We start from the raw sequence: 110614 nt of genomic DNA, 5'->3' as shown, positions 1-110614 counted from the left end.
AACAACATCCGCTTCCTCGAACTCGCCGAGACCCGCTTCGCCGCCACCCGCGCCGAGGCCAGCGGCGAGCTGGAGCAGCGCAAACAGGCCGTCGAGCACCTGGTGGACCCGCTGAAGGACCTGCTGGCCCGGGTCGAGACGCAACTGCGCGACAGCGAGTCGGGCGCGCGCGCCGCCCGCGCCGAACTGTCCCAGCAGATGGAGTTCGTACGGCAGAGCAACGAACAACTCCGTTCCCAGACGACGACGCTCGTGCGCGCCCTGCAACGGCCGGAGGCGCGCGGACGCTGGGGCGAGCTGCAGCTGCGCCGCGTGGCCGAGATCGCCGGCATGCAGCGCCACTGCGACTTCGACGAGCAGGTCACCGAGGGCGCCCAGCGCCCCGACATGGTCGTACGGCTGGCCGGCGGCAAGAACATCGTGGTCGACTCCAAGGTCTCCCTCGCGGCCTACCTGGAGGCCGCGGAGGCCGGGGACGAGTCCCTGGCCTCGGTACGCCTCGACGCCCACGCCAAGCACGTACGCCAGCACGTCGACCAGCTGGCCACGAAGGCGTACTGGCAGGGGTTCAACCCGTCGCCCGAGTTCGTGGTGCTGTTCATCCCGGGCGAGGCGTTCCTGGCTCCGGCGTTGGAGCGTGACCCGGGGCTGCTGGAGTACGCGATGGTCAGGCGGGTGCACATCGCCACCCCGACCACGCTGATCACGATGCTGCGCACCGCGCACTACGCCTGGCAGCAGGCGGCGCTGAGCGAGAACGCGCGGGCGGTGTTCGAGCTGGGCAAGGAACTGTACGAGCGGCTGTCGTCGCTGGGGCGTAACGTGGACGCGCTGGGCAAGGCTCTGACGCGGTCCGTGGAGGCGTACAACAAGACGGTCGGTTCGCTCGAAAGCCGTGTTCTGGTCACGGCGCGCAAGCTTCACGATCTCGGCGTCGTCGACGGCGACCTCGACGCGCCCGAGATGCTCGAGGGGCTGCCCAGGCCCCTCGCCTCCCCCGAACTACTGGAAACCTCGTCTCTGATTTCGCAGGCGAACGGTAAGTTGGCCAACGGGTCGCAGTAAGGGGGGCGGGACCGGTGAGTGGGAAAGGCAGGCGTTCGGCTGTGAAGCTGACCGCCCGGGGCGCGGTCGCGCTCGCCTTCGTGGCCACCGTGGCGGGATATGTCCTGGCATCGGTGTTCGGGCTGGGGTTCCTGATGGGGCTGGTCTTCGTCGCGGGGAACCTGTTCGGGGCGATGCTGGTCAACCGGCGCGAACTGTTGTCGCTGGTGGTGACGCCACCGCTGGTGTTCTTCTGCGCCACGTTCATCGTCGAGCTGCTGCGGGCCTTCAGCTCCGCGTCGGTGCTCGGCTCGCTCGCGCTCGGCCTCTACACGTCGATGTCGGCGGGCGCGCCGTGGCTGTTCGCGGGGTCGGCGATCGTGCTGGCCGTCGCCTGGCGGCGCGGCCTGCGCGACAACGTGCGCGACCTGCGCGAGGAGCTGCGGTCCGTGACGGACGTGCCGCGCCCGCGCAGGGAGCAGGCCTTCGCGCCCGAGCCCGAGGGCTACTTCGAGCCTCGCGTGTACGGCTCCGCCCGCCGCGAAGAGCCCTGACCACCCGCTCCTTGCCGCTCGGCGGTCTTGGTCTCCACGGCGGGCCCGCTCGGGCTCGTTCTCGTTCCGGGCCCGAGCGGGCCCGGACGGGCTCGCTCGGGCTCAGGAGGCGCGCAGGTCCTTGCGCAGTTCGTGGGGCAGGGCGAAGCGCACGCGCTCGTCCACCGGCTGGACCTCGCGCACGTCGTCGAAGCCGTGCTTGGCCAGACGGACCAGCACCTCCTCGACCAGTTCCTCGGGAACCGAGGCGCCGCTGGTCACGCCGACCGTGTCGACGCCCTCCAGCCACTCGTCACGGATGTCGGCGGCGTAGTCGACCAGGTACGAGGCGTCGGCGCCGTAGTCCTTGGCCACCTCGACCAGGCGCTTGGAGTTGGAGGAGTTCTCCGAGCCGACCACGATGACGAGCTGCGACTCCGCGGCGATCTCCTTCACCGCGACCTGGCGATTCTGGGTGGCGTAGCAGATGTCGTCGCTGGGCGGGTCGAGCAGCGTCGGGAAGCGCTCCTTCAGGCGGTTGACCGTCTCGACGGTCTCGTCCACCGACAGGGTCGTCTGCGAGAGCCAGACCAGCCGGCTCGGGTCCTTGACCTGGATGCGCTCGACCGAGTCGAGGCCGTCGACGAGCTGGATGTGCTCCGGGGCCTCGCCCGCGGTGCCTTCCACCTCTTCGTGGCCTTCGTGGCCGATGAGCAGGATGTCGTAGTCCTGGCCGGCGAAGCGCTTGGCCTCGTTGTGGACCTTCGTCACGAGCGGGCAGGTGGCGTCGATCGTGCGCAACCGCCGGTCGCGGGCCTCCTCGTGGACCGCCGGGCTCACGCCGTGGGCGGAGAAGACCACGATCTCGCCCTCGGGGACCTCCTCGGTCTCCTCGACGAAGATGGCGCCTCTGGCCTCCAGCGTCTTGACCACGTGGGTGTTGTGGACGATCTGCTTGCGCACGTAGATGGGGGCGCCGTACTGCTCCAAAGCCTTCTCGACCGCGACCACGGCTCGATCGACTCCGGCGCAGTAGCCGCGGGGCTTGGCCACGAGGACGCGTCGGCTGGTGGGGGTCTTCGGCTCCATGCTCCCTATGCTACGTGGAGCGGCGAACCGGCCGGCGCGTGCGTGCCCGTTACGCGTTTGCCAGACTAGCCGTCCAATACGGGCCCCCGCCCCGCGTAAACCAGGGAGTCGTCATGTCTCTCAGCGACGTGATACGGAACATCGCCAAGACCATCACCAACAAGGAAAAGGCCAAGGAGCTGCCACTCGTCGTCATCCAGTCCACCTTGAGCGCCGCCGGGCAGGCGTTGCTGCTCGTGGACCGGGTCAAGAACTCGATCAAGGGGCTGGCCTCACGGGAAGAGGTGGAGGAGACCAAGCGTCCCGCCGCCGAACAACTGGCCGAGAGCGCGGAGGACAAGCCCGCGCGCAGGGAGCCGGTCATCTTCGCGCCCCGTCCGAGCGCCACGGGCACCGCCGAGCCGAACGGCACCGCCCCGAAGGCCAAGGCCGACCCGGTCATCTTCACCCCGGCCACCAAGCCGGACCCCACCCCCTCGGCCACCGAGCCGGCTCCGCCCGCGTCCCCGCCGGCCGAGGCTGTTTCCGCCCCTGAGGCTGTCGAGGCCAAGCCGGTTGTCGTGGAGGAACCGGCTGCCGAGAAGCCCGCCGCCAAGGAGGCCGTCACCACCGAGGCCGTCACCGCCGGGGCAGTCACCAAGGAGCCTGTCGGCGAGGAGCCCTCCAGCAAGGAGCCCACCGCCAAGGAGGCTGTCACCGAGGCGGTTGTCGTCGAGTCGGCCGAGCCTGTGGCCAAACGCGCGACCACCAGGCGCGCGAGCGCCAAGCCGAAGACCGTGACCCCGGAGGCTGCCGCTTCCGACGAAGCCGAGGCGCCGGTCAAGAAGCCCGCGCGGAAGGCGCCTGCCAGGACCGCCGCCGCGAAGCCCGCCGCTTCCAAGGCCGCTGCTTCCAAGCCCGCCGCCTCTGAGGCCGCTGCTTCCAAGCCCGCCGCTTCGAGGGCCGCTGCCGCTAAGCCTGCGGCCAAGAAGGCCGTTGCCGAGCCGGTTGCCGGGGAGGCTGTCGAGGCGGCGGGAGCCGTACCTGGGGAGCCTTTGGTGGGGTATGGGGAGCTGACCGTTGCTTCGCTCCGCGCGCGGATGCGTGGGAAGAGCGCGGCGCAGATCGGTGAGCTGCTCGCCTATGAGCGGGCCACGCAGGGGCGGCCGGAGGTCGTGAAGATGTACGAAAACCGCCTGGCCAAGCTCGAAGCCGGAGAATAGTCGGCCGGGCACCGTAGTCTGCCGCCATGAGCTCGAAGACCTCTCCCGAGTCGCCCTTGCCGATCCGTACGGTCCTGCAGATGGTCGGCGGCTGGATCGGCAAGCTCGGCACGGTCTGGGTCGAGGGCCAGATCACCGACCTGAGCGCCCGCGGCGGCACGGTCTTCCTGACCCTGCGCGACCCGGTGGCCAATGTCAGCGCGCGGGTCACCGCGCCGCGCGGCGTCTACGAGGCGACCGTGCCGAGGCCGACCGACGGCGCCAGGGTCGTCGTGCACGTCAAGCCGGACTTCTGGGTCAACAGGGGATCGTTCGCGTTCACCGCCCTGGAGATCCGGCCGGTCGGTGTGGGCGAGCTGCTGGCCAGGCTGGAGCGGTTGCGGCAGTTGCTGGCCGCCGAAGGGTTGTTCAACGCCGACCGCAAGCGCAGGCTGCCGTTCCTGCCGGGCACGATCGGGCTGATCTGCGGCCGTGACTCGGCGGCCGAGCGCGACGTGCTGGAGAACTCGCGGCGCCGCTGGCCGGCGGTGCGGTTCAAGGTCGAGGAGGTGGCCGTCCAGGGGCCTTACGCCGTGGGCGAGGTCACCGAGGCGCTCGGCAAGCTCGACGCCGACCGCGAGGTCGACGTGATCGTGGTCGCGCGGGGCGGAGGTTCGCTGGAGGACCTGCTGCCGTTCTCGGACGAGAGCCTGGTCAGGGCGGTGGCGGCCTGCCGTACCCCGGTGGTGAGCGCGATCGGCCACGAGCAGGACAGTCCGCTGCTCGACCTTGTGGCCGACGTGCGCGCCTCCACGCCGACGGACGCGGCCAAGAAGGTCGTACCGGACGTCGGCGAGCAGCTGACGCTGGTGCGGCAACTGCGTGACCGGGGGCGCCGGGTGGTGGGCGGCTGGCTCGACCGCGAGATGTCGTGGCTGACGTCGGTGCGTTCGCGCCCGTCGCTGGCGGATCCGGTACGCGAGCTCGAACGCAGGGCCGAGCAGGTCGACGCCTTGCGGGATCGCACGCGGCGCAGCCTGACGGGTTCGCTGGACCGGGCCGCCGACTCGCTGTCGCACCTGCGGGCCCAGCTCGTGGCCCTGTCTCCGGCGGCGACGTTGGAACGGGGGTACGCGATCGTGCAGCGTCCCGACGGGGACGTGGTACGGCTGGCCAAGGATGTGGCGCCGGGCGACGTGCTGACGATCCGTCTGAGCGACGACCGGCTGGCCGTACGGGCCGAGGGCGGCGCGAGCAGCGGAGGCGGCGCGAGCGACGGCGGTACCGGTTCTGGGGGTGGCGCGGCGGCGAAGCCTGCCAGGAAGCCGCGCAAGAAGGCCGCGCCCGAGCAGCCCGCCCTCGACGAGCCCTAGGCGAACCAGGTCAGGGCCGGGCCCGGTCATCGGCGGGCCAGGGCGCGATTGTCGGTCTCTGACTCTAGGGTGGGTCGCGTGGCAGACGAGAACGCACCCGGGGCCTCCTCCGACAGGACACCGTCGTACGAGCAGGCTCGGGAGGAGCTGACCGAGGTGGTGCGCCGCCTGGAGACGGGCGGGCTGACCTTGGAGCAGTCGATCGAGCTGTGGGAGCGGGGGGAGAAGCTGGCCGCGGTGTGCGAGGAGTGGCTTCAGGGGGCCCGCGTCAAACTCGCCGCCGCGATGGCCCGCCGCACCGAACCCGCCGAAGACGCCCCGTTCTAGCCCCGACGCCGCTCCCTGCGGAGCTCGCGGGATGCGCCTGGTTTCCGGCCGGTGAGCCCGCCGTGTGGTTCGGGCCTGCGGCTTGCCGTGTGGTTCGGGGTTGTCGGCTTGCGCTTGGTTCGGGTCTGGCTCTGCGCGTGGGCGGGCTTGGCGGCCCTGCCGCGTGGTCGGGCCCGTGGACCACGCGGGTGGCCGGCGGGGCGGTCGTTACGGTGACCCGCCACGCACGCTGGACGACCGTTCCCCTGGACGGGGCCCGGCCACGGGCGGCGGCGGGGCTCACTTGGCTGGGCCGTGAAGGATGGGCGGGGTTAGAACGCCCACGCGCGGCTCGATGGCGAGGTCAGGTGCGGTGCAGGGACAGGACGGGGATGCGGCGGGTGGTCTTGGCCTCGTACTCGGCGAAGCCCGGGGCGATGGCGACCATGCGGGCGTACAGCTCGTCACGCTCGGTGCCGTCGATCTGCTTGGCCTTCGCGGAGAACGTCTCGGTGCCGATCTCGGCGGTCAGTTCCGGGTGGGCGAGCAGGTTGTGGTACCAGGCCGGATGGTTGTCGGCGCCGCCGTTCGAGGCGATGATCACGTAGCGGTCGCCATCCGGCAGGTACATCACCGGCGAGGTCGTCTCGTTGCCGGACTTGGCGCCCTTGGTGGTGAGAAGGACGAGGTCGTGGCCTTCGAAGTATCCGCCGACCTTGCCGGCGTTGGCCCGGAACTCCTCGATCACCTGCTGGTTGAAGTCGTTCGGCATTGCCACTCCCAAAAACATGTAAACGGAGAACTCTCCGCATCAGAGTAACCGGAGAGGTCTCCGTTTCCAAGTGGCTATGCTCAAGCTGTGCGCGAACGCCAGCAACTTCCCGTTCTCGGGCAACCTCCTCCCGAACGCGCCGATGCCGCACGCAACAGGCAGAAGATCGTCGACTGCGCCGCCCGCATGATCGCCGAACGCGGCGCCGAGCAGCTCTCGCTCGACGAGGTGGCGCGCGAGGCCTGCGTGGGAGTCGGGACCGTCTACCGCCGCTTCGGCGACCGCGCCGGCCTGCTCTACGCGCTCATCGACGAAAGGGAGCGGCACTTCCAGGCGGCGTTCCTGAGCGGTCCTTCACCGCTGGGGCCGGGCGGCACGCCCGCTGAGCGGATCTCCGCGTTCCTGCGCGCGCTCGTCGACCACCTCTTCGGGCAGGAAGAGCTCTTCCTCCTCCTGGAGAAGAGTTCGCCGAAGGCCCGCTTCACCGGCCCGTACCACGTCTACCACGCCCACCTGACCGCCCTGCTCGCCCGGATCCGGCCGGGCGCCGACCAGCGTTTCCTGGCCGACGTCCTGCTCGCGCCCGTCAACGCGGGCCTGCTCAACTTCCAGCGGACCGAGCGCGGGTTCACGATCGAGCAGATCAAGGACGGGCTCGACGCGCTGGTCGAGGTGATCGCGCGGTAGCTCAGGCGGGCTTGGGGACTTCCTTGAGCGCGGCGGCCAGCTGGGCGAGCTCGGGCCAGTCGGCGGTGCCGGTGACCACGAGGGTGACTCCGGGCAGCGTTCTGATCAGGGTCCGCTGGTTCTTGTCCTCGCGGAAGCGCTTGTCCCAGGGCTGGCCGTTGACCTGCTCGGTGCCGACGGACTTGTCGCTGTTGGCCATCCGGTTGCCGAACCCGGCGCCCGGCTGCTCACCCGACTGGGCGAACATGGCATGCTCGCGCTTCGCGGTCGCGTACCCCAGATAGAGGACCTTCGCGCCGTTCGCGCCGTCGGCGATGCGGTTGCTGTTGGGGACCCAGCCGCCGGGGTCCTGGGCGGGGCCCCACACCTTGTACGGCACGGCCCGGTTGAAGTTGGCCAGCGTGATCGAGTAGTCCCGCTTGGGGATGCGCTCGGTCCTGCTCTGGGGCGTCATCAGCAGGAACAGGCCCACCGCCGCCAGGCAGACGAACAGGGCCACCGCGTAGGAGTAGAAAGTTCGGGTCAACCGCACAACTGATGAGGCTACCCTGCCGGGGCGACGGGTCGGAGTTGGCCGATGATGGCGAGAACGTCGTCGGCCAGCTTGCGGTCGCCGGAGAGCGTGACCTCGTTCACGGCCGCGGCCAGCGCGCCGGTGATGGCGATCACCAGGGCGGGCTGGCCCTCGAACAGGGCGGCGTTGCGCGAGGCCCACGTGCGCAGCCGGTCGCGCATGACGACCTCGAAACCGGGCGGCCCGTCCCCGCGCAGGAACAGCGCGGCCAGCTCGCGTTCTTCCAGGCAGCCGTCGAGGTAGGCGCGGGCGGCACGCAGGAAGACGCGCATCGGGTCCTGGTCGCCCGTCTCGCGGGCCTCGCGGGCGGCCCGCTTGGTCCGCTGCGTCTGTCTGCCCTGGAAGTCCTCGAACAGCGTGAGGTAGAGGTCGGCCTTGCCGGAGAAGTGGTGGTAGAGGCTGCCGACGCTGGCGTTGGCGCGCGCCACCACATCGGTCACGCCCGCCTCCGCGAAGCCCTTCGAGACGAAGACCTCCTTGGCCGCCGTGAGAAGGCCGACACGGGTGGCCGCGCCCCGGCCCGTCACCGCCCGTTCCACATCGCTGCTCATGAGAGGCACATTATCCTCCGCTGACCGGGGATAGAGGGGCAACTACGATCGAGGCAGTTGTCCACGAGGAGGCCCCACCATCATGTCCGATCAGACGTCTGTACCCGCAGCGCTGGCCACGGGCGAGCACGCCCCTGATCGAAACCTCGCCATGGAGCTCGTCCGCGTCACCGAGGCGGCCGCGATGGCCGCCGCGCGCTGGGTGGGCAGAGGCGACAAGAACGGCGCGGACGGCGCCGCCGTCAACGCGATGCGCCAGCTCATCAACACCGTGTCCATGAACGGTGTCGTCGTGATCGGCGAGGGTGAGAAGGACCACGCGCCCATGTTGTTCAACGGCGAGCAGGTAGGTGACGGCAGCGGTCCCGAGTGCGACGTGGCCGTCGACCCGATCGACGGCACCCGGCTCACGGCGCTCGGCATGCCGGACGCGGTCTCGGTGATCGCGGTGAGCGAGCGGGGCTCGATGTTCGACCCGTCGGCCGTGTTCTACATGGAGAAGCTCGTCACCGGCCCCGAAGCGGCCGACGTGGTGGACATCGAAGCCCCCGTGGCGGCGAACATCCAGGCCGTCGCCCGCGCCAAGGGCTCCTCCCCCGCCGACGTCACCGTGGTCATCCTCGACCGCCCGCGGCACGACCAGATCGTCAAGGAGATCAGGGAGACGGGCGCGCGGATCAAGTTCATCCCCGACGGCGACGTGGCCGGCGCCATCATGGCCGCGCGCGCCGGCACGGGCATCGACCTGATGCTCGGCATCGGCGGCACCCCGGAAGGCATCGTGGCGGCCTGCGCGCTGAAGTGCCTGGGCGGCGTCATCCAGGGCAAGCTGTGGCCGCGTGACGAGGCCGAGCGGCGCAAGGCACTCGACGCCGGCCTGAACCTCGGCCAGGTCCTCACCACCAGCGACCTCGTCCGCTCCGACGACGTCTTCTTCGCCGCGACCGGGATCACGCAGGGCGAGCTCATGCAGGGTGTGCGCTTCCGCGGCGGCGTGGCGGTGACGCACTCGCTGGTGATGCGCGGCCGTTCGGGAACGATCAGGAAGATCGAGAGCGAGCACCAGCTCTGGAAGCTGCGCGCCTACTCCGCGATCAACTTCGACACCGCGGGCTGAGCCCGCCTTTCCGGCTTCCGGTACGGCGGGCCGTACCGGAAGTCAGCGGCGGCGCTTACGGCGAGGCGGCTCCTTGACCTTCACCTCGCCCATGAAGTTGGTGGTGCGGACCTCCACCACCGGCCCGTCAGGCTCGGTGGGCTGCTTGGTGAGCCGCACGGTCTTGTCCTTGGCCACGCGGATCACCTCGAGACCCTCGGGCACGTGGATCTCCAGCCCGCCCAGGACCAGCGTCGCGTTGATGATGACGCGCCGGTTCTGCAGGATCGCGTCGCGCAGGTCGAGCTTGGTCATCCCGAACATCGCGGTCACGGCGAGCTCCGCAGGAACCACCCATCGGCCGCCGCGCTCTTCCTTCTTGAAGATCGCCGCGACCGGGCGCCCGTCCAGGAGCAGCGGCTGCTCGTCGGCGGGCAGCAGGTCGACGGTGAGGCCGGCCAGGTCGCCGAGGGTGCGGGCGGAGTAGAGGACGCCGAGGCGTTCCTCCAGCTCGTCGAGGGTGATGCGGCCGTCGGCGTGGGCGTCCTGGAGCACTTGGGCGACGCGCTCGCGGTCGGCGTCCGAGGCGCGCAGTTCGTGCGGCTGGGGCAGGTCGCTCGCGCGCTGCTGACCGCGCGCCGACTGCCATTCCTCGGCCAGCCGCTCGCCCACCTCGGCGAGTTTCGGCAGCCAGGATCCGGGACGTTCATTCACACTTCGACGATATCCGGCGCGCGGCGGAAACTGTCGGTGCCGACGCCTAACGTTTCGGCTCAATGAAGGGTGGGGCCGCTCACGTCCAGTGTGGTGAGCACCTCGCCGTCCTCGCCGAGCGCCTCCACCTCGGGTGCCCGGCGGGCCGACCAGACCACGATCAGGAAGCCGTGGAAAGGGACGTCGATGAGGCGTCCGCGCACCCGCACCCGCCGCACCTCGGCCGAGGCGGTCAGCTCGGCGTGCCGTAGATACCAGCCGGTCCAGGGCAGCCGGTGTTCCGGGTTCATCAGCACCCCGCCGTTACCCGGGCACCGCAGATAGTCCTCCGGCCCCTTCGCCGGCACGCGGCCGACCAGCGGATACTCGATCGTCCCGCCTCCGCCGCCGCCCCGGTGCTCCCAGTCGCCACCCCGCTTCTTGAACAGATGGACCATGATCATGGGCCCGCCGTTGCGATCGGACAGCACCGCCACCGCCCCGCCCTCACCCGATCTGTCCATAGCCAGCGGCACATAGCCCCGATCGGCGTCGAACACCGTGCGGACTTCTTGCGGCATGCCGTGATCGAGCAGGTGACGGCATTCGGCAAGCATCCCCTTGTCCATCTTCCGAACGTAACCCAGCCCTACCACGTTTCCACCCGGAATCGGGCCGGGATCGCGGCCGTTGTCTTCTGCATGGAGAGAGCGGCACGGGCGGGGCTCGGGGCGGTCGTGGCCGGGGTGGCGGTGATCATCGGGCTGGACCTCGCCTACCTGGGCGAGGTCAACCCCCTGCGCCGCACGATCAGCGAGCACGGCCTGGGCGACCAGGGATGGATCTTCGGGCTCGGCGTGGGCACGCTCGCCCTCGGCTCGGCGGCGATCGGGCTGTCGCTGGCCAGGCGGCGCATCGCCGGCTGGTTCGGGACCGTCGCGCTGCTGGCCTGGAGTGCGGGGCTGCTGATCACGGCGTCGTTCCCCAAGCACGACTGGGCGGTCGGGCCGAGCCTGAGCGGCAGCATCCACCGGGTGGGCAGCTTCATCGCCTTCCTGAGCCTGCCGATCGCGGCGCTGGTCATCGCCCGGCCGTGGCGGCATCGGCACGGGATGTCCTGGGCGGCGTTCCTGCTCGGGCTCGGGTCGGTGATGTGGGTGGCGGGCATCGGCGCGGCCATCATGCTGGCCACCCGCAACGGTCTCGCCTGGTGGCAGGTCATGCCGCTCGGCCTGGTCGAACGCGGCATGGCCGCCACGGAGGTGGCCGCGGTCATCGCCCTGGGCGCCTGGGCCGGCTTCAGGGGTCCCGCACGGGCTCCCGCCGTCGCCCCGGTCCGGGAGGCGACCTCCGGTTGAGCGCGCTCAGGCCACACGGAGCGTTGAGCGCGGTCAGGCCGTACGGAGCGTTGAGCGCGGTCAGGTGGTACGGCGTGCGGTCAGGACCCGCGGAGGGCGGTGGCCAGGTCGGTGACGTAGCCGCGGAAGATCGCCGGCATGTCCACGCGGTCCGGGTCGAGGAGCCACTGGGTCTGCAGGCCGTCCATCATGGCGATGAGGCGGTCGGCGTGGGCCTCGGCGTCGAGGTCGGCGCGGAACTGGCCATTCTCGGCACTGCGGCGCAGGGCGGCGGCGACGCCTTCGCGCAGGCGGTGGTAGCGGTTCCTGGCCCACTCGTGGCCGGGGTGGTCGGCGGTCACGGCCTCGCCGCTGATGACGGAGAACAGTTGCACGAGGCCGGGCACGCGGGAGTTGTACTCGACCACGTCCACCAGCACCTTCAGCATCTCCGGGCCGTCGCTGACGTCGAAGCCGTAGCGGCGCATGTCCATCTCGTCCCGGTAGTCGAGGACGGCCAGGAGCAGGCGTTCCTTGCTCTTGAAGTGGTGGAGAAGGCCGGCCTGGGTGAGTTCCGCGCGTTCGGCGATGCGGGCCAGTGAGGCGCCGCGGTAGCCGTTCTCGGCGAACTCGAGCAGGGCGATGGCGAGGATGCGCTCGCGCCGTGCCTCCCCAGTGGCGTATCCCCGGCGTTTCACCCCGGCACCTTACCAGGTCACATAATTGCAACAAACCTACCTAGCAGTCAGGGGTTCGCCTATCTTCCCGGGCATGGAAATCCGCCCCCGCTGGACGCTCGCCTGCGGGCTCGTCCTCCTCGCCCTGGGCGCCGTCTTCACCGGGATCATGCTGGCCGACCCGGCGGCGCCGTTCACGCAGAGCTTCGACATCGCGTGGCACGAGGCCGTGCTCGGCACCCGCAACGACGCGCTCACCGTGCTGTCCCACCTGCTCAACCTCAGCGGCGGGCGGGGCAGTGTGGTGATCATGGTCGCCCTGATGGCCTGGTGGCTGGTGACGGGACGGCGCTGGGGCGCGGCTCTGCTGCTCACCGCCGCCTCGGCCACCACCGTCGTGGCGCAGGGCGTCAAGCGGCTGGTGCTGCGCGAGCGGCCGGCCGATCCGATGGTGAGCGTGGACGTCGGCTCGTTTCCTTCTGGACATGTGGTGACGGCGGTGACGTTCTGCCTGGTCATCGTGGCCGTGATGGCCGCCGGGAACCTGCGGGCCGGGCTGACGGCGACCGCCGTCTTCACGGTCCTGATGGTCTGGGACCGCACCTACCTCAGCGCCCACTGGTTCTCCGACACGATCGGCGGCGCGCTGCTGGGCGGGGGCACGACGCTGTTGCTGTGGTGGGGGTTCGCGCCGCTGCTGCGGAAGGACCTGGTCAGGAGAGAGGCCAAGGCACTAACCTGACGCCACCTCACGTTTACTGCAGGAGGCACGCGGTGAAGACCCCCCGAAACCGCCTGGCCCGCTCCGGCACGTTCGCCGTGTTCGCGGTGCAAGGACTCTCCTTCGCCACCCTGCTCACGCAGGTCGCCGCCATTCAGGGCCGGCATCGGCTCGACGAAGGCGAACTGACCCTCCTGCTGCTGATCGTCCCGGTACTGGCCGGACTCGGCAGCGTCGGCGCGGGCACCCTGGCCGCGCGCCTGGGCAGCAAATGGCTGCTCCGCCTGGCCCAGCCGCTGGTCGCCGCCGCCGTCGTCCTCACTGGCCTGGCGCCCAACGTGCCCGTCCTGCTCGTGGCCCTGCTCCTGTTCGGGCTGGGCGTCGGCGCGGTCGACGCCGGCATGAACATGCAGGGCGTCGCCGTCGAGCGCCGGTACGGCCGGCCGCTGCTCAACGGCTTCCACTGCGTATGGAGCGTCGCCAGCCTGCTCGGCGCGCTGTGGGCGTCGGCCATGGCCTCCGTCCTCCCCCTGTCGCTGACGATGGCCCTGCCCATGGTGCCGGCCGTCGCGGGCTCCCTGATCGCCGGGCCGCTGCTCTGCACGATCGAGGAGGAGAAGACCGAGCGGACCACGACCGCCGCCGCCCGCTTCCCGTGGAAGCCGATCATCCCACTCTGCCTGGCGATGGCCTTCCTGTACGTCGGGGACGCCGCCATCTCCAACTTCTCCACCGTCTATATGAAGGACGTCCTGGCCGCCGGCGCCTCGGTCATCCCGCTGGCCTACGCCGCGTACCAGGCGACCACGCTGCTCGTGCGCCTCGGCGGCGACTTCGCCGTCAGAAGGTACGGCCCCGCGGCCATCGTCCGGATCGGCGGCGCGATCGCCGCCCTGGGCTTCCTGGGCATCGTCCTGGCCCCGAACCAGCCGCTCGCCATCGTCGCCTTCGGCCTGACCGGGGTGGGACTGTCGGTGGTGGCGCCCCAGTCGTTCTCGGCCGCCGGGCGCCTGGACCCGGCGGGCACCGGGGTGGCGATCGCCCGCGTGAACCTCTTCAACTACGTGGGCTTCATCGTGGGCGCCGCGCTGGTCGGCGGCATCGCGGACGCGGCCGGGATGCAGGTGGCGTTCGCGGCGCCCTTGGTCCTGGCGGCCGCCATCATCGCCCTGGCCCCCGGCTTCCACCCCAAACTCCCCGCCCAGACCTCCTGACCCCCGACCGTGGGCCGCCCGAAAGCCACACACCACCCACCTGCCCAGCAACCACCCCGCACAGAACACACCCAGCGGCCTGCCGACACGGGTGCGCCCCAGGCTGCCCGGCGGGACGCCTGGGCCGGAGACCATGCGTGAGGCCGAGTCAGGAAGCCAGGGCCGTGGGGAGCGAGACGCACGGGACATGCGGGGGCGCGGCGCGCGTGGCACGCGGGGCGGGTGGGGTTGCATGGGTGGGGTGCCACAACGTGCAGGGTGTTTGGGTTGGTGTTTCGGGGTGGGGTGCGTCAGGGTGGCGTTCGCCTGCCGTATCGCACCACGGAGAACAGCTTGAAAGCTCTCAGCACGCTCACCCTGATCCTGTCCACGCTCAGCGCCGGTCTCATGGCCGGGTTGTTCGCGGCGTTCGCCTACTCGGTGATGCCGGGTCTCAAGCAGAGCGGTGATCGCACGCTGGTCGAGGCGATGCAGCGGATCAACGTCGCCATTCTCAACCCGCTGTTCATGAGCGCTTTCATGGGCGGTCTGCTGTTCATGCTGGCGGCGGTGATCCTGCACTGGCGGGGTGATCTGCGGCCGGTGCTGCCATGGGTGATCGCGGGGTTCGTGCTCTATCTGGTGATGTTCTTCGTCACCGCGGGTGTGAACGTGCCGCTGAACGATCAGCTCGCCGCGGCCGGGGACCCGGACAAGATCGCGGATCTGGGGGCGGTGCGGGCCGCCTTCGAGGCGAAGTGGGTGACGTGGAACATCGTGCGGGCCCTGGCGGCTACGGGCTCGTTCGGGTGCTTCATGTGGGCCCTGGTAGTTCATGGCGCAAAATCTCAGTAAAACGCGAAATATCGGGACACCAGGTGCCTCCCTCCCAGCGTTTCACCGGGTAAGAGGAGGGAGGCCGCCATGGAAGTCGGATACATCGTCATCATGGCCATCGGCCTGCTCGTCGTGGGCGGCATCGGGGTCGCCACCGTGTTCATCGTGCTGAGCGGCATCAAGAGCGGACAGTGGCCGACGCTGAAACGCTAGCCGCGGAGGACCCGCGCCGAGCGGTGAGCCCGGCCACGATGCCGGCGATCACCAGCCCGGCACCCAGCAGGTCGTAGGCGGAGGGCGTGGCGACGCCGAGCACGATCCCGGTCACGATCGCGCCGACCGGGATCATCCCGGCGAACAACCCCGCCAGCCCCGCCCCGAGCCTAGGCAACGCCGAATACCAGAGGAAGAACGCCACCACCGTCACCACAACGGCCAGGTAGAGCAGCCCGAGCGCCTCCGGCAGCGTAGGCACCCGGAACATCGACGTGCCCTCGACCGCCACCCCGGCCACCGCGAGCATGGGCACCGCCAGCGCCGTCGAGTAGGCCGACACCCGGATCGCCCCCAGCTTCGGCAGCAGCGGAATGGCCAGGAGCGAGAAGCTCACCTCCCCCACCAGCGCCCCGAGCGCCCACAGCAGCCCGCCGGTGCTCCCCGTCCCGAGGCCGGTGGCCAGCGTCGCCCCCGCCACGACGACGACGGCCCCTGCCAGCAGCCGCGGCGCCGGTCGCCCGCTGACCAGCGCGAGCACCAACGGTACGGTCCCCAGCACGGTGCCGACCAGCGCCGGGCCGGAGTCGCGCGTGGACTCGATCACGCAGATGTTGAACACGACCAGCCCCAGTACGGCCAGCCCCACCAGGCAACCGACCTCCCGGAGCGTCAGCCGGACGAACCGCAGCCCGAGCGCCCTGGTCACCACCAGCAGGACCGCCGCGGCAAGGAGGTAGCGCACGGCCTGCCCGCCGTACACCGGATAGTCCTTGATCAGGCCGGACACGGCGGCGAGCGTCCCCACCATGAACATGGCCGTGGCCGCGCCGAGAGCTCCGTTTCTCATGGTCAGCATGCTAGAAAGGCAATGGCTTGCCGAAACAGTCCAATATCCCGCGATAAACGGGGACCAATGTGACCGATCTTCATGTTCTGCTCGATCGGGAGCGGGGCGGGCTGGCCGCGCAGATCGCCGCCGAGCTGCGCGGGTCGATCCGCGACGGCCGCCTCGCGCCCGGCACCCGCCTGCCCGCCAGCCGCGACCTCGCCACCGATCTGGCCGTCTCGCGAGGCGTGGTGGTCGAGGCGTACGAGCAGTTGGTCGCCGAGGGCTTCCTGGTCTCGCGGGTGGGCAAGGGCACCCACGTGGCCGCCGCCGTCGCCGCGCCGCGCCAGGCGCCGCCGCCGCGCCAGGACACCGTCTGCGCCCCCTTCTACGGCCATCGCCCCACCTCGCCCGACCTCAGCGGGTTCCCGCGCGAGCGCTGGCTGGCCTCGGTCAGGCACGTGCTGACCACGCTGCCCTCCGACGCGTTCGACTACGGCGACCCGGGCGGCGTGCCGGAGCTCAGGCAGGAGCTGGCCGGCTACCTCAAGCGGGTCAGGGCCGCCGACGTGCGTCCGGAGAACCTCATCATCGTCGGCGGCGTCGCGCAGGGCCTCAGCCTGAGCCTGCTCGTGCTCGGCGTCGAACGGCTGGCCATCGAGGACCCCAGCAGCCCACGTCAGGTCCCGCTGGTCAGGAGGGCGGGCGCGACGCCGGTTCCGGTGCCCAGCGACGACGAGGGCCTGGACGTGAAGGCGCTGGCCGCCAGCGGGGCTGACGCGGTGCTGATCACGCCGGCGCACCACTACCCAACGGGCGTCGTGCTCTCCCCCGGCCGCCGCGCCGAGCTCATCGAGTGGGGCGGGATCGTCCTGGAGGACGACTACGACGCCGAGTTCCGCTTCGACCGCGACCCCGTCGGCTGCCTGCAGGGGCTCGCGCCCGACCGGGTGATCCTCTCCGGCAGCGTGAGCAAGTCGCTGGCGCCGGGCCTGCGGCTGGGCTGGGTGGCCGCGCCGGAAGACCTCGCCGCCGCCGTACGGCAGGCGCGCGGCGAGCTCGATCTAGGCTCCCCGGTGATCGAGCAGTACGCGCTGGCCCACTTCCTGCGCACCGGCGGCTACGACCGGCACCTGCGGCGCACCCGCAGGGAGTACAGGAGGCGCAGGGACGCGCTGGTCACCGCGCTGAACGAGCAACTGCCCGAGATCCGGGTGCGGGGCATCGAGGCCGGTCTGCACGTCTACCTGGAGCTGCCGGAGCATTGGGACGAGCCGGCCGCGGCCGCCGCCGCGCAGGCTCTCGGGCTGGCCGCCGAGCCGGTGGGGCCGATGCGGTTCCGCCCCGGGCCGCCGGCGATGGTGGTCGGCTTCGCGCGGGTGCCGGTTCATCGGGCGGCGGGAGCCGTCCGGGAGCTAAAGGTCAGAATGTCAGGACAAAGGATTGACTGAGCCAGAGGCGTCGCCTAGAAAAGAGAAGCCAAACACCCTTGGAGGCGCGATGCGCGTCGGACTGCTCGGCCTGGGCAGGATCGGAGCCTTCCACGCGGCCACGCTGGCCGCCCACCCGCTCGTCGAGGAACTGATCGTCGCCGATCCCGTGCGCACGTCGCCGCACGGGCGGCCGGGCGACCCGTTCACCTGCGACGCGCTGGTCATCGCCACGCCGACCGGCACGCACGCCGAACTGCTGAGGACGGCCATCGAGCGGGGCATCCCGGCCTTCTGCGAGAAGCCCGTCGCCGCGACCGTCGAGGAGACCCGCGCGCTGGCCGAACTGGCCGCCAAGAAGGGCGCGCACGTGCAGATCGGCTTCCAGCGCCGCTTCGACCCCGGTTTCGCCGAGGCCGCGCGGGCGCTGCGCGCGGGTGAGCTGGGCGAACCGCACCGGCTCCACCTCATCACCGCGGACCCGGCTCCGCCGTCCGCCGAGTACGTCGCCACCTCGGGCGGGATCTTCCGCGACTGCCACATCCACGACTTCGACCTCGTGCGCTGGATCACCGGCCGCGAGGTGGCCACCGTCTACGCCACCGGCTCGAACCTGGGCCCGGCGGACTTCTTCGCCGCCGCCGGGGACGTGGACACCAGCGCCGCGCTGCTCACGCTCGACGACGGCACGCTGGCCACCGTGCAGGGTTCGCGCTACAACGGCGCCGGCTACGACGTGCGGATGGAACTGGCCGGCAGCAAGGCCACCCACGCGGTCGGGCTGGGCCCGCGCGCGCCGATCAGCGGGTTCGACGGGCCGCCCTGGCCGGACTTCGTCAGCCGGTTCGCCGACGCGTACGCGCAGGAGATCGATGCCTTTCTGCGCGGTTCGACCAGTCAGTGCACGATCGAGGACGCGCTGGCCGCCCTCTACGTGGCTGAGGCGGCGGAGCTGTCGCGGCGCGAGCGGCGTGCTGTCGACATCACAGAGATGGTGGGCCTTGGCTGACTACCGCGAGATCAGGCAGATCAGGGCCCTGTATCCGGAGCGCATCGCGGACGCGGCGGCCTCGCGGCGGCGCCGTCCCGCCACCGGCGCGCGCGGCCAGCTCATGATCATCGCGGCCGACCATCCCGCGCGCGGCGCGCTGGGGGCGGGCCGCCGCCCGCTGGCCATGGGCAGCCGGGTGGAGCTGCTCGACCGCCTGGTGACCGCGCTGGCCAGGCCGGGCGTGGACGGGCTGCTGGCCACGCCGGACGTGGTCGAGGACCTGCTGCTGCTCGGCGCCCTGCACGGCAAGATCGTGATCGGTTCCATGAACCGGGGCGGCATCCAGGGAGCGGCCTTCGAGTTCGACGACCGCTTCACCGCCTACGACGTGCCGACGATCGCCCGGATGCGGCTCGACGGCGGCAAGATGCTCTGCCGCATCGCCCTCGACGAGCCGGGCACCGCCGCCACGCTGGAGTCCTGCGGCAGGGCGGTGACCGAGCTCGCGGCCGGTGGCCTGATCGCCATGGTCGAGCCGTTCTGGTCGGCGCGCTCCGGCCACGACCTGTCGCCCGAGGGCGTCATCAAGGCCGTCAACGTCGCCCAGGGCCTCGGCGCGACCTCGGCCAGGACCTGGCTGAAGATCCCGGTCGTGGCGGACATGGAGCGCGTCATGGCCGCCACCACCCTGCCCACGCTTCTGCTGGGCGGCGATCCCGGCGAGGCGCCCGACCTGGCGTACGCGGCGTGGCGCAAGGCCCTGCAGTTGCCCGGTGTGCGCGGGCTGGTCGTGGGCCGGGCGCTGCTGTACCCGCAGGACGACGACGTGGCCGGGGCCGTGGACACCGCCGTCTCCATGCTCACGCCGTGAGCCCGGGAGCGGGCACCGCCTTCTCGGCCGCCCGGCTGACCTCCTCCCAGGCGGCCCACGTCTCCATGCGCTGCTGGGAGACGCTGAACGCCAGGTCGTAGACCAGGCTGCCGAGCAGGAGGCGCAGCGGCGGGTTCGGGCTGTCGACCAGCTTCAGCATGGCCTCGGCCGCCAGGCGCGGCTCGCTGTCCACCGAACCCTCCGCCCACTGCTTGGCCAGCTCGGCCCGCAGCTCGGCGTACTCCGGCCGCGCCTCCGACGTGGCCATGCTCGTGTACAGGTCGGTCCAGTAGCCGCCCGGCTGGACCATCGTGAGCTTGACCCCGAACTGGGCGGCCTCCATGGCCAGCGCCTCGCTCATGCCCTCCAGCGCGAACTTGCTCGCGCTGTACAGGCCGGTCGTGGGGAACGCGCCGAGCGCCCCGATGCTGGAGATCTGCACGATGTGTCCGGACCTCTGCTCCCTCAGGTACGGCATCGCCGCCTGAGCCACCCACAACGCCCCGAAGAAGTTGACCTCGAACTGCGCTCTGGCCTCCTGCTCGGTGAACTCCTCGATCATGCCGGATGACATGGTCCCGGCATTGTTGACCACGATGTCCAGGCGGCCGAAGTGCTCGTGCGCGGCCTTCACGGTGGCGAACACCGCGTCCCGGTCGGTCACGTCGAGCACCCGGACCAGCAGCGCGTCCGGATACTTCTCCCCCAGCTCACGCAGCGGCTCGACGTTCCTGGCCACGGCCGCCACCCTGTCACCGCGCTCCAGCGCGCCCTCCGTGAACGCGCGGCCGAGGCCGCGGCTGGCACCGGTGATGAACCACGTTTGGGCAGTGCGCATACGGTGTCTCCTCAGAAGATGAACCGAGACGGTTCGTCTCGCTTCGAGAAGTATGCTGGCGCGGCCCGCCCATGTCAAGACGGACCGTCTCGTCTCACTCAGAAGGCGGCGATACTCCCCGGCGAACGCTCGGCCCGCGACAGCGCCCGCAACACCTCAGTCCCCCCATGACGCCGTACGGCCAGCCGCGCCAGCAGGTCGATCACCGTCTCCATCACCCCGTCGGGCAGCACCGGAGTCGCCACCCCCACGCTCACCGCCAGATCGTCGCTGTGCACGGCCAGCTCCATCATCCGCGTGCGGAGAAAGTCGGACAGCGACAGCGACCACGGCCCCCACAACGGGATGCGCACCGCCCGCTCCGGCGCCACGGCCAGCGTCCGCGTCAGCTCGGCCACCGCCGCGTCGAGCGCGCCGGCCAGGGCGTCCGCGCCCGCCGCCGCGACCTGCTCGCCGCCGTCCCTGATCCGGACGTTCACCGGGTCGTCCGGAGCCGATCCGATCCACTCCACGCGGGCGTAGTGGCCGATCAGGGTGACCGTCTCCTCCTCGGGAACCGGGTCGGCCAGCGCCTGCCGTACACCCAGGACCTGATAGGCGAGATGCCCGGCGAGGCCGGACACGCTGAAGTCGGCGAGCGCGCTCGGACCGGCCCAGGCCGCGGCCACCTCCGGCGCGCGCAGCAGCGTCGCCGCCGAGCGGGCGGCGGCGAGGAAGTCATCCCTGACCATGCTGGAACACCCCTTTCCCGTGCAGGAGACTCTGAGCATGACCGATCACAAGGCACAGCTCCACCGCTACCTGCGTGACGCCCGCGACGCCATGGTGTGGAAGCTGGAGGGGCTGGCGGAGTACGAGGCACGCCGGCCGATGACGCCGACGGGGACCAACCTGCTCGGCCTGGTCAAGCACCTGGCCGGGGTCGAGACCGGCTACTTCGGCGGCGTGTTCGGGCGGCCCTTCCCCGAGCCGCTGCCGTGGATGTCCGAGGACGCAGAGCTCAACTCCGACCTCTGGGCCGCTCCGGAGGAGTCACGCGCCGACATCCTCGGCCTGTACGAGCGGGCGTGCGCCCACGCCGACGCCACCATCGAGGAACTGGACCTCGACGCCACCGGCACCGTGCACTGGTGGCCGGAGGAGCGCCGGCACCCCACCCTCCATCTGCTGCTCGTCCACATGACGGCCGAGACGAACCGGCACGCCGGGCACGCCGACATCGTCAGGGAGCTGATCGACGGCACCGCCGGGCTGCGCCGGAGCAACGACAACCTCCCCTCGACCGAGGCCGCGTGGTGGGAGGAACACCACGCCAAGGTGGAGGCCGCCGCGCGGAAGGCGGGCGGAGGCTGACCGCGGTGGGCGTACCCTCTATGGGGACCGAAAGGATCGAGAGAATGCCCGAGTTCGACTACACCGACCTGCTTCCGCTTGGCGCCGACGAGACCGAGTACCGGCTCATCACCACGGAGGGGGTGCGGAAGGTCGAGGCGGCCGGGCGGACGTTCCTCGAAGTCGACCCCGAGGTGCTGCGGTCGCTGACCGAGACCGCGATCCACGACATCTCCCACTACCTGCGGCCCAGCCACCTGGCCCAGCTGCGGAAGATCGTCGATGACCCCGAGTCGAGCGGCAACGACCGCTTCGTCGCGCTCGACCTGCTCAAGAACGCCTCGATCTCGGCCGGCGGCGTACTGCCCATGTGCCAGGACACCGGCACCGCGATCGTCATGGGCAAGCGCGGGCGCCACGTGCTCACCGACGGGCGCGACGCCGAGCACATCTCCCGCGGCGTCTACGACGCCTACACCAAGCTCAACCTCCGCTACTCGCAGATGGCGCCGCTGACGATGTGGGAGGAGAAGAACACCGGCAGCAACCTGCCCGCCCAGATCGAGCTGTACGCCGAGGGCGACGACAGCTACAAGCTGCTCTTCATGGCCAAGGGCGGCGGTTCGGCCAACAAGTCGTTCCTGTACCAGGAGACCAAGGCGGTGCTCAACGAGAAGCGCATGCTGGCGTTCCTGGAGGAGAAGATCCGCTCACTCGGTACGGCGGCCTGCCCGCCGTACCATCTGGCGGTGGTCGTGGGCGGCACCAGCGCCGAGTACGCGCTGAAGACGGCCAAGTACGCCAGCGCCCGCTACCTCGACGCGCTGCCCACAGAGGGGTCGGCGGCCGGGCACGGCTTCCGTGACGTGGAGCTGGAGAAGAAGGTGTTCGAGCTGACCCAGAAGCTCGGCATCGGGGCGCAGTTCGGCGGCAAGTACTTCTGCCACGACGTGCGGGTGATCAGGCTGCCGCGGCACGGGGCGTCCTGCCCGGTGGCGATCGCGGTGTCGTGCTCGGCGGACCGGCAGGCGCTGGCGAAGATCACGCCGGAGGGCGTCTTCCTGGAGAAGCTGGAGACCGACCCGGCCCGCTTCCTGCCGGAGACCACGGACGAGCACCTGTCTGACGACGTGGTAGAGATCAACCTCAACCGCCCGATGCCCGAGATTCTCGCCCAGCTCACGAAATATCCGGTCAAGACGCGGCTGTCGCTCACCGGCCCCCTCGTCGTCGCCCGCGACATCGCCCACGCGAAGATCGGCGAACTCCTCGACAACGGCGGCGAGATGCCGCAGTACCTGAAGGACCACGCGGTCTACTACGCCGGCCCCGCCAAGACGCCCGAGGGATACGCCTCCGGCTCCTTCGGCCCGACGACCGCCGGGCGGATGGACTCCTACGTCGAACGGTTCCAGGCCGCGGGCGGATCCATGGTGATGCTGGCCAAGGGCAACCGGTCCAAGCAGGTGACCGACGCCTGCGCGGCGTACGGCGGGTTCTACCTCGGCTCCATCGGCGGCCCGGCGGCGCGCCTGGCACAGGACTGCATCAAGAAGGTCGAGGTGCTGGAGTACCCCGAGCTGGGGATGGAGGCCGTGTGGAAGATCGAGGTGGCGGACTTCCCGGCGTTCATCGTGGTCGACGACAAGGGCGAGGACTTCTTCACCGACAGAACCGGCCCCGTCCTGTCGATCACCCGCCCACCGCGCTAGATCCGGGATCAAGGTCGTTCCGGCAGGCCTCGGACTTAGCGTGTGCGAAGTCCGGGGCTTCTCGTCGTTCCGGGGCGACATCCGCATCCAGACCGGCTCGCGGGCGACACCCAACTCTTCCCTTGACGCTCCAACCCCACAGGGCGCAGGCTCACCATGCCAGGGCAACATTGGGCAACTCCACCAGTGGGGAGAGGCGCATGTGGCTAGAGTTCGTGGGTGTAGACCCGGACAACGCCACCGACGACTGTCCGGCAGTGTTCGTAGATCCGGAGACGGGCAACTTCTACTTCCAGGGCGATCTGGTGATGGACCCTGATGTCCTGGCGTGGATCAACTCCGACAGCAGGATCAAGGACACTGAGGCGGTTGTGATGCTTCCGGCCGCGATGGCGGAAATCATCATGGAGGCGGTCAGTGGGAGCTACGAACGCGGAAAGCGCCGATTCGCCGAAGGGCAGCACCCCAGGCCCGATGAAGATATTCGGACCCAGCGCGAAAAAGCCGACGTTCGCTGAACTGCTCGCAGACTGCACCGTGTCAGCCGTACACCTGGAGATCCACGACGCACACATGACGGCAGATCCAGGGTTCATCGCGTTCAAGGCCGGGCGAGACTTCATCAACCACGACCAGGCTCGTGCATGGGTCGATGTCGTAGCGCCCGCTGTCGCGCGAGGCGTAACCGTCCGGCGGGCTCGCATCATCTCGGAGCCGGTGAGCGACTACACCAGGTACATGCACGCGGTTGCGCCCGCGTTCCAACTGGCGGCTGGAGAACAACTGCGCTGGCTGCCCCGGCATCTCTCGTCAGCGCTTGCCCTGCCGGGCAACCCCTACTGGGTGTTCGATAACCGCCTGGCCAGGTTCTCGGTGTTCGACGGTGCCGGGGAAGTGGTGGGGCATCAGTTCAGCGACGATCCCCGCGTGGTCGAGCTGTGTGCGGCAGCATTCGAGGCCGTATGGAATCTCGCCATCCCGCACGACGAATACCGGCCATGAGCTCCCCCGTGCCGAGTAGCCGCGCGAACTCTGCACACTGGTAGCCGTGCCGTCGTCGTCCTCTTCCAGCGCCCAGCAGGCCAGACAGGCGCTTGCCGGTCAGCTCCGCGAGATCCGTGAGGATGCGGGACTGACTGGTGATGAGCTGGCCGAGGCTGCCGGATGGCACGGGCGATCCAAGGTGTCCAAGATCGAGAGTGGAGCACGCCCGATCTCGGCTGAAGATCTGCGGGCCTGGTGCCGTGCCTGCGGGGTGCCGCCAGAGCGCACGAACGAACTGCTTGCCGCGCGTGGCGAGGCAGCCGGGATGTGGACCGATTCCCGCCGGATCAATCGCGCCGGGCTGCGCGCCGCCCAAAAGGGCGTGCGCCCGATCTTCGATCGAGCTACATCCGTGCGCACGTATCAGCCGAGAATGATTCCCGGGTTACTCCAGACAGCGGACTATGCGACGGCAGTTCTCACCGCCGTGCAGCAGCGTCACAACGTCCAGGCCGACGACCTGTCGGCGGCCGTCCAAGAGCGCCTGGCGAGGCAGGCAATTCTCCGGCAGCCGGGACGCACCTTCGCGTTCCTGCTTGAGGAGTCAGCTCTCAGGTATCGGCTGTATGGCCGTGAAATTCTCCAGGCGCAGCTGGCCCAGCTAGAAGGCATCACACGCCTGCCGTCTGTATCGCTCGGGATCGTTCCCTTGGGTGCGCCAAGAGCCCATTCGCCTCATGCTGCGCCCGTTGAAGGGTTCACCATGTTCGATGATGAGATGGTCAGCGTTGAACTGGTGTCCGGTCATCTTCAGCTAACGCAAAAGTGGGAGATCGCCCTCTACGCGGAACGCTTCGCGGCCTTTGCGAACATCGCAGCCTACGGTGCCCAGGCGCGGCGTCTGATCGCCGCCGCGAAGGGGGCCGACTGATTGGGGGCAACTAGGGGCAACATCATTGCCCCTGGAAAACGCCCACTTCTAGCGTCGAACCATGGCGCCCACGCACACCACAGGATCGGGTGGCATCCCGCTCTGCCAGCCAATCACCGGAGGGGAAGCCGCCACTCACCACGCGGCACTTGACCAGGTTCTTGGGCATCTGAAGACGGCAGGCATCAACGCCCAACTGATCCAGCGGCGTACCGACCGGTGCGCGATCACGATCGCCGCAACCCGTGAGCCCCTTTGGCATCCTCCGGAACTCATCATCTACGCGAACGCCGGTTGGCGGGTCGCCACCGTAACCATAGGCCCCCGTTCCGGTGGCTACAGGGTTGAGCTGGCGCAGTGGGGCGAGGACAACGAGCCGCGACTGGACAAGGTCGAGGTGATCTCAGGAAGCCATCCCGAATGCGTAGCGGCGCTGATCCCCGGCTACTGGGAGAGCGCCTCATGAGCGCTGTTGCCAAGGCCAGAGAGACGGCCTTTCGCTACCCGTACGTGATCGGATGGACAGGAGAGGCTCAGAACCCTCCATTGAAGTGGGTGCCGCGCCATGGTGGGCTGCGACTGGGCTACGCCGTGCCCCATCGGAACGACTTCCGCAACGGCGTCCTCCTTCTGCGGCAGAGTCAGAACCGCGTGGGGCGGCCAGACTTTAGGACGGTCAACACGCTGCGACAGTGGCGCTGCATGGAAAAACGGTTGTGCCAGGTGTGCGCGCGGTCGGCTGTGGATCGGAACACGGGCCGGATCTGGTGGCTGTTGTCGTCCGGTTATGGAGATGATGGCGACGGCTACACCAACGCGCCGCCGACGTGCCCGGCCTGCATTCCGGAAGCGGTTTCGCAGTGTTCGCATCTGCGGCGCAACGCGGCCGTCTTCACCGTGGGCGACTGCTCGCCCTTCGGGGTGCGGGCAGATGTGTTCGCTCCCTGCTTGCCCCCTGTGGTTCCGTTCGAACGCAATGCCGTTCTCAGGTTCGATGAGTACGACATGCATCACGTGGTGGCTCGTGAGTTGCTTATGCTGCTACATGACGTGCAGTCGGCCGTGACAGAAGGTGATGCGTCATGGGCCTGTGAAGCGCCCACTCACACCCTTCACCAAGGATGGCCGAGCCTACTGGGAGAACCCGGCGCTGCGACGGGTTCACGCCAAGCGCAGGGGCGCTGACGTGGAGGTCTGGTCAGGCAACCTGAACACGTTGGTACGGCGGGCCAGAGCCGCCGAGCGCGAACGCGGCTGACCCGCCGGAGGAGGCTGACCAGGTGGACGAGCAGCCCGGCACGCATGACTGCAACCGACCTGTCGCCGTAGCGGGAAACCCCTCGCCATGGCGGTGCCCAGCGTGCGGGCAGGTGTGGGAACTGCTCCCGGCCGACGGCGTGCACGTCGGCCAACGGCGGTCCATCGGCGTCACGGACCGGGTCGTGCTCACGCTGGTGTTCGCGGGAGCGATCACGGTCGGCGGGATGAGCGCCTGGGCCCCAGAACTGCTGCTGTCCGCAGGTGGCGTCGCGGCAGTGGCCGGCCTGCTGCTCGCTGCCGTCGTGGCGGCTTTCTGGCAGAACAGGCTGCGGCGGGGACAGTGGTCGGACCTGTATGAGGAGCCGGCATGGCGGCGGCGTGCCGGCGAGCCGGACGGAAGCTAGGCCCGCTCGTTCAAAGCGATCTTGTCTGGGCTCCTGCCGGAGGCGTCCAAGCCCAATCGCGGAAGGCGTCCAGCCGGGATTGAGCGTCTCGTCCTGACCCCGGGGCGCCGGAGGCGCGCATTGGGGAGGGGACCCGAGCGGAGCGAGGACCGACAGGGGCCGAGCTTCAGCTCGACTGGAAGAACGCCCGGAACCTCCCACGCGCGAAGCGCGCCAAGGTGGAGGACCTTGCCTTTCAGGCGGCGACCGGCTCCCGATGGGGCGCGACGATCGTGCCGTCCGGCAGCAGCAGCCCGGTGTCGTCGAACAGCACCACGCCATTGCACAGCAGGCTCCAGCCCTGGTCAGGGTGGGCCGAGATCACGTGCGACGCCTCACGGTCGGCGGAGTAGGCAGTGGGGCAGATCGGCTGGTGACCGCACATCGTGCACCTCTCAGGTGACTCCTGGAAAAGCTTGGGGTTTTCAGAAGGGCAGCTTGCGCCCTGACGGAGTGCGGAGGTCCAGCGCGGTCCCGGCGGGCTTCTTCGGACGGGGCCTGATCTGGGTCTGGCGCATCTTCATCACGTCCCTAGGGTCTGGGCGCTTGCCCTCATTCTGACGATCGGGACCGACAGTTTCGGGGGCTGCCTGCCTGCTTCATGGCTTCACTCTGCGCCGTACCTCTTACCGCACACCTACAACCCACTGACAAGACGCGACAAGGGTTTCGTAAGCGGGTTCAGGGGTCCCCCTACAACGGGAGTTGGGGACGAACCGGCCGCAGGCACAAACGGCGATGCGGGCGAACGGAGACCGCTCGCCCGCACGACCAGGACCTAACTGACTCTTGCCATGATGTCTTACTTGCGAATAACTCGCAAGAAGGGCTAGACCTAGGTCGCAGGTCTGATGCAGTTGCGAGATAGTTGCAATAGTGTCGGATGCCAGTGATCGACTAGGAGGACACATGGGGGAGTACACCCTTCCTGACATGCCTTACGACTACGCGGCGCTGGAGCCCGCCATCACCGGCGAGATCCTGGAACTGCACCACGCCAAGCACCACGCGGCGTACGTCAAGGGCGCCAACGACACCCTGGAGCGCCTCGCGGAGGCCCGCGACAAGGGCGAGTTCGGCGGGCTGGTCGGCCTGGAGAAGACGTTCGCGTTCAACCTCTCCGGCCACGTGCTGCACTCGATCTTCTGGGAGAACCTCTCCCCCGACGGCGGCGACCGTCCCGACGGCGCGCTGCGGGCGGCCATCGACGAGCACTTCGGCACGTTCGAGGCCTTCCAGAAGCAGTTGACGACGGCCACCGCCGGGGTGCAGGGTTCCGGTTGGGGAATCCTGGCGTGGGAACCGCTCGGCAAACGCCTGGTCGTCGAGCAGGTCTACGACCACCATGGCAACGTCGGCATGAACAGCACGCCGCTCCTGGTCTTCGACGCCTGGGAGCACGCGTACTACCTGCAGTACCGCAACGTCCGCCCGGACTATGTGGAGAAGCTGTGGAGCCTGATCAACTGGGACGACGTGACGCGTAGGTTCGCTGACGTCACAAGTCAAGCGAGTTGACCAAAGTTCGCAACTTTTTATCGGCCCGGCCTCTACTGGTCGGTTTACACAAATAGGTAAGCTGCCTGCCATGCGTGCGCCCGCCGGTTACCTCCTCGCCGCGCGCTACCGGTTGTTGGAGCCGGTCGGCCGCGGTGGCATGGGCACCGTTTGGCGAGCGCATGACGAGTTGCTTGACCGGCACGTGGCGGTCAAGGAGGTGCGGCTGCCGGCCGTACTCGACGAAGAGCTGCGCGCGGAGTTGTGCGCCCGCACCGAGCGCGAGGGCCGGGCCACCGCGATGGTCGCCCACCCCTCGGTCATCACCGTCTTCGACGTGGTCACCGAGGACGACCGGCCGTGGATCGTGATGGAGCTGCTCCAGGCCAAGTCCCTGGAGCAGCTCATCCTTGAGGACGGACCGCTCCACCCGCGCAAGGCCGCCGAGATCGGCCGCCAGATCCTGGGCGCGCTGCGCGCCGTCCACGCCAAGGGCATCCTGCACCGCGACGTGAAGCCCAGCAACGTGCTGGTGACCGAGGACCGCGCGGTGCTCACCGACTTCGGCCTGGCCGCGCTGGAAGGCGACGTCTCGATCACCCAGGCGGGCATCGTGCTGGGGTCCGCGGGTTACATCGCGCCCGAGCGGGTGCTGGGCGCCAAGGCCAGCCCCGCCGCCGACCTGTGGTCGCTCGGCGCGACCCTCTACACCGCCGCCGAGGGCAGAGGTCTCCATGGCCGGCGTACGGCCGCCGCCGCCCTGGCCGCCCTGACCAGCGGCGAACCGATCCCGATGGCCAAGGCGGGCCCGCTGGCGCCCGTGCTCGACGCCCTGCTGCGCATCGACCCGGAGACCCGGCTCGACTCGGTGCGCGCGTCGCTGATGCTGGCCCGTGTGGCGGCGGGCGGTTCGGCCGAGGAGCCGCTGCCGGTGAAGAGGGGCGCGCGGCCGACGCCGGTGATCACCACCCCGTCTTTCGCGCGCAGGCCCGCGCATCGCGGGCTGCATCGGGCGGAGGCCACGGCGGCCGCGCTGGCCGTACCCGGGCCCAGGATGGAGCGCAGGCAGGGCGAGGGCGTGCACCGCAAGCGCGTGGAACCACGTCCCACTCTGTCGGCTTATGCCCGATTTAAAGCTGCGGTGATAAAGTTGTGCCTTCCTCGTCGCTTCTGGCCACGAGAACTTCGCAAGCGAGGGTAAAGCACTTCCTAAGCGAGAATCGATATCTTCTACCCATGCCGGAACAGCACACACGCCTGCTCGCGGAGCGCTACGAGCTGACGGCCCCGCTTGGCCGGGGCACCATGGGCACCGTGTGGCGCGCCCGTGATCGCGCCCTCGGCCGGGACGTGGCGGTCAAGGAGATTCGCCAGGATCCCGGGCTCAGCGAGGAGCAGCGTGCCGAGCTGCGCGAGCGCATGGTCAGGGAAGGCCGTACCGCCTCCAGGATCAACCACCCGTCGGTCGCCTCGATCCACGACGTCATCATCGAGGACAACAGCCCGTGGATCATCATGGAGCTGGTCGAGGCCCGCTCGCTGGAGCAGGTCATCGACGAGGAGGGCCCGCTGCCGCCGCGGCTCGTGGCCGAGATCGGCGTCGACCTGCTGGGCGCGCTGCGCGCCGCGCACGCCCAGGGCATCACCCACCGCGACGTCAAGCCCGGCAACGTTCTCGTCACCGCGAGCGGGCGGGTGGTGCTGACCGACTTCGGCATCGCCAAGCAGGAGGGCGACAGCAAGCTCACCAAGACCGGCATGGTCATCGGCTCGCCCGGCTACACCGCTCCGGAACGCGCCCGAGGCGAATACACCGGGCCGGAATCAGACATCTGGTCGCTCGGCGCGACCCTGTACTTCGCGGTCGAGGGCCGGCCGGCGTACGAGCGCTCGTCGATCGCCGAGACGCTGGCGGCGCTGCTCAGCGAGAGCGCCGACCTGCCCACGCAAGCGGGGCCGCTGCGCCCGGCGCTGACCGGGCTGCTGAACAAGGACTACAAGCAGCGGCTGAGCGCGGCGCAGGCCGAGACCATGCTCAGGATGGTCGCCGACACGCCCACCAGTGAGATCCCGATCATCAAGGACGAACCGCCGAAGGCGCCGCCGCGTCCCCCGAGGCCCGCCGAGGGCTACGACCCGGACCGCACGATCGCCGTACGGGTCCCCAAACCACCCCAGATGCCCACGGCCACCCGTCCTCCGGCCCAGCCTCCCGCCGCCCCGCCCGTACGCAACCCACAGGCCCCCGCCTACCCGGCCTCGGCCAACACCGCGCCCCACCCCACGTCCCGCCCCCAGCCTCCGGCTCCACCCGTGCGCCGGCCGCCGGTCGACGAGGGGGACGTCAACACCATGCGCGTCTACCCGCCCGGCCAGCAGGTCTACCCGCCGCCCCCGCACATGCGCCCGCGGCAGCAGCAACCACCGCAGCCGCCGCCGATCTTCGAGGAGAAGGGGCTGGGCACCGACCTGTTCGCCATCGCCGGCACCCAGCAGGAGCCGCCGCAGACCGGCAACAAGCGCGGCATGCTCATCCTCATGGCCGTGGCGGCGGCGACCGCGGTCATCATCGCGATCCTCATCGTGGCGCTCGTCAGCTGAGCTCACCCATGAGACAGACTGGGGCCATGAGCGAGTTTCGGATTGAGCATGACTCCATGGGCGAGGTCCGGGTGCCGGCGGGGGCGCGCTGGCGGGCGCAGACCCAGCGCGCCGTGGAGAACTTCCCGGTCTCCGGCCGCCCGCTTGAGCCGGCCCACATCGCCGCGCTCGGCCTGATCAAGGCCGTGGCCGCGGAGGTCAACGGCGAGCTCGGCGTGATCGACAAGGACCTGGCCGAGGCGATCGCGCAGGCGGCCGCCGACGTGGCCGACAACGAGTACGACGCGCACTTCCCCATCGACGTCTTCCAGACCGGCTCCGGCACCTCGTCCAACATGAACGCCAACGAGGTGATCGCCAGCCTGGCCGAGGAGCGGCTGGGCCGGCCCGTGCACCCGAACGACCACGTCAACGCCTCGCAGTCGTCCAACGACGTCTTCCCGACCTCGATCCACGTGGCCGCCGCGACCGAGGTCACCTTCCACTTGCTGCCTTCCCTTGAGCACCTGGCGGCGGCGTTGCGCGCGAAGGCCGCGGAGTTCGCCGACCATGTGAAGTCCGGCCGTACGCACCTCATGGACGCGACTCCGGTCACCCTGGGCCAGGAGTTCGGCGGCTACGCGGCGCAGATCGAGCACGGCCTGGCCCGGGTGCGCTCGGCGCTGCCCCACGTGCTCGAACTCCCCCTGGGCGGCACCGCGGTCGGCACCGGCATCAACACGCCACCGGGCTTCGCCGAGCAGGCGATCGCGAAGCTGCGCGAGGCCACCGGCATCGCCTTCCGCGAGGCGGACGACCACTTCGAGGCGCAGAGCGCGCAGGACTCGATCGTCGAGCTGTCCGGGCAGCTCAAGGTCGTGGCCGTCTCCCTGAACAAGATCGCCAACGACCTCCGCTGGATGGGCTCGGGCCCCCGCGCGGGGCTCGGCGAGATCAACCTGCCCGACCTGCAGCCCGGCTCGTCGATCATGCCGGGCAAGGTGAACCCCGTCATCCCCGAGGCCACGGCCATGGTCGCCGCCCAGGTCATCGGCAACGACGCGGCCATCACGTTCGCCGGCGCCTCGGGCACGTTCGAGCTGAACGTCCAACTCCCGGTGATGGCACGCAACATCCTGGAGTCGATCCGCCTGCTGGCCGCCATCTCACGCCTGCTCGCCGACCGCACGGTGTCCGGCATCACGGCGAACGTGGAGCGCCTGCGCGAGTACGCGGAGTCGTCGCCGTCGATCGTGACGCCGCTCAACCGCTACATCGGCTACGAGGAGGCGGCCAAGGTCGCCAAGCAGGCACTGGCCGAACGCAAGACCATCCGCCAGGTCGTCATCGAACGCGGCCACGTCGCCAGCGGCGCCCTCACCGAGCCTCAGCTCGACGCCCTCCTCGACGTGCTCTCCATGACCAAGCCCGCTTCCTGACCGCCCATACGTTACGGCGAAGCCGCCCCCACCCCACCCGCCGACGCGGGCGGGCGCCGATCGTGGGGGTCGCTTCCCACGTCGGACACACGCCCCACCGCAACGGCCCCCCTTGACCACCCGACAGGGAAACCCCTCGGCCAGCCCGAGGGGACCCACTCCGGCCCGCCCGAGGGGACCCCACTCCGGCCCGAACCACCCCCGTCACCCACGTTAGCCCGGCCGGCGGAACACCTCGCGGTCCCGGGCGGGCAGCCAGTGCCGGTCCGGGGCGATGGTGCGGAAGCCCTCTCGCACGTGCCCCACGAACGCCCGCAGGATCGCGCGCCGGTTCCGCCGGTGCACGATCAGCGAGCACGGATAGGCCGGTGACGGGTTGACCAGCGGGATCTGTGTCGTGCCCGGATGCCGGGGGATGCGGGTCCGCTCGCCCGCGAAGCTGACCCGTTCTCCCAGCGCCACCGTCTCCACGAAGTGCTCCCAGCCGAAGTCCGGCCCCGAGGTGTCCACCCGGAACCCGAAGGCGGCGGCCATCTCGGCGTAGAAGCCGGCCCACTCGCTGCCCTCCTCGTTGCCCGGCATCCACACGGTCATCCCGGCCAGGTCCGCGGTCTCGAACCGCCTGCGCCCGGCCAGCGGATGCGTCCTGCCGACCAGGAGAGAGAGCGGCTCCAGGTAGGCCGGTACGACTTCCAGCGTGTCGGGCAGCGCTCCCTCTGCGCGGGCGAAGACGGCGTCCACGTGGCCCTTGCCGAGGCTCTCGCGGGCGCTCCTGAGGCCGTTGGAGGTGACGACGTCGATGTCGGCCGCGCCGCGGGCGCGGTGGAAGGAGCGGACCAGTTCGATGGAGGCGACCCGGGTGTCCAGCACGTCCACGCGCAGCGCGCGGTGCCGCCGCCTGGCCAGCTCGACGGCTTGGTCGGCCAGGGCCACGAGGGCGCGGGCGTGCGTCAGGAAGGCGGCGCCGTCCTGGGTGAGGTCGGCGCCGCCGCGCGTGCGGTAGAACAACGTCAGCCCGAGGTCCGACTCCAGCTTCGCGATCCGTTTGGAGACGGCCTGCTGGCTGATGCCGAGGCGGACGGCGGCGTCGCTGAAGAAGCGATCCTCGGCGATCGCCACGAACGCGCGCACCGCGCCGAGGTCGAGCTCGGGACCTTCCACCGCTACCTCCTAACACAACCACACGTTGTGCATTTCCGCGTGTCGATTGTTGGACAACCCCGGTCAGCCTTGGGTCGAATGCTCGGGTTCCGCGCTGAGCGTACAACCAAGAGGAGTGGCATGAGGTCCTTCGCTCACCTGCACGTGCACACGGAGTACAGCATGCTGGACGGCGCCGCCAAGGTGGCGCCGCTCATGGCGGAGGCGGTCAGGCTGGGGATGCCGGCCGTGGCCATGAGCGATCACGGCAACGTGCACGGGGCCTACGAGTTCCACCAGGCGGCGCGCGGGGCCGGCGTCAAGCCGATCATCGGGATCGAGGCGTACGTGGCACCGGCCTCGCGGCGGGACCGGCGGCCGGTGTTCTGGAGCGAGGACCTGTCGCTGCGGCGTTCCGACGATGAGACCGGGGCGGGCGGCGACGTGTCGGGGCGCGGGCTGTACACGCACATGACGATGTGGGCGGCGGACGCGGCGGGGCTGCGGAACCTGTTCCGGCTGCAGTCGCGGGCCTGGCTGGAGGGACACGTCCAGAAATATCCGCGCATGGATGATGAACTGCTGGCCGAGCATCACGAAGGCGTCATCGCCACGACCGGCTGCCCCTCGGGAGAGGTGCAGACCCGGCTGCGCCTCGGCCAGTACGACCAGGCGCTCGCCGCCGCCGCCCGCTACCGCGACGTCTTCGGACCCGGTGACTACTTCCTGGAGCTGATGGACCACGGCCTGGCCATCGAGCGCCGCGTCCGCGAGGACCTGCTGCGCATCGGCACGGCGCTCGGCCTGCCGCCCCTGGCCACCAACGACTCCCACTACGTCACCGAGTCGCAGTCCCAGGCGCACGACGCGTTGCTGTGCATCGGCACGGGCAAGCGGCTGGCCGACGCCGACCGGTTCCGGTTCGGCGGCAGCGGCTACTACCTCAAGCCCGCCGAGGAGATGCGCGCCCAGTGGGACTCCGAGGTTCCGGGCGCCTGCGACAACACCCTGCTCGTGGCCGAGCGGGTCGGCGACTACGCCGAGGTCTTCGCCCACCGCGACCTGACGCCGAGGTTCCCGGTGCCACAGGGCGAGAGCGAGTCGAGCTGGCTGCGCGAGGAGTCGCTGCGCGGCGCCCGCCGCCGCTACGCCGGCGACCCGCCGCAAGAGGTCCTGGACCGCATCGACTACGAGCTGTCGGTCATCGAAACCATGGGCTTCCCCGGCTACTTCCTGGTCGTCGCCGACATCTGCCGGCACGCTCGCGAGAACGGCATCGGCCTGGGGCCCGGCAGAGGTTCGGCCACCGGCTCCATGGTCGCCTACTGCACCGGCATCACCGAGCTCGACCCGATCGAGCACAAGCTGATCTTCGAGCGGTTCCTCAACCCCGAGCGGATCACCATGCCGGACGTGGACCTCGACTTCGACGACCGCCGCCGGGACGAGATGATCGACTACGTCACCCGCAAGTACGGCGACGACCGCGTCTGCCAGATCGTCACCTTCAACACGATCAAGGCCAAGGCCGCCGTCAAGGACGCCTGCCGCGTGCTCGGCCACCCGTACGCGCTCGGCGACCGGATCAGCAAGGCCTTCCCCGCGTCTGTGGGCGGCAAGGAGATCCCGCTGCAGGCCATCCACAACGAGGACCACCCCCGCCACGGCGAAGCGGCGGAACTCCGGCAGATGTACGCCGCCGACGCCGAGGTCCGCCAGGTGATCGACACCGCGACCGGCGTCGAGGGCCTGGTACGCGGCACCGGCATCCACGCCGCCGGCGTCATCCTGTCCAGCGAGCCCCTGCTGGACGTGCTCCCGCTGGCCAAGCCCAAGGCCGACGGCCCGGTCGTGACCGCCTTCCCCTTCACCCAGGCCGAGGACATGGGCCTGCTGAAGATGGACTTCCTCGGGCTGCGCAACCTCACCGTCATCCAGGACGCGACAGCCGGCGTACGGGCGAACAAGGGTGTGGACATCGACATCCTCGACGTCCCGCTCGACGACGCCAGGACCTACGAACTGCTGGCCCGCGGCGACACGCTCGGCGTCTTCCAGCTGGACAGCGGCGGCATGCGGGTCCTGCTGCGGCTCATGCAGCCGACCACGTTCACCGACATCGCCGCGGTGAACGCGCTCTACCGGCCCGGCCCGATGGAGATGAACGCCCACACCAGCTACGCCCTGCGCAAGACCGGCAAGCAGCCGGTCGAGCCGATCCACCCCGAGCTGGAATCGGCCCTGGAGCCGATCCTGGGCGACACCTACCACCTGGTCGTCTTCCAGGAGCAGGTCATGGCCATCGCCCAGCAGCTCGCCGGGTACTCGCTGGGCGCCGCCGACATGCTGCGCAGGGCCATGGGCAAGAAGAAGAAGGAGGTGCTGGACGCCGAATGGGACCGGTTCTCGACCGGCATGCGCGCCAACGGCTTCTCCGATCCGGCGATCAAGTCCGTCTGGGACGTCCTGGTCCCGTTCAGCGGCTACGGCTTCAACAAGTCGCACACCGCCGGATACGGCCTGGTCTCCTACTGGACCGCCTACCTCAAGGCCAACCATCCCAGCGAGTACCTGGCCGCGCTGCTCACCTCGGTCGGCGACGACAAGGACAAGATGGCCGTCTACCTGGCCGACGCCCGCCGCGTCGGACTCAAGGTCCTGCCACCCGACGTCAACGCCAGCCGGCTGGACTTCGCCGCGGTCGGCGCCGACATCCGCTTCGGCCTCGGCGCGGTGCGCAACATCGGCGCCAACGTCGTGGAGGCCATCGTCGCCGCGCGCACCGAGAAGGGCCCTTTCACCGGCTTCAACGACTTCCTCGGCAAGGTGCCCGCCGCAGTCTGCAACAAGCGGGTCATCGAGTCACTGGCCAAGGCGGGGGCGTTCGACAGCCTGGGACACCGCCGCAGGGCGCTGGTCGCCGTGCACGAGCAGGCCGTGGACGCGGTCGTCGGCCTCAAACGCAACCAGGGCCACGGCCAGGACTCGCTGTTCGCCGAGGACGCCCTGTCGGCCCCGATCCCCGACGAGGAGTGGGACCAGCCCACGCTGCTGGCCCACGAGCGGGAGATGCTCGGCCTGTACGTCTCCGGCCACCCGCTGGACGGCGCCGAGCAGCTCCTTCGCGCCCACCGCGACACCACGATCGCCGCCCTGCTGGCCTCGGGCCGTCAGGACGCCAGGACCCGGGTCAGCGGCATCGTCTCCGGCCTGCAGCGCAAGGTGACCAAGCAGGGGCACCCCTGGGCGGTCGTCACGCTGGAGGATCACGAGGCCGCCGTCGAATGCCTGATCTTCCCCAAGGTCTACACGCTGTGCGGGGAGTCGCTGGCCCAGGACGACGTGGTGTCCGTCAGCGGCCGGGTCAACGTCCGCGACGAGATGCTGAGCGTCTACGGCGAGGAGGTCACGTTCCTGACGGTGCCCGGCCCGCCGCTCGTGATCCGGCTGGAGGAGGAGAAGCTGACGGTCCGGCTGGTGCGGGAGTTCAAGCGGATCCTGACCACGCATCCCGGTCAGACCCCCGTCCACCTGCGGGTACGCCGTGCGGCGGGCAAGGACGTCCTGATGAGCCTGCCCGCCTACACGATCACCCCCGGCCCCGCCTTCCACGCCGACGTCAAGGCGCTCCTGGGTCCGCTTTCCCTCTCTTGAGGTACGCCGCCTGCGTGGCCGCCGCCCACCGGGTGAGCAGGTCGGCGGCGGCGGCGGAGTCCACGGCGTCGGCGGTACGCCGCATCGCCTTGCCCAGCGCCTCGGTCAGGTCGCCGGCCGGTGGCGTCCCATCGGCCGCGACCAGGGCGGCGGCGGCGTTCAGCAGGACGATGTCGCGCACCGGCCCCGCTCTCCGGCCAGGACCCGCCTGGCGACGTCGGCGTTGCGGGCCGGGTCGCCGCCCCGCAGGTCGGCCACGGTGGCTCTGGGGATGTCGAGGTCGGCCGGGTCGAAGGCGGTCCGGTGCACCGCGCCCCGCCGTACCACGTGGACGGTGGACGGACCGGTGGTGGTCAGCTCGTCGAGCCCGTCGTCGCCGCGGAAGACCAGCGCGGACCCGCCGCGCTCGGCCAGCACGCCCGCGATCACCTCGGCCATGCGCGGGTGGAAGACGCCGACCGCCTGCGCGGCGGGCAGGGCGGGGTTGGTGAGCGGGCCGAGGAAGTTGAAGACGGTCGGGACGCCGAGCTGCCCGCGCGCCTTGGAGGCGTGGCGCAGGAAGGGATGGAAGATCGGGGCGAACAGGAAGGTGATCCCCACCTCGTCGGCCACTTCGGCCACCGCCGCCGGGTCCAGGGAGATGGCGATCCCGAGTTCCTCCAGCACGTCGGCCGCTCCGGAGGCGGAGCTGGCCGAGCGGGAGCCGTGCTTGACCACCTTCGCCCCCGCCGCGGCGGCGACGATCGCGGCCATGGTGGAGACGTTGACGGTGTTGGCCCGGTCGCCGCCGGTGCCGACCAGGTCGACGGGGTCGCCGGGGATGCGGATCGCGGCCGAGCAGGCGAGCATCCCGTCGGCGAGCCCGGCGACCTCCTCGACGCTCTCCCCCTTGGCGCGCAGGGCCACGGCGAAACCGGCGATCTGTGCGTCGGTCGCGGCGCCCGACATGATCTGCTCCATCGCCCACGCGCTGTCGCGCGCCGACAGCGACCCGCCGCCGAGCAGCGTGGTGAGAAGTGCGGGCCAGGTGGTGGTCACGTGACGCCTCCGGGTGTCGAGTCTGCTCGGCAAGGCGGAGGGAAGAACGCGAAAGGCCGCCTCGTCGAGGCGGCCGTAGAGATGAACGCTAGGGGGTCCGCCTAGAAGACGGGCCACCAGGAGTACGAGAACGCGTTCATGGGCCAAACCTTAGCACCTCGGCGTGGACCACATAGATCAACACCCAGGTATGTCGGCCGCACCCATGCGTCCGGAATCGGCCAGCGCCTATGGTCGGGAGCATGGGGAACGAGCTGAGCGGCCGGACCGCCCTGGTGACGGGGGCGGGTGCGGGGATCGGGCGCGCGTGCGCGCTCAAGCTGGCCTCGCTGGGGGCCGCGGTCGTGGCGGTCGACCGGGACAGGGAGGCGGCGGAGAAGGTCGCGGCCGAGACGGGCGGGCTGGCCGTCGTGGCCGACCTCGCCGCGCCCGCCTTCGTCACGAAATTTCCTGAAGAGGTCGACATCGTGGTCAACAACGCGGGCTTCCAGCATGTCGCCCCGATCGAGGAGTTCCCTCCGGAGACGTTCGCGACCATGCTCAAGGTCATGCTGGAGGCGCCGTTCCTGATCGCCGGGCACGTACTGCCCGGCATGTACGCACGGGGCTGGGGCCGCTTCGTCAACATCACCTCGGTGCACGGGCTGCGGGGCTCGCCGTACAAGTCGGCGTACACGGCGGCCAAGCACGGGCTGGAAGGCCTGTCCAAGGTGATCGCGCTCGAAGGCGCGCCCCACGGCGTCACCTCCGCCTGCGTCTCGCCCGGGTACGTCAGGACCGAGCTGGTCGAACGCCAGATCGCCGACCAGGCCAGGGCGCACGGCATCCCGGAGAGCCAGGTGCTCACCGACATCATGCTCGGGCCCGAGGCGATCAAGCGGCTGATCGAGCCCGGGGAGGTGGCCGACCTGGCCGCGTACCTGTGCGGGCCGAGCGGGTCGTTCATCACCGGGGTCACGCTCACCGTCGACGGCGGCTGGACGGCACGCTAGTGGTCAGGCGCTTCCTCGAACTTCTCGCCCGGGAGGCCTCGGCGGTCGAGTTCGAAGGTCCGATCATCGAGGCGCGGGCGGCCGGCGCCGACCCGGCCGAGATCGAGCGGCTCGAACTGGCCAAGGTGGAGGCGCTGCGGGTCAGGCAGCTGCTGCGGCGCCGGGCCAGGCGCGAGGCCGAGCTGTCGGCGCTGTTCGACACCGCCGGGGACCTGGCCGCGCTGCGCGACCTCGACGCCGTGCTGGAGGCGATCGTCCACCGGGCCAGGCAGTTGCTCGGCACCGACACCGCCTACCTCACCCTGGGAGACCCCGAGCGCGGCGACACCTACATGCGGGTCACCGACGGCTCCGTCTCGGCGGCGTTCCAGGCGCTGCGGCTCGGGATGGGCGACGGGCTCGGCGGGCTCGTGGCGCAGACGGCGCGGCCGTACTCGACCGCGGACTATCCCGCCGACTCGCGCTTCCACCACACCGGGACCATCGACTCGGCGGTCAAGGAGGAGGGCCTGGTCGCCATCCTCGGGGTGCCGCTCAGGCTGGGACGCCGGGTGATCGGCGTGTTGTTCGCCGCCAACCGCAGCGCGCGGCCGTTCCTGCAGGAAGAGGAGGCGCTGCTGGCGTCGCTGGCCGCGCACGCGGCGGTGGCCATCGACAACGCGCGGCTGCTCCAGGAGACGCGCAACGCCCTCGACGAGCTGTCCCAGGCGCACAGGACCGCGCGCGAGCACGCGGCGGCGGTCGAGCGGGCGGCGCTGGCCCACGACCGGATGACCTCGGTGGTGCTGCGCGGCGGCGGCATCGAGAACGTGGCCGCGGTGATCACGGAGGTGCTGGGCGGGACGCTGGTCGTCCTCGACGACCTCGGCCGTCCCCTGGCGGGGGACGCCGGCGCGGTCGGGCCCGAACCCGGCGTCTTCGAGGCGGCGCAGGCCTCACGCGCCCTCGGCAGGACCGTACGGCGCGGCGAACTGCTCATCGCCAGCGTCGACGTCGGCGGCGAGCCGCTGTGCACGCTGGTGCTGCGCAGCGGCCACATTCTCGATGCCGACGAGCGCATACTCGAACGCGGCGCCCAGGTGTGCGCGCTGCTGCTGCTGTTCCGGCGCAGCGTCGCGGAGGCCGAGGGCCGGGTGCGCGGCGAACTCCTGGACGACCTGATCTCCCGGCCCGGCTCACCCGGCCTGGCCGACCGCGCCCGCAGGCTGGGCCTGGACCTGGACACCCCGCACGTGCTGGTCGTGGCCAGGTACGAGGGACAGCGCGAGCGCGCGGCGTTCTGGGCCTCCTCGCAGGCGGCCGTCCGGCACGGGCTGGCGGCGGCGCGCGGCGAGGAGGTCGTGCTGCTGCTGCCGGGTGACGATCCCGGCGGAATCGCGCACCGGATCGCCGCCGAGCTGACCGCCTCCCTGGGCCGGCCGGCCACGGCGGGCGCGGCCGTACCGAGGAACGGGGAGGTCACGGCGGCCTACCGGGAGGCGCAGCGGTGCGCGCAGGCGCTGGTCGCGCTGGGCCGGGCGGGCGACGGGGCGGGCGCGGCCGAGCTGGGCTTCGTGGGCCTGCTCATCGGCGACGGCCAGGACGTGCCCGGCTTCGTGGGCTCCGTCCTGGGCCCGGTGAGCGGCTACGACGCCCGCCGGGGTACCGCGCTGGTGGACACGCTGGCGGCCTACTTCGCCGCGGGCGGCTCGCCCTCGCGTACGGCTGAGGCCATGCACATCCACGTCAACACCGTCACCCAGCGCCTGGACCGCATCGCCAAGCTCCTGGGCGACGGCTGGCAGGAACCCGAGCGCGCCCTTGAGCTCCAGCTCGCGCTCCGCCTTCACCGGCTCGGCCACACAACCTCCCCCCAGAGTGTGGAGAACGGCCCCATATGAGTGACGCCCGTCACTCTTTAGCGTGACCGGCATGGCCACTTCCATCAAGAAGATCGTCGGCGCGAGCCTGATCGGCACCACCATCGAGTGGTACGACTTCTTCCTGTACGGCTCCGCAGCCGCGCTGGTGTTCAACAAGCTCTTCTTCCCCGAGAGCGACCCCCTGACCGGCACGTTGCTCGCCTTCCTCACCTACGCCGTCGGGTTCGTCGCCAGACCGCTGGGCGGCCTGGTCTTCGGCCACTTCGGCGACCGGCTGGGCCGCAAGACGCTGCTGGTCGTCAGCCTGCTGTTGATGGGCGCGGCGACGTTCCTCATCGGCTGCCTGCCCACGCACGCCGCGATCGGCGCGGCGGCGCCGCTGCTGCTGACGGTCCTGCGCCTGGTGCAGGGCTTCGCCCTCGGCGGCGAATGGGGTGGCGCCGTGCTGATCGTCTCCGAGCACGGCGACTCCGCCCGGCGCGGCTTCTGGGCGTCGTGGCCGCAGGCGGGCGCGCCGGGCGGCAACCTGCTGGCGACGGGCGTGCTGGCGGTGCTGGCCGCGGTGCAGTCGGAGTCGGCGTTCCTGTCGTGGGGCTGGCGGGTGCCGTTCCTGCTGTCGGGCGTGCTGGTGCTGATCGGCCTGTGGATCCGGTTGTCGATCTCCGAGTCGCCCGTCTTCCAGCAGGCGCCGAAGGAGGAGTCGCCGCCGATCGTGACCGTGCTGCGCCACCACCGCCGCGACGTGCTGACCGCGATCGGCGCCCGCCTCGCCGAGAACATCTCGTTCTACCTGCTGACGGTCTTCGTCATCACCTACGCCAAGGCCGAGAAGATCGACAACTCGACCGTGCTCAACGCGGTGCTCATCGCCTCGGCCATCCACTTCCTGACGATTCCGGTGTGGGGCGCGCTGTCGGACCGCGTCGGCCGCCGTCCGATCTACCTCGCCGGCGCCGCCGGCATCGGCGTGTGGATCTTCGCGTTCTTCCCGCTGGTCGGGACCGGCAACTTCCTGGCGATCACGCTGGCGGTGACGGTCGGCCTGCTGTTCCACGGCATGATGTACGGCCCGCAGGCCGCCTTCTTCGCCGAGCTGTTCGCCACGCGCTCGCGCTACACCGGCGTGTCCATCGGCGCCCAGCTGTCGGCCATCGTGGCCGGCGCGCTGGCCCCGGTGATCGCGGTCGCCCTGCTCAGGGAGTACGACAGCACGGTGCCGATCTCCATCTACCTGGGCATCGCCGCCCTCCTGACCCTGTTCGCCGTGTACAAGGCCAGGGAGACCCAGGGCCGCGACCTGGCTGAGAGGATCCACGCGTGAGAGTCACCACCCCCCGCCTCACCCAGCACGTCCTGAAATTTCGGGACGACGGGGCTGAGCCCGTGCTGTTCGTCCACGGAAACATCTCCTCCGGCGCCTTCTGGCGCGACACCCTGAAGGCCCTGCCGGAGCCGTACCTGCCGCTGGCGCCCGACCTGCGCGGCTTCGGCGAGACCGACCCGGCCCCCGTCGACGCCACCCGCGGCCTGCGCGACTTCTCCGACGACCTGACCGAGCTGATCGAGACGCTCACCCTGCCCAAGGCCCACCTGGTGGGCTGGAGCATGGGTGGCGGCGTCGTCCTGCAGCTCCTGCGCGACCGCCCCGACCTGGTCAGGAGCATCACCCTGGTCAACCCCGTCTCCCCCTACGGCTACAGCGGCACCGAGGGCCCCGACGGCGGGCTCACCCACGAGGACGGCACCGGAGCGGGCGCCGGAGCGGCCAACCCCGACTTCGTGGCCCGCCTCCAGGCCGGCGACACCACGGACGAGTCCCCCACCTCACCCCGGTCCGTCTTCCGCAGCTCCTACGTCGCCGCCCCGGTCCCCGACGAGGACTTCTACGTGGCCTCGATGCTCACCACCAGGATCGGCGAGCACAACTACCCGGGCGACGCCGTCACCTCCGACCGCTGGCCCGGCGTGGCCCCGGGCAAGAGCGGGGTCCTGAACGCCCTGGCACCCACGCACTTCCGCCTCGACGATCTCCACGAGCTCCCGGAGAAGCCGCCGATCCTGTGGATCAGGGGCGCCGACGACCTGATCGTCGCCGACGCCTCGCCGTTCGACCTGGCGCACCTCGGCGCGATCGGCGTGGTGCCCGACTCCCCCGGCACCCCGGCCCAGCCGATGATCGCCCAGACCAGAGCCGTCCTGGAGCGGTACGGCCCCTACGAGGAAGCGGTCCTGCCCGATTGCGGCCACAGCCCCCACCTGGAGCACCCGCAGGAGTTCCGCCGCCTGCTCCTCGACCACCTCGGACGGTCCTGATGCACGCCTTGGCCACCCTCACCCTGCTCGGCAGCATGGTCGTCGCCACCCCGCAGCTCACCGTCCCCGGCGCCGAGCGCACGGTCACCGCCACCCTCGCCGACCTCACCACCGCCGGCACGGCCACCACCGGCCACACCGACCCCGCCGACTGGGCCGGTCTCCACTCGGCGGCCACCACCAACCCCACCGGCGTCCCCGGCACCCAGATCGACGGCTACTTCCCCGACACCTCCACCGGCAACAAGACCCGGGGCTGGAACCACGACTCCCAGTTCGTCATCCGCCTGCCCAAGAACTGGAACGGCGGCCTGGTCGTCTCCGGCACCCCCGGCAACCGGGAGCAGTACGCCAACGACTTCACCATCTCCGACTGGGTCCTCGCCAAGGGCTACGCCTTCGCCGCCACGGACAAGGGCAACGTCGGCCTCGACTTCCACACCGACGGCCGCCGCCCCGGCGACGCCATCGCCGAATGGAACCACCGCGTCACCCAGCTCACGCTGGCCGCCAAATCCGTCGTCAGGCAGCGGTACGGCAGGCCGCCCGCCCGCACCCTCATGGCCGGCATCTCCAACGGCGGCTACCTGGTCAGGTGGCAGCTGGAGAACCGCGGCCACCTCTACGACGGCGGCGTCGACTGGGAGGGCACGCTCTGGCGGCTGAAGGGCGACAACCTGCTGGACTTCCTGCCCACGGCGCTCAAGCACGGCCCCCTGCGGGCCGGCTTCCCGCCGGAGTCGGAGTTTCTGTGGCCCTTCCACCGCCAGTACTACTGGGAGCTCACCCAGCAGCTCTACCAGAAGGAACTGGACCCGGCCTACACCGGCGCACCGGCCGACTACGTGTATGCCGAGCGCCGGCCGTACGCGGCCGTGGCGAAGATCGCGCTGACCGGCCGGATCACCAAGCCGCTCATCACCGTCCACGGCACGCTCGACGCCCTGCTGCCCATCGCGCGCTCCTCCGACGTCTACGCCGAGATGGTCGGCCCGCGCCGCCCCTTCCGCTACCACCGCGTCGAGGGCGGCAACCACCTGGACGCCCTGGTCGACGCCTACCCGGACCGGCTCAGGCCCATCCTGCCCGAGTTCAGGAAGGCCTTCGAGGAGCTGGAGGACTGGGTCGGCCCTTGAGGTATCGGCCCTTGAGGTATCGGCCCTTGAGGTATCAGTCCTTGAGGTAGCGGTGTTTGCCCGCGCGGGCCAGGCGGACCAGATGCCGGGCTCCCGGCAGCCGCCGGCCCAGGCGGCGCAGCATCGTGTCGTGTCCCATGGGCGAGCGCCGCGCCGGATCCAGCTCGGTCGAGGCGCACACCTCGACCCTGCTGCCGCGCATCTCCAGCCCGAAACGCAGGCCCACCTCGTCGTCCTCTGCGCGCAGCGAGGACATCCAGGCGCCGGGACCGAGCCGGTCGCGGCCCGGCATCAGCCGCTTGACCGGAACCTTGGCCACGAGCTGGCCCGCGATCCTGCCCGGTACGCCCGGCTCCACCAGGGCGGGCGCGGAGATCTCGCGCAGGCGGCCGGCCGTGTTGCGCAGTACCAGCTCCAGCGGAGGGCCGCCGCTCGGCGGCACATACGGCACGGGCACGACGACGTAGATGTGGTTCTCCTGCCTGCGGATGCTGGCGCCCGGCGAGACCAGGGCGATCGACTCGGAGAACGAGCGCGGCTCGATGGCCAGGCCCAGCTCCCCAGCGTCGGTCCAGCACGGGACGACCAGGCGGCGCCTGGGGCGCTGGGCCAGGATGCCCAGGCAGTTGAGCGGGCCGTCGGGGCGGCGTACGCGGGTTCTGGCCTGGAGGGCGCCGCCGTACATGCGGACGTGGACCTCCCATTGGCCGGAGGCGAGCGGGGTGCCGAGCGCGGCGACGGCCACGTCCAGCCTGGCCTCGCCGACGATGCGCAGCCGTACGTCCTCGTCCTCCTGCACACGTTCCACGTGGTAGGTGACGGGCAGGAAGTAGACGACGCCGGTGTCGGCGTGCCGTACGTAGACCTCGATGCGGGCGCGCGCCACGGCGGTCGTGACGTCCGTGACGGCATCCGGCAGGGCCTTGTCGTCGAGCGAGCACGGCGGCAGCCACCGCAGGCGCCCGTCCTCCACCCGGTAGCGGGCGGGCTCGCCGTCGGCGGCGAGCACCTCCACGGCCAGGCCGAGGGCGAGCACGGGGCCGTCCCAGCGCACGTCGAGCAGGTCGGCGCGCAGGTCCGCGCGGCGGGTGGCGTTGGCGTAGCTGACGAGCTGGTCGAGGCGGCCGGCTCGCAGGAACGCGGCGACCGCGCGCAGGTGCACCGGCAGGTGCCGGTCGAGCCGCTCGGGGAAGCGCTCCAGCACGAGCTCCCTGCTCGTGGTGAACATCTTCCCGCGATCCACCGAGGATCCGGCGAAGCGGGCGCTGAGGAACGGGCGCAGCACCACGGACCGCAGCCAGTGGGCGTACATGCGGTCGCGCTGGCGGCCCTGCTCGGTGTGCTCGTCGACGACGTTCAGCAGCGACAGCAGCTCGCCGGCGACCGTACGCAGGTCGTCGTCCGCCTCCTCGCGCTCGCCGAGGTGGCAGCAGACCTGGTCGGCCATCACCGCGACGACCTTGGCCAGGAGATAGGCGCGCACCACGAACGCCTGCTCGGCCATCCGCCCCCCGGGTACGGCGAAGCCCAGCTGGTGCTTCTCCAGGAACGCCCGGCGGAAGAGCTTGTGCGGCGTGAGCAGGCTGAGCAGCCGGTCGCGCAGGATGTCGGCGCGGGCGGTGCTGGCCTCGAACGCGGTCATCGGCGGCCCCGAGTCGCGGACGAGGCGGCCGACGAGCACGTCGGCGTCGGTCTCCCCGGCCCGCGTGTGCATGTGCTCCAGCGCGGTGCGCTCCAGGCGGTCGCGCTGGTCGAGGAAGTAGACGAACTCGCCCTTGGCGGCGGCCAGGCCGATGTTGCGCCCGCGCATGGGCGAGCCGGTGTGCGGCAGGTGCAGGACCCTCACGTTTCTGCGGACCGCGGCCACGGTGTCGAGGCGCTCCGCGATGCCGTCCGTGGACCCGTCGTCCACGAAGATCACTTCGTACGCCTCCGGCGGCAACGTCTGCTCCAGCACGGAGCGGATGCACGGATCGGCGCCGGCACCCGGATTATGGACACTGACGATCACGCTGACCTTCATAGCCATGCCGCCAGGGTGCGCCGTACTACCGGATCAGGCGCGACGGCTTGCCGATCGAATAGCGGGTCAGTACCAGCCCTTGGCCTGGGAATGGCCCCAAGCACCGCAAGGCGTGCCGTAGCGGCCCTTGATGTAGCCGAGGCCCCACTCGATCTGGGTGGCGGCGTTGGTCTGCCAGTCGGCGCCCGCGCTGGCCATCTTGCTGCCGGGCAGCGACTGGGGGATGCCGTAGGCGCCGGAGTAGCGGTTCATGGCCCGCTCGTTCCAGCCGCTCTCCTTGTGCCAGAGCTTCTCCAGGCAGCCCCACTGGTCCTCGCCGAAGCCGAACTGGCCGAGCATCCCCTTGGCCAGCGCCTTGTTGCTGCCGGGCGAGGGGTTGCTGCCGACCGGGAAGTTGGCGGGCGGGAAACCGTCGCCGCCCGGCCCGCGCTTCTTGATGATGACCGGGTCGAGGCCCTCGACGCCCTTGCGCTCCTTCTTGAGCTTGTCCTTCTGGTACGCCGTGACCGCCGCGGCCTTGTAGGAGTCGGCCTTGGGATCCGGCGAGTAGAAGTCGCCCATGGCGATCTTGCCCCACTCCTCGGGGGAGATCGGGGTGTGGACGGCCTTGGAGTTCTGGATCGCGGTGTAGGCGGTGAAACCACCGCCACCGGCCACGATCACGACCGCCAAACCGAAGATCAGCACGCGCTTCGGGCTCATCGCCTTCTTCTTGCGGCGAGACGGCGGCGCTTCGCGCTCCTTCAACTCCGGACCAGGGCTCACGACCTATGAGAATGCCCTGTCCCAGGGGGTGGTCCGCAACCAAAACGCGACATCCGGTTGGTGTTCCATTGACTGACCAGCAGGCCACACAGGTCTTTCTTTCGCGACTGTGACTTTTGTCACATGCGTAAGGCCCGCCCCTCGCGCCCCGCTAACCGAAGGGAGAGCCTCATTACAGACTTCCGCCTACCCTTCCCGGTGATGTCACATTTTTATGACAGAACACGGATATTCGCGGGGTGGAAGAATAATGTGCGCGTGGCAGGCATCCTCCTCGTCGAAGACGACCCCTCCGTCCGCACCGCCCTGGAGCTGGCGCTGACCCGGCAGGGCCATTCCGTGACGTCCTACGCCACGGGCGAGGAGGCGCTCGACCACATCAGGTCCCGCCGCCCGGAGATCGCCATCCTCGACGTGATGCTGCCGGGAATCGACGGCGTCGAGGTGTGCCGCCGCATCCGCCGCCTGGACCAGCTGCCGGTCATCCTGCTCACCGCCCGCGGCGACGACCTCGACGTCGTGGTCGGACTGGAGGCCGGCGCCGACGACTATGTGGTCAAGCCGGTCGAGCCCCGGGTTTTGGACGCGCGGATCAGGGCCATCCTGCGCCGAGCCGAGTCGGCCTCATCCGACCGCATCTCCTTCGGCGACCTCATGATCGACCGGGGCGCGCTCAAGGTCACGCTGGCCAACAAGGAGATCCACCTCACCCCCACCGAGCTGCGGCTGCTGCTGGAGCTCGTGCGTCATCCCGGCCAGGTGCTCAACCGGCGCTACCTGCTGCGCGTCGTCTGGGACCACACCCACGTGGCCGACTCCCGCCTCGTCGACGCCTGCGTCCAGCGAGTACGGGCGAAGATCGAACCGCGCCCGGCCGAGCCGGTGTTCATCCACACCGTCCGCGGCTTCGGCTACCGGTTCAGCCCTCCGTGATGCGGCCGCCCACCGGACTGCGCGCCCGCCTGGTCATCACGTTCACGCTCGTCGCCGTGGCGGCCTCGGTCATGGTCGCCACCATCGGCTACGAGCTGGCCAAGGCCGCCCTCATCGAGCGGGCCGAGGACAGCGCCGTCGACCTGGTCACCAGGGAGCTGCGCCAGATCACCTTCCCGGTCGGCACCCTGCGCCAGGGCGAGGCGGCGCCCGACTCCAAGGACCTGCGGCTGCTCGCCGACGCGCTCAACGGCCCCGGGCGGAGCGTCGCGCTCGAGTACGGCCACCTCAGCTACTCAGAGGGCCCGCTGTCGATGGCCAACGTCCCGCACGAGCTGCACGGCAGGGCCCGCGGCGGCGTGGTCAAGCAGCGCCAGGTGATCCGCGACGACGTGTGGCTGATCGTCGGCGCCGAGGTCTACCGCAGGGACGGCCCCGTGCCCGAGGCCAGCGGGCTGCGCGCCTTCGTCTTCTTCTCCATGCGTGAGGAAGAGGACCAGCTCACCACCCTCAAGGGCTCGCTCGCGCAGGGCGGCGCTGTCATCGTGCTGATCGCCCTCGGCGTCGCGCTGGTCTCGGCCAGAAGCGTGCTGCTGCCCGTACGCCGCCTCAGCGCCGCCGCCCAGGCGCTCGGCGAGGGCCGGCTCGACACGCGGCTGCCCGTCCACGGCCAGGACGAGCTGGCCGCGCTGACCGCCAGGTTCAACGACGCCGCCGCCGCGCTGGAGCTCAGCGTCTCCGAACTACGCGCGCTGGAGGCCCTCTCGCGCCGCTTCGTCGCCGACGTCTCACACGAGCTGCGCACGCCGCTGACCGCGATGACCGCGGTGGCCGACATGCTGATGGAGGAGGCCGAACGGCTGCCCGACGCACCCGCCGAGGCGGTCAGGCTCGTGCTGTCGGAGATCGAACGGCTGCGCCACCTCGTCGAGCACCTCATCGAGGTCAGCCGCTTCGACGCCGGTACGGCCACGCTCAACGTGGAATCCGTCAACGTCCACGACGCCATCCATGACAGCCTGGAGACACGCGGCTGGACGGAGACCGTGGAGGTGAACGTGGCCAAGGGACTGGCGGCCACCGTGGACCCGCGCCGCTTCGACGTGATCGTCGCCAACCTGGTGGGCAACGCGCTCAAACACGGCGGCCCGCCGGTCCAGGTGTCGGCCAGAGGCACGGAGAACGGGCTGGAGATGAAGGTACGCGACCACGGCGCCGGGATTCCCGAGGAGGCGCTGCCGTACGTCTTCGACCGGTTCTTCAAGGCGGGAGCGGGACGCTCGCGCAGCCACGGAAGCGGGCTCGGCCTGGCCATCACCAGGGCGAACGTGCACCTCCACAACGGCACGATCTCGGTGCGCAGGCAGGGTCCCGGCACCCTGTTCACGGTCTGGCTGCCGGGCCTGTGAACGGCGGGCGAGCGCTGGCGGCCGGCCTCCTCCTCGCGGTGGCGGGCTGCGGGATCACGCCCACGAACGTGGTGGACGTGGCAGGACCTCCGACGGTCAAGATCCCGCCACCGTCCAAGACCATCTACCTGCTCAAGCCGGTCGACCAGCGGCAGGACAGCAGGCGCGCGCGCTTCGCGCTGACCAAGGAGCCGGCCGACGTGGAGAACGACACCGTGGACAGCCTGCTCACGGCGTTGTTCCAGGCCAACGGCCGGCAGCTGGGCGGCCTGCACACCGCCCTGCGCGGCTTCACCTACGAAGGCATGCAGGACTCGCTCGACCCGGTGACCCGCGACGAGACCCGGCTGCCCCGGACGTCCACGCTGACGGTGTACATCAAGGGCACCGGGCCGCTGCCCCTGCTGGGCAAGAAGCAGATCGTCTGCACCGCCCAGCAGGAAACGCAGTTCGAGCAGGTGAAGATCATCCGCCAGTTCCCCAGCAGGGCGCCCCAGGACGAGGGGCAACACATCTGCGGGAAACTGAAGGACGCTAAAGAGTGATGTCCTCCAGCATCTCCGTCACCAGCGCCGCGATCGGCGAACGCTCGGACCTGGTCAGCGTCACGTGGGCGAACAGCGGATGCCCCTTGAGCTTCTCCACCACCGCCACGACGCCGTCATGGCGGCCCACCCGCAGGTTGTCGCGCTGGGCGATGTCATGGGTGAGCACCACGCGGGAGTTGGCGCCGATGCGGCTCAGCACCGTCAGCAGCACCCCGCGCTCCAGCGACTGCGCCTCGTCCACGATCACGAAAGCGTCGTGCAGCGACCGGCCGCGGATGTGGGTGAGCGGCAGCACCTCCAGCATGCCCCGGTCGATGACCTCCTCGATCACCTCTGGAGTGGTCACCGCGCCCAGGGTGTCGTAGACGGCCTGGGCCCAGGGGCCCATCTTCTCGCCCTCGGTGCCGGGAAGGTAGCCGAGCTCCTGGCCGCCGACCGCGTACAGCGGGCGGAAGACCACGACCTTGCGGTGCTGGCGGCGCTCCAGAACGGCCTCCAGGCCCGCGCAGAGCGCCAGGGCGGACTTTCCGGTGCCGGCCCTGCCGCCCAGCGACACGATGCCGATCTCGGGGTCCATCAGGAGCTCCAGCGCGATGCGCTGTTCGGCCGAGCGGCCGTGCAGCCCGAACACCTCGCGGTCGCCCCGCACGAGCTTGACCGACTTGTCGGGCAGTACCCGGCCCAGCGCCGAACCCTTGCTCGACAGCAACCGCAGCCCGGTGTGCGCGGGCAGGTCCCTGGCCTCCTCCAGTTCCGCGGCGCCGTGCTCGAAGAGCGTCTCGACGTCCTCGGTGGTCACCTGGATCTCGGCCATCCCCGTCCAGCCCGACTCCACGACCAGCTCGGCGCGGTACTCCTCCGCCGACAGGCCGATCGAGGCCGCCTTGACCCGCAGGGGCAGATCCTTGGAGACCAGCACGACGTCGCGTCCCTCGGCGGCCAGCGAACGGGCCACGGTGAGGATGCGGGTGTCGTTGTCGCCGAGGCGGAAGCCTACGGGCAGGATGGACGGGTCGCTGTGGTTGAGTTCAACCCTGATCGTGCCTTCCCCGGTGGGCATGGGCTCGTCGAGCCTGCCGTATTGCACGCGCAGGTCGTCGAGGTAACGCAATGCCTTGCGCGCGAAGTAGCCGAGTTCTGGATGGTTCCGCTTCCCTTCCAGCTCCGTGATCACGACGATCGGGAGGACGACCTCATGCTCGGCGAATCTGGTCATCGCCGCCGGGTCGGCTAGAAGGACCGACGTGTCCAGCACGTAGGTGCGCTTGCCGGAGTTGGTCGAAGGGTTGCTCGAGGACACTGCCACACGTTCTCCCCCGGGCGCCCATGGGGACAGGCGCCCTGCAGACGAGGTGGGAATCGGACCGGACCCGCGCCCGCCGACGGGCGCCGGGGTCCGGCCCCCCTCAGCAGATTGCGCAGCAAAGGCGGGCCCCCTCCGAAGTGATCGGCCTTCGGCCGGTCACTTTCAACGTTACGTACCAGATACCCCCATGCGGGATCAGGAACCGTAACGACGGTGTCTCGCGGCGTAGTCGCGCAGCGCCCGCAGGAAGTCGACCCTGCGGAAGTCGGGCCAGTAGGCCTCGCAGAAATAGAACTCGGAATGAGCGCTCTGCCAGAGCATGAACCCGGAAAGCCGCTGCTCCCCCGAGGTCCGGATGAGAAGGTCCGGGTCGGGCTGGCCGCGAGTGTAGAGATGCTCGGCGATGTGCTCGACATCGAGAACCTCGACGAGGTCCTCGATGCTGGCTCCCTTGCTTGCTTGCTCCTGGAGGAGTGAGCGCACCGCATCGGCAATCTCACGTCTTCCTCCATACCCAACCGCAACGTTCACAATCAACCCTGGACGGTGTGATGTGACTTCCTTTGCGTTTTTCAGGACATTTGCCGTCCTATCCGGCAACAGATCGAGCGCGCCGACCGGGCTGATCCGCCAGCCCTCCTCGACCAGCTCCTGCACCACGTCCTCGATGATGCGAAGGAGCAACTCCAGCTCGTCCTTGGGGCGGTTGAGGTTGTCGCTGGACAGCATCCAGACGGTCACGACCTCCACCCCCGCCTCACGGCACCAGGTGAGCAGCTCGGAGATCTTGTCGGCGCCCTTACGGTGCCCTCTGCTGACGTCCTCCAGGCCCATCGAGCGGGCCCATCGGCGGTTGCCGTCGATGATGACGCCTACGTGCCGGGGGCCGTTGCCCTTCGACAGCTTGAGCTTGGCCTCCAGCCGGTGTTCGTACACCCGGTAGACCAGGTCGCGCAGGCCCACGGAGCCCTCCCAGCGATGCTGTGCCTGTAAGAGGCAATTATCACCGCGTTTAGGCGTTGCCCGCCCCCTCAACGGGATTCCTCGCGAGATCCCGTCCCCCGAGGCAGCCCTCCGCCTCTGTGACCAGCACCCCCACGAACACCGCCAGTTCCGCGGAAGTCAGCACGGCCCGCATGCCGACGCCCCCGGGACCCCACGCCTCGACGTAGGCCCTGCGCGTCAGCCGCCACTCGCCCCGACGGCCTTGACCTGGCATCCAGACCGGAATCGTGCGCAGCTGACAGCGCAGCTCACCGCCGCCCATGGCGCCCGACCGCGTCCGGTAACGGAAGGAGAACAGCTCACCCTCCGGCTCGTCCTCGGGAAACCTGTCGTCGGGATCCGGCCAGAGCCCCGCCTCGCCGCGCCCGTCGCGCGCGTCCGCGACCCCGCGCGCCAGGCGCGCGAGCAGCCAGCCGCACCGCTCCCCCACCATCCCGTACGGCGTGCCGTCCCGCCAAAGCTCAAGGGTGACCTCGTACGGCCTGCCGACACTGTCACGACAAGCCACAGGCGTCACGGTCAGGTAAGACCCATCGACACAACGTAGTCCCCCCACGCCTAGAGAGTTTCCCCCCGAAACTCAGCTAAACCCGTAAAAACGCCCAGCAGTGCCACCGAACACCTGATCTCTCCCCTCCTCCCCGACCAGGGCCAGCGCCGTCTCGTAGACGGTCCGGTAGTCGGCGGCCAGCAGCGCCACCGGCCAGTCGCTGCCGAACATCAGCCGCTCAGGGCCGAACGCCTCGACCGCGTGCGCCACGTAGGGCCGCAGGTCCTCGACCGTCCAGCCGGCGTGGTCGGCCTCGGTGACCAGCCCGGAGACCTTCGCGTACACGTTGGGGAAGGCCGCCGCCGCGGTCATCTGCTCCGCCCACGGCTGCCAGCCGCCGTCCTTGATCCGCGGCTTCGACAGGTGGTCGATGACGATCCTGAGCGCCGGGTGCCGAGTGGCCAGCGTGACCACGTGCTCCAGGTGGCGCGGCAGCAGCGAGACCACGTCGAAGGCGAGCCCGCTGTCGGCCAGCACGCCCAGGGACTCCAGCACGCCCTCCCCGACCAGCCAGTCCGGGTCGGGCTCCTCGTGGATCAGGTGGCGTACGCCGACAAACTTCCGATGACTGCCGTAACGCTCGATGGCCTTCGCGGCCTCGTCGGGGTCGGTGAGCGGGATCCAGCCGACGACGCCGGCGATGAAGTCGTGGGCGTCGGCCAGGGCCAGCATCGCCTCGGTCTCCGCAGAGGAGTCGGCCGCCTGGACCAGCACCGTGGCCTGCACTCCCGTGGCCGCCAGCTCGGGGGCCAGGTGCTCGGGGGCGTAGGTGCGGTACAGGACTCCCGCGTCCGGGGTGAGCCAGGGGTAGTCGCCGGTCTCGAGGTTCCAGAAGTGCTGGTGCGCGTCGACTATCACCTCGCAAACCTAGGATGTCTCGCGCCGCCACGGCAAGAGGTCGCGCCAGCCCCTGGACCGCTTGGGCAGCCTGCCCCGCTCCTCCAGCCAGGCGGCGAACGCGTCGGCGTCCTCCCGGTAGCCCTTCGGCGGGGCGGTGCGGGCGGCGGCGTAGGCGGCGAACTCGGCTCCCAGGTCCGCCCCGGCGGCCAGGGCGGCGTCGGGACGCAGTCTGGCCACCACGCCGCGCCGCTTGGACACCAGGCTCGCGGCCTGCGCCCTGAGCCGGTCGGCGTCGAACCCCTCGGGCGCCGGCGCACCGGTCACCAGCGCCGCCACGACCCGCTCCTGAGCCTCTTCCAGCCGCCGCCGGTCCTCCGCACTCACGCTCCCGCCCAAACCCGTCTCAACCCCCTCCCCAGCCTCCCGCCCAACCGCCCGCGCGGTCTCTGGTCCAGGTGGTTCCGCGGGGTCCGGGCCACGGGGTGACGGGGGCGTGGGGGCGGCGGCCGTACCGGGGAAAGGGTCAGGGGGCATGGTGGGCGGTCCCGAGCGACATCGCGGTCCTGATGCGGTCCAGTTCGCCGGCGAGGGCGGCGTCGCTGGGGTAGTCGTCGTCCCACTCCAGCAGCACGCCCGGCGGCGTGACGCGCGCGCACAGCTCGGTCAGGATGTCGAGGACCTCCTGCGGCACGCTGGCCGTGTGCGTGTCGTGCCAGATGCCCCCGTGCTCGTGCCCCCCGGCGACATGCACGTAGGCCAACTGCGCCAACGGCAGCGCGTCGAGGGCCGCCACCGCGGACAGACCGAGGTTGACCTGGTTGGTGTAGAGGTTGGCCACGTCGATCAGCAGGTGCACCCCGGTCCGCTCCACCAGCTCGGCCAGGAACTCGCCGTCGGTCAGCTCGTCCTCCGGCCAGCCGAAGATGGCCGCCACGTTCTCCAGCGCCAGCGGCACCGGCAGCGCGTCCTGCGCGCGGCGGACGTTGTCGGCGACGACGTCGAGCGCCTCCCGGGTACGCGGCACCGGCAGCAGGTGCCCGGCCTCCACCCCGCCCGCCCGCACGAACGCCAGATGCTCGCTGACCAGCGGCGAATCCAGCGCCTGCGCGCACGCGGCCAGGTGCGCCAGCCGGTCGGGATCGGGCGGCTGGGCACCGCCCACGCCCAGGCCGACGCCGTGCGGCACCACGGGCAGGCCGCGCCCGCGCAGTACCCGCAGCGACTCGGGCAGTCCGGCGGCGGGCCTGATGTTCTCCGCGATGACCTCGACGAAGCTCACGCCCGCCATCCGCTCGACGGTCAGGTCGATCTCGGATCGCCAGCCGATCCCCACGCCCAGCTCGAAGTCCGCCACCGACGTCCCCTCTCAGCCGCCTCCGCCGCAGCCACCGCCGCAGCCGCCGCCTCCTCCACAGCTCGACCCGCCGCCGCCGTCCGAACCGCCGCCCGACGAGCCGCCGAAGTCGCTTCCGCCACCGTAGTCGCCGCTCCCGCTGCCGCCGCCGCAGCTGCCCGCGGCACAGGACCCGGCGCCGCTGCCCGCCGAGTTGCGCTGCGCCTCCAGCTCGGCCTCCAGTTGCGGGTCGCCCAGCTCGCCCAGGCCGTAGAGGGCGACGGGCATGGCGACCGCGCCGACCGCGGCGCCGGTGACGAGGTAGGCGCCCGGCATGTGCCGGCGCTCGGCGTACTCGACCTGCTCGCGCCCCGCGGTCGTGATGTCGTTGCCGAGCATCTTGTGGTGGCGCCTGCGTACGACGATGCCGCCGATCCACGTGCCGGCCGTGACCGCCAGCGCGACCACCCCGAGCAGCCCGCCCCCGCTGAAGACCAGGTAGATCGCCATCCCGATCGAGGCAAGCAGCGCCCCGATCACCAGCGCGCCCAGCTTCTTCAGGTACGCGCGCACCGACGCCAGATCGCCGTCCGGCACCACCAGCCCGAGCGCCGACAGGTGGTGCTTGAGCGAGTCCATGGCCGCCCCGTTGCCCACCTCGTGCCTGACGGCCGCGACCGAGACCCCGCCGGGCCGCGCCGCGACGGCGGCCAGCACCGCCTCCTCGATCGGGTCGCCGGCCAGCGTGGAGACCGCGTGCAACGAGCCGCCGCGCGAGACGCGCAGGTCACCGGACTTGGCCAGCAGGCCGATGGCGGCGTTGACCACCCGCCGCGGCCCGCCGGCCAGGTAGGCGAGCTCGTAGTGTCCCAGGGCGCGGAGATTGCCGTTCACGGCGGTGGAACGGATGCGGAGGTGTTCGCGCCTGAGCGCGGAAACGGTGGCGCCCGCCGCCACCGCGAGGAAGACGGAAACGATCAACAGGATCAGGTCCATGCGCGGCCTCCTCTGGCTCGTACCCGATAGACGCACGCGGCCCGGCGAAAGTTTCCCGGATCAGGAACTGGATCCGCAGCTCGATCCGCCGCCGCCTCCGCCGCAACTGGAGCCACTCGACCCGCCGCCGCCGTCCGAGCTCGAACCGCCGAAGTCGCCCCCGCCGGACCCGCCGTCGCCGAAGGTCGAGGAGCCGGAGTCGCTGTGGGAGCCGCAGGAGCCGCCGCAGTCGGAGTGCGGGTCGCCGGCCGACAGTCCGTCGCACAGGTCACGGTCGTCCAGTTCGGTCAGCCCGTACAGGGCCACCGGCATCGCGACGGCGAGGGCCGGTGTGGAGGTGTCGCCGCGGCCCCTCGGGTGGTACTGCCGCGCCGACTCCAGCACCCGCCTGCCCTCACCGGTGACCAGGTTGCGCAGCCTGCGCTTCTCCTTGTAGTGGCCGGAGAACCCCATCACCACCGCGAACCCGCCGAACAGCAGCGCGCCGGCGAACACGAAGTCCTTGCCCGCCACCCCGGCGAGCGCCAGCACCACCAGGGCGATCTCGAAGCCCATCGCGCCCCAGGCGGCCAGCCGCAGCGCTTCCAGGCGCCGCCGGGCCACGCCCTGCGCGCCCTCCGGCATCAGCAGCCCGTGACCGCGCAGCCGCGCCTCCAGGGCCAGGAGCGCCGGGCTCGTCTCCAGCAGCTTGCGCACCTGCGCGGCCCGGTGGCCCGGCCGCATGGCCACGGCGTCGAGCACCGCCTGCTCCAGCGGGTCGGACGAGATCGTGGCGCCGTGGACCGGGCTGACCTGGGCGCCGCGCGAGACGCGTACGGCGCCGGCCGTCGCGAGGACGGCCAGCGCCGTGTTGATCGCCCGCCGCGGCCCGCCCGCCAGGTAGGCGAGCTCGTAGTGCGTCAGCCGGTGGCCCGCCTGCGAGAGCGTCGCGTTGGCGACCTTGAGCCGCTGCTTGGCGACGCTGCCCGACAGGTTGCTGATCAGGGCGATCAGGGCAAAGGCGGCGAAGAACAGGAAGATGTCCATCCCTGGTCAAGGTAGAGGGGCGCCGCCGTACCCCACAAGCTCAGGAGAGGCGGTCGAGCAGGGCGTTGTACTCCTCCCACAGCTCCTTGGGCAGGTGCGAGCCGAACTTCTCGAAGTGCGGCGGGATCTGCGCCGCCTCCTCGCGCCAGACGTCCTTGTCGACACTCAGCAGGGTCTGGAGGTCCTCCTCCGCGATCTCCAGGCCCTCGGTGTCGAGCTCCTTGGGCAGCAGGCCGATCGCCGACGGTACGGCCTGGGCCTCGCCGTTGAGCCGGTCCACGATCCACTTCAGCACGCGGCTGTTCTCGCCGAAGCCCGGCCAGATGAACTTTCCGCCGGCGTTCTTGCGGAACCAGTTGACGTAGTAGATGCGCGGCAGCCGCGCGCCTTCCCTGTGGCCGATCTTCAGCCAGTGGCCGAAGTAGTCGCCCATGTTGTAGCCGCAGAACGGGAGCATCGCGAACGGGTCGTGGCGCAGCTCGCCGACCTTGCCCTCGGCGGCGGCGGTCTTCTCGGAGGCGACGTTGGCTCCGAGAAAGACGCCGTGCTGCCAGCTCAGCGATTCGGTGACCAGCGGCACCGCGGTGGCGCGGCGGCCGCCGAACAGGATCGCCGAGATGGGCACGCCCTTGGGGTCCTGCCACTCGGGGGCGATGGTGGGCGCCTGCGAGGCAGGGGTGGTGAAGCGGGCGTTGGGGTGGGCCGCCGGCTCGTCGCTGTCCGGGGTCCAGTCGCGGCCCTTCCAGTCGGTCAGGTGCGCGGGCGGGATGTCGGTCATGCCCTCCCACCACACGTCGCCGTCGTCGGTGAGCGCGACGTTGGTGAAGATGCTGTTGCCCCAGAGCGTCTTGATGGCGTTGGCGTTGGTGACCTCGCCGGTGCCGGGGGCCACGCCGAAGAAGCCGGCCTCGGGGTTGATCGCGTACAGCTGCCCGTCGGCGCCGAAGCGCATCCAGGCGATGTCGTCGCCGACCGTCTCGACCTTCCAGCCGGGGATCGTCGGCTGGAGCATGGCGAGGTTGGTCTTGCCGCAGGCGCTCGGGAAGGCGGCGGCGATGTAGCGCGTCTCGCCGCTGGGCGGGGTGAGCTTGAGAATGAGCATGTGCTCGGCCAGCCAGCCCTCGTCGCGGGCCATGACGCTGGCGATGCGCAGGGCGTAGCACTTCTTGCCCAGCAGGGCGTTGCCGCCGTAGCCGGAGCCGTAGGACCAGATCTCGCGGGTCTCGGGGAAGTGGCTGATGTACTTGGTGCTGCTGCAGGGCCAGGCGACGTCGTCCTGGCCGGGCTCCAGCGGCGCGCCGACGCTGTGAACGGCCTTCACGAACTCGGCGCGCTCCTCGATGAGCCTGAGCGCGCGCTCCCCCATCCGCGTCATGATCCGCATGGAGACCGCGACGTAGGGCGAGTCGGTGATCTCGACGCCGAGCTGGGAGATCTCGCCGCCGAGCGGGCCCATGCAGAAGGGCACGACGTACATGGTCCTGCCGCGCATGCAGCCCTTGAACAGCTCGCCGAAGGTGGCCCGCATCTCGTCCGGCGCGATCCAGTTGTTGGTGGGGCCGGCGTCCTGCTCACGCTCGGAGCAGATGTAGGTGCGGTCCTCGACGCGCGCGACGTCGCTGGGGTCGGACTTGGCGTAGAAGCTGTTGGGGCGCTTGGCCAGACGCGTGAACGTGCCCTGTTCGACGAGGAGGTTGGTCAGGCGGGTCCACTCCTCCTCCGAACCGTCACACCACTCGATCCGATCGGGCTGGGTCAGGGCGGCGATCTCGTTCACCCAGGCGACCAATTCGGCATTGCTCGTCGGGGCGGGTACTTCTACAGAAACGGACACGGCAGCGACTCCTCCACTTCTCAGGGCCAAAACATCATTAACGACGACGACCGGTTTTCGCCAATTGGCATAGACCTGTTGTCGCAGGCAGAGGCCCTGGTGATTGGGGAAGCCTACCCACATGAACGGGTTCTAAAGAAAACCCTCGAATCAGTGGTTTAGGCCAATGCGAATGGTCTAAACCAATAGCGGAAGAGGTTTAGTCCTTTCGCCGGAGCGTTTCCGCTGCGCAGTCCTAGGAATTGACGTCCGGGCCGGAGGAGCGGACGCGGTCGACGTGCTGCAGCGCGTCGCGCAGATCGGCGAGCCACGTGTCGGTGTGCTTGCCGACCAGGCGTACGCACCACGCCAGCGCGTCGCTGCGGCTGCGGGCCACGCCCGCGGCCACGAGGGTGTCGAGAACCTGCCGCTCGGGCTGCCGGAGCCGGGTCATCACCGGCACCGACAGCGTGGTGAACATCACGGTCTCGCCGCCGCAGACCACGCCCCACGACACCTTCTGCCGGAACTTGCGCTCCGCCTCCCTGGCGATCTCGATCCGCCGCTCGCGCGTCTCCTCGCGGAAGCGCCTGACCAGGCCGTCGATCAGCGCCGCCCGCTCCGCCTCGCCGCCCTCGGCGGGCGGGTCGGGCAGCGTGCCGAGCACGGCGATCTCCTCGCGGTCCAGCACGATCTCCGGCGGAGCCGCGAACCAGCTCTCTGGCATGCGGCCGGTGAACCAGCCGCGAATCTCGCTTTCCATGTAATCAACATTACACACTTGCAGGCCGTAGCCAAGAGCTCGCTCGGGCCGAAACGAAGGGAGTGAGAACGCCCTAGCGGACGCGGGCCGCGACCGCGGGCGCGATGCGGACCACGCCCGCGAAGTTGCGCATGCCCACCGGCGAGATCTTGACCACGTCACCGGTACGCGGCGCCTGGAGCATCTTGCCGTCGCCCAGGTAGATGGCCACGTGGGAGATGTACCCCGGGTTGGTCGGATCGTGCCGCCAGAAGATGAGGTCACCGGGCTGCGCCTGGGCGTACGGGATCTGGGGGCCCGCCACCCACTGCTGGTGCGTCACGCGCGGAACCCTGATGCCCGCCTGGGCGTACGCCCACTGGACCAGCCCCGAGCAGTCGAAGGTCTCCGGCCCCTCGGCTCCCCACACATAGGGACGACCCAGCTTCGACAGGGCGGCCTTCAGCGCGACGGTGATCTGCTCACCCGACATGAAGGAGTTCCCCTGGTAGACCAGGTTCTGGACCGGCGGCGGGCCGACCGGGTTGATCTCGGCGATCTGGGTGCCCTTGGGCAGGATGCCCATCAGCTTCTTGCGCAGGTTCGCCGAGTTGGCCTTGGGCGCGCTGACGATGAGCGCGTTGTCGTGCGGCAGGCCCAGGGTCCTCGCGGTCTGCTTGGAGACCATCGCGTCCACCGCGCCGAAGCCGGTCGTCGCGTACGCGCCCACCCGCAGCGGGCCGCCGGGGCCGCTCACCTGGCGATGCAGGGTGAGTCCGCCGTCGTTGCCGAGCACGAAGGAGACGGCCACGTCGCCCCGCGCCACGTTGGTCCACAGGCCGTCGGAGGCGGCGGTGACCTTGGGGGTGTAAGCGCGGAAGGTCGAGGGGTCCACGCCGAGCGTCTGGACCCGCTTGCCGTCGATCATGACCGAGGCGGCGTCGGCCAGTTCGAGCGCCCTGATGCCGCGCACCTTCGCCACCTTGCCCAGCAGCGGGGTCGTGAAGGGCTTCTTGGTGACCACGAACAGGTTCGGCTTGTGCAGGCGGCCCAGCGGCCGCACACCCGGGTCCTGGGGGCTGGTCTGCGCCACCAGGTTCTCCTTGGGCGGCGCGGCCGGCTTGCGGCGTACCGACTGGGCGGTCTTGACCTCGGGCTCAGGCGGGCTCTGGAACTCGCCCAGCAGCAGCACGTCGGCGGTGAGCACCGCGACCAGCGTCACCACGATGAAGGGGATCAGCCGGCCTAAGTCGCGGCGCCTGCGCGAGGTCACCAGAAACGCCAGATCCTGCCGGATGCCCGAGGCATGCGGAGGATCCGCCGGGCCCACGGCCCGGCGGAGGTTGTCGTTCTGTGTCGTCAATTGCCGATGTACGGCACGGCCTCGAGGATCTCGACCGTGTTCTGCCGGCCGTTGGGCAGCGAGTACGTGGCCCGCTCACCGATCTTCTTGCCGTTGATCGCGGCACCCAGCGGGGACTTGGGCGAGTAGACGTCGATCGGGGCGCCGGTCTCCTCACGGGAGGCCAGGAGGAAGGTCACCTCGTCATCGTCGCGTTCGAAGCGGATCGTCACCGTCATGCCGGGGCCCACCACGCCCTCGGTCTTGGGCGCCTCGCCCACCCTGACGTTGTCGAGCAGCTGCCGCAGATGGAAGATCCGGGCCTCTATCTTGCCCTGCTCGTCCTTGGCGGCGTGGTAGCCGCCGTTCTCCCGCAGGTCGCCCTCTTCGCGAGCGGCCTCGATCTTCTTGGCGATGTCGACGCGACCCGGGCCCGACAGGTAGTCGTACTCCTCCTTCAGGCGGTCGTACGCCTCCTGCGTCAGCCAGGTGACGTTCTCATCGCGAGAGTCGGCCACGGGATCTCCTTGCTTACTTAGGGGGCCCTGAGTTCACTTGGGGTTACGAATTGCGAAAGGCTAACAAGTTAGCTGCTCGAACGCTTCCCCAAATGTCTCACTATACGAGATTGCAGTACTGGATGTGGACGGAAGTGGCCTGGGCAGTGGTGTCCAGACGCTCCTTGAGCTGCTTACTACCCTCACCTGGGGGGATTCTTACTTCCTTGCTGCCTACTTCTCCGTGGTTGACGTCGGTCGCCCGCAGGCGGCACACGGCCATCCGGTCGGCCGGCTTGCTCACCGTGAAGGTGATCTCGGCCTCGTCCGGGCGTTCTATGGAGAAGGTGATGACCTGAGGCTTGGCACCGCTGGCGCTGCCCGTCATCGACCACATCACATAGCCCCAGCCACCAGCGACGATGGCGACCAGCACCCCGATCACCACGTGCACAACGATGCGGCCCCCGCGCCTCTGTCGATCGGGGAAGTCGTCGGGTGTGCCGAGAACGGGCCCGTTCTCGACATCTCTGGTGGCCATGGCGGAATCTCCCTGCACTCCCTAAGCGTTATCCGAGACAATTGTCGCCCGCGTGGGCCCCGCCCTCGCGACCGCCCAGCAGAAACTAACCTCTCTGGGCACCTGATCGGTCCAACTGAGGAGACATCGAGCCCGTGAGTGCACCGCTGAGGCTGATGGCCGTCCACGCCCATCCGGATGACGAGTCGAGCAAGGGCGCCGCCACGATGGCGCGCTACGTGCGCGAAGGCGTCGAGGTCCTGGTCTGTACTCTCACGGGCGGCGAGCGCGGTTCCGTGCTCAACCCGAAGATGGACCGTCCCGAGGTGGTCGCCAACATCGCCGAGATCCGCAGGGCGGAGATGGATCGCGCGCGCGAGATCCTCGGCGTCCAGCAGCGTTTCCTCGGCTTCATCGACTCGGGGCTGCCGGAGAGCGAGGAGGAGGAACTGCCCGACGGCTGCTTCGCCCTCCAGCCGCTGGAGAAGGCCGCAGAGCCGCTCGTGGTCGCGGTCCGCGAGTTCCGCCCGCACGTGATCATCACTTATGACGACGACGGCGGCTACCCGCACCCCGACCACATCATGACCAACCGGGTCTCCGTCGAGGCCTTCGAGGCGGCCGGCGACCCCGACCGCTACCCGGGCACCGGCGACCCGTGGCAGCCGCTGAAGCTCTACTACCAGATGGGCTTCACCAAGGAGCGCTTCGAGGCGCTGCACGACGCGATGACCGAGCGCGGCATCGGCTCGCCGTACGCCGACTGGATCTCCCGCTGGGAGGACCGGCCCGCCAAGTGGCCGGTGACCACCCGGGTGCCGTGCTCCGAGTACTTCGACATCCGCGACCAGGCGCTCATCGCCCACGCCACGCAGATCGACCCCGACGGCTGGTTCTTCAGCTGCCCGCGCGAGCTGCAGCAGGAGATCTGGCCGACCGAGGACTACCACCTGGCCCGCTCGCTGGTCGACACCGATCTGCCGGAGGACGACCTGTTCGCCGGCATCCACGCCGACGACCCGAGCCCCGCCTGCCACTGAACGGGACCGGGTGCCGGTCCGACCACCGCACCCGGATGGCAGACTGGAAGAGTGACAGTTCTGGCAGCTGGCGAAGTCAGCCCCGGCCTGCTCGGCTTCCTCGTCGTGGCGGCCATCGGCGCGGCCCTGTACCTCTTGATCAAGTCCATGAACAAGCAGATGGGCAGGATCACGGTGCCGCGCGACGGCGACGTACCTGACGAGAAGAAAGCCGAGTAGATGCCGACCGAGATAGTCGACAACTCGACGGAGAGCCGCTTCGAGATCCTCGTGGACGGCCGGGTCGCCGGGTTCGCCGACTACAAGCTGCTGCCCACGAAGATCGTTCTCACCCACACCGAGGTGCTGCGGGAGTTCGAGGGCCAGGGCCTGGCGGGCAAGCTGGTCAGGCACGCGCTCGACGCCAGCCGCGACACCGGGCTGAAGGTCTCGCCGGTGTGCCCGTACGTGAAGACCTACATTGAGCGCCACCCCGAGTACCAGGACCTACTCAGCGGGTGACCAGGCGCGCTCCAGCGCCCTCGGCAGGCCCCACCAGCCGAGCAGCGTGAGCACGTCGTCCTGGTCCACGATGCCGAGGTAACCCCACAGGAACACCACCGGCAGGAACAGTCCCTCGGTGGTGGCGAGCTCCTCCTCGTCGCCTTCCGCGCCTTCGACGTCGATGTCCTCGGACTCGGCGATGAGCCTGGCGATCCGCTCGGGCGAGGCCAGTACGCCGGGGCCCAGCCTGGCCAGGGCGGCCACGGCGGCCAGCCAGTCGGCGTGCTGGATCGCGCAGAGGTTGGCCAGCACCGTGTCCTCGTGGCCGAGTTCGGCGTCCAGGTCGGAGAACTCCTCCGGGTCCTCGACGTCGGCCAGGTCGGAGATCGGCCCGGCGATGCCGGCCGCGACCGCCGTCCACAGGTCCGCGTCGTCGTCGGGCAGCGGCCGGTCGTCCAGCCCCGCGCAGGCGCGCAGCACGTTGCCCGGATAGCCGGGCAGGCCGAGGATCTCCCGCAGGCGCCCGGCCGCCCGCTCCAGGTCGGCCTCGGGAAGCTCCGGCCGCTTGGGCAGCTGGGCCACGATCCGGCGCAGCTCCGACAGCGCGAACGCCTCCTCCTCGTCCCAGGCGGCGAACAGCTCCTCGTCCTGCTCGTCGCTGACCGCGTGACCGGGCACCCGCCCGTCGGGCAACGGCGAGTTGAGCCACCGCTCCTGCAGGTCCTCGTACGCGCGGCGCTCCTCCGGCTCCTCGCGGGCCAGCGCGTCAGGGTCGATCTCCCCCGCCGCGATCCGCTCCTCCAGGAAGGCGACCATCAGGTCGTACATCTCGGCCGCCACCGGGCCGCGTTCGTCCTCCTCCGGCCAGACGAAGTAGCCGGGGGTCAGCAGGATCGGCTCGCTGCCCGTGGCCTCCAGCCACCGCTGCACCTCACCGACGGTGGCCGCGCCCGACTCGATCGAGCTGAGCATCGCCTTGGCCGACTCCCAGAACGGCAGGGAGAGCGGGTTGGCCGCGCCCATGAGGGCGCGGCGCAGGTCGGGCATGGCCACCAGCGCCACCCCCGACGGTACGGCGAGCAGCGCGCGGGCCACGTCCCTGCGGGTGAGGGCGGCGGCGGGGCGGCCGGCATGCCTGCTGACGAAATCCAGATCCACGCTCCGTAACCTACGCCCCACGACGGCGGCACGTCCCGGACCGCCCGGTTCGTCCCGGTGACCTAGTTGTTCGGTTCTGACAGGATGGTCACATGAACCGGCTGGGTAGTGAGACCTCTCCCTACCTCCTCCAGCACGCCGCCAATCCAGTCGACTGGTGGCCTTGGGGAGAGGAGGCGATGCAAGAAGCGAGACGGCGGGACGTACCCCTACTGATCAGTGTGGGTTACTCATCCTGCCATTGGTTACTCGCTTCTTGACCGCCACTGATGCCATGTGATGGCGCATGAGAGCTTCGAGGACGAAGCCACCGCCCAGTTGATGAACGAGCACTTCGTCTGCGTCAAGGTCGACCGCGAGGAACGGCCCGACGTCGACGCCGTGTACATGAGCGCCACCCAGGCCATGACCCACCAGGGCGGCTGGCCGATGACGGTGTTCGCCACGCCCGACGGCCACCCCTTCTACTGTGGCACCTACTTCCCCCGCGACACCTTCCAGAGGCTGCTGCTCGGCGTCCACCAGGCCTGGACGGGCGATCGCGAGCAGGTCCTGGCCCAGGGGTCGAAGGTGGTCCAGGCGCTCAACTCCCACACCTCGCTGCCCAGCGGCCCGCTGCCGGAGGCGGCCACGCTGGAGCGGGCCGTACGGAATCTGCGCGCGGGCTTCGACGCCGAGCGGGGCGGGTTCGGTGACGCGCCCAAGTTCCCGCCGTCGATGGTGCTGGAGTTCCTGCTGCGCGCGGGCGAGCGCGACATGTCGGCGCGCACGCTGGAGGCGATGGCCAGGGGCGGCATCTACGACCAGCTCGGGGGCGGCTTCGCCCGCTACAGCGTGGACGCGGGCTGGGTGGTGCCGCACTTCGAGAAGATGCTCTACGACAACGCCCTGCTGCTGCGCGTCTACACGCACTGGTGGCGCCTGTCGCGCGAGCCGCTGGCCCGCAGGGTGGCGCTGGAGACCGCCGAGTGGCTGCTGCGCGAGATGGGCACCGCGGAGGGCGGGTTCGCCTCCGCGCTCGACGCCGACAGCGAGGGCGAGGAGGGCAAGTTCTACGTCTGGACGCCCGCCGAGCTCACGGACGTGCTCGGCGCCGGCGACGGCGCGTGGGCGGCGGAGCTGTTCGAGGTCACCGGCACGTTCGAGCACGGCACGTCGGTGCTGCAGCTGCTGCGCGACCCGGCCGACCTCGCACGCTACGAGCGGGTCCGTGAGCGCTTGCTCGCCGCCCGTGACCTGCGGGTACGGCCCGGCCGCGACGACAAGGTCGTGGCCGCCTGGAACGGCCTGGCCATCGCCGCGCTGGCCGAGACCGGCGTCGTGTTCGAGCGCGAGGACCTGGTGGCGGCGGCGCGGGCGGCAGCCGTACTGCTGGAGGAGGTGCACGTCACCGGCGACCGGCTGACCCGCACCTCCCGCGACGGACGGGCCGGCGCCAACGCCGGCGTGCTGGAGGACTACGCCGACGTGGCGGAGGGCCTGCTCACCCTCTACTCGGCGACCGGCGAGACCCGCTGGTTCACGCTGGCGGGGACGCTGCTGGAGACCGTGCTCACCCGGTTCGCCGACGGCGAGGGCGGGTTCTACGACACCGCGGACGACGCCGAGCGGCTGTTCCAGCGTCCGCAGGACCCCACAGACAACGCGGTGCCCTCCGGGCAGTTCGCGGCGGCCGGGGCTCTGCTGTCGTACGCGGCGCTGACCGGCTTCCGGCGGCACCGCGAGGCGGCCTACGACGCGCTCGGCACCGTTTCCGTGCTCGCCGTCGGCCATGCCAGGTTCGCGGGCTGGGGCCTGGCGGTCGCCGCCGCGGCGCTGTCCGGGCCGGTGGAGGTGGCCGTGGTCGGCGCCCCAGGCGATCCCGGCACGCGGGCGCTGCACCGGGAGGCCATGCTGTCCGGTTCCCCGGGACTGGTGATCGCGCTCGGGCCGTCCGAGGAGGTGCCGCTGCTGGCGGGGCGATCGGGGATCGACGGCGGAGCCACGGCCTACGTCTGCCGCGACTTCGCCTGCCGGCTGCCGGTGACCACCCCGGAGGACCTGAGGGCCGAGCTGTCGGCCTAAAGTACCGGGATGGCTAACCTACGGGAGCAGATTCTCCGCGAACTCGGGGTGAAGGCGACCATCGTCCCCAAAGTCGAAATCCGCCGGCGGATCGACTTCCTCAAGGACTACCTGCGCTCGACTCCGGCCAAGGGCTACGTGCTCGGGGTCAGCGGCGGCCAGGACAGCACGCTGACCGGCCGGCTGTGCCAGCTCGCCGCCGAGGAGTTGCGCGCCGGAGGGCACGCGGCCACCTTCGTCGCGGCGCGGCTGCCCTACGGCGTGCAGGCCGACGAGCACGACGCGCAGATCGCCCTCGACTTCATCCGCCCGGACCGCTCGATCGCGGTGAACGTCAAGCCGGGCGCGGACGCCACCGCGGCGCAGACGGCGCTCGGCGTGCGGGAACTGCTGGGCGACGAGCCCACGCTGCGCGACTTCGTGCGCGGCAACACCAAGGCGCGCGAGCGCATGGTGATCCAGTTCGCGATCGCCGGGCAGCTCGGCATGCTCGTCGTGGGCACCGACCACGCGGCCGAGGCCGTGACCGGCTTCTTCACCAAGTACGGCGACGGCGGCGCCGACCTCACCCCGCTGACCGGGCTGACCAAGCGCCAGGGCGCCGCACTGCTCCAGGAGCTGGGCGCGCCGCCGAGCGTCTGGGAGAAGGTGCCGACCGCCGACCTGGAGGACGATCGGCCCGCGCTGCCCGACGAGGTGGCGCTCGGCCTGACCTACGCCCAGATCGACGACTACCTGGAAGGCGCCGAGGTGCCGCGGGAGGTGGCGGACAAGATCGAGTCGACCTATCTCGCCACCCGGCACAAGCGGGCCCTTCCCGTCACGCCGTACGACGACTGGTGGCGGCCAGGCGCCTAGCCGTTGGGGCGGCCGTTGGCGGGGCGGCCGGTGTTGTCCCGGTTGTCGCCCGGTCCCGTGGTGGGGGCGCCGGTGCCGTCGCCGCCCGTGGGCGGGCCGGTCTCCGGCTCCTCGGGGAGCGTCGGGTCGTCGCTGGGGGTGTCCGTGGGCTCGGGTTCCGTGGGCTCGAACGTCGGGTCGGGCGTCTGCGTGACGTCGTCGTTGGGCCAGCCGTCCGGATCGCGGGCGTCGTCGTCGCGCATGCCGCGGTCGTCGTCGGGCTCGGAGTCGTAGGTGCCGTAGCCGAAGTCCGTGGGCTCGGGGAACTGCACGACGGGCTTGCCGGCCATCGCCTCGGTCATGAAGGCCCGCCAGATCTGGGCCGGGAGCTGGCCGCCGAACTGCACGCCGTACCCGGGGATCTGGACGGTCTTGTTGTCGTCGCGGAACATGTTCACCGCGGTCGCCATCTGGGCGGTGAAGCCGTTGAACCACACCGCGCCGGAGTCGTCCGTGGTGCCGGTCTTGCCGGCGACGGGGCGGTCGTAGAGGCGGGCGGCGGTGCCGGTGCCGTACTTGACGACCTGCTGCATCGCGTACGTGGCGTCGCCGGCGGCCTCCTTGCTGATGGCCTGGGCGGTGGCCGGCTTGATGGTCGTCTTCTTGCCGCGGGCGTCGGTGACCGACTTGATGACGTGCGCCTCGGCGTGTACGCCGCCGTTGGCGAAGGTGGAGAAGCCGGAGGCGTTCTGCACGGCGCTGAGCGAGGCCACGCCGAGCGGGAACGAGGCGGCGCCCTGGTGCTGCTTGAGCTGGGCGGCCGGGATGCCCATGGCCTCGGCGGTGGCGGCGACCTTGTCCAGGCCGACCTTCTGGCCGAGGTCGACGAAGGCGGTGTTGACCGAGCTCTGGGTGGCGCGGATCAGGTTGATGTTGCCGTAGGAGCGCCCGCTGTCGTTGGGGATGGGGTGGGAGGGGTCGGAAGCCACGCGCATCGGCGAGTTACCGTCGACCCGCGTCGAGAGGCCCATGCCGTCGTTGAGCGCGGCGGCCAGCGTGTACGGCTTGAAGGTCGAGCCCGCCTGCACCCGGGAGGAGAAGGCGTTGTCGTACTTGTACTGGGAGGCCTTGCCGCCGTAGAAGGCGATGACCTCGCCGGTGGACGGTTCGACCGCGGCCAGGCCGACGCGGACCTTCTTCGGGGTGCCGGCCGGGACGACCTGCTTCACGGCTCGGGCGGCGGCATCCATGAGCCTCTTGTCGAAGGTGGTCACGATCTTCAGGCCGCCGCCGTTGATGGCCTCGTCGGTGTAGCCGCGCCGGTTGAGCTCGGCGCGTACCTGGTCGACCATGTACTGGCTCTGGCCCTTGAACTCGAAGGGCTTCTTCGGCGCCTTGAGCGTGGGGAACTTCTCGGCCGCCGCCTGGTCGGGCGTGAGCGCGCCGATCTCGCGCATGCCGTTGATCACCGAGGTCCATCGGGACTTGGCCGCGTCGAGGTCGCCGCCCTGGGGGTCGGCGAAGCGGCTGGGCTGCTGGATGACCGAGGCGAGGTAGGCGGCCTCCGAGACGGTGATCTTGCTGACGTCCTTGCCGAAGTAGGCCTGGGAGGCGGCCTGCACGCCGTTGGCGCCGCGGCCGAAGTAGATCGTGTTGAGGTACTGCTCCAGCACCCATTCCTTCGACTTGGACTGGTCGACCTTCATCGCGATGAGGATCTCTTTGAACTTGCGGGTGACCGATCGCTCCTGGCTGAGCCCGCTGTAGTAGTTGCGGACGAGCTGCTGCGTGATCGTGGAGCCGCCCTGCAACTGCTGGCCGGTGACGGTGGACCAGACCGAGCGCACGGTGCCCTTCACCGACACGCCGCTGTCGGTGTAGAAGGAGCGGTTCTCGATGGCGATGACCGCGTCGCGTACGTGCTTGGGCACGCTCGCGAGTGGAACGTTCTTACGGTCGATGCCCTGCCGGGCGATCTCGGTCTTGCCGTCGCGGTAGTAGATGACGGAGCCCTGTGCGGTGGCCTGCTTCTGCGTGCTGTCGGGAATGGGAGTCATCGCCCACGCGATGCCGAAGAGCCCGATCATCACGACGATTCCCACACCACTGGCGATTAGGAAATAGCGGAGAATCCGCCGCTTTCGCATGCCCTTCTCCCCATCACTCCGCACGCGCAACCCCCCGATCGCCCTCTGCTCCGCCCTCGCGACCTGGGCGAATGTCAAGGGTAAACGATCGATAACGGTGCCTCGACCCTGAACCCGATGGTACGTCTACCGCGCCACACGACGCGGGACATCCGCGACCAAGGGCAGCACACGGTATGGGACAGGTGTGTCGAGCGCGATTACGGAGGATGTTCTGAGCACACCCTGGACTTCCACGATCTGGTCGATAACCCGCTGGAGGTCGGCATTCGTGCGCGCCACGACCCGGCAGATGAGATCGCTTCCGCCGGTGATCGTGTGAACTTCGAGCACCTCGGGAATGTGCGCGAGCCGGTCCGCCACGGGATCGTGCCCGGCCACCTGGCGAATCTCCATTGTGACGAACGCCATGACGTCGTAACCCAGCGCGGCCGGCGAGACGTCGGGCCCGAAGCCGGTGATCACCCCCCGGGCGATCATGCGATCGAGCCGCGCCTGGACGGTCCCGCGCGCCACGCCGAGCCGCCGCGAGCACTCCAGGACGCCGAGCCGCGGCTCAGCGGTTAGCAGACTGAGCAGTTTGGCGTCCAGTTCGTCGATAGCCATGGACAGATTGTCCACCAAAACAAGTCACTGTTGCGCAGTAAGCTCATCAAATTCAACAGTTAGCCCTATGAGCGACGTATTTCCGGTGAACGGCATGCACGCCGTGGTCTTCGCGGTGGGCAATGCCAAGCAGACCGCCCACTACTACTCGACCGCCTTCGGAATGCAGCTGGTGGCCTACCGGGGCCCGGAGACCGGCAGCAGGGACGAGGTGGCGTACGTGCTCAAGTCCGGCGGCGCCGTCTTCGAGTTCAGGGCCGCGGTACGGCCCGGCCACGACCTGGCCCGCCACGTGGCCGAACACGGTGACGGCGTGATCGACCTGGCCATCGAGGTGCCCGACGTCGAGGCGGCGTACGCCTATGCCGTCGCCCATGGGGCGCGGGGGCCGGCGGAGCCGTACACGATGGAGGACGAGCACGGGAAGGTGATCGTCGCCGCGATCGCCACCTACGGCGAGACCCGCCACACGCTGATCGACCGCTCCAACTACAACGGCCCCTACCTGCCCGGCTACGCTGCCCGCGAGCCGATGGTGGCGCCTCCGGCCAAGCGGTTCTTCCAGGCGATCGACCACTGCGTCGGCAACGTCGAACTGGGCAAGATGGACGAGTGGGTGGAGTTCTACCGCGAGGTGATGGGCTTCACGAACATGGCGGAGTTCGTGGGCGACGACATCGCCACCGAGTACTCCGCGCTGATGTCCAAGGTCGTCGCCGACGGCACCAGGAAGGTCAAGTTCCCGCTGAACGAGCCCGCGATCAGCAGGAAGAAGTCGCAGATCGACGAGTACCTCGAGTTCTACGGGGGCCCCGGGGTCCAGCACATCGCGCTGGCCACCAACGACATCCTGGCCACAGTGGACAACATGCGCGCGGCGGGCGTGCAGTTCCTCGACACTCCCGACTCCTACTACGACGACCCCGAGCTGCGCTCGCGCATCGGCGAGGTCAGGGCGCCGATCGAGGAGCTGAAGAAGCGCAAGATCCTCGTGGACCGCGACGAGGACGGCTACCTGCTGCAGATCTTCACCAAGCCCGTGCAGGACCGGCCCACGGTCTTCTTCGAGCTCATCGAGCGCCACGGCTCGCTCGGCTTCGGAAAGGGCAACTTCAAGGCGCTGTTCGAGGCCATCGAGCGCGAGCAGGAACTCAGGGGCAACCTTTAGTTTGTCCTGACCCGGTGGTGGTGATCTTGCTTGCATGACACCACCACTGGCGGGGCGCTGGCGGCGACTGTTCTCGGGCATCCTGGACGAGATCATCATCGCGATCGTCTCGATACCGTTCAGCTGGAACAGCTGGACGTACGTCTGGGACTCCAGCCGGGGCATCTGGGAGCGCATCCCGACGCAGCACGTCTTCCTGCAGTCGGTCATCGCCTTCCTCTACTTCTGGCTGCTGCACTCCTACTGGAACGGCCAGACGGTCGGCAAGAAGATCTTCGGCATGCGGGTCGTGCAGGAGAGCGGCGGCAAGGCCACGGTCGGCCAGGTGGCCATCCGCGAGGCGGTCAGGACCGTGCTGAGCTGGCTGTGCTGCATCGGCGCCCTTCTGGACCTGGGCTGGATTCTCTTCGACGGGCGTAAGCAGGCACTGCACGACAAGGCGGGCAAGACCCTCGTCGTGGATGCCTGAACCAGGCTCTTACCTATCGTAGGCTTCTGGTCACGCTTCGAAGGGAGACGTGGCCATGGGGTCCACCCGGCGCATCGCGGTATCGCTCACCGCGCTTCTCGCCGTGCTCGCCTGCTCGCCGTCCAACGGCGCCGCCGCCCCAACGTCGGCCCAGCCGGTGGCGGGGGACGCGGGCGCGCCGGGGATCGGCGACGCCGATTTCCCACTCGACGGCAACGGCGGGTACGACGTCGCCCACTACGACCTCCGCCTCGACTACGACCCCGGCAAACTCCACCTCAACGGCGAAGCCGCCATCCAGGCCAGGGCCACCCAGCGGCTGAGCCGGTTCAACCTCGACCTGTCCGGGCTCGACATCGGCGGCGTGTCGGTCGACGCGCGCGAGGCGACGTACTCTCGCAGCGGCGACGAGCTGACCGTGATCCCCGCGCAGCCGCTGGACAAGGGCGCCAGGTTCACGGTGAAGGTCACGTACTCGGGCAGCCCGAAGCCGATCAAGGACGCCACCAACCTCGGCACGTACGGCTGGATCGCCACTCCCGACGGCGCCTTCGTCGTCTGCGAGCCCAACGGCGCCAAGACCTGGTTCCCCGCCAACGACCACCCGGCCGACAAGGCCCGCTTCGACTTCGAGATCACCGTCCCGCAGGGGCTGACCGCGCTGGCCAACGGCGAGCTGACCGGCAAGCCGCGGACCTCGGGCGGCAAGACCACCTTCTCCTGGCGCGAGAAGCACCCGATGGTCACCTACCTGGCCACGGCCACGCTGGGCCGCTTCGAGCTGCGTCAGGGCAAGACCGCCACCGGCATCGCGAACCTGGTCGCCGTCGACCCCGGGTTCCGTTCCTCGCTCGACCGGCTCTACACCGTCTCCGGCCAGGTCACCGACTACTGGAGCTCGGTCTTCGGCCCCTACCCGTTCTCCTCGACGGGCGGCGTGGTGGACAACTTCCCCGCCGGTTACGCGCTGGAGAACCAGACCAAGCCCATGTACGGCGGCTTCGACCCCGACGAGGGCATCATCGCCCACGAGCTGGCCCACCAGTGGTTCGGCAACAGCCTGAGCGTCAAGCGCTGGCGCGACCTGTGGCTCAACGAGGGCTTCGCCACCTACGCCGAGTGGCTGTGGCAGGAGCACCGCGGCAAGTCCCGCGCCCAGGCGGTCTTCGACAACTACTACGCCCGCCCGAGCACCGACCCCATCTGGGCCTACCCGCCCGGCAGGGCCAAGCCGAAGGACCTGTTCAACGAGTCGGTCTACACGCGGGGCGCGATGACGCTGCACGCGCTGCGCACCGAGATCGGCGACCCCGCGTTCTTCCGCCTGATCAAGGACTGGGCCGCCGGGCACCGCTACGGGCACGTGACCACCGCGCAGTTCGTGGCGCTGGCCGAGAAGGTGTCGGGCAAGCAGCTGGACAAGCTGTTCGACGCGTGGCTCTTCCAGCCCAGGCGGCCCGCGGGCGGCTAGTCCGGCCGGTAGAAGAAACGATCCAACGCGAGCGCCGCGGCCCCGGCCACTCCGGCGTCGCGGCCGAGGCCGCAGCGGTCCAGGTGAACGGGCTCGCGCGTCCTGTCACGCAGGGCGGCCCGTATCCGGTCGAGCAGGTCCTCGGGCGCGGCCGCGAACAGGCCGCCGAGCCGGACGTGCTCGGGACCGAGCAGGGTGACGGCGGCGGCCAGGGCGGTGGCGAGCCAGGTGGCCACCTCGTCACGGAGCACGGCATCGGCCGCCACTGCCGCCATCAAGCCCTCCTGCCCTCCTCCGCCGCCGCTCAGGCGGGCGGACAGGGCGGGTCCGGAGATCACGGCGGCCAGGCAGCCGGTGCCGCCGCAGGCGCAGGGCGGGCCGTCGTCCGTCACGCGGAGGTGGCCCAGGTCCGCCGGGCGAAAAGGGCGGCCGTCGAGCACCGCCCCCGCGCTCACGCCGCCGTCCACGTGCACGTAGACCAGGTCGCGGGCGCGACAGCCGTACCTCGCCTCGGCCAGGGCCATGGCGCAGGCGTCGTGTCCGGTCACGACGCCCGGCCCGAGCGGGACCCCGAACCGGTCGGCCACGCGCCGGTCGGGCGCGGCCACGCCGACGCCCAGCACCCGCGCGGGATCCACCCCCGACGCGGCGACCAGCGCGTGGATCGCCTCGGCCAAGGGCCCGCAGGCCGGTACGGCGCCGCCCGCCGCCCGGCCCAGCAGGTCGCGCAGCCCCAGCCGCACCCCGTCCGGCCCGCCGTGCACCCCTACCACCCAGAACGCCTCCGGCAGCAACGCCACGTCGGTGGCGGGACGCCCGACCCGGGGCGCGCCCGCGAGGCCTTCCGCCAGGCAGCCGTCCGCGATGAGCTGGCCGACGACCTTGGTCATCGTGGTGGCCGACAGCCCGGTCCTGCGGGCCAGCTCCGCCCTCGGCATCGGTCCGGCGTCACGGAGGAGACGCAGCACGAGGCCGCGGGCTGTATTGGTCATGGTGAGAACGAAACTAATCTCATCACCGGACACAAGACCCAAAAGGCACTAGCTCCCCGCGAGCGGCTGTCCCTCGGGTCCGCCCAGGTCGTTCCATGACGGATCCACGACCGCACCGGCGACGAGCGGCCCCTTGAACGATCGGAGCGCGTCGGTCAACACCCCCTGCTTGGACACCTCGCCGCGAAGCGTTACAAGCGTTGCAGACACTCCGTTGAACGGAATACGGTCTTCCCCATGCCCAGAGGAACCTCTGAAGTCAGCGAGCCGATGTTCTTCGTGCTCACCGCGTTGCTCAACGGACCGCTCCACGGACACGCGATCAGCAAGCTGATCCAGGAGCTGTCCAACGGCCGGGTACGCCCGTCGGTCGGCACGCTCTACGGCATCCTTGAGCGCCTGCACGAGCGCGGCGTGATCGCGGTCGATCGCGAGGAGACGGTCAACGGCCGCAACCGCCGCTACTTCCGCATCACCGACGACGGCCAGACGCTCGTCGAGGCCGAGGCCAGGCGGATGCAGGAGGCGGCGGCACTGGTCCTGCGGCTGTCTCCGGGCCAGGTACAAGCCTGGGGCCTGGGCGCCGGTTGGGATCTGGGCGTCGTCTCGGGCCTGAGCCGGGGCCGGGGGGCGCGGGCCGGGGTGTCCGCGCTGAGGATCGCGCGCGGATGACGGCCACGCTGGAGCGTCCGGACACCAGCGTGCTCGAACGCCGCTATCGCAAACTGCTGCTGGCCTATCCGCGCCCGTACCGGCAGGCGCACGGCGACGAGCTGCTCGACGTGCTGATGGAGTCGGCGGACGCCGACCGCACCGTCCCGCCACCCAGGGAGGCGGCGGGGCTGGTGGCGGGTGGCATCCGTACGCGCGTCATCCACCTGGCGGGTGGCAGCGTCTGGCGGGACGGGCTGCACCTGGGCGTGGCCGCCGTGGCCGTCGCCAATCTGGCGGCGCTGGTGCCGTACGCCGGATCGATCCCGTTGTGGACGGCGCTGTCGGCCCTGTCGGTGCTGGCCGTCCTGCGGGGGTGGGTCTGGGCCGCGATCCCCCTCACCGCGGCCGTCGGCGTCAAGGCGGTGGCCATCGCGGGCGGCCGGCAGGTGGCGGAGCTGACCCAGGTGCCGGTCTATCCGGGGCTGCTCACGGACCGGCCGTTGTTCGTCGACAGCGATCCGGGGGTCGTGGCCGTCGCCTATGGGCTGGTGGTGCTCGGCCTGCTGGCGTTGGCGACGCGCGGGGGCGCCCCGCGCGTGCGTTCCTGGTGGTGGTGGGCGGCGATCCCGCTCCTGGCATGGAACGGCCCCGCCTGGATGATCGAGGAGCACAATCTGCCGATCAGCCTGAGCCGGATGGGGCTGGAGCTGGCCCTGATGGCCGCCGCGGCCGTGGCCGGCCACCTGACCCGCGACCTGCGCTGGGCGGCCGGCTGCGCGTTCTACCTGGCGGTCACCGTCGCGGGGGTGAGCCTGCTGACGCTCCCCGAGTACGGCGTGATCCCCACCTCGCAGCACCTGGCGTACTGGGCCCTGCTGGGACTGCTGACGGCGGCCACCGCCCTCCTGCCCCTCCGGCACCGGAGGCATGCCCTGGATTGACGATACTCCGTTGAACGGACTATGGTCTCCGGCATGCTCAAGAGATCAACTCTTGCCGCGACCGCTGCGACCGCCGGGAACGGGGGAAAGCGTGCGATGACGTACGCCGTCACGTTCGCCGCGGCACTCGCGCTCGTAGCCGGTTGCGCGGCCGAGCCCGCCCCACCTGCCGCCCCACGGGCCGCGAGCAGCACCAAGGCGTCCGACAACGCGCACCGGATCCAGTCGATCGTCGGCGACTGTATGAAGGAGAAGGGCTTCAGGTACGTCCCCTGGGCGCCGCGGGTCAAGGCGCCCGAGACCGCGAGCGACCGGGCCTATCTCGGCGACTACGCGGCGATGAAGCAGGAGCGGGCGAAGAAGGGCTTCACGGTCTTCTACCGCTACGCGCATCCCGACCAGAAGGAGGAGGTGCTGTGGTCGTCGGAGGACAGCCCGAACAGCGCCATCATGCGGGACCTGTCACGCGCCCAGCTGGCGGCGTACGAGAAACAGCTGACGGCGTGCAAGTCCCGGGCGATCAAGGAGGTCACCGGCAAGGTCGTCAAGGATGACGACGACCGGTTCGCCCAGATGGACGAGACGGTCAAGAAGGTCCTGGATCGCGAGCTCAACGGTGACCCGAAGCTGGTCGAGCTGGCCGCGGCGATGAGCGCCTGCCTCAAGGGCAAGGGCTACTCCGTGGCCGACACGCGGCCGTCCACGCTCCACACCTGGGGCTGGCGGATGTTCGAGGGCAAGGTCAAGGCGCTGGCCAAGAACGACGACCGGCCGGAGGACGAGGAGATGGCCGAGCACGGGCAGTACACGATGCCCATGATCTCCGTCGAGGACGGCCGGCGGTACTTCAGCCAGGAGGTCAAGGTCGCGCTGGACGACCTGGCGTGCGGCAAGGACTTCTACGCCGCCTACTCACCCAGGAACGCGGAGATCCAGCAGCGCGTGGCACTCGAATTCGGCAGCGGCGGGAGCTGACCATGACCAAGAGGATGAGCCTGGCCGTGGCCGCGCTGGCCGTGCTGACCGGCTGCGGGAACACGCAGGCGGGCGGTGAGCCGAAAGCGGGGGCTTCGGCTGCCCCCGGTACGGCGACCGCGGACAAGCAACTCCAGATGGAGTCGATCCAGGCCGACTGCATGAAGCAGAAGGGCTTCAAATACGTCGCCTACGTGCCGCCGGAGGAGAAGCAGACCGCCGCCGAGATCAGGCGTGACAATGGCGATTACCAAGAAATGCGGAAACATCGCGAAAAATACGGCTTCGAGGTGTTCGCCGAGTTCATCTACCCGGGCGAGGTCGGCATCAGCAAGGAAGAGGCCAAAGTCGACAAGGATCCCAATACGAAGATCGTCGGCGACCTCTCCGCGGCTCAGCACACGTCCTACAAAAAGACGCGCGACACCTGCTTCGTCCTCGCGGCCAAGAAGGTCCTCGGCAAGAGCATCACGAAGAGGACAGACATCTTCCAACAGTTCAGCCAGGCGAAGAACCTCATCGTCGCCAGAGAGGTGGACGGAGACCAACTGCTGGTCAGGCTCGCCTCGGCCATGGCCGACTGTCTGCGCGGCAAGGGCTACACCGTCGCCAAGACCGCTCCGCGCGACATCTCCATGGCCGTCCAGGACTCGATCCACGACATGGCGACCCGGATCGGCGCGAAGCAGCAGGGCGTCGAGTTCAACCCCGGCTCGGGGGAGATCATCATGCCGGAACTCACCGCCGCCCAGGCCAAGCCCTATTTCCAGAAGGAGATCAAGGCCGCGCTCGACGACCTGGAGTGCGGCAAGGACTTCTACCCGGTCTACAACCCCAAGGACCTGAAGATCAACAGCACGCTCCTCGCCGAATATGCGATGAGGTAAGGGGAACCTTGACCATGCTTCGCGCCTCGAAGTATCTTCTCAGCCATGTCTAGGGGATCGTCGGTGAGTGAGCAGACGTATTTCGTACTCGCCGCCCTCCTGGACGGCCCGCTCCACGGGCACGCGATACTCAAGCGCGTCGTCGAGCTCTCCCAGGACCGCGTCAAGCTCGCCGTCGGCACCCTCTACGGCGCGCTCGACCGCCTCACCGACAACGGCGTGATCGTGGTCGAGAAGGAAGAGGTCGTCAACGGCCGCAAGCGCCGCTACTTCCGCATCACCGACGACGGCCGTCGCCTGGTGGAGGAGGAGGCGCTGCGCATGCAGCAGGCCGCGTCGGTGGTCACCAGACGCACGCTCGGGATGACCTTCTCATGAGCCGGCTGGAGCGCCGCTACCGGTTACTGCTGCGCGCCTACCCCGACGGCTACCGCGCCGACTACGGCGACGAACTGCTGGACGTCCTGCTGACCACGGCAGAGCCCGACCGGGCGCTGCCTCCCCTGCGCGAGGCCGCCGCGCTGGTCAAGGGCGGCATCAGGACCCGCATCCTGCAGTCGGCGCACGGCCCGGCCTGGGCGGACGGGCTGCACCTCGCCGTGACGGTGCTCAGCCTGCTCAACCTGGCGGTGCTCATCCCCTACGCGAGCAGCGTCCCGCTGTGGGTGGGCGTGGCCGCGGCGGTGTTCCTGGCCACCCTGCTCGGCCGGGTACGCCTGGCGATCCCCCTGGCCGCCCTGCTCTCCGTCAAGACGCTGGCGATCACGCTGGCCAGGCCGTGGCTGGACGAGACGCTGCTGCCGGTCTTCCCCGACCGGCCGTGGCAGTCGACGCCCGCGCTCTACGCCAGCGGCGGCCCGATCGCCCCGGCCGTCGCCAACGGCCTCCTGATCCTCGGCCTCGTGGCGTTGGCCATTCGCGGCGAAACCCTCCACCGCCGTTCGTGGTGGTGGCTGGCCGCGGTGCCCGTGGCCGCCGGCGCGGATCCAGCCTGGCGCGACATCGTCGAAGCCACCCCTTCCGCGATGCTCCGCGTCGGGCTGGAGACCGCGCTGCTCCTGGCGGCGTGCTACGCCGGCCACGTGACGGCCGACCACCGCTGGTCGATCGCCGCGGCCCTCCACACGCTGCACAGCACGGTGGTGCTCGCCGAGAGCTTCACGCTCGTCGTCGTCGCCCGGCAGGAGAGCGCGCACTGGGCGCTGGTGCTCCTGCTGACCCTGGTCGCGGCGGTGCTGCCGTTCCGCGCCAGGCGCAACGTCCTGCTCTGAACCCCGCCGGCGCCACCGGCTCTCTTCAGCATGCCCCTTTGGAGTTCCCATGAAGTCGCCGCGGAAGCTTCTCGCCGCCGTCCTGGCGGGCGTCCTGGCCATCGCGGGCGCGGGCTGGTTCCTGAGCACCCGCCTGCGCTCGCCGGCCGACGAGGCGGCCCGCCGTATGCCGCCCAAGGCCAGTCTCGTCACCGCGGCGGTCGAGCGCCGCACGCTCGTCAGCACCGTCGCCGTCAACGGCACCCTGGAGTACGGCTCGCCGTTCCCGATCACCCTCGCCGGGGTGGTCGGCGGGCCGGCCGAGCTGCAACGTGCCACGCGGGCCCCGCGCCAGGGCAGGCTGCGCGAGGGCGGCGTGCTGATGGAGGTCAACGGGCGGCCGGTGTTCGCGCTGCGCGGCAAGGTGCCGATGCATCGCACGGTCGCCCCGGGCACCGAGGGCGACGACGTCGAGCAGTTGCAGCGGGCGCTGCGCAGGCTCGGGTTCGGCGCGCCGGTGACGGGGGTGTTCGACGCGGCCACGGTCGCCGCGGTCACCCGGCTGTACGCGAAGGGCGGCTATGAGGCCCAGCGGCCCGCGTTGGCCGACCGGCAGGCGCTGGACACGTTGCGCAAGGCCGTACAGACGGCGAAGGAGACGCTCGCGCTCGAACAACGCGCGCTCGACCAGGGGCGCGACGTGCTGCCTCTGAAGATCAAGCTCGGCAACGCCGAGGACGAGCTGCGCGCGGCCGAGAGCGCGCTGGAGGAGGCGGAGGACGGACGGCTCACGCCCGAGGACCAGGCCAAGGCGGACGCGGCCGACTCGGCCGTGCGCGCGGCCGAGGAGAAGCTGCTCGAAGCCGAGCAGGCGCTGGCCGAGGCGAACAGGCCCGCCCCCACGCCGTCACCCTCGCCTGGCGCCGACACCCGCCTGCTGGAGCTCAAGGTCGCCAACGCCGGGGCGGAGCTGGATTCCGCCCGCCGGGCGCGCGACCGGCTCGCAGAGGAGAGCGCGCAGGCCCGCGTGAAACGCCTGCGGGAGCTGCGTACGGCCGTGCGCACCGCGCAGGAGGGGCTGGTCACCGCCGAACAGGCGCTGCGGCACGCCCGGCAGGTCTCCCCCGCCAAGCTCAAGGTCGCCCACGCGAAGAAGGACGTGGCCGCGGCGTCGGCGCTGCTCAGCGAGTTTCTGCGCACGTTCGGCACGTCGATCCCGCCGGGCGAGGTGGTGTTCCTGCCCGCGCTGCCCGCGCGGGTGCACAAGGCGAAGGTGAAGGCGGGCCAGATGGTCGAGGACGAGGTGGCCACCGTGACCAGTTCGTCGTTCATGGTGTCGGGATCGGTGGAGCCCGGCGAGGCCGGCCTGCTGCGCGAAGGGCTCAAGGCCAGCATCGAACTCGACTCGGGTCAGACCTATCCGGCCACGCTCAGCGCGGTCGGCGACAAGGCCAAGGTCCCCGGCGAGGAGGCGCCACCGCAGGGCAACCGGCCCGTGCTGATCACCCCCGAGTCGATGAAGGGGCTCAAGGGCCTGTCCGGGACCGCCGTCGCCGCCAAAGTGACCGTGGGCGCGACCGACGAGCCGGTGCTGGTGGTGCCGGTCGCCGCGGTCGTCACCGCCGCCGACGGCAGGGCGCGGGTGCAGGTCGAGACCGCGCCGGACCGGACGAGAGAGGTCGAGGTACGGACCGGGCTGACCGCCGACGGCCAGGTCGAGGTGAGCGGCGACCTCAAGGAGGGCGACCGGGTGGTGATCAGCGGTGCCTGAGCCGGTCATCGAGCTGGAGCTGGTCTCGAAGGAGTTCCCCTCCGACCCGCCGGTCCGCGCGCTCGACGAGGTCAGCGTGGCCGTACGGCAGGGCGACTACGTGGCCGTCGTCGGCCCGTCGGGCTCCGGAAAGTCGACCCTGCTCAACGTGCTCGGCCTGCTGGACCGTCCCACCTCGGGCAGCTACCGGCTGGACGGCACCGAGACCACCACCCTGCGCGACGGGGCGCGGACGAGGCTGCGCGGCGACCGGATCGGCTTCGTCTTCCAGTCCTTCCACCTGCTCGCGCACCGCAGCGTGGTGGAGAACGTGATGCTGGCCGAGGTCTACGGCGCCCACCTCCGCAAGAACCGGCGGGAACGCGCGCTCGAAGCCCTGGACCGCGTGGGACTCTCCCACCGGACCGGCTTCCCGCCCGACCGCCTGTCCGGCGGCGAACGCCAGCGCGCCGCCATCGCCAGGGCGCTCATGGGCGGCCCGTCCCTGCTGCTGTGCGACGAGCCCACCGGCAACCTCGACAGCCGCAACACCGACGCCGTGCTCGCCCTGTTCGACGACCTGCGCGCGCAGGGCCTGACGATCGTCGTCATCACCCACGACAACGAGGTCAGCCGGCGCGCCGGACGCCGGGTCAGAATCACCGACGGGGTGCTCAGTGAAGATTCGTGACCTGTGGACCGAAGCGCTCGCCGGCATGCTCGCCAGGCCGGTGCGCTCCGCCCTGACCACGCTCGGCACGGTGCTCGGCATCACCACGCTCGTCGTCACGCTGGGCGTGGCGGTCACGGCGGGCAACCAGATCGTCGGCCGCTTCGACGAACTGGTCGCCACCGCCGTCACGGTCGAGGTGCCCGAGCAGAAGAACGCCCCGCTGGTGAGCTGGGACGCCGTCTCCCGGGTGACCAGGCTGCGCGGCGTCACCTCGGCCGCCGCCGTGGCCGAGACCAAGGACAGCGCCAACCTGTCCGTCCGCTCCAACGACCTGGTGGACCCCACCCGGGTGACCGCCCAGACCTTGAGCGTCCTGGCCTCGACCACGGATCTGCCGCGGGCCGCCCGGGGCCGCATGGTCGCCGGCCGGTTCTTCGACGCCGGGCACGTGCGGCGCCAGGACCGGGTGGCGGTGATCGGCGACCGGGCCGCCAAGCTGCTGGGCGTCGGCAGCCTGAAGCGCGCGCCGGCCATCTTCATCGGCAAGCACGCGTACACGGTCATCGGGGTGCTCGGCGAGCTGCGCCGCGAGCGGAACCTGGCGATGGCGGTGATGATCCCGCCGAGCGCCGGCCGCCAGTTCGGCCTGCGCGACGTGACCCGGGTCCTGATCAACACCAGCCTCGGCGCCGCCGACCTCATCTCCCGCCAGGCCCCGTCCGCGCTCAGCCCGGGGAACGACGGCCTGCTCCACATCATCGCCCCGCCCAGCCCGATCAGGGCCCGCGACAAGGCGCAGGACGACGTCAACGCTCTCTTCCTCATCCTCGGCCTGGTCTCCCTCGTGGTCGGTGCCGTCGGCATCGCCAACGTGACGCTGGTGACCGTGATGGAGCGGGTCTCCGAGATCGGCCTGCGCCGCTCGCTGGGCGCCGCCCGGCGGCACATCGCCGCGCAGTTCCTGCTGGAGTCCACGCTGACCGGGCTGACCGGCGGCGTGATCGGCGCCTCTCTCGGGGTGGTGACCATCGTCGCCGTCTGCGCGGTCAAGGAGTGGACGCCCCTCCTGGACGTACGGCTGGCGCTGGCCGCCCCTGTGGCCGGGGCCGTCGTCGGCCTGATGGCCGGGCTGTATCCGGCGCTGCGGGCGGCCAGGATGGAACCTGTGGACGCGCTGAGATAGTGTCCGCCCCGATGGGACTCCGGCAACTGGCCACCGCGCTGACCATCCTTTTGGTCAGCGCCTCAAGCACGCTGCCCGCCGTACCGTCCGTCGCGCACCGGCCGCCGCTGTCGCCCAAACAGCTCAGGGAGAGCCTGATGGCGGACTGCATGAAGCGGCACCGCTTCCGCTACATCCAGGACCTCGAAGCGCCGGTCCCCGTGACGGAGGCGGAGCGCGGGCTGACCGAGGGCGACTACGCGGCCATGCTGGCCGACCGGGAGAAGCACGGTTTCCGGATCTTCGCCCGGTTCGTCTTCCCCGACGACACCGGCCCCGGGGGCGTCGCGGCCTATCGCATGCACCCCAACACCGAGATCATCAAAGCCCTGTCGCGCGCTCAGGCGCAGGCCTATTTCGAGGCCCAGACCTCGTGCTACGCCTGGTCGGCGGGGAAAGCGCTCGGCCGGAAGGTGACGGGCTACGAGGACCTCGACGCCCAGCTCAAAGTGGCCGCGGAGGCGGCGATGCAACGCGCGCTCGACTCGGACTTCCAGCTGACCGCGAGCGCGCGGGACTATGCCGCCTGCCTGAAGTCCAAGGGCCGCCCCGTGGCCGACCCGCGTCCGAGCCAGATCACCTCACAGGTCCAGAATTCGCTGCTCGACCAGTTGTGGGAGCTCGGCCGCCGCCAGTGGCCCCGGATGCGGGGCAACGTGATGCCCGACCTGTCCCGCTTCGAGGCGGCGCCGTACTTCCGGGAGGAGGTGCGGGCCGCCCTGGACGACCTGGAGTGCGGCAAGGACTTCTACCCCGTCTACCAGCCGCGGGCGAACGCCGTCCACGCCCGCGTCAACCGGGAGTGGGGGCAGGAGTAGTGCGGGGGTCGCTGGCGTTCGCGCTGGCCACGGTGATGGTCGCGGGCCCCGCGGCGCCCGTTCCCGAGTCCGGGGCGACGCCGGTGGCGAACCGGCGCGAGACCCTCATGGCCGCCTGCATGAAGGATCAGGGGTTCAGGTACATCCCGGCCGACTCCCCCCGGCGCCCGCCGAGCCAGAACACCCCCGAGCAGGAACGCCGGAGCCGGGCCACGTACGGCTTCAAGGTCTTCGCCATGTACGTCCACACCACCGACAAGGAGGCGGGCGGCCTCGCGGCACTCCCCTTCGACCCGAACGACCGGCTGACCTCGGCGCTGTCCCTCACGCAGCTACGCGCCTACAGCCGCGCCTACGACGTCTGCCTCGGTTCGGCGGTACTGCGGCTCACAGGCAGGCAGGTCACCGGGCGCTTCGACCTCGACCGGAAGCGGAAGAAGGCGTTGGGTCAGGCCCTGGCGCGGGAGTTCGACAGCTACCCCCCGGCACGGATGTCCGCCCGCAAATATGCCGCCTGCCTGGAGGACTACGGCTACACGGTCCGCTCGGCCCTGCCCAGCCGGATCTCCAGCCAGCTGATGGAGTCGTTCGTCGCCGAACGCAACCGGCTGGCCGGCGCGGAGTTCCCGATCCGGAAGGAGGGCGTGGAGTATCTGCCGACGCTCTCGCCCGCTCAGGCCGGGCCGTACCTGGACAGGGAGATCAAGGCGGCGCTGGCCGACCTGACCTGCGCGACGCGGACCTTCAGGAGGACCCACCAGAGACAGGCCGAGACAAGGGAGCGCGTCGCCCGGGAATGGGCGATCGACTAAGCCGCCCAGTACCTGTCGCCGCCCAGGAGCAGCGCCGCCGCGCCCACGAGGCCGGCCTCCTGGCCGAGCAGGGCCGGGACGACGGACAGGCGGCGCGCGAAGTCCATGCGCGCGTGCTCGCGCAGCGTCCGCTCCAGCGGCTCGAACAGCAACGCGCCCGACTGCGCCAGCCCGCCGCCGATCGTCACCACGTCCAGGTCGCACAGGTGTGTGGCGGAGGCGATCGCCAGGCCCAGCGCCTGTCCGGCCCTCGCGAGGGCCGCGCGGGCGATCGGGTCGCCGTGGCGCGCGTCGGCCGCCAGCATCTGCCCCGTCGCCTCCCGATCCTCCCGGTACGGCCCAGCCGCCCCTTCCGCCCTCTCAGCCCCTTCCACCCCCTCAGCCTGCTCCGCCCCCTCCACCCGTGAGGGCGTCCAGCCCTGCCCCTGCGCCCACGCCACGAGCGCCGGCCCGCGCGCGACGGCCTCCAGGCACCCGTGGCCGCCACAGCCGCAGGGCGGACCGCCGGGCTCCACGATGACGTGCCCGATGTGCCCGGCGTTGCCGGTGCCGCCGTTGACGAGCCGGTCGCCGAGGATGAGACCGCCGCCGACTCCGGTGGAGACGACCATGCCCAGCATGTTGGCCCTGCCGCGCCCGTGGCCCTTCCAGTGCTCGGCGACGGCCAGGCAGATGGCGTCGTTGTGGACGCGCACGGGCTTGCCGGGGAAGCGGGCGGCCAGCCGTTCGCCGAGGGGGAAGGCGCGCCAGCCGGGGATGTTGAGCGGCGAGACCTCGCCGGAGGGCCAGTCCATGGGCCCGCCGCAGCCCACGCCGACGCCGCTGAAGCCGTCGTAGGGCTCGATCAGCGTGAGCAGGGTCTTCCACAGGGTCTCGGCGTCGGCTTCCTGCGGGGTGGCCAGGCGGCGGGTGCGCCGTACGGCGCCGTCGGGGGCGACCAGGGCGGCCGCCATCTTGGTGCCGCCGACGTCGATCGCGAGGATCACCGGCTGCCCGAGGAGAAGACCAGGACCGAGGCGGTGAAGCCGTGGACGTGGTTGTGCCCGGCGACCGGGCCCACCTCGCCGGCGGCGAAGAATCCGGCCATGCCGATGTGGCCGAGGGTGTCGCGCAGGGCGACGGCGTCGTGGTCGGCGGTGCCGAACATGGCGGAGCCGCGGCCGTTGCAGGCGAACAGCAGCGCGCCGTCGACCTTGCCCAGCTCTTCGCGGTGGGCGTCGAGCAGGTCGTAGAGGTCCTCGTCGGCGGTGGCGGCGTCGCGTACCTGGAAGCGGACGGTTCTGCCGACTTCGACGACGTCGCCGATCGCGACCGCCTCCCGGTCGGGGTCGATGCCGAGGACGCCTCTGATGAGGAAGTCGCCGCGTTCGTGGCGCTCGGCGTACTCGTCCATGGCCAGGCCGATCTGCAGGCCGGAGGCGACCAGGTCGCGGTCGTCCTCGTCGAGGTCGCTGACGATGTCCTCCAGGCGGGCGAGGGCGGGCTGGCCGGCCAGTTCGAGCAGCAGGTTCTCCTCGGCGCGGGTGACGACCATGGTGGGGCCGATCGGACGGCAGCCCTGGCTGACCACGGTGCTGACGTTGACCTGGCCGCTGATCAGCACGCCGATGGCGCCCTCGGTGTAGACCTGGCCGTCGGCGAACAGGCGGACCGAGCCTCTGCCGCTCATTCCGTTGGCGAGGCCGCCGATGATCGGCAGGTCGCCGAGCACGTCCACGGAGCGCTCGACGAACGCGTCCGTGGGAAAGGTGTACGGGTCGGCCATCAGGACGGCCACGTGGTCGTCGGCGCCGCGTTCCGGAAGGCCGACGACGACGAAACGGTCTTCGGCGGTCAGCGTCTCCAGGGCGAAGGTGGTCAGTCTGGCGCCGTCGAGCGTCGCCGCCCAGGCGCTGACGGACGGCGCGAGTTCGACGCCCTGACCGTCGCCGATCACGCCGGTGGCGCTGCAGCCGATCACGTGCGCGTCCGGCGCGAGCGCCATGGCCCGGCGGCCGGCCTCCGCCACGTCGTCGGGGTCATCGCCGCAGATGAAGAAACAGACCAGGTCGGCCTTGCCGGCAAGCCTCGACAGGGCCTGCCCCACAGCGCGCTCGGCGGTCGCGCTCAGGTCGGATCCCACGGCGAGGCCATCAGCGAAGCGGCTCGTCATCAGGGCCACGCGTCTCGCCTCCCTTGCTGTTGCTGGTTCCCTTAGGCCCGATTCTCCCCACTGGAGCAACAAGCACGCGCACGAACCGTCACGCAATAGTCAAGATCCGAAATCTCACCACGATGCGAACGGCTCGCAGGAGACGTAGTCTCGTTCCCGTGCATCAGCCTCGAATTCTCCGCGAGCTGCGAGCGAGCGATCACGTTCATCGCAGTGTCAAAGCAGAGGTCCGCCATAATCTGCTGACCAAGCTGCGGGCAGGCGAGCCCCGTTTTCCCGGCATCGTGGGCTTCGACGACTCGGTCCTGCCCCACCTCGAACGCGCTCTGCTGGCCGGGCACGACCTGGTCCTGCTGGGCGAGCGCGGCCAGGGCAAGACCCGGCTCATCCGCACCGTCACCGGCCTGCTCGACGAGTGGACCCCGGTCGTGGAGGGCTGCGAGATCAACGACCATCCCTACGCGCCGGTCTGCACCACGTGCCAGCGCAAGGCGCGGGAGATGGGCGACGAGCTGCCGGTCGCCTGGAAGCACCGCGACGAGCGCTACGGCGAGAAGCTGGCCACGCCCGACACCTCGGTCGGCGACCTGATCGGCGACGTCGACCCGATCAAGATCGCCGAGGGGCGCACGCTGGGCGACCCGGAGACCGTCCACTACGGCCTGGTCCCGCGCACCAACCGCGGCGTCTTCTCCGTCAACGAGCTGCCCGACCTGGCCGAGCGCATCCAGGTCTCGCTGCTGAACGTGCTGGAGGAGCGCGACATCCAGGTACGCGGCTACAACCTGCGCCTGCCCCTGGACATCCTGCTCATCGCCAGCGCCAACCCCGAGGACTACACCAACCGCGGCCGGATCATCACGCCGCTGAAGGACCGTTTCGGCGCCGAGATCCGCACCCACTACCCGCAGTCGGTCGAGGACGAGCTCACGCTCATCCGCCAGGAGTCGATGCCCGACATCGGGGCCGACATCCCCGAGCACCTGATCGAGGTGATCGCCCGCTTCACCCGCCTCGTGCGCGAGTCGACCGCGGTGGACGCCCGCTCGGGCGTCTCGGCCCGCTTCTCCATCGCCGCCGCCGAGACCGCCGCCGCCTCCGCGGTGCGCAGGGCCGCCATCACCGGCGAGGAGCACGCGGTGGCCCGCGTCTGCGACCTGCCGAGCATGGTGCCGACGCTGCGCGGCAAGGTCGAGTTCGAGGTCAGCGAGGAGGGCAGGGAGACCGAGATCCTGGCTCACCTGCTGCGCCGGGCGACGGCCGAGACGTTCAGAAACCGCCTGGGCGGCACCGACCTCGCGCCGCTGACCGACAAGTTCGCCGAGGGCAGCCAGGTGGAGTCGGGCGAGCTGGTCCCGGCCGCGGAGCTGCTGCGCCGGATCGGCCCGGTCAACGGCCTGGCGAAGATCATGGCCAAGCTGGGCATGGGCGCCGGCGACGAGTCGCCCGGTCACGCCGCGGCGGCCCTGGAGTTCGCGCTGGAGGGCCTCTACCTCATGCGCCGGCTGTCGAAGGACGATCTTGACGGAGTGAACGTCTACCGCACGTGAACATCGGGGCGGTCCCGCGCGTCCAACCTGGTAGTTCACGACACCGGGGGACCGCCCAATGCACTCTCTGCTCATCGCCGCGCTCGTCGCCGCGGCTCCGCTGACACCCGCCACCACCACCAGCGCCACCACCGTGTACGGCTACGCCTGGGCCGACGGAGCCGGCACCCTGCGGATCACACCGGTCACGGCCACCCGTGACGGCAAGAAGTACAGGCTGGCCGCCACGAAGGGCGCCAAGGAGCTCAGGCTGGGCTACAGCTCGGCCGGCTTCAGCCGCCTGACCGTCGCCTGCGGGCTGAAGGAGACCGAGGGCCGCATCGCCCAGGACGCCCACGGCCTCGGCAAGACCCGCTGCACGCCCAAGGACCTGGCCTTCACGCTCCAGCTCGGCCCGAACCCCGTGAAGATCGTCTACTCGGGCAAGAAGGCGATCAGGATCAGCGAGTTCCAGCCGGCCAAGTGGTACACCCAGACCGCCAAGGGCGTGATCAAGCGCGTGGACGCCGACACCGTCGCCTACGGCACGCGCCACCTCACCTACACCTGGCGCCTGACCTTCAACCGGGTCACCGCCAAGTGCGGCGACGGCTGGCTGACCGGCAGGCCCGTCAACGCCGACGACGACGGCCTCGGCACCAAGGGCTGCACGAACAAGGACTTCTCCAAGGTCTTCAAGGGCGGCAACCTCGCCGTGGTGCACTACAACCCGTTGAGCAACGAGCTGCTGAGCGTGTGGGAGGTCTTCGGGGACGCGTGACCGTGACGGCGGGCGCCCCGTCCGACGTGAGAAGCGACCCCCACGATCGGCGGAAACCGGCGGCGGCGGGTGGTGTGGGGGCGGCTTGCCGTAACAGAAGAACAAAAGACGAGTTAGCGTGAGATCGTGGCTTATCGCTATGGCGAGTATCAGGACGGCCCCGATCCCCTCGCGCCGCCTTATGACGTGCGAGCGGCGTTGGACGAGATGGGCGATGCGATCCTGTCCGGTTCCACGCCCGTACACGCGCTGCGTGACCTGCTCAAGCGCGGCCTGCCCGGCGCGCGCGACCGCCGCGGCCTCGACGAGATGCTCCGAGAGGTACGGCGCCGCCGCCGGGAACTGCGCGAGAGCGGCAGGCTCGACGGCACCCTGGAGCGGGCCCGCGCGCTGCTGGACAAGGCGATCGGCCAGGAGCGCGCCGAGCTGTTCCCCGACCCGTCCGACGCGGCCAGGATGCGCGAGGCCGAGCTCGACGGCCTGCCCGAGGACACCGCCGGCGCCATCCAGCAGCTGAGCTCCTACGAGTGGCGCTCGGCCGCGGCCAGGCAGACCTTCGACGAGCTGCGCGACCTGCTGCGCAGGGAGGTGCTGGACACCCAGTTCCGCGGGCTGCGCGAGGCGCTGGCCAACCCCGACCCGGCGGCCATGGAACGTGTGCGCCAGATGGTCGCCGCCCTCAACGAGATGCTGGAGCGCGACTCCCGCGGCGAGCACACCCAAGCCGACTTCGACGCCTTCATGGCCACGTACGGGGACATGTTCCCCGAGAAACCGCGCACGCTGGAAGAGCTGGTCGACATCCTCGCCCGCCGGGCCGCCGCCACGCAGCGCATGCTGGCCTCGATGACCCCGCGCCAGCGCGAGGAACTCGGCGGCCTCATCAACCAGACCCTGGAGCAGGCCGGGCTCGGCGAGCAGATGCGCCGCCTGGGCGACGCGCTCACCGCCCGCCGCCCCGACCTCGCCTGGAACACCCCGGAACGCCTCACCGGTGACGAGCCGCTCGGCATGGGCGACGCCGTCACCGCCCTGGAGGAGCTGGCCGACCTCACCCAGCTGGAGGCGGCACTGCGCCAGGACTATCCCGGCGCCAGGCTCGACGACATCGACGAGGCCGCCGTACGCCGGGCGCTCGGCCGCTCGGCCGTCGACGACCTGGAGGCGCTGCGGCGCATCGAACGGGAACTGGAGGAGCAAGGCTATCTGCTGCGCCGGCGCGGGAAGCTGGAGCTGACGCCCAAGGCGGTGCGCAGGCTCGGCGAGACCGCGCTGCGCCGCGTGTTCGCCTCGCTGGACGCCGGGCGGCGCGGCGACCACGAGCAGCACGACGCGGGCTCGGCCGGCGAGCTGACCGGGTCCTCGCGGCCGTGGCGCTTCGGGGACGAGCAGCCCATCGACGTGGTGCGCACGCTGGTCAACGGCATTCGCAACGGCGGCGGCCGTACCTCGGGAGGTCTGCGGTTGTCCGTGGACGACTTCGAGGTCGCCGAGACCGAGCGGCGCACCGCGGCGGCGGTCTGCCTGCTGGTGGACCTGTCGTACTCGATGGCGCTGCGGGGCACGTGGGCGGCGGCCAAGCAGACCGCGCTGGCGCTGCAGGCGCTGGTGGCCTCGAAATTCCCGCAGGACGCCGTGCAGATCATCGGCTTCTCCAACTACGCGCGGGTGCTGCAGCCGGACGAGCTGGCCGGGCTCGACTGGGACATGGTGCAGGGCACGAACCTGCACCACGCGCTACTGATCGCCGGGCGGCACCTGGACCGCCATCCCGACTTCGAGCCGGTCGTGCTCGTGGTCACCGACGGCGAGCCCACCGCGCACCTCATGCGCAACGGCCGCTCGGCCTTCGAGTGGCCGCCTTCCCACGAGACGCTGGAGCTGACGCTGGCCGAGGTCGACAAGATGACCAGGCGGCGGGCCACGATCAACGTGTTCATGCTGGCCGCCGACGACCGGCTGCGCGAGTTCGTCGACGAGGTCGCCCGCCGCAACGGCGGCCGGGTGTTCTCGCCCAGCGCCGAACGGCTGGGCGAGTACGTGGTCAGCGACTTCCTCCGGCTGCGCCGCGCCCGCTAGACGAGGGCGTGGCGGCCCAGCCGGGCGTCGAACCCGTCGTGCAGGTCGCGGAAGGAGCGGTAGGCGACTCTGGTACGGCCGCCGCCCCGCGCCATCAGCGCGGCCACCTCGGCCGGCTCGGGCAGCACCCCGCCCCCGAGGTAACGGACCCCGGCCAGGACCGTCCGCACACCCCGCTCACCCGAGACGAACCGGCCGCGGCGCCACCCGCTCTCCTCGTCCCACACCAGGGCGTCGCCTCCCTCCAGCAGGATCGTCGCGTCCCGCGGGTCGAAGGGGTCGTCCCACCACATCACATGCTCCACCGCGGCTGCTACCGACGACACGTAACCCAGGGGCAACCTCAGCCATTCCTGGCTATAGGGAACCGGCATCCTGATTCTGCCTTTCCTCTCGGGAAATGGGACGGAAGGAAATCGTCCCGCCGGGCGGCGAAGCTGTAAAGCCAGGACCTAGACCGCTCATACCAATAAGCGGACAATGAGAGCATGTCCGAGCCGCTCTACCGCAAGGTGGCCGACGACCTGCGGAAGAAGATAACCGCCGGGTCCCTTCAGCCAGGTCAGCGCCTGCCGTCCCAGTCGGAGCTCGAGCGGCTCTTCGGCGTCTCCACCAACACCGTCCGCCTGGCGATCGCCGTCCTGGCCAACGAGGGCCTGGTGGAGTCGCGGCAGGGGCTGGGCACGTACGTGAACACGCGGCTGACCTTCACCATGGTCATGTCGAACAGGGAGGGCCTGCGCACGGCGAGCGGCAAGGACGCCTTCACCTCCGCGGTGGAGGAGCAGGGCCGCCAGCCCGCGCAGGAGGGCTTCACCATGGAGTTCCGGGAGGCGAGCCCGAAAGTCGCCTCCTACCTGCAGATCCCTGAAGGTTCCGTGGTGGTCGTGCGCCTGTCGCGGCGGCTGGTCGACGGGGAGAGCTGGTCGCTGCAGGACTCGTTCTATCCGCTGGACGTGGCCGAGGGAACGGGCCTGATGTTACCCGTCGACCTGGAGCGCGGCACGATCCGCGAACTGGCCGACCACGGCCACGTGCAGGTCCGCCATCGCGACGTGGTGCTGGCCAGGATGCCGACGCCGCAGGAGGTCCCGTTCTTCGGCCGCAGGGCGGGGGTGCCGGTGGTCGAGGTGATCAGGACGGCGTACTCGGCCGAGCGGCCGATCCGGCTCACGGTGGCGATCTACGCCAGCGATATGACCCACCTGGCCTACGAAATCAATTATGCAGGCTCCGGCCACTTATCCCAATAAGTGTAGTCAATTGTATTCCGCCAACCCAGATCACCTGGCGGTTCCTCTTCTATGTCCACCTATTGATGACAGGCGGGGTGCCGCTGCCATAATTACCCATGGATTTGTACCTCATGATCCCGATCGCCTTGATCGGAGGAGCGACCGGCACGTTCGTCATGATCGTGCTCAGTGTCCTCAGAGAGGACTGGCGCGGGTCACCGACCCACCGCGCCCCAGGGCCCTTCTCCCGCTGCACCCGCGGGATCCTCGGCCTTCACGTGAACAACACCGACTGCACGCAGTGCGCCGCCCAGGAAGGGCGTCAGACCGTCACACCCGCCTGAACTAGGCACGCACCAGGCCGGACCAGAAGTCCAGCGCGACATCGAACCCGTCCCGGCAGTTGCGGTGCGAGCGGTAGCAGGGCCGCCAGGCGCTGCTCGCACCGATCCCGAGCCGCGCGTCCGACAGGGCCGCGGGAACCCGCTCGGGCCGGGGCAGCAGACCGCCACCCAGATAGCGCACATCGGCCAGCTCGGTGTGCTCGTCACGGGCCCCGGAGAGGAAGCGGCCGAGCCGCCAGCCGCTCTCTTCGTCCCACACCAGCGCCGAGCCGCCGGTCACCAGGACCGTCGCCGCACGCGGCTCGCCGGGCCCCTCCCACCATTCGGCCACCTCGGCGTCGAGCACTTCGACCACCTGTTTCACGTAGCAGCGCGGCTGACGCTGCCACTCATCGGTGTACGGCTCGACGTGCCTGACGGCCACGACGGCACCCCCTTGTGCCTGAACGGATGAAAACGGCGGTACGCAACGATACCCGGGCTGAACTTATTCCGTTGCCAGGGCGTCTAGTCATTACGGAGGATATTCGGGGAAGGAGGGAGTGCCATGTTCGCAATGGTCTTGCTCATCATGATCATGGTCATCACCGTGACGTCCTTCGAGCTGTGCATGCGGTGCTCCCGCAAGAGCGAAGAGAGTGTCGAGCCACAGGCCGAGATCGCCGGGGACTAGTCTCTGCGGCATGTCCCTGCTTATCTGGCTGCACATCGCCTTCGCGATCTTCGCGGTCGGGCCGCTCACCGCGCTGACGCACGCCGCCCCCCGCGCAATTCGCACCAAGAACGCCGCGTTGCTGACGTTCATCCACCGCTCGACCCGGCTCTACGCCCTGCTCTCGCTGGGCGTGCTGATCTTCGGCATCGGAGCCGGGGTCATCGCCGGGAACGGCACCTTGGGCAAGTGGAACATGACCGCGTCCATGACGTTGTTCATCGTGGCCGCGGTCCTGATCGTCCTCGTCGAACGCGACCTGCGCACCGCCGTCCAGGCGTTGTCCAGCGAGACCCCGGACGACGACGCGAAGGTGCAGACAGGACGGATCGCCGCCATCGCCGGCGTGGTCACGCTGATCTGGCTGGCGATCCTGTTCCTGATGGTCGTGCCGTCCTAGCCGAGTGCCCGGGTGAGGTCGGCGAGCAGGTCGTCGACCGTCTCGATGCCCACCGACAACCGCACCAGGTCGGCCGGGACCTCCAGCGGCGAGCCCGCCGCCGACGCGTGGGTCATCCTGCCCGGGTGCTCGATCAGCGACTCGACCCCACCGAGCGACTCCCCCAGCGTGAACAGCTCGGCGCGGTTGCACACCTCCACGGCGGCCTCCTCGCCCCCCGCCACGCGGAACGACACCATGCCGCCGAAGCGCTTCATCTGCTTGGCCGCCACCTCGTGGCCGGGGTGCTCGCCCAGGCCCGGGTAGAGCACCTGGGTCACCTTCGGGTGCGCCAGCAGCAGGTCGACCACCCGCTCGGCGTTGTCGCAGTGGCGGTCCATCCGCACGCCCAGCGTCTTGAGCCCGCGCAGCGTCAGCCACGCGTCGAACGGCCCGGCCACCGCGCCCATGGCGTTCTGGTGGTAGGCCAGCTCGTCGCCCAGCTCCTTCGAACGCGCCACCAGCGCGCCGCCGACCACGTCGGAGTGGCCGCCCACGTACTTGGTCGTGGAGTGCACGACGATGTCGGCCCCCAGCTCAAGCGGCCGCTGCAGGTACGGCGAGGCGAAGGTGTTGTCCACGACCAGCAGCGCGTCGTTCTCGTGGGCCAGCTCGGCGAGCCCGGCGATGTCGGCGATGCCCAGCAGCGGGTTCGTCGGCGTCTCCACCCAGACGATCTTCGTCTTCTGCGTCATGGCCCCGGCGACGGCGTCCAGGTTCCCCAGCGGCACCGGGTCGTAGCGCAGCCCCCAGCGCTCGTTGACCTTGGCGAACAGGCGGTAGGTGCCGCCGTAGGCGTCGTTCGGGATGATGACGTGGTCGTTCGGCCGGCACACGGTGCGCAGCACGGTGTCCTCCGCGGCCAGGCCGGAGGCGAACGCGAGCCCCCGCGCGCCGGCCTCGACCGCGGCCAGCGCCTCTTCGAGCGCGGTCCTGGTCGGGTTGGCCGAGCGGCTGTACTCATAGCCCGAGCGCAGTCCGCCCACGCCGTCCTGCTTGTAGGTGGACGTCGCGTAGATCGGCGGGACGACCGCGCCGGTCAGCGGGTCGGGCTCCTGACCTGCGTGGATCGCCAGCGTTTCGAATCCGTTGCTCATACCCGCCACGGTAACGGAACCGGCCCGCGATTCCGTCCCCCAACGGTCTCGCGGGCCGATCCCTCCCCCAAGGCTCGCCGGCGCCATGCCCGCCGCCGCGAGCCCTGTCTCAGGCCGCCTTGGGCTGGCGCCGGTCGCCGGTACGGCTCGGCAGCTGAACCACCTCACCCTCGTGCACCGCACGCGGCGCGTGGATGTGGCGGCCGCTGCCGCCCTCGGCGGGCTCTCCGTTGATCCTGGAGAGCATCACGGGGTCGGCCAGCGCGAGCAGTACACCCACGACCAGTCCCACACCCAGCAACACGAATCCGATGACGACCATTTCCCCGTCTCCCTTCCGACATATCCAGCATCGGTGACGACCCACCCCTTCCACCTCCGCTGAAGGTCTGGTCTGCGGCGTCGCCACTCGGCCGAACGGTTGATACGGGTGCTCCGACTTCCGGCTTAGGCTCGATGCCGTGGGGGACACCAAGCGCTTCGTCTACTGGATCCGCAGACTCAGCGAAATCGCCATGATCGGCTGGCTGGGCCTGATGCTGATGATCGACGTGGCGGCCGCCGCCAGCGTCGGCGGACCCCAGTGGCTGGTGCCCTTCTGCGGCATCGCCGGCATCGCCGCCGTGCTGGCCCGGCACAAGCGCCGGGTCGAGGGCTTCACCTTCTTGCTGGCCTTCAGCTTCGTCACCTCCACGATCATCAGCGCCACCGACTACGACGGCGTGCCCGGCATGGCGGAGTCCGGCGCGGTGCTCATCCTCACGATCGGCGTGCTGCGCCACATCCAGCCTGTGCGCAAGGCCGCCGTCTTCGCCCTGGTCGCCCTGGTCGTCCTGCTGGCGGAAGCCGCCGGCCGCGACTACCAGAACGCGGGCCTGGCCTTCTCGTTCCTGCTGTTCGCCGGCTGGTCGCTGGCGGCGGGCGTGGGCGGCTACCTCCGCTTCCAGCAGGAACGCCGCTCGGAAGCCGTCTTCTCGGTACGCCGCGCCGAACGCCTGGAACTGGCCAGAGAGCTCCACGACCTGGTCGCCCACCACATCACCGGCATCGTCGTCCAGGCCCAGGCCGCCAAGACCGTCGCCGAGATGAAGCCGGAGGCCGTGGTGCCCGCCCTCGACGCGATCGCCGGAGCCGGGGCGGAGGCGCTGACGTCGATGCGCCGCCTGGTCGGCGTGCTGCGCGCGGAGGACGAGGCGGAGCGCAGGCCCGGCACCACACTGGCCGACCTGCGCCTGCTGACCGAGCGCTTCTCCGCCAGCGGGCCGAAGGTGGCCTTCGAGATCGGCCAGGGCGTCGGCGACGGCACGCTGCCGCCCGAGGTCGTCACCACCCTGCACCGCGTGCTTCAGGAGGCGCTGACGAACGTGCGCAGGCACGCGCCCGGCGCGGCCTGGGTCGAGGCGGACCTGCGCGCCTTCCCCAATCTGGTGCGGCTGCGGGTGCGCAACTTCGGGTCGGCCTCAGACCCCAGGGTGGCCCGGCTGGGTGGCGGCTTCGGCCTGGTCGGCATGGCCGAGCGGGTGGAGGCCCTGGGCGGCAGGCTCTTCGCCGGTCCCACGCCCGAGGGCTACTGGGAGGTGATCGCCGAGTTCCCGCTCGCCTGAGCGGAAGGCCTCGGTGAAGGCCCCGGCGTCCAGGCTCGTCCTGACGCGGGCGGTGATCCGGTCGACGTCGAGCCGCTCGCCGTCGGGCAGCGGGGCGCCCACCGACTTCCTCATGGCGGCGGCCGTACCCAGGTGGCGGGCGGCCTCCTCGGCGCGACCGGCCAGCGAGAGCGCGCCCGCCAGCCCTTCGAGCGCCAGCGCGACCGCGCGCGGGTCGCCGGTGGAGACGGCGGCCGCGTAGCCCGCCTCCTGCCGGGCCAGCGCGGTCTCGGCGTCGCCCCGCTGCTCGGCGGCGAAGCCCAGCTCGGCCAGCGCGAACGCGATGCCCGGCGTGCCGCCGACCTGCCGCAGCCAGGCGAACCACGGCAGCAGATGGTCCTCGGCATCGGCGAAGCGGCCCTGGCGGCGCGCGCTGATCGCCAGCCCGATCACGGCGTGCTCCTCCGCGGACTTGACCGACTGTTCGACCGCCAGCGCGCGGGCCCGCTCGTGGTAGTCGTCGGCGCGCGCGTAGTCGCCCTCCAGCAACGCCAGACGGCCCAGCCCGGAGAGCTTGAACGGCGAGGCGATGCCCAGCTCCCCCGCCAGGCGCAGCTGCTCCTCGCGCAGCCCGGCGGCCCGCGCGTAGTCGCCGCGGATCTCGGCCGCCATGTCGAGCGCGTCCATGGCCTCGGCCTGACCCCAGCGGTCGCCGAGCTCACCGAAGATCTCCAGGCTGCGGGCGCCGTCACGCTCCATGGCCGCCAGGTCGCCGCGGCCCACCGCCAGCCTGGCCCGCAGCGCGAGCGCCGCGGCCACGCCCCAGCGCTCCCCCATCGCGCCGAACGCCGTCAGCGCCTTCTCCACCTGGTCGTCGTGGACGGAGAAGCCGCCGTAGGCCCAGGCCACATGGCTGAGGAACCAGTCGTGCAGGGCCCGCCCCAGCGGATCCAGGTCCGCGTACGGCACCGCCTCCGCCGGCTCGCCGATCACCTTGGTGAACCCGGCCAGCCACATGGCCGCCATCGCGCTCTGCCCCGATGGCCCGCCCCTGGTCAGCGCGTAGGCCAGCGACCTGCGCGCCTCGCCCAGCCGCCCGCGCAGGAACCAGTACCAGGCCATCGCGTTCACCAGCCGCAGCGGCTCCGGCCCTTCGAGCGCCAGCCGCAGGTTGCCGCTCTCCTGGTCGAGGCGTTTCAGGCAGTCGCGCTGGCCGTGCCCGCGCAGGTCGGCGCGCTCGGCCAGCGCCGTGTAGTAGCGCGCGTGCCGTTCCCTGACCAGCTCGTACTCACCGGCCTCCCGCAGCCGCTCCACCCCATAGGCCGCCACCGACTCCAGCAGCCGGAACCGCGGCCCCGCCGTGACCAGCGAGCGGTCGACCAGCCTGGCCAGCAGGTCGAGCACGTCGTGGCCCGGCTCGGCGCACACCTGCTCGGCCGCCTCCAGCGTGCACCCGTCAGCGTGTACGGCCAGCCGCCGCAACACCAGCCGCTCCGGCTCCGACAGCAGATCCCAGCTCCAGTCGATCATCGCCCGGAGCGTCCGCTGACGCGCGGGCGCGTCCCGCATCCCGGTGTTGAGCAGCTGGAACCGGTCGTCCAGCCGTCTGGCCAGCTCATCGGCCCCGAGCGCCCGGACCCGCGTCGCGGCCAGTTCCAGCGCCAGCGGGATGCCGTCCAGCCTGCGGCAGATCGTGCGTACCGCCGGGCCCGGCTCGATGCCGGCCCGCGCCGCGAACAGGGCCACCGCGTCGTCCTCGGCCAGCGGCGGCACCACGTGGACGCGCTCGCCGGTCACGCCCAGCGGCTCCTGGCTCGTGGCCAGCACGCGCAGTTCCGGCGCGGCCTTCAGCAGGGTCGCGGCCAGCCGGGCCACCGGCTCGACCAGATGCTCGCAGTTGTCCAGCACGAGCAGCGCCCGCCTGCCGCTCAGCGCCCGCGCGATCCGCGGCTCCAGCGGCTGCGAGGAGTCGTCGCGCACCCCGGCCACCGCCGCCAGCACGTCGGCCGGGTGGGTGGTACCGGTGAGCTCGGCGAGGTACACCCGCTCGGTGCGGCGGCGGGCCACCTCCAGGGCGAGGCTGGTCTTGCCCACGCCGCCGGGGCCGGTCAGCGTGACCAGCCGGTCGCGGCCGAGCCGGGCGACGACCTCGGCGAGCTGGTCGTCCCTGCCGACCAGCGGGGCCAGGGCGGCGGGCAGGCGCGCCGGCGCGGAGCGGTCGTCACGGGCCTCGGACCCGGGGTCGCCGCGCACGATCTCCGGGCGCGGCCCGGGGTCCTGGCCCACCGTCTCCGGGCGCAGCTCGGGGCCTTGGCGCACCGGCTTCAGGCGCAGCTCGGGGTCCTGGCGGAGGATCTTGGTGTGGAGCTCGGCCAGCTCCGGCGACGGGTCGAGGCCCAGCTCTCCGGCCAGCCTCTCGCGCAGGTCGGCATACGTGGCCAGGGCCTCGCTCTGGCGGCCCTGCCGGTAGAGGGCGCGCATGTGGACGGCTCTCAGCCGCTCGCGCAGAGGGTGCTCGGCCACCAGGCCGGCCACCTCGACCGGCTCGCCGAGGGCCAGCCGTACCTCGGACAGCTCTTCGACGGCGGCCAGGCGCAGCTCTTCCAGTCGCGCGATCGCGGGCCTGGCGAAGTCGAGGTCGGCCATGTCGGCGAAGGCGGGGCCGCGCCACAACGCCAGCGCCCGGTCCAGCTCGGCCGCGCGTTCGTGCGGCGGGACGGCGCGGCGGGCGAGCAGTTCCTCGAACCGGGCCGCGTCGACCCATTCGGCCACGATCCGGTAGCCGCCGGGTCCGCGCACGACCAGGCCGGGATCGCCCAGGGCACGCCTGAGCTGCGAGACGCGGGCCTGCAGGGTGCCGGTCGGGTTGCGCGAGGGGCGCTCGCCCCACAGGTCGTCGATCAGCCGGTCCGCCGAGACCGGGCGGCCCCCGTGCACGAGCAGATCGGCCAGGAGCGCGCGCACCTTGGGCTCGGCCACGTGCAGCGGCTCATCGTCGTCGGCCCACACCGCGAGCGGTCCCAGCACCCCGAATCTCACCACGTACCGATTAAACCCGTAGCGGGTCCGTGGAGATTCCGTAGCGGCCTCTCGCAGGGTGAAGCCATGACGACTCAGGTGACAGTGATCGGCCTCGGGCCGATGGGCGCCCAGATGGCGCGGACGTTTCTCAAGGCCGGCTTCGAGGTGACCGTGTGGAACCGGACGGCCGCCAAAGCCGATCCTCTGGTGGCGCTCGGCGCCAAGCGGGCCGAGCGGCCCACCGGCGACCTCATGGTGATCAGCCAGCTCGAGTACCAGGCGATGTACGACAGCCTCGACGGCGTGGACCTCGACGGCAAGGTGCTGGTCAACCTCAGCTCCGACACCCCGGCCAAGCTGCGGGAGGCCGCGGCGTGGGTGGCGGAGCGCGGCGGTGTGCTGATCACGGCGGGGATCATGGTGCCGCCGCCCGGCATCGGCGAGCCGGGCTCCTTCGCCTTCTACAGCGGGCCGCGCGAGGTGCTCGACCGGCACACCGCGACGCTCGCGGCGCTGGGCGAGGTGGTCCACGTGGGCGCGGACGAGGGCTTGGCGATGATGTACTACCAGTCGCAGCTGTACGTGTTCTGGTCCACGCTGACCGCGTACATGTACTCCGCCGCGCTCCTCGGCAGCGCCGGGGTGAAGGCGGCCGACAGCGTGCCCTTCTTCCAGGGGCTCGTGGGCTCGGTGGCGGGCGACGGGCCGATGGGCTATCTGAAGATCCTCAGCGAGGAGATCGACGCCGGCGTCTACCCGGGCGCGGAGAACAGCCTGCACATGCAGGCCGTCGGCATGGAGCACGCCCTGCACGCCTTCCGCGAAGCCGGGCTGGAGACCTCCATGCCGGCGGCGCTGAAGGAGCTGTTCGCGCGCACGGACCGGGAAGGGCACGGCGCCGACGGCCTCGGCGCCGTGATCGAATCGATCAAGAAGCCCTAGTGCGCGGAGTTGGCCAGGAAGGCGAGCAGGTCCTGCCGGGTGAGCAGCCCGGCGGGCTTGCCGTCCTCCAGGACCACCGCGGCGTCCGCCTTCTCCAGCGCCTCGACCGCCCGCGCCACCGGCTCGCCGCCGCCGATCGTGGGCAGCGGCTGCGACATATGCTCGGCGATCGGGTCCTCGGCCTTGAGCCGCCCCCGGTAGAGCGCCTCCAGCAGGTCGCGCTCCACGATCGAGCCGACCACCTCGGCCGCCATGACCGGCGGCTCCTCCTTCATGACCGGCAGCTGTGACACCGAGTACTCGCGCATGATCGCGATCGCCTCGCCGACCGACTCGTGCGGGTGCACGTGCACGAACTCCGGCAGCCCCGCTCCCTTGCGGGCCAGCACGTCGGCCACCAGCCCCTCGTCGGAGGAGGTCGTCAGGAAGCCGTAGTCGGCCATCCAGTCGTCGTTGAAGATCTTCGACAGGTAGCCGCGCCCGCCGTCGGGCAGCAGCACGGCGACGATGTCCGTCGGAGCGGCCTTGGCGGCCACGCGCAGCGCCGCCACCACCGCCATCCCGCACGAACCGCCCACCAGCAGCCCCTCCTCGCGGGCCAGGCGGCGGGTCATGTTGAAGGAATCCTTGTCGGAGACCGCGATGATCTCGTCGCAGATCGTGGTGTCGTAGGTGGCCGGCCAGATGTCCTCGCCCACCCCTTCCACCAGGTACGGCCGACCCGACCCACCGGAGTACACCGAGCCCTCGGGGTCGGCGCCGATGATCTTCACCCGGCCGCCGGAGACCTCCTTGAGGTAGCGGCCCGTGCCGCTGATCGTGCCGCCCGTGCCCACGCCCGCCACGAAGTGGGTGATCCGGCCGTCGGTCTGCTCCCACAGCTCCGGCCCCGTGGAGTGGTAGTGGGAGTCGGGGTTGTTCTCGTTGGAGTACTGGTCGGGCTTCCAGGCGTTGGGAATCTCCCTGGCCAGCCGGTCGGAGACCGAGTAGTAGGACTCGGGGTGGTCGGGCGAGACGGCCGTCGGGCAGACCACGACGTCGGCGCCGTAGGCGCGCAGCACGGCGATCTTGTCCTGGGCGACCTTGTCGGGGACCACGAAGACGCACCGGTAGCCCTTGGTCTGGGCCACGATGGCCAGGCCGACGCCGGTGTTGCCCGAGGTCGGCTCCACGATCGTGCCGCCGGGCCGCAGCGCTCCCGACTGCTCGGCGGCCTCGATCATGCGTACGGCGATGCGGTCCTTGACCGATCCGCCGGGGTTGAAGTACTCGACCTTGGCGAGCACCTGGGCAGGCAGTCCCGCGGATACCTTGTGCAGCCGGACGAGCGGGGTGTTCCCCATGAGCTCGACCAGGGAATCGTAAACGCGCACCGAGGTGTTCACCTTCTTTACCGAAGCTTGGTCAGCTTGCCAGGCGCCGAGATCCCCAGGGGGTGGCGGGCGCTCGGCTAGTTTCAGACAAACGCTACCGCCAGTGGGGTCGAGGGGGGCACGCTACGTGATCTGGACACCGGGGGTGGCGCGGGCGGCGCGGAAGATCGCAGCCGCTGCCGCGCTCGGAGGCGGCGGGCTGACGGCCCTGGGAGCCACGGCCTACGGCCTTCTCATGGCGGAGAGCCTGGTCGCGCGCAAGGTGATCGGCCGTCCGCACGGCATGGAGGGCCCGCCGTCCGACGGCGTGTACGGGGACTTCTCCGGCGAGCCCGTGCGGCTCGTCATGCTCGGCGACTCGACCTCCGTCGGGCTCGGCATGACCGATCCGGCCACGACGCCGGGGGTGCTGCTCGCCCATGGCCTGGCCGCCGTGGCCGAGCGCCCGGTGCGGCTCGACGTCTTCGGCCGTTCCGGGGCGCCCTCCGCCGATCTGGGCGAGCAGGTGGACCAGGCGCTGCGGGTGCGGCCCGAGATCGCGATCGTCTTCGTGGGCGCCAACGACGTCACCACCCAGACGCCGCCCGCGGTGGCGGTGCGGCATCTGTCCAAGGCGGTGCGCCGGCTGCGGGAGGCGGGGGCGGAGGTGGTCGTGGGGACCTGCCCGGACCTGGGGACCGTACGCCCGCTGGCGCAGCCGTTGCGCTGGGTCACCCGGCGGTGGAGCCGCCAGCTGGCCGCCGCGCAGACGGTGGCCGTGGTCGAGGCGGGCGGCAGGACGGTCGCCTTCGCCGACATCCTCGGCCCAGAATTCGCAACAAACCCGGGCGAAATGTTCGGACCGGATCGTTTCCATCCATCTGACCGAGGTTACGCCCAGGCCGCTTACGCGGTGCTACCTTCTGTATGCGCTGCGTTGGCGTTGTGGCCCGAGCCGCGACCCGTCCGTGGCGAAGGACTGCAACCGATCTACCTTGCGGCGGCCACGGCCGCGGAGGAACCCGGAACCGAGGTCAGCGCGACCCGGGTCGCCGGGCGGGCGACCGGCCCCTACGGAAAGTGGGTGACGTTGTTCCGCCGGCGACTGGGAGAGCTGCTCAACGACGCCTGACCCCGGTCACCCTCCGAGGCCGAGCCGCCACGCCCCGTCCCCACTGGAGATGGATAGCCTCGTGCTCCGACCTCTCACGAAACCGGCCCTCGCCCTCGCCGTACTCGCCGCCGCCGGCTGTTCCGGCAGCGACGCGGCCACCGCCGAATTCCCCACGTGGCACAACACCGACGTCAACGCCGTCAGCCGGATGGCCGCCGCAGCGGGCGTCGTCACGACCACCTCCATGAAGCCCGACGGCAACCTCGAGACCGTCGCACTCGACCAGAGGTCCGGCAAGAAGCTGTGGCAGTACCCGGCCACGATGGCCGGACGCCTGCCCGGCATGGGCGTCTCCGCCCCCGCGATCGTGCCCGCCGCCGACGGCCGCCCCGTGGTCGTCGCGCTCGACCCGGCCAAGAAGTCCCGCTGGAACGCCACCCTCATCGCCCGCGACGGGCGCACCGGCCAGCAGAAGTGGGCCAGGCCCGTGCACTCGACGTTCGGGCCGCAGCGCTGCGGGCCGTACATCTGCCTGTCGGAGCACACCGCGCTGAGCGGCGCCCGCGTCGTCGTGCTCGAACCGGGCACCGGCAAGACCATGTGGAAACTGCCCGGCCTCGCCGAGGTCGAGTGGTCGGACGCCAACCGGGTCCTGCTGCTCAGGCTCGCGGCCAACCCCATGATCGAGTCCTACGAGCTCAAGACCGGCAAGCTCCAGTGGCAGCAGCCTTTGGAGCAGGCGCTCGGCCCCGGCATCGACATGTCGGGCGGCTGGGCCTTCGGCGCCACCGGCGACAACCTCACCGGCTACATCGCCCCCTACACCGACCCGCGCACCAAGAAGGTCTCCACGTTCGGGCTGTTCTCCATGCGGATCGGCGACGGCACCATCAACTGGATGCGGCCCTCGGTCGTCCGCGTCTACCCGAGCGGCAACCCCGGCTTCGCCCCCGTCGTCCGCCCGGTCGACCAGCAGGGCGCCTATGGCGGATTCGCCCGCCTCGACTCCGACAGCGGCCGCGTCGTCGGCCAGATCACCGCCACCCAGGTGCCCGGCTCCGGCTGGTGGCTGGCCTTCCCCGACCGCATGGACAAGCTCGGTTTCCTCAAGCACAACACCAAGGGCACCGCCTACGACCTGGCCTCGGGCAAGCCCCTGCCGATCGAGGACGAGACCGGCTGGAGCTTCTGCGTCACCGACCCCAAGCCGCTGCCCCTGCGCGGGCAGGCGCCGGGCTTCTACTCGGTGGCCGCGGTCTGCGAGTACGACCTGGCGGCGGGCAAGCGCGTCCCCGGCTCGTCCGCCCCGCCGTCGTGGTTCACTGGCAGCCAGGAGGGCTGGCGCATGTGGCGCGATGAGAAGGGCGCCCTGCACGGCGTCAACGACGGCACCCCCAACGCGCCCGGCATGTACGGATAGCGCCCCCAGGGCCGGTTCCGGGACCGGCCCCCACACCGGTTGGGTAGGGTCGCACGCATGAGACGACTCCCGGCCGTTCTCGTCGCGGTCGTTCTCGCCTCTGGCTGCGGCACCATCCAGGAGGCAGGAGCCATCCTCAACGCGACGGAGGCCTGCGACGAGGCGACCAAGGTCGCCGACGACCTCCTGTCGAAGATCCCCGGCCTGGCGGGCAATCCCCCCGAACTGGACAAGGCCGTGGACGCGGCGGCGGAGCGGCTGAAGAACATCGGCGTCAAGTCCGGCAACGCCACGCTCAACGACGCCCTGAGCGCCCTGGCCCGCTCCTACCAGGAGACCGAGGTCACCGACGTTCCGGCCGCCATCCAGAAGATCCGCTCGGAGACCACCGGCTCGCTCCAGGTCATCACCCGGGCCTGCGGCAACTGACGTCCCCGCTCAACGCGGGCGGCTGGCGGGCTGGAACCTGAAGGACACGGCCTCCATCAGCGGCTTGCGCCGGGTCTTCTGCACGGCCGCGATCCGCCACTCGCCGTCGCCTTCGCGCACGAGTGTGTACGTGGCGAGCTTGCCCAGCTTCTTGGGACGCCCCCTGCCCACCTCGCCGCGGGTGACGACCACGGCCACGTCGTCGCCGTACGTCCGGGTCTCGACGATCTCGACGTTCAGCCGGGTGCCCTTGAGGAAGCTGTCGAACAGGACCTGGTGGGCGCGGCCGATCTCGGTGCCGCCGTGGTAGACGGTGCCGACGAAGGTGACATCGGTGGCGTCCGCGGTGAAGCACGCGCCGTAGGCGGCGCCGTCGCCGCGGTTCCACGCGTCCTGGCTGCGCTGGATGACGGCCTGGATCTCGGTGGCCATGGTTACCTTCTCCCAAGAAGTTTCTGCGTTGACACATTATCTGCATAGAAGCAGAGAAACCGCAAGAGGTGTGGTTTCCCCCAGGTGAACCGGATGGCGCACCTCATGGGAGCGCGGCCCGCCCGCTCGTAGCGTTCCGGGTCATGAAGACACTGTTGATCGCCGCTCTCGCCCTCACCGCCGCCACTCCGGCCGACCAGGTCCAGGGCATGCTGGACAAGCTGGTCACCGACAAGAAGGCGACCGCCGCGCTGATCCGGGTGGAGAACAAGGCGGGCGGCTGGACGGCCGCGGCGGGTACCCGAAGCCTCGGATCGCCGGCACGGGCCAGGGCGGACGGGCATTTCCGCATCGGGAGCGTCACCAAGACGTTCGCCGCCACCGTGATCATGCAGCTCGTGGACGAGGGCAAGGTCCGGCTGGACGCGCCGGTCTCCACGTACCTGGGCGAGCAGGTCAAGGGCGCCGCCACGGTACGGCAGGTGCTCCACCACACCAGCGGCCTTTACGACTACATGCACGAGGCCGGGTACTCCACCAACCGCTGGCGCGGCAAGGACCGGTTCCGGCACTACACGCCGGCCGAACTGCTGAAGGTGGCGGACAGGGGGGAACACACGGGGCCGGGCAAAGCCTGGTCGTACTCCAACACCAACTACGTGGTCGCCGGGATGATCATCGAGAAGGTGACCGGCCGGCCCTATGGCAAGGAGGTGGAGCGGCGGATCCTGCGGCCGCTCGGGCTGACGCAGACGTCGGTGCCCGGTGACCGGCCGGGCGTGCCGTACCCGCACGCTCGCGGTTACGAGCCCGTGGACGGAAAGATGGTCGACGCGACCAGGATGAACCCGTCCCTGGACGGCGCGGCCGGCGAGATGATCTCCACCACCCGCGACCTCAACCGCTTCACCAAGGCGCTGCTGGCCGGCAAGCTCACCAGCGCGAAGTCGCTGGCGGCGATGCGGACCACCGAGGACACCAAGGCCGGGTTCGGCTACGGCCTGGGCCTGCAGAAGTACCCGCTGCCCTGCGGCAAGGCGGCATGGGGGCACAGCGGCGAGCTGATCGGCTACCTGACCTTCAGCTTCACCACCGACGACGGCGCCACGATGACGCTCTCGCTGAACCCCGGCACCGAGAAGGCCTCCACCGCCGACCTGTTCGGCATCGCCGCCAAGGCCCTCTGCTGAGAGGCGATCCCGACTGAAATATAGTTCTGGGGAATGCCAACCGAGGAGGGGCTCCCATGCCTGAGGCTGTCATCGTCGCGACCGCACGCTCGCCGATCGGCCGTGCCTTCAAAGGGTCGTTGAAGGACATCCGTCCCGACGACCTGACCGTGCAGATGATCAAGGCGGCGCTGGCCAAGGTGCCGCAGCTTGACCCGGCCACGATCGACGACATCATGCTGGGCTGCGGTCTGCCCGGCGGCGAGCAGGGCTTCAACATGGCCCGCGTCGTGTCGGTGATGCTCGGCCTGGACACCGTGCCCGGCACCACCATCACGCGCTACTGCTCCTCCTCGCTCCAGACCACCCGGATGGCCTTCCACGCGATCAAGGCGGGCGAGGGCGACGTGTTCGTCTCGGCGGGAGTCGAGACGGTATCGCGCTTCGTCAACGGCAACTCCGACTCGGTGCCGTGGCCCCAGGACACCGAGCAGCCCCGGCCCAAGCTCGAAAACTCGATCTTCGACCAGGCCCGCGCCAGGACCGCCACGTTCGCCGCCGGCGGCCAGACCTGGGAGGACCCGCGCCACCACGGCACGGTCCCGGACATCTACATCGCCATGGGCCAGACCGCCGAGAACCTCGCCCAGCTCAAGGGCATCAGCCGCCGCGAACAGGACGAGTTCGGGGTCCGCTCCCAGAACCTCGCCGAGAAGGCGCTGGCCGACGGCTTCTGGCAGAAGGACATCACGCCCGTCACCCTCCCCGACGGCAGCGTGGTCGGCAAGGACGACGGCCCGCGCGCCGGCACCACCTACGAGGCGGTCTCGGGCCTCAAGCCCGTCTTCCGCCCCGACGGCACCGTGACCGCGGGCAACTGCTGCCCCCTCAACGACGGCGCCGCCGCGGTGATCGTCATGAGCGACACCAAGGCCGCCGAGCTGGGCATCACCCCGCTGGCCCGCATCGTCTCCACGGGCGTCACGGGCCTGTCCCCGGAGATCATGGGCCTGGGGCCGGTGGAGGCGTCCAAGATGGCGCTGTCGCGCGCCGGGATGGCCATCGAGGACGTGGACCTGGTCGAGATCAACGAGGCGTTCGCGGCCCAGGTGATCCCTTCGTACCAGGACCTCGGCATCGACCTGGACCGCCTCAACGTCAACGGCGGCGCCATCGCGGTCGGCCACCCGTTCGGCATGACCGGCGCCCGCATCACCTCCACCCTGATCAACAGCCTCCAACACCACGACAGGTCCATCGGCCTCGAAACCATGTGCGTCGGCGGCGGCCAGGGCATGGCCATGCTCCTGGAGCGCCTCTCCTAGATGGTTTTCGGATCCGTTGCGGTCCTTTGATCTGTTACAGGCCTTTGGATCCATTACGGCGAAGCCACCCCCATGCCACCCGCCGCCGCCGGCGGGCGCCGATCGTGGGGGTCGCTTCTCACGTCGCACGTGGTCCCCACCGCAACGGCCCACGTATCCCGACACCGACGGCCTCGTGACCCGGCGTCTGCGGTCCTGATCACCCCGCGCCGCCCGGCCCTGCGCGCAGCACCGGCCAAGCGCACGCGTCAAGGCCGACGCCGGGCCTGAGTCGCGGGCCGGCCCCCGGGTGTGAGGTGGCTGCCCGGTGGGGTCAGCCGTGGGTGTCTGGGCCGGCTTTGGTCAGGGTTATGCGGGCGACCACGCGTTGGTCGCGGATCATGGCGGAGCGGTAGTCGTCCCAGTCGGGGTGTTCGCCGGAGATGTCGCGGTAATAGGTGATCAGGTGGTCCATCGCGTCCGGTAGCGAGATGATCTCCGCCTGGCCCTCGATCTGGACCCAGTCGCCGTAGAAGCCGTCCGAGAACACGCACAGGGCGACGTTGGGGTCGCGGCGCATGTTGCGGGTCTTGGCGGCGGTCTCGCGGGTGCTGACGACGGCGTGCCCGTCCGCGTCCACGCCCACGGCCACCGGGGACATCTGCGGGCGCCCGTCGCGGTGCCGGGTGAGGAGGACGGCGTGGTGGTGGTCGCGGAGGAAGCCGCGTGCCTTGTTCAGGTCCATGGGTACATGATCGCGCGTGGCCACGTGCGCGCGCCCGTACCGGTGGCACGGGCGCGAAGGTTGGGGTTCGGGCTCTCTAGATGAAGCCCATCCGGTTACGGCGGTGCCGCTCGTGCTCGAACACGATCGCGGCGGCGTAGCCGTGGGTCAGCCCGTGCTCGTCGGCGAGCCAGTTGGCCCGCTCGTCGCACCTGAGGAAAGCCGGGCCGTTGTCGATCGCTTGGAACCACTCTGGGAGTTCGCGCCCCGTTATCGACGGGACCCTGGCGATGAGCTTTGTTTGCGTCTCCGGTGAGTGGTTCAAGGACATGGGCACCTCCACGGATTCGGGTCCTTTGCTTGACACTGCAACACGAGGTCGTGAAGTGCAACCCCCAAATCGGAAGCGTTTTGTGACTTCGCGGTCGCACACAGAGAAGGCCCCGCCGGGTGGCGGGGCCTTCAATGATCGGCTGTGACCTGGTCGATCAGTCGTCGCCGCTGAAGTAGCTCATGAAGCGGAGCACCTCGAGGTAGATCCAGACGAGGCTCAGCGTCAGCCCGAAGACGCACTGCCACGCGAACTTCTCCGGGGCGCCCTGCTTGACGCCCTGCTCGATGGAGTCGAAGTCGAGCAGGAGGAAGAAGCAGCCGAGCAGGATCATCGCGCCGCTGAAGATGATGCCGATCGGGCTGTCGGTGCGCAGGCCGAGGCCGCCAGGCATGAAGAACGCGGCGATCCAGTTGACCAGGATGAGGCCGAGCGCGCCGATCGCCGCGGCGACGACGAACCTGACCAGCTTCGGGGTGACCCGGACGATGCGCAACGTGTAGACGGCCAGGACGCCCAGGAAGGCCATCATGGTGCCGATCACGGCGTTGAGCACGATGCCCGGGAAACGCTGCTCGAAGATGCTGCTGAGCGCGCCCAGGAACACACCCTCGAAGACCGCGTAGCCCAGGATGAGCGCCGGGTTGGTGCTCTGCTTGAACGACGCGACCAGGCCGAGGACCAGCGCGATGATCGCCGAGACCACCGCCACCGCGATGGGCACCTCGAGGATCCACGCGGCGCCCGCGGACGCGACCAGCACACCGAGCGTGATGAAGCCGCGGATGACCACGTCATCGAGGGTCATCGTCCGGTATGCGGGGCTGGCCGGCGGAGCGTACGACGGCTGGTTGTACATGTCCTGCAGGTCCTGCGGCGTCGCCGATGGGCCTGCCCAACCTTGCCCTTGGGTACTTCGGGACTTGCTGAAGACGGGGTTCTTGCTTTGCATCGCTGCCTCCACGCTGCGACCAGTGCGGTCAGCCTAAGGGACCGAGCGTCGCAGAGGTCAACTCCCGCTCGGATCTATGTGCTTTCGAGATTTCAATAACGAGTGGAGGGCGGGCGGAGTTCCCGGGTTCACTGGAGGTCGTGAGCGTTCCGCGTGACTACGACGTCAACCCGCGCAGGTTCGCGCTGGGCTCCCGCTCGCCCGCCGCCCGCGCCCTCTACGTACGGCTGGCCGAGCGCCTGCGCCCGTTCGCCAGAGTGCTGGACGTCGGCTGCGGCGACGGGAACCTGAGGGCCGAGTCGCCCCAGGTCGTCGGCCTGGACGGATCGATGACCATGCTGCGCGCGCATCCGGCACCCCGGGTTCTGGGTGAGGCGGCGGCGCTGCCGTTCCGTGACGGGAGTTTCGACGCTGTCACGGCGGTGAACATGCTCTACCACCTCCCCGACCCGCTCCTCGCCATCCGCGAGGCGCGGCGGGTTCTGCGGCCGGGCGGGCTGTTCGTGGCCGTCACCCCCAGCCGCGCCGACTCCCCGGAACTGGCCGGGGTCTGGCGGCCCGCGGCGACCACGTTCGACGCCGAGCAGGCGCCCGCTCTCGTGGGCGAGGTCTTCGAGCGGGTGGAGGTCGAGTCGTGGGACGCCCCGTTGGTCACGCTCGGCGACCGGGCGGCGGTGCGCGACTACCTCGTGGCCCGCTTCGTCGACCCGGCGGACGCCGAGGAGCGGGCCTCCCGGGTACGCACCCCGCTGACGCTGACGAAGCGCGGCGCTTACGTATATGGGAGTTCTTAATTACACAGAGAATTCACCCGACGTGTCTTTGCAGGTCAGAGGGTAGAAATGGGCGGTGCCCCCGGCGGGATTCGAACCCGCACTACAACCCTTTTAAGGGGTTTGCCTCTGCCATTGGGCTACGGGGGCGCCGCAATCATACGAAAGGGACCATGCCTCCGAGGAGCACAACTTTGTATCAGGCGTCACAACTGTGAGGTCTGCGGTGAAGTGATAGCACTCCGGGCACTCTGTCCAGGAACAGCAGACCGTCCAGATGGTCCAGTTGGTGCTGAATACACCGGGCTTCGAAGGCATCCGCTTCGATGGTGACGAACTCCCCCGAACCCGGCAGGACGCCCTCGACCACGATGCGGGTCGCGCGGGAAACGTCGCCTGTCAGACCCGCTATCGAGGCGCAGCCCTCGCGGCCGTCCTCCCATCGGGAGGCCTCGGTCAGCCTCGGATTGACCAGTACGGTCTCGC

At 70.4% G+C, this 110614-nt stretch carries 112 protein-coding genes, 1 tRNA gene and 3 pseudogenes (2 of these 116 cut by a window edge); 70 read left to right on the top strand and 46 right to left on the bottom strand.

Annotated features, from left to right (window positions below):
- Both rmuC and ACIBHY_RS21685 read left to right on the top strand, forming a co-directional pair.
- On the top strand, nucleotides 1-1065 hold the 3' portion of the coding sequence (gene rmuC, locus ACIBHY_RS21690) for a DNA recombination protein RmuC (protein ID WP_397251585.1). It extends 201 nt beyond the left edge of the window; 1065 of the gene's 1266 nt are visible here — the last part of the coding sequence; its start codon lies beyond the left edge, outside the window; its stop codon occupies nucleotides 1063-1065.
- A 41-nt stretch (nucleotides 1066-1106) separates the two neighbouring features.
- Complete coding sequence (locus ACIBHY_RS21685) at nucleotides 1107-1598, top strand: DUF6542 domain-containing protein (RefSeq protein WP_397251586.1); 492 nt, start codon at nucleotides 1107-1109, stop codon at nucleotides 1596-1598.
- Nucleotides 1599-1700: 102 nt separating this feature from the next.
- Here the strand turns inward: ACIBHY_RS21685 and ACIBHY_RS21680 are convergent, their stop codons facing one another.
- Entirely contained in the window at nucleotides 1701-2666 is a 966-nt protein-coding gene (locus ACIBHY_RS21680) for a 4-hydroxy-3-methylbut-2-enyl diphosphate reductase (RefSeq protein WP_397251588.1), read from the bottom strand.
- Nucleotides 2667-2779: 113 nt separating this feature from the next.
- Between ACIBHY_RS21680 and ACIBHY_RS21675 the strand changes: the two genes are divergently transcribed.
- The 3 genes from ACIBHY_RS21675 (at nucleotide 2780) to ACIBHY_RS21665 (ending at nucleotide 5547) form a co-directional block, all read left to right on the top strand.
- On the top strand, nucleotides 2780-3868 hold the full coding sequence (locus ACIBHY_RS21675; RefSeq protein ID WP_397307554.1) for a hypothetical protein: 1089 nt from the start codon (nucleotides 2780-2782) through the stop codon (nucleotides 3866-3868).
- 26 nt (nucleotides 3869-3894) lie between these two features.
- A complete protein-coding gene (gene xseA, locus ACIBHY_RS21670) occupies nucleotides 3895-5220 on the top strand; it encodes an exodeoxyribonuclease VII large subunit (protein WP_397251592.1) in 1326 nt (441 codons plus the stop codon).
- Between the two features lie 78 nt (nucleotides 5221-5298).
- On the top strand, nucleotides 5299-5547 hold the full coding sequence (locus tag ACIBHY_RS21665) for an exodeoxyribonuclease VII small subunit (RefSeq protein ID WP_397251594.1): 249 nt from the start codon (nucleotides 5299-5301) through the stop codon (nucleotides 5545-5547).
- 343 nt (nucleotides 5548-5890) lie between these two features.
- Here ACIBHY_RS21665 and ACIBHY_RS21660 read toward each other — a convergent pair whose 3' ends face one another.
- Nucleotides 5891-6298: a nitroreductase family deazaflavin-dependent oxidoreductase gene (locus ACIBHY_RS21660; RefSeq protein ID WP_397251596.1), complete on the bottom strand. Its 408-nt coding sequence runs from the start codon at nucleotides 6296-6298 to the stop codon at nucleotides 5891-5893.
- Nucleotides 6299-6385: 87 nt separating this feature from the next.
- Between ACIBHY_RS21660 and ACIBHY_RS21655 the strand changes: the two genes are divergently transcribed.
- The gene (locus tag ACIBHY_RS21655) at nucleotides 6386-6985 is read left to right on the top strand and encodes a TetR/AcrR family transcriptional regulator (RefSeq protein WP_397251598.1); all 600 of its coding nucleotides are present in this window, start codon (nucleotides 6386-6388) and stop codon (nucleotides 6983-6985) included.
- Between the two features lies 1 nt (nucleotide 6986).
- Here ACIBHY_RS21655 and ACIBHY_RS21650 read toward each other — a convergent pair whose 3' ends face one another.
- Both ACIBHY_RS21650 and ACIBHY_RS21645 read right to left on the bottom strand, forming a co-directional pair.
- On the bottom strand, nucleotides 6987-7517 hold the full coding sequence (locus ACIBHY_RS21650; RefSeq protein ID WP_397251600.1) for a DUF4245 domain-containing protein: 531 nt from the start codon (nucleotides 7515-7517) through the stop codon (nucleotides 6987-6989).
- Nucleotides 7518-7528: 11 nt separating this feature from the next.
- Nucleotides 7529-8110, bottom strand: coding sequence for a TetR/AcrR family transcriptional regulator (locus tag ACIBHY_RS21645; protein ID WP_379610676.1), 582 nt, complete (start codon nucleotides 8108-8110; stop codon nucleotides 7529-7531).
- Between the two features lie 82 nt (nucleotides 8111-8192).
- Here ACIBHY_RS21645 and glpX point away from each other — a divergent pair, with 82 nt between their 5' ends.
- The gene (glpX, locus tag ACIBHY_RS21640) at nucleotides 8193-9227 is read left to right on the top strand and encodes a class II fructose-bisphosphatase (protein WP_397251602.1); all 1035 of its coding nucleotides are present in this window, start codon (nucleotides 8193-8195) and stop codon (nucleotides 9225-9227) included.
- Nucleotides 9228-9269: 42 nt separating this feature from the next.
- On the opposite strand, the gene ACIBHY_RS21635 is transcribed toward glpX, so the two are convergent.
- Together ACIBHY_RS21635 and ACIBHY_RS21630 are read right to left on the bottom strand one after the other, a co-directional pair.
- Nucleotides 9270-9920: a DUF1707 domain-containing protein gene (locus ACIBHY_RS21635; RefSeq protein ID WP_397307553.1), complete on the bottom strand. Its 651-nt coding sequence runs from the start codon at nucleotides 9918-9920 to the stop codon at nucleotides 9270-9272.
- A gap of 59 nt (nucleotides 9921-9979) precedes the next feature.
- A complete protein-coding gene (locus ACIBHY_RS21630) occupies nucleotides 9980-10528 on the bottom strand; it encodes a hypothetical protein (RefSeq protein WP_397251606.1) in 549 nt (182 codons plus the stop codon).
- Between the two features lie 72 nt (nucleotides 10529-10600).
- Between ACIBHY_RS21630 and ACIBHY_RS21625 the strand changes: the two genes are divergently transcribed.
- On the top strand, nucleotides 10601-11257 hold the full coding sequence (locus ACIBHY_RS21625; RefSeq protein WP_397251608.1) for a DUF998 domain-containing protein: 657 nt from the start codon (nucleotides 10601-10603) through the stop codon (nucleotides 11255-11257).
- Between the two features lie 80 nt (nucleotides 11258-11337).
- Here the strand turns inward: ACIBHY_RS21625 and ACIBHY_RS21620 are convergent, their stop codons facing one another.
- On the bottom strand, nucleotides 11338-11934 hold the full coding sequence (locus ACIBHY_RS21620; RefSeq protein ID WP_397307552.1) for a TetR/AcrR family transcriptional regulator: 597 nt from the start codon (nucleotides 11932-11934) through the stop codon (nucleotides 11338-11340).
- 73 nt (nucleotides 11935-12007) lie between these two features.
- On the opposite strand from ACIBHY_RS21620, the gene ACIBHY_RS21615 reads away from it, so the two are divergent.
- The 4 genes from ACIBHY_RS21615 (at nucleotide 12008) to ACIBHY_RS21600 (ending at nucleotide 14877) form a co-directional block, all read left to right on the top strand.
- A complete protein-coding gene (locus tag ACIBHY_RS21615) occupies nucleotides 12008-12655 on the top strand; it encodes a phosphatase PAP2 family protein (RefSeq protein WP_397307551.1) in 648 nt (215 codons plus the stop codon).
- 32 nt (nucleotides 12656-12687) lie between these two features.
- Complete coding sequence (locus ACIBHY_RS21610) at nucleotides 12688-13848, top strand: MFS transporter (protein WP_397307550.1); 1161 nt, start codon at nucleotides 12688-12690, stop codon at nucleotides 13846-13848.
- Nucleotides 13849-14106: 258 nt separating this feature from the next.
- Nucleotides 14107-14682 carry a DUF1772 domain-containing protein gene (locus ACIBHY_RS21605; RefSeq protein ID WP_397251616.1) on the top strand — a complete coding sequence of 192 codons (576 nt, stop codon included), beginning with the start codon at nucleotides 14107-14109 and terminating at the stop codon, nucleotides 14680-14682.
- 69 nt (nucleotides 14683-14751) lie between these two features.
- Nucleotides 14752-14877, top strand: coding sequence for a hypothetical protein (locus ACIBHY_RS21600; protein WP_397251618.1), 126 nt, complete (start codon nucleotides 14752-14754; stop codon nucleotides 14875-14877).
- On the opposite strand, the gene ACIBHY_RS21595 is transcribed toward ACIBHY_RS21600, so the two are convergent.
- Nucleotides 14843-15727, bottom strand: a complete 885-nt coding sequence (locus ACIBHY_RS21595) for an EamA family transporter (RefSeq protein WP_397251620.1) — start codon at nucleotides 15725-15727, stop codon at nucleotides 14843-14845. The genes ACIBHY_RS21600 and ACIBHY_RS21595 overlap by 35 nt on opposite strands.
- Before the next feature lie 68 nt (nucleotides 15728-15795).
- On the opposite strand from ACIBHY_RS21595, the gene ACIBHY_RS21590 reads away from it, so the two are divergent.
- From ACIBHY_RS21590 to ACIBHY_RS21580, 3 genes are read left to right on the top strand one after another with little or no spacing between them, the layout of a single operon-like run.
- Nucleotides 15796-17157 (top strand): PLP-dependent aminotransferase family protein, encoded by a 1362-nt coding sequence (locus ACIBHY_RS21590; RefSeq protein ID WP_397307549.1) that lies wholly within the window; start codon nucleotides 15796-15798, stop codon nucleotides 17155-17157.
- Nucleotides 17158-17206: 49 nt separating this feature from the next.
- Nucleotides 17207-18145, top strand: coding sequence for a Gfo/Idh/MocA family oxidoreductase (locus tag ACIBHY_RS21585; protein WP_397307548.1), 939 nt, complete (start codon nucleotides 17207-17209; stop codon nucleotides 18143-18145).
- On the top strand, nucleotides 18138-18998 hold the full coding sequence (locus tag ACIBHY_RS21580; RefSeq protein WP_397251626.1) for a deoxyribose-phosphate aldolase: 861 nt from the start codon (nucleotides 18138-18140) through the stop codon (nucleotides 18996-18998). Before ACIBHY_RS21585 ends, ACIBHY_RS21580 begins: the two co-directional genes overlap by 8 nt.
- Here the strand turns inward: ACIBHY_RS21580 and ACIBHY_RS21575 are convergent.
- Nucleotides 18988-19836: an SDR family oxidoreductase gene (locus ACIBHY_RS21575; RefSeq protein ID WP_397307547.1), complete on the bottom strand. Its 849-nt coding sequence runs from the start codon at nucleotides 19834-19836 to the stop codon at nucleotides 18988-18990. The genes ACIBHY_RS21580 and ACIBHY_RS21575 overlap by 11 nt on opposite strands.
- Nucleotides 19837-19934: 98 nt before the next feature.
- Nucleotides 19935-20567, bottom strand: coding sequence for a maleylpyruvate isomerase N-terminal domain-containing protein (locus ACIBHY_RS21570; RefSeq protein ID WP_397307546.1), 633 nt, complete (start codon nucleotides 20565-20567; stop codon nucleotides 19935-19937).
- Nucleotides 20568-20604: 37 nt separating this feature from the next.
- Between ACIBHY_RS21570 and ACIBHY_RS21565 the strand changes: the two genes are divergently transcribed.
- The 8 genes from ACIBHY_RS21565 to ACIBHY_RS21530 all read left to right on the top strand — a co-directional run bounded on the left by ACIBHY_RS21565 (nucleotide 20605) and on the right by ACIBHY_RS21530 (nucleotide 26459).
- Nucleotides 20605-21189 carry a DinB family protein gene (locus ACIBHY_RS21565; protein ID WP_397307545.1) on the top strand — a complete coding sequence of 195 codons (585 nt, stop codon included), beginning with the start codon at nucleotides 20605-20607 and terminating at the stop codon, nucleotides 21187-21189.
- A 44-nt stretch (nucleotides 21190-21233) separates the two neighbouring features.
- Nucleotides 21234-22880 (top strand): fumarate hydratase, encoded by a 1647-nt coding sequence (locus ACIBHY_RS21560; protein ID WP_397251635.1) that lies wholly within the window; start codon nucleotides 21234-21236, stop codon nucleotides 22878-22880.
- A 200-nt stretch (nucleotides 22881-23080) separates the two neighbouring features.
- Nucleotides 23081-23398, top strand: a complete 318-nt coding sequence (locus ACIBHY_RS21555; RefSeq protein WP_397099095.1) for a hypothetical protein — start codon at nucleotides 23081-23083, stop codon at nucleotides 23396-23398.
- Nucleotides 23355-23882, top strand: coding sequence for a DUF6879 family protein (locus ACIBHY_RS21550; RefSeq protein ID WP_397307544.1), 528 nt, complete (start codon nucleotides 23355-23357; stop codon nucleotides 23880-23882). The genes ACIBHY_RS21555 and ACIBHY_RS21550 overlap by 44 nt, the downstream gene beginning before the upstream one ends.
- 46 nt (nucleotides 23883-23928) lie before the next feature.
- Nucleotides 23929-24795 (top strand): helix-turn-helix domain-containing protein, encoded by an 867-nt coding sequence (locus tag ACIBHY_RS21545; RefSeq protein WP_397307543.1) that lies wholly within the window; start codon nucleotides 23929-23931, stop codon nucleotides 24793-24795.
- A gap of 61 nt (nucleotides 24796-24856) precedes the next feature.
- Entirely contained in the window at nucleotides 24857-25261 is a 405-nt protein-coding gene (locus tag ACIBHY_RS21540) for a hypothetical protein (protein WP_397307542.1), read from the top strand.
- Nucleotides 25258-25980: a hypothetical protein gene (locus ACIBHY_RS21535; protein WP_397307541.1), complete on the top strand. Its 723-nt coding sequence runs from the start codon at nucleotides 25258-25260 to the stop codon at nucleotides 25978-25980. The genes ACIBHY_RS21540 and ACIBHY_RS21535 overlap by 4 nt, the downstream gene beginning before the upstream one ends.
- A 185-nt stretch (nucleotides 25981-26165) precedes the next feature.
- On the top strand, nucleotides 26166-26459 hold the full coding sequence (locus ACIBHY_RS21530; RefSeq protein WP_397307540.1) for a hypothetical protein: 294 nt from the start codon (nucleotides 26166-26168) through the stop codon (nucleotides 26457-26459).
- A 235-nt stretch (nucleotides 26460-26694) separates the two neighbouring features.
- Here ACIBHY_RS21530 and ACIBHY_RS21525 read toward each other — a convergent pair whose 3' ends face one another.
- The gene (locus ACIBHY_RS21525) at nucleotides 26695-26883 is read right to left on the bottom strand and encodes a DUF5999 family protein (RefSeq protein ID WP_397251639.1); all 189 of its coding nucleotides are present in this window, start codon (nucleotides 26881-26883) and stop codon (nucleotides 26695-26697) included.
- 524 nt (nucleotides 26884-27407) lie between these two features.
- On the opposite strand from ACIBHY_RS21525, the gene ACIBHY_RS21520 reads away from it, so the two are divergent.
- The 4 genes from ACIBHY_RS21520 (at nucleotide 27408) to ACIBHY_RS21505 (ending at nucleotide 32014) form a co-directional block, all read left to right on the top strand.
- Nucleotides 27408-28016 carry a superoxide dismutase gene (locus ACIBHY_RS21520; RefSeq protein WP_184967702.1) on the top strand — a complete coding sequence of 203 codons (609 nt, stop codon included), beginning with the start codon at nucleotides 27408-27410 and terminating at the stop codon, nucleotides 28014-28016.
- 70 nt (nucleotides 28017-28086) lie between these two features.
- Nucleotides 28087-29196, top strand: coding sequence for a serine/threonine-protein kinase (locus tag ACIBHY_RS21515; RefSeq protein WP_379610702.1), 1110 nt, complete (start codon nucleotides 28087-28089; stop codon nucleotides 29194-29196).
- A complete protein-coding gene (locus tag ACIBHY_RS21510; protein ID WP_397251641.1) occupies nucleotides 29148-30596 on the top strand; it encodes a serine/threonine-protein kinase in 1449 nt (482 codons plus the stop codon). Before ACIBHY_RS21515 ends, ACIBHY_RS21510 begins: the two co-directional genes overlap by 49 nt.
- A gap of 26 nt (nucleotides 30597-30622) precedes the next feature.
- Nucleotides 30623-32014, top strand: coding sequence for a class II fumarate hydratase (locus ACIBHY_RS21505; RefSeq protein ID WP_397251643.1), 1392 nt, complete (start codon nucleotides 30623-30625; stop codon nucleotides 32012-32014).
- Between the two features lie 213 nt (nucleotides 32015-32227).
- Here ACIBHY_RS21505 and ACIBHY_RS21500 read toward each other — a convergent pair whose 3' ends face one another.
- Nucleotides 32228-33175, bottom strand: coding sequence for a LysR family transcriptional regulator (locus ACIBHY_RS21500; RefSeq protein WP_397307539.1), 948 nt, complete (start codon nucleotides 33173-33175; stop codon nucleotides 32228-32230).
- 120 nt (nucleotides 33176-33295) lie between these two features.
- Here ACIBHY_RS21500 and dnaE point away from each other — a divergent pair, with 120 nt between their 5' ends.
- Complete coding sequence (dnaE, locus tag ACIBHY_RS21495) at nucleotides 33296-36808, top strand: DNA polymerase III subunit alpha (RefSeq protein WP_397307538.1); 3513 nt, start codon at nucleotides 33296-33298, stop codon at nucleotides 36806-36808.
- On the opposite strand, the pseudogene trpD reads toward dnaE, so the two are convergent.
- A pseudogene (gene trpD / locus ACIBHY_RS21490) lies at nucleotides 36774-37879 on the bottom strand (anthranilate phosphoribosyltransferase). The gene dnaE and the pseudogene trpD sit on opposite strands and share 35 nt — an antisense overlap.
- 209 nt (nucleotides 37880-38088) lie before the next feature.
- On the opposite strand from trpD, the gene ACIBHY_RS21485 reads away from it, so the two are divergent.
- Genes ACIBHY_RS21485 through ACIBHY_RS21465 form a run of 5 tightly spaced genes read left to right on the top strand, consistent with a single transcriptional unit; the run spans nucleotide 38089 to nucleotide 44149 of the window.
- Nucleotides 38089-38838 carry a 3-hydroxybutyrate dehydrogenase gene (locus tag ACIBHY_RS21485; RefSeq protein ID WP_379610709.1) on the top strand — a complete coding sequence of 250 codons (750 nt, stop codon included), beginning with the start codon at nucleotides 38089-38091 and terminating at the stop codon, nucleotides 38836-38838.
- The gene (locus tag ACIBHY_RS21480) at nucleotides 38838-40718 is read left to right on the top strand and encodes a helix-turn-helix domain-containing protein (protein WP_397307537.1); all 1881 of its coding nucleotides are present in this window, start codon (nucleotides 38838-38840) and stop codon (nucleotides 40716-40718) included. Before ACIBHY_RS21485 ends, ACIBHY_RS21480 begins: the two co-directional genes overlap by 1 nt.
- Nucleotides 40719-40749: 31 nt before the next feature.
- Nucleotides 40750-42021 (top strand): MFS transporter, encoded by a 1272-nt coding sequence (locus tag ACIBHY_RS21475; RefSeq protein WP_397251655.1) that lies wholly within the window; start codon nucleotides 40750-40752, stop codon nucleotides 42019-42021.
- Complete coding sequence (locus ACIBHY_RS21470) at nucleotides 42018-43013, top strand: alpha/beta fold hydrolase (RefSeq protein WP_397307536.1); 996 nt, start codon at nucleotides 42018-42020, stop codon at nucleotides 43011-43013. Before ACIBHY_RS21475 ends, ACIBHY_RS21470 begins: the two co-directional genes overlap by 4 nt.
- The gene (locus ACIBHY_RS21465) at nucleotides 43013-44149 is read left to right on the top strand and encodes an alpha/beta hydrolase family protein (RefSeq protein ID WP_397307535.1); all 1137 of its coding nucleotides are present in this window, start codon (nucleotides 43013-43015) and stop codon (nucleotides 44147-44149) included. Before ACIBHY_RS21470 ends, ACIBHY_RS21465 begins: the two co-directional genes overlap by 1 nt.
- A 34-nt stretch (nucleotides 44150-44183) precedes the next feature.
- On the opposite strand, the gene ACIBHY_RS21460 is transcribed toward ACIBHY_RS21465, so the two are convergent.
- Nucleotides 44184-46178, bottom strand: coding sequence for a glycosyltransferase family 2 protein (locus tag ACIBHY_RS21460; RefSeq protein WP_397307534.1), 1995 nt, complete (start codon nucleotides 46176-46178; stop codon nucleotides 44184-44186).
- A 60-nt stretch (nucleotides 46179-46238) separates the two neighbouring features.
- On the bottom strand, nucleotides 46239-46874 hold the full coding sequence (locus ACIBHY_RS21455; RefSeq protein WP_397251662.1) for a lytic transglycosylase domain-containing protein: 636 nt from the start codon (nucleotides 46872-46874) through the stop codon (nucleotides 46239-46241).
- A gap of 321 nt (nucleotides 46875-47195) precedes the next feature.
- Between ACIBHY_RS21455 and ACIBHY_RS21450 the strand changes: the two genes are divergently transcribed.
- Genes ACIBHY_RS21450 through ACIBHY_RS21440 form a run of 3 tightly spaced genes read left to right on the top strand, consistent with a single transcriptional unit; the run spans nucleotide 47196 to nucleotide 49824 of the window.
- Entirely contained in the window at nucleotides 47196-47870 is a 675-nt protein-coding gene (locus tag ACIBHY_RS21450) for a response regulator transcription factor (protein ID WP_184967676.1), read from the top strand.
- Nucleotides 47870-49279 carry an ATP-binding protein gene (locus ACIBHY_RS21445; protein ID WP_397251664.1) on the top strand — a complete coding sequence of 470 codons (1410 nt, stop codon included), beginning with the start codon at nucleotides 47870-47872 and terminating at the stop codon, nucleotides 49277-49279. Before ACIBHY_RS21450 ends, ACIBHY_RS21445 begins: the two co-directional genes overlap by 1 nt.
- Nucleotides 49276-49824: a hypothetical protein gene (locus ACIBHY_RS21440; RefSeq protein WP_397251666.1), complete on the top strand. Its 549-nt coding sequence runs from the start codon at nucleotides 49276-49278 to the stop codon at nucleotides 49822-49824. The genes ACIBHY_RS21445 and ACIBHY_RS21440 overlap by 4 nt, the downstream gene beginning before the upstream one ends.
- Here ACIBHY_RS21440 and ACIBHY_RS21435 read toward each other — a convergent pair.
- From ACIBHY_RS21435 to ACIBHY_RS21375, 13 genes are all read right to left on the bottom strand, one after another.
- Nucleotides 49814-51133 (bottom strand): PhoH family protein, encoded by a 1320-nt coding sequence (locus tag ACIBHY_RS21435; protein WP_379610720.1) that lies wholly within the window; start codon nucleotides 51131-51133, stop codon nucleotides 49814-49816. The genes ACIBHY_RS21440 and ACIBHY_RS21435 overlap by 11 nt on opposite strands.
- 195 nt (nucleotides 51134-51328) lie before the next feature.
- Nucleotides 51329-52096: an isoprenyl transferase gene (locus tag ACIBHY_RS21430; protein WP_184967670.1), complete on the bottom strand. Its 768-nt coding sequence runs from the start codon at nucleotides 52094-52096 to the stop codon at nucleotides 51329-51331.
- Between the two features lie 49 nt (nucleotides 52097-52145).
- On the bottom strand, nucleotides 52146-52646 hold the full coding sequence (locus ACIBHY_RS21425; RefSeq protein WP_397251668.1) for a hypothetical protein: 501 nt from the start codon (nucleotides 52644-52646) through the stop codon (nucleotides 52146-52148).
- Between the two features lie 72 nt (nucleotides 52647-52718).
- On the bottom strand, nucleotides 52719-53546 hold the full coding sequence (locus tag ACIBHY_RS21420; protein ID WP_397307533.1) for an amidohydrolase family protein: 828 nt from the start codon (nucleotides 53544-53546) through the stop codon (nucleotides 52719-52721).
- Between the two features lie 9 nt (nucleotides 53547-53555).
- Nucleotides 53556-53912, bottom strand: coding sequence for a hypothetical protein (locus ACIBHY_RS21415; protein ID WP_397251670.1), 357 nt, complete (start codon nucleotides 53910-53912; stop codon nucleotides 53556-53558).
- A gap of 139 nt (nucleotides 53913-54051) precedes the next feature.
- Nucleotides 54052-54882, bottom strand: coding sequence for a DUF692 family multinuclear iron-containing protein (locus ACIBHY_RS21410; RefSeq protein WP_397307532.1), 831 nt, complete (start codon nucleotides 54880-54882; stop codon nucleotides 54052-54054).
- Nucleotides 54883-54894: 12 nt separating this feature from the next.
- Nucleotides 54895-55857 carry a TIGR04222 domain-containing membrane protein gene (locus tag ACIBHY_RS21405; RefSeq protein WP_397307531.1) on the bottom strand — a complete coding sequence of 321 codons (963 nt, stop codon included), beginning with the start codon at nucleotides 55855-55857 and terminating at the stop codon, nucleotides 54895-54897.
- Nucleotides 55858-55917: 60 nt separating this feature from the next.
- Nucleotides 55918-56883, bottom strand: coding sequence for a TIGR04222 domain-containing membrane protein (locus ACIBHY_RS21400; protein ID WP_397307530.1), 966 nt, complete (start codon nucleotides 56881-56883; stop codon nucleotides 55918-55920).
- 40 nt (nucleotides 56884-56923) lie between these two features.
- Complete coding sequence (locus ACIBHY_RS21395) at nucleotides 56924-58717, bottom strand: phosphoenolpyruvate carboxykinase (GTP) (protein WP_397307529.1); 1794 nt, start codon at nucleotides 58715-58717, stop codon at nucleotides 56924-56926.
- A gap of 235 nt (nucleotides 58718-58952) precedes the next feature.
- Nucleotides 58953-59459 carry a hypothetical protein gene (locus tag ACIBHY_RS21390; protein WP_397251679.1) on the bottom strand — a complete coding sequence of 169 codons (507 nt, stop codon included), beginning with the start codon at nucleotides 59457-59459 and terminating at the stop codon, nucleotides 58953-58955.
- Between the two features lie 73 nt (nucleotides 59460-59532).
- On the bottom strand, nucleotides 59533-60801 hold the full coding sequence (locus ACIBHY_RS21385; RefSeq protein WP_397307528.1) for a C40 family peptidase: 1269 nt from the start codon (nucleotides 60799-60801) through the stop codon (nucleotides 59533-59535).
- Nucleotides 60798-61298: a transcription elongation factor GreA gene (gene greA / locus ACIBHY_RS21380; RefSeq protein WP_184967656.1), complete on the bottom strand. Its 501-nt coding sequence runs from the start codon at nucleotides 61296-61298 to the stop codon at nucleotides 60798-60800. The genes ACIBHY_RS21385 and greA overlap by 4 nt, the downstream gene beginning before the upstream one ends.
- Before the next feature lie 100 nt (nucleotides 61299-61398).
- A complete protein-coding gene (locus ACIBHY_RS21375; protein WP_397251684.1) occupies nucleotides 61399-61818 on the bottom strand; it encodes a DUF4307 domain-containing protein in 420 nt (139 codons plus the stop codon).
- A 134-nt stretch (nucleotides 61819-61952) separates the two neighbouring features.
- Between ACIBHY_RS21375 and mca the strand changes: the two genes are divergently transcribed.
- The 3 genes from mca to ACIBHY_RS21360 are packed head-to-tail and all read left to right on the top strand — an operon-like array spanning nucleotide 61953 to nucleotide 63338.
- Nucleotides 61953-62837, top strand: coding sequence for a mycothiol conjugate amidase Mca (mca, locus tag ACIBHY_RS21370; protein WP_397307527.1), 885 nt, complete (start codon nucleotides 61953-61955; stop codon nucleotides 62835-62837).
- Nucleotides 62838-62888: 51 nt separating this feature from the next.
- Nucleotides 62889-63056: a hypothetical protein gene (locus ACIBHY_RS21365; protein WP_184967652.1), complete on the top strand. Its 168-nt coding sequence runs from the start codon at nucleotides 62889-62891 to the stop codon at nucleotides 63054-63056.
- A complete protein-coding gene (locus ACIBHY_RS21360) occupies nucleotides 63057-63338 on the top strand; it encodes a GNAT family N-acetyltransferase (RefSeq protein ID WP_397251689.1) in 282 nt (93 codons plus the stop codon).
- On the opposite strand, the gene ACIBHY_RS21355 is transcribed toward ACIBHY_RS21360, so the two are convergent.
- Nucleotides 63324-64478, bottom strand: coding sequence for a hypothetical protein (locus ACIBHY_RS21355; protein WP_397307526.1), 1155 nt, complete (start codon nucleotides 64476-64478; stop codon nucleotides 63324-63326). The genes ACIBHY_RS21360 and ACIBHY_RS21355 overlap by 15 nt on opposite strands.
- 92 nt (nucleotides 64479-64570) lie before the next feature.
- Here ACIBHY_RS21355 and ACIBHY_RS21350 point away from each other — a divergent pair.
- Together ACIBHY_RS21350 and nadE are read left to right on the top strand one after the other, a co-directional pair.
- Nucleotides 64571-66542: pseudogene (locus tag ACIBHY_RS21350) on the top strand (thioredoxin domain-containing protein).
- 9 nt (nucleotides 66543-66551) lie between these two features.
- Nucleotides 66552-67400 (top strand): ammonia-dependent NAD(+) synthetase, encoded by an 849-nt coding sequence (gene nadE / locus ACIBHY_RS21345; protein ID WP_397251693.1) that lies wholly within the window; start codon nucleotides 66552-66554, stop codon nucleotides 67398-67400.
- Here the strand turns inward: nadE and ACIBHY_RS21340 are convergent.
- Nucleotides 67397-69466 (bottom strand): transglycosylase domain-containing protein, encoded by a 2070-nt coding sequence (locus tag ACIBHY_RS21340; RefSeq protein WP_397307640.1) that lies wholly within the window; start codon nucleotides 69464-69466, stop codon nucleotides 67397-67399. The genes nadE and ACIBHY_RS21340 overlap by 4 nt on opposite strands.
- Before the next feature lie 186 nt (nucleotides 69467-69652).
- Nucleotides 69653-70132, bottom strand: a complete 480-nt coding sequence (locus tag ACIBHY_RS21335; RefSeq protein ID WP_397186473.1) for an Lrp/AsnC family transcriptional regulator — start codon at nucleotides 70130-70132, stop codon at nucleotides 69653-69655.
- A gap of 67 nt (nucleotides 70133-70199) precedes the next feature.
- Between ACIBHY_RS21335 and hppD the strand changes: the two genes are divergently transcribed.
- Genes hppD through ACIBHY_RS21320 form a run of 3 tightly spaced genes read left to right on the top strand, consistent with a single transcriptional unit; the run spans nucleotide 70200 to nucleotide 73240 of the window.
- Nucleotides 70200-71300 (top strand): 4-hydroxyphenylpyruvate dioxygenase, encoded by a 1101-nt coding sequence (gene hppD / locus ACIBHY_RS21330; protein ID WP_397307525.1) that lies wholly within the window; start codon nucleotides 70200-70202, stop codon nucleotides 71298-71300.
- Nucleotides 71301-71334: 34 nt separating this feature from the next.
- On the top strand, nucleotides 71335-71769 hold the full coding sequence (locus tag ACIBHY_RS21325) for an RDD family protein (RefSeq protein WP_397251699.1): 435 nt from the start codon (nucleotides 71335-71337) through the stop codon (nucleotides 71767-71769).
- Between the two features lie 55 nt (nucleotides 71770-71824).
- On the top strand, nucleotides 71825-73240 hold the full coding sequence (locus ACIBHY_RS21320) for a M1 family metallopeptidase (protein ID WP_397251701.1): 1416 nt from the start codon (nucleotides 71825-71827) through the stop codon (nucleotides 73238-73240).
- Here ACIBHY_RS21320 and ACIBHY_RS21315 read toward each other — a convergent pair.
- Nucleotides 73237-74232: an ROK family protein gene (locus ACIBHY_RS21315; protein WP_397307524.1), complete on the bottom strand. Its 996-nt coding sequence runs from the start codon at nucleotides 74230-74232 to the stop codon at nucleotides 73237-73239. The two genes, ACIBHY_RS21320 and ACIBHY_RS21315, sit on opposite strands and share 4 nt — an antisense overlap.
- Nucleotides 74233-74469: 237 nt before the next feature.
- Between ACIBHY_RS21315 and ACIBHY_RS21310 the strand changes: the two genes are divergently transcribed.
- From ACIBHY_RS21310 to ACIBHY_RS21260, 11 genes are all read left to right on the top strand, one after another.
- Nucleotides 74470-74904: a PadR family transcriptional regulator gene (locus ACIBHY_RS21310; protein ID WP_397251705.1), complete on the top strand. Its 435-nt coding sequence runs from the start codon at nucleotides 74470-74472 to the stop codon at nucleotides 74902-74904.
- Nucleotides 74901-75827, top strand: a complete 927-nt coding sequence (locus ACIBHY_RS21305; protein WP_397307523.1) for a hypothetical protein — start codon at nucleotides 74901-74903, stop codon at nucleotides 75825-75827. The genes ACIBHY_RS21310 and ACIBHY_RS21305 overlap by 4 nt, the downstream gene beginning before the upstream one ends.
- 96 nt (nucleotides 75828-75923) lie before the next feature.
- Complete coding sequence (locus ACIBHY_RS21300; RefSeq protein WP_397307522.1) at nucleotides 75924-76802, top strand: hypothetical protein; 879 nt, start codon at nucleotides 75924-75926, stop codon at nucleotides 76800-76802.
- Nucleotides 76803-76816: 14 nt separating this feature from the next.
- Nucleotides 76817-77689: a hypothetical protein gene (locus tag ACIBHY_RS21295; RefSeq protein ID WP_397307521.1), complete on the top strand. Its 873-nt coding sequence runs from the start codon at nucleotides 76817-76819 to the stop codon at nucleotides 77687-77689.
- 45 nt (nucleotides 77690-77734) lie between these two features.
- Nucleotides 77735-78067, top strand: a complete 333-nt coding sequence (locus ACIBHY_RS21290) for a PadR family transcriptional regulator (protein WP_397099006.1) — start codon at nucleotides 77735-77737, stop codon at nucleotides 78065-78067.
- Nucleotides 78064-78960: a hypothetical protein gene (locus ACIBHY_RS21285; RefSeq protein ID WP_397307520.1), complete on the top strand. Its 897-nt coding sequence runs from the start codon at nucleotides 78064-78066 to the stop codon at nucleotides 78958-78960. Before ACIBHY_RS21290 ends, ACIBHY_RS21285 begins: the two co-directional genes overlap by 4 nt.
- Before the next feature lie 49 nt (nucleotides 78961-79009).
- Nucleotides 79010-80710 carry a peptidoglycan-binding protein gene (locus tag ACIBHY_RS21280; protein WP_397307519.1) on the top strand — a complete coding sequence of 567 codons (1701 nt, stop codon included), beginning with the start codon at nucleotides 79010-79012 and terminating at the stop codon, nucleotides 80708-80710.
- On the top strand, nucleotides 80703-81380 hold the full coding sequence (locus ACIBHY_RS21275) for an ABC transporter ATP-binding protein (protein ID WP_397307518.1): 678 nt from the start codon (nucleotides 80703-80705) through the stop codon (nucleotides 81378-81380). The genes ACIBHY_RS21280 and ACIBHY_RS21275 overlap by 8 nt, the downstream gene beginning before the upstream one ends.
- Complete coding sequence (locus tag ACIBHY_RS21270) at nucleotides 81367-82545, top strand: ABC transporter permease (RefSeq protein ID WP_397307517.1); 1179 nt, start codon at nucleotides 81367-81369, stop codon at nucleotides 82543-82545. Before ACIBHY_RS21275 ends, ACIBHY_RS21270 begins: the two co-directional genes overlap by 14 nt.
- An 11-nt stretch (nucleotides 82546-82556) precedes the next feature.
- Complete coding sequence (locus ACIBHY_RS21265) at nucleotides 82557-83402, top strand: hypothetical protein (protein WP_397251720.1); 846 nt, start codon at nucleotides 82557-82559, stop codon at nucleotides 83400-83402.
- Nucleotides 83402-84214, top strand: coding sequence for a hypothetical protein (locus ACIBHY_RS21260; protein ID WP_397307516.1), 813 nt, complete (start codon nucleotides 83402-83404; stop codon nucleotides 84212-84214). Before ACIBHY_RS21265 ends, ACIBHY_RS21260 begins: the two co-directional genes overlap by 1 nt.
- Here ACIBHY_RS21260 and ACIBHY_RS21255 read toward each other — a convergent pair.
- On the bottom strand, nucleotides 84211-85200 hold the full coding sequence (locus tag ACIBHY_RS21255; protein ID WP_397307515.1) for an ROK family protein: 990 nt from the start codon (nucleotides 85198-85200) through the stop codon (nucleotides 84211-84213). The two genes, ACIBHY_RS21260 and ACIBHY_RS21255, sit on opposite strands and share 4 nt — an antisense overlap.
- Nucleotides 85197-86366 (bottom strand): FIST N-terminal domain-containing protein, encoded by a 1170-nt coding sequence (locus tag ACIBHY_RS21250; RefSeq protein WP_397307639.1) that lies wholly within the window; start codon nucleotides 86364-86366, stop codon nucleotides 85197-85199. Before ACIBHY_RS21250 ends, ACIBHY_RS21255 begins: the two co-directional genes overlap by 4 nt.
- Before the next feature lie 122 nt (nucleotides 86367-86488).
- Here ACIBHY_RS21250 and ACIBHY_RS21245 point away from each other — a divergent pair, with 122 nt between their 5' ends.
- The 3 genes from ACIBHY_RS21245 to ACIBHY_RS21235 all read left to right on the top strand — a co-directional run bounded on the left by ACIBHY_RS21245 (nucleotide 86489) and on the right by ACIBHY_RS21235 (nucleotide 90755).
- Nucleotides 86489-87916 (top strand): sigma 54-interacting transcriptional regulator, encoded by a 1428-nt coding sequence (locus ACIBHY_RS21245; RefSeq protein ID WP_397251727.1) that lies wholly within the window; start codon nucleotides 86489-86491, stop codon nucleotides 87914-87916.
- Between the two features lie 58 nt (nucleotides 87917-87974).
- Nucleotides 87975-88676 (top strand): hypothetical protein, encoded by a 702-nt coding sequence (locus ACIBHY_RS21240; RefSeq protein WP_397307514.1) that lies wholly within the window; start codon nucleotides 87975-87977, stop codon nucleotides 88674-88676.
- A gap of 123 nt (nucleotides 88677-88799) precedes the next feature.
- Nucleotides 88800-90755 (top strand): hypothetical protein, encoded by a 1956-nt coding sequence (locus ACIBHY_RS21235; RefSeq protein WP_397251902.1) that lies wholly within the window; start codon nucleotides 88800-88802, stop codon nucleotides 90753-90755.
- On the opposite strand, the gene ACIBHY_RS21230 is transcribed toward ACIBHY_RS21235, so the two are convergent.
- On the bottom strand, nucleotides 90752-91129 hold the full coding sequence (locus ACIBHY_RS21230; protein WP_397251731.1) for a DUF6292 family protein: 378 nt from the start codon (nucleotides 91127-91129) through the stop codon (nucleotides 90752-90754). The two genes, ACIBHY_RS21235 and ACIBHY_RS21230, sit on opposite strands and share 4 nt — an antisense overlap.
- A 114-nt stretch (nucleotides 91130-91243) precedes the next feature.
- On the opposite strand from ACIBHY_RS21230, the gene ACIBHY_RS21225 reads away from it, so the two are divergent.
- Together ACIBHY_RS21225 and ACIBHY_RS21220 are read left to right on the top strand one after the other, a co-directional pair.
- Nucleotides 91244-92008, top strand: a complete 765-nt coding sequence (locus ACIBHY_RS21225) for a GntR family transcriptional regulator (RefSeq protein ID WP_397251733.1) — start codon at nucleotides 91244-91246, stop codon at nucleotides 92006-92008.
- A gap of 98 nt (nucleotides 92009-92106) precedes the next feature.
- Complete coding sequence (locus ACIBHY_RS21220) at nucleotides 92107-92334, top strand: hypothetical protein (protein ID WP_397251735.1); 228 nt, start codon at nucleotides 92107-92109, stop codon at nucleotides 92332-92334.
- Nucleotide 92335: 1 nt separating this feature from the next.
- Here the strand turns inward: ACIBHY_RS21220 and ACIBHY_RS21215 are convergent, their stop codons facing one another.
- Nucleotides 92336-92758, bottom strand: coding sequence for a DUF6292 family protein (locus tag ACIBHY_RS21215; protein ID WP_397251736.1), 423 nt, complete (start codon nucleotides 92756-92758; stop codon nucleotides 92336-92338).
- 123 nt (nucleotides 92759-92881) lie between these two features.
- On the opposite strand from ACIBHY_RS21215, the gene ACIBHY_RS21210 reads away from it, so the two are divergent.
- Nucleotides 92882-93007 carry a hypothetical protein gene (locus ACIBHY_RS21210; protein ID WP_397251737.1) on the top strand — a complete coding sequence of 42 codons (126 nt, stop codon included), beginning with the start codon at nucleotides 92882-92884 and terminating at the stop codon, nucleotides 93005-93007.
- A gap of 10 nt (nucleotides 93008-93017) precedes the next feature.
- A complete protein-coding gene (locus ACIBHY_RS21205; RefSeq protein WP_397251738.1) occupies nucleotides 93018-93446 on the top strand; it encodes a hypothetical protein in 429 nt (142 codons plus the stop codon).
- Here the strand turns inward: ACIBHY_RS21205 and ACIBHY_RS21200 are convergent.
- Both ACIBHY_RS21200 and ACIBHY_RS21195 read right to left on the bottom strand, forming a co-directional pair.
- Nucleotides 93443-94582, bottom strand: a complete 1140-nt coding sequence (locus tag ACIBHY_RS21200) for a cystathionine gamma-synthase (RefSeq protein WP_184967592.1) — start codon at nucleotides 94580-94582, stop codon at nucleotides 93443-93445. The two genes, ACIBHY_RS21205 and ACIBHY_RS21200, sit on opposite strands and share 4 nt — an antisense overlap.
- A gap of 109 nt (nucleotides 94583-94691) precedes the next feature.
- Nucleotides 94692-94904: a hypothetical protein gene (locus tag ACIBHY_RS21195; RefSeq protein WP_379637629.1), complete on the bottom strand. Its 213-nt coding sequence runs from the start codon at nucleotides 94902-94904 to the stop codon at nucleotides 94692-94694.
- Between the two features lie 193 nt (nucleotides 94905-95097).
- Here ACIBHY_RS21195 and ACIBHY_RS21190 point away from each other — a divergent pair.
- Nucleotides 95098-96120, top strand: a pseudogene (locus tag ACIBHY_RS21190) (sensor histidine kinase); the annotation flags it as partial.
- Here ACIBHY_RS21190 and ACIBHY_RS21185 read toward each other — a convergent pair.
- Entirely contained in the window at nucleotides 96043-99207 is a 3165-nt protein-coding gene (locus tag ACIBHY_RS21185; RefSeq protein ID WP_397307513.1) for an AfsR/SARP family transcriptional regulator, read from the bottom strand. The pseudogene ACIBHY_RS21190 and the gene ACIBHY_RS21185 overlap by 78 nt on opposite strands.
- Before the next feature lie 63 nt (nucleotides 99208-99270).
- On the opposite strand from ACIBHY_RS21185, the gene ACIBHY_RS21180 reads away from it, so the two are divergent.
- On the top strand, nucleotides 99271-100128 hold the full coding sequence (locus tag ACIBHY_RS21180) for an NAD(P)-dependent oxidoreductase (RefSeq protein WP_397251741.1): 858 nt from the start codon (nucleotides 99271-99273) through the stop codon (nucleotides 100126-100128).
- Here ACIBHY_RS21180 and ACIBHY_RS21175 read toward each other — a convergent pair.
- Nucleotides 100125-101501 (bottom strand): cystathionine beta-synthase, encoded by a 1377-nt coding sequence (locus tag ACIBHY_RS21175; RefSeq protein WP_397251742.1) that lies wholly within the window; start codon nucleotides 101499-101501, stop codon nucleotides 100125-100127. The two genes, ACIBHY_RS21180 and ACIBHY_RS21175, sit on opposite strands and share 4 nt — an antisense overlap.
- A gap of 127 nt (nucleotides 101502-101628) precedes the next feature.
- On the opposite strand from ACIBHY_RS21175, the gene ACIBHY_RS21170 reads away from it, so the two are divergent.
- The 3 genes from ACIBHY_RS21170 (at nucleotide 101629) to ACIBHY_RS21160 (ending at nucleotide 104443) form a co-directional block, all read left to right on the top strand.
- Nucleotides 101629-102612 (top strand): SGNH/GDSL hydrolase family protein, encoded by a 984-nt coding sequence (locus ACIBHY_RS21170; protein ID WP_397251743.1) that lies wholly within the window; start codon nucleotides 101629-101631, stop codon nucleotides 102610-102612.
- A 61-nt stretch (nucleotides 102613-102673) separates the two neighbouring features.
- Entirely contained in the window at nucleotides 102674-104014 is a 1341-nt protein-coding gene (locus ACIBHY_RS21165) for a PQQ-binding-like beta-propeller repeat protein (RefSeq protein WP_397251745.1), read from the top strand.
- Nucleotides 104015-104071: 57 nt separating this feature from the next.
- On the top strand, nucleotides 104072-104443 hold the full coding sequence (locus tag ACIBHY_RS21160) for a hypothetical protein (RefSeq protein WP_397251746.1): 372 nt from the start codon (nucleotides 104072-104074) through the stop codon (nucleotides 104441-104443).
- A 9-nt stretch (nucleotides 104444-104452) separates the two neighbouring features.
- Here the strand turns inward: ACIBHY_RS21160 and ACIBHY_RS21155 are convergent, their stop codons facing one another.
- Nucleotides 104453-104875, bottom strand: coding sequence for an SgcJ/EcaC family oxidoreductase (locus ACIBHY_RS21155; RefSeq protein ID WP_397251747.1), 423 nt, complete (start codon nucleotides 104873-104875; stop codon nucleotides 104453-104455).
- A gap of 143 nt (nucleotides 104876-105018) precedes the next feature.
- Here ACIBHY_RS21155 and ACIBHY_RS21150 point away from each other — a divergent pair, with 143 nt between their 5' ends.
- Both ACIBHY_RS21150 and ACIBHY_RS21145 read left to right on the top strand, forming a co-directional pair.
- Nucleotides 105019-106065, top strand: coding sequence for a serine hydrolase domain-containing protein (locus tag ACIBHY_RS21150; protein ID WP_397307512.1), 1047 nt, complete (start codon nucleotides 105019-105021; stop codon nucleotides 106063-106065).
- 56 nt (nucleotides 106066-106121) lie between these two features.
- Nucleotides 106122-107369, top strand: coding sequence for an acetyl-CoA C-acetyltransferase (locus ACIBHY_RS21145; protein ID WP_397251749.1), 1248 nt, complete (start codon nucleotides 106122-106124; stop codon nucleotides 107367-107369).
- A gap of 313 nt (nucleotides 107370-107682) precedes the next feature.
- On the opposite strand, the gene ACIBHY_RS21140 is transcribed toward ACIBHY_RS21145, so the two are convergent.
- The 3 genes from ACIBHY_RS21140 to ACIBHY_RS21130 all read right to left on the bottom strand — a co-directional run bounded on the left by ACIBHY_RS21140 (nucleotide 107683) and on the right by ACIBHY_RS21130 (nucleotide 109355).
- A complete protein-coding gene (locus ACIBHY_RS21140; RefSeq protein WP_397307511.1) occupies nucleotides 107683-108093 on the bottom strand; it encodes a PPOX class F420-dependent oxidoreductase in 411 nt (136 codons plus the stop codon).
- Nucleotides 108094-108169: 76 nt separating this feature from the next.
- Nucleotides 108170-108403 carry a DUF4287 domain-containing protein gene (locus ACIBHY_RS21135; protein ID WP_184967573.1) on the bottom strand — a complete coding sequence of 78 codons (234 nt, stop codon included), beginning with the start codon at nucleotides 108401-108403 and terminating at the stop codon, nucleotides 108170-108172.
- 157 nt (nucleotides 108404-108560) lie between these two features.
- A complete protein-coding gene (locus ACIBHY_RS21130) occupies nucleotides 108561-109355 on the bottom strand; it encodes a Bax inhibitor-1/YccA family protein (protein WP_397251751.1) in 795 nt (264 codons plus the stop codon).
- 140 nt (nucleotides 109356-109495) lie between these two features.
- On the opposite strand from ACIBHY_RS21130, the gene ACIBHY_RS21125 reads away from it, so the two are divergent.
- A complete protein-coding gene (locus ACIBHY_RS21125; RefSeq protein ID WP_397251752.1) occupies nucleotides 109496-110149 on the top strand; it encodes a class I SAM-dependent methyltransferase in 654 nt (217 codons plus the stop codon).
- A gap of 56 nt (nucleotides 110150-110205) precedes the next feature.
- Here the strand turns inward: ACIBHY_RS21125 and ACIBHY_RS21120 are convergent.
- Nucleotides 110206-110278: transfer RNA gene (locus tag ACIBHY_RS21120), tRNA-Leu, on the bottom strand.
- 49 nt (nucleotides 110279-110327) lie between these two features.
- On the bottom strand, nucleotides 110328-110614 hold the 3' portion of the coding sequence (gene def, locus ACIBHY_RS21115; protein WP_397251753.1) for a peptide deformylase. 238 nt of this gene lie beyond the right edge of the window; only the last 287 of its 525 coding nucleotides appear in the window; its start codon lies beyond the right edge, outside the window; the stop codon is at nucleotides 110328-110330.

The sequence above is a fragment of the Nonomuraea sp. NPDC050547 genome (assembly GCF_044457345.1).
Taxonomy (GTDB): Bacteria; Actinomycetota; Actinomycetes; order Streptosporangiales; family Streptosporangiaceae; genus Nonomuraea.
Note: the sequence above shows the minus strand (reverse complement) of the source record. Positions and strands in the feature narration are given on the sequence as shown.

Coding starts and splice junctions, on each gene's coding strand:
- ACIBHY_RS21680 (WP_397251588.1), bottom strand. CDS start 2,666: ATGGAGCCGAAGACCCCCACCAGCCGACGCGTCCTCGTGGCCAAGCCC.
- ACIBHY_RS21675 (WP_397307554.1), top strand. CDS start 2,780: ATGTCTCTCAGCGACGTGATACGGAACATCGCCAAGACCATCACCAAC.
- xseA (WP_397251592.1), top strand. CDS start 3,895: ATGAGCTCGAAGACCTCTCCCGAGTCGCCCTTGCCGATCCGTACGGTC.
- ACIBHY_RS21660 (WP_397251596.1), bottom strand. CDS start 6,298: ATGCCGAACGACTTCAACCAGCAGGTGATCGAGGAGTTCCGGGCCAAC.
- ACIBHY_RS21645 (WP_379610676.1), bottom strand. CDS start 8,110: ATGAGCAGCGATGTGGAACGGGCGGTGACGGGCCGGGGCGCGGCCACC.
- glpX (WP_397251602.1), top strand. CDS start 8,193: ATGTCCGATCAGACGTCTGTACCCGCAGCGCTGGCCACGGGCGAGCAC.
- ACIBHY_RS21630 (WP_397251606.1), bottom strand. CDS start 10,528: ATGGACAAGGGGATGCTTGCCGAATGCCGTCACCTGCTCGATCACGGC.
- ACIBHY_RS21625 (WP_397251608.1), top strand. CDS start 10,601: ATGGAGAGAGCGGCACGGGCGGGGCTCGGGGCGGTCGTGGCCGGGGTG.
- ACIBHY_RS21615 (WP_397307551.1), top strand. CDS start 12,008: ATGGAAATCCGCCCCCGCTGGACGCTCGCCTGCGGGCTCGTCCTCCTC.
- ACIBHY_RS21600 (WP_397251618.1), top strand. CDS start 14,752: ATGGAAGTCGGATACATCGTCATCATGGCCATCGGCCTGCTCGTCGTG.
- ACIBHY_RS21595 (WP_397251620.1), bottom strand. CDS start 15,727: ATGAGAAACGGAGCTCTCGGCGCGGCCACGGCCATGTTCATGGTGGGG.
- ACIBHY_RS21585 (WP_397307548.1), top strand. CDS start 17,207: ATGCGCGTCGGACTGCTCGGCCTGGGCAGGATCGGAGCCTTCCACGCG.
- ACIBHY_RS21575 (WP_397307547.1), bottom strand. CDS start 19,836: ATGCGCACTGCCCAAACGTGGTTCATCACCGGTGCCAGCCGCGGCCTC.
- ACIBHY_RS21570 (WP_397307546.1), bottom strand. CDS start 20,567: ATGGTCAGGGATGACTTCCTCGCCGCCGCCCGCTCGGCGGCGACGCTG.
- ACIBHY_RS21565 (WP_397307545.1), top strand. CDS start 20,605: ATGACCGATCACAAGGCACAGCTCCACCGCTACCTGCGTGACGCCCGC.
- ACIBHY_RS21560 (WP_397251635.1), top strand. CDS start 21,234: ATGCCCGAGTTCGACTACACCGACCTGCTTCCGCTTGGCGCCGACGAG.
- ACIBHY_RS21555 (WP_397099095.1), top strand. CDS start 23,081: ATGTGGCTAGAGTTCGTGGGTGTAGACCCGGACAACGCCACCGACGAC.
- ACIBHY_RS21550 (WP_397307544.1), top strand. CDS start 23,355: ATGAAGATATTCGGACCCAGCGCGAAAAAGCCGACGTTCGCTGAACTG.
- ACIBHY_RS21540 (WP_397307542.1), top strand. CDS start 24,857: ATGGCGCCCACGCACACCACAGGATCGGGTGGCATCCCGCTCTGCCAG.
- ACIBHY_RS21535 (WP_397307541.1), top strand. CDS start 25,258: ATGAGCGCTGTTGCCAAGGCCAGAGAGACGGCCTTTCGCTACCCGTAC.
- ACIBHY_RS21525 (WP_397251639.1), bottom strand. CDS start 26,883: ATGTGCGGTCACCAGCCGATCTGCCCCACTGCCTACTCCGCCGACCGT.
- ACIBHY_RS21520 (WP_184967702.1), top strand. CDS start 27,408: ATGGGGGAGTACACCCTTCCTGACATGCCTTACGACTACGCGGCGCTG.
- ACIBHY_RS21515 (WP_379610702.1), top strand. CDS start 28,087: ATGCGTGCGCCCGCCGGTTACCTCCTCGCCGCGCGCTACCGGTTGTTG.
- ACIBHY_RS21505 (WP_397251643.1), top strand. CDS start 30,623: ATGAGCGAGTTTCGGATTGAGCATGACTCCATGGGCGAGGTCCGGGTG.
- dnaE (WP_397307538.1), top strand. CDS start 33,296: ATGAGGTCCTTCGCTCACCTGCACGTGCACACGGAGTACAGCATGCTG.
- ACIBHY_RS21485 (WP_379610709.1), top strand. CDS start 38,089: ATGGGGAACGAGCTGAGCGGCCGGACCGCCCTGGTGACGGGGGCGGGT.
- ACIBHY_RS21475 (WP_397251655.1), top strand. CDS start 40,750: ATGGCCACTTCCATCAAGAAGATCGTCGGCGCGAGCCTGATCGGCACC.
- ACIBHY_RS21465 (WP_397307535.1), top strand. CDS start 43,013: ATGCACGCCTTGGCCACCCTCACCCTGCTCGGCAGCATGGTCGTCGCC.
- ACIBHY_RS21460 (WP_397307534.1), bottom strand. CDS start 46,178: ATGGCTATGAAGGTCAGCGTGATCGTCAGTGTCCATAATCCGGGTGCC.
- ACIBHY_RS21455 (WP_397251662.1), bottom strand. CDS start 46,874: ATGAGCCCGAAGCGCGTGCTGATCTTCGGTTTGGCGGTCGTGATCGTG.
- ACIBHY_RS21445 (WP_397251664.1), top strand. CDS start 47,870: ATGCGGCCGCCCACCGGACTGCGCGCCCGCCTGGTCATCACGTTCACG.
- ACIBHY_RS21405 (WP_397307531.1), bottom strand. CDS start 55,857: ATGGACCTGATCCTGTTGATCGTTTCCGTCTTCCTCGCGGTGGCGGCG.
- ACIBHY_RS21400 (WP_397307530.1), bottom strand. CDS start 56,883: ATGGACATCTTCCTGTTCTTCGCCGCCTTTGCCCTGATCGCCCTGATC.
- ACIBHY_RS21390 (WP_397251679.1), bottom strand. CDS start 59,459: ATGGAAAGCGAGATTCGCGGCTGGTTCACCGGCCGCATGCCAGAGAGC.
- ACIBHY_RS21375 (WP_397251684.1), bottom strand. CDS start 61,818: ATGGCCACCAGAGATGTCGAGAACGGGCCCGTTCTCGGCACACCCGAC.
- ACIBHY_RS21360 (WP_397251689.1), top strand. CDS start 63,057: ATGCCGACCGAGATAGTCGACAACTCGACGGAGAGCCGCTTCGAGATC.
- nadE (WP_397251693.1), top strand. CDS start 66,552: ATGGCTAACCTACGGGAGCAGATTCTCCGCGAACTCGGGGTGAAGGCG.
- ACIBHY_RS21340 (WP_397307640.1), bottom strand. CDS start 69,466: ATGATCGGGCTCTTCGGCATCGCGTGGGCGATGACTCCCATTCCCGAC.
- ACIBHY_RS21335 (WP_397186473.1), bottom strand. CDS start 70,132: ATGGCTATCGACGAACTGGACGCCAAACTGCTCAGTCTGCTAACCGCT.
- hppD (WP_397307525.1), top strand. CDS start 70,200: ATGAGCGACGTATTTCCGGTGAACGGCATGCACGCCGTGGTCTTCGCG.
- ACIBHY_RS21325 (WP_397251699.1), top strand. CDS start 71,335: ATGACACCACCACTGGCGGGGCGCTGGCGGCGACTGTTCTCGGGCATC.
- ACIBHY_RS21320 (WP_397251701.1), top strand. CDS start 71,825: ATGGGGTCCACCCGGCGCATCGCGGTATCGCTCACCGCGCTTCTCGCC.
- ACIBHY_RS21315 (WP_397307524.1), bottom strand. CDS start 74,232: ATGACCAATACAGCCCGCGGCCTCGTGCTGCGTCTCCTCCGTGACGCC.
- ACIBHY_RS21310 (WP_397251705.1), top strand. CDS start 74,470: ATGCCCAGAGGAACCTCTGAAGTCAGCGAGCCGATGTTCTTCGTGCTC.
- ACIBHY_RS21305 (WP_397307523.1), top strand. CDS start 74,901: ATGACGGCCACGCTGGAGCGTCCGGACACCAGCGTGCTCGAACGCCGC.
- ACIBHY_RS21300 (WP_397307522.1), top strand. CDS start 75,924: ATGACGTACGCCGTCACGTTCGCCGCGGCACTCGCGCTCGTAGCCGGT.
- ACIBHY_RS21295 (WP_397307521.1), top strand. CDS start 76,817: ATGAGCCTGGCCGTGGCCGCGCTGGCCGTGCTGACCGGCTGCGGGAAC.
- ACIBHY_RS21290 (WP_397099006.1), top strand. CDS start 77,735: ATGTCTAGGGGATCGTCGGTGAGTGAGCAGACGTATTTCGTACTCGCC.
- ACIBHY_RS21285 (WP_397307520.1), top strand. CDS start 78,064: ATGAGCCGGCTGGAGCGCCGCTACCGGTTACTGCTGCGCGCCTACCCC.
- ACIBHY_RS21280 (WP_397307519.1), top strand. CDS start 79,010: ATGAAGTCGCCGCGGAAGCTTCTCGCCGCCGTCCTGGCGGGCGTCCTG.
- ACIBHY_RS21265 (WP_397251720.1), top strand. CDS start 82,557: ATGGGACTCCGGCAACTGGCCACCGCGCTGACCATCCTTTTGGTCAGC.
- ACIBHY_RS21250 (WP_397307639.1), bottom strand. CDS start 86,366: ATGACGAGCCGCTTCGCTGATGGCCTCGCCGTGGGATCCGACCTGAGC.
- ACIBHY_RS21245 (WP_397251727.1), top strand. CDS start 86,489: ATGCGAACGGCTCGCAGGAGACGTAGTCTCGTTCCCGTGCATCAGCCT.
- ACIBHY_RS21240 (WP_397307514.1), top strand. CDS start 87,975: ATGCACTCTCTGCTCATCGCCGCGCTCGTCGCCGCGGCTCCGCTGACA.
- ACIBHY_RS21230 (WP_397251731.1), bottom strand. CDS start 91,129: ATGCCGGTTCCCTATAGCCAGGAATGGCTGAGGTTGCCCCTGGGTTAC.
- ACIBHY_RS21225 (WP_397251733.1), top strand. CDS start 91,244: ATGTCCGAGCCGCTCTACCGCAAGGTGGCCGACGACCTGCGGAAGAAG.
- ACIBHY_RS21220 (WP_397251735.1), top strand. CDS start 92,107: ATGGATTTGTACCTCATGATCCCGATCGCCTTGATCGGAGGAGCGACC.
- ACIBHY_RS21210 (WP_397251737.1), top strand. CDS start 92,882: ATGTTCGCAATGGTCTTGCTCATCATGATCATGGTCATCACCGTGACG.
- ACIBHY_RS21205 (WP_397251738.1), top strand. CDS start 93,018: ATGTCCCTGCTTATCTGGCTGCACATCGCCTTCGCGATCTTCGCGGTC.
- ACIBHY_RS21200 (WP_184967592.1), bottom strand. CDS start 94,582: ATGAGCAACGGATTCGAAACGCTGGCGATCCACGCAGGTCAGGAGCCC.
- ACIBHY_RS21195 (WP_379637629.1), bottom strand. CDS start 94,904: ATGGTCGTCATCGGATTCGTGTTGCTGGGTGTGGGACTGGTCGTGGGT.
- ACIBHY_RS21180 (WP_397251741.1), top strand. CDS start 99,271: ATGACGACTCAGGTGACAGTGATCGGCCTCGGGCCGATGGGCGCCCAG.
- ACIBHY_RS21160 (WP_397251746.1), top strand. CDS start 104,072: ATGAGACGACTCCCGGCCGTTCTCGTCGCGGTCGTTCTCGCCTCTGGC.
- ACIBHY_RS21155 (WP_397251747.1), bottom strand. CDS start 104,875: ATGGCCACCGAGATCCAGGCCGTCATCCAGCGCAGCCAGGACGCGTGG.
- ACIBHY_RS21150 (WP_397307512.1), top strand. CDS start 105,019: ATGAAGACACTGTTGATCGCCGCTCTCGCCCTCACCGCCGCCACTCCG.
- ACIBHY_RS21145 (WP_397251749.1), top strand. CDS start 106,122: ATGCCTGAGGCTGTCATCGTCGCGACCGCACGCTCGCCGATCGGCCGT.
- ACIBHY_RS21140 (WP_397307511.1), bottom strand. CDS start 108,093: ATGGACCTGAACAAGGCACGCGGCTTCCTCCGCGACCACCACCACGCC.
- ACIBHY_RS21135 (WP_184967573.1), bottom strand. CDS start 108,403: ATGTCCTTGAACCACTCACCGGAGACGCAAACAAAGCTCATCGCCAGG.
- ACIBHY_RS21130 (WP_397251751.1), bottom strand. CDS start 109,355: ATGCAAAGCAAGAACCCCGTCTTCAGCAAGTCCCGAAGTACCCAAGGG.